Source organism: Streptomyces sp. SCA2-17 (assembly GCF_044336695.1).
This window is the reverse complement of sequence record NZ_CP117521.1, coordinates 2508664-2624006: the sequence shown is the minus strand read 5'-3', so window position 1 is coordinate 2624006 and position 115343 is coordinate 2508664. Positions and strand designations below refer to the sequence as shown.

The 115343-nt window shown below is 72.5% G+C and carries 91 protein-coding genes and 1 pseudogene; 50 read left to right on the top strand and 42 right to left on the bottom strand.

What is annotated here, in order from left to right; genetic code table 11:
* Positions 1-41 precede the first annotated feature (41 nt).
* Positions 42-260, bottom strand: coding sequence for a hypothetical protein (locus PS271_RS11585; RefSeq protein WP_398381874.1), 219 nt, complete (start codon positions 258-260; stop codon positions 42-44).
* Positions 261-646: 386 nt separating this feature from the next.
* Between PS271_RS11585 and PS271_RS11580 the strand changes: the two genes are divergently transcribed.
* Together PS271_RS11580 and PS271_RS11575 are read left to right on the top strand one after the other, a co-directional pair.
* The gene (locus tag PS271_RS11580) at positions 647-1552 is read left to right on the top strand and encodes a hypothetical protein (protein WP_398381873.1); all 906 of its coding nucleotides are present in this window, start codon (positions 647-649) and stop codon (positions 1550-1552) included.
* Between the two features lie 56 nt (positions 1553-1608).
* A complete protein-coding gene (locus PS271_RS11575) occupies positions 1609-2196 on the top strand; it encodes a Uma2 family endonuclease (protein WP_398381872.1) in 588 nt (195 codons plus the stop codon).
* An 18-nt stretch (positions 2197-2214) separates the two neighbouring features.
* Here PS271_RS11575 and PS271_RS11570 read toward each other — a convergent pair whose 3' ends face one another.
* The 3 genes from PS271_RS11570 to PS271_RS11560 form a co-directional block, all read right to left on the bottom strand.
* Complete coding sequence (locus PS271_RS11570) at positions 2215-2622, bottom strand: hypothetical protein (protein ID WP_398381871.1); 408 nt, start codon at positions 2620-2622, stop codon at positions 2215-2217.
* Positions 2623-2754: 132 nt separating this feature from the next.
* Positions 2755-3069: a hypothetical protein gene (locus PS271_RS11565; protein WP_398381870.1), complete on the bottom strand. Its 315-nt coding sequence runs from the start codon at positions 3067-3069 to the stop codon at positions 2755-2757.
* Positions 3070-3121: 52 nt separating this feature from the next.
* Positions 3122-4360: a THUMP-like domain-containing protein gene (locus PS271_RS11560; protein ID WP_398381869.1), complete on the bottom strand. Its 1239-nt coding sequence runs from the start codon at positions 4358-4360 to the stop codon at positions 3122-3124.
* Between the two features lie 96 nt (positions 4361-4456).
* On the opposite strand from PS271_RS11560, the gene PS271_RS11555 reads away from it, so the two are divergent.
* The 3 genes from PS271_RS11555 (at position 4457) to groL (ending at position 7694) form a co-directional block, all read left to right on the top strand.
* Positions 4457-5353 carry a polysaccharide deacetylase family protein gene (locus PS271_RS11555; protein ID WP_398381868.1) on the top strand — a complete coding sequence of 299 codons (897 nt, stop codon included), beginning with the start codon at positions 4457-4459 and terminating at the stop codon, positions 5351-5353.
* A 314-nt stretch (positions 5354-5667) separates the two neighbouring features.
* Positions 5668-5976, top strand: coding sequence for a co-chaperone GroES (gene groES, locus PS271_RS11550; protein WP_058046787.1), 309 nt, complete (start codon positions 5668-5670; stop codon positions 5974-5976).
* Between the two features lie 95 nt (positions 5977-6071).
* Positions 6072-7694, top strand: coding sequence for a chaperonin GroEL (groL, locus tag PS271_RS11545; RefSeq protein WP_356286006.1), 1623 nt, complete (start codon positions 6072-6074; stop codon positions 7692-7694).
* Positions 7695-7847: 153 nt separating this feature from the next.
* On the opposite strand, the gene PS271_RS11540 is transcribed toward groL, so the two are convergent.
* The 3 genes from PS271_RS11540 to PS271_RS11530 form a co-directional block, all read right to left on the bottom strand.
* On the bottom strand, positions 7848-8546 hold the full coding sequence (locus tag PS271_RS11540) for an ester cyclase (RefSeq protein WP_398381867.1): 699 nt from the start codon (positions 8544-8546) through the stop codon (positions 7848-7850).
* Positions 8547-8614: 68 nt separating this feature from the next.
* On the bottom strand, positions 8615-9388 hold the full coding sequence (locus PS271_RS11535; protein WP_398381866.1) for an SDR family NAD(P)-dependent oxidoreductase: 774 nt from the start codon (positions 9386-9388) through the stop codon (positions 8615-8617).
* Between the two features lie 169 nt (positions 9389-9557).
* Entirely contained in the window at positions 9558-10232 is a 675-nt protein-coding gene (locus PS271_RS11530; protein ID WP_398381865.1) for an MOSC domain-containing protein, read from the bottom strand.
* Positions 10233-10312: 80 nt separating this feature from the next.
* On the opposite strand from PS271_RS11530, the gene PS271_RS11525 reads away from it, so the two are divergent.
* Positions 10313-11224 carry a LysR family transcriptional regulator gene (locus tag PS271_RS11525; RefSeq protein WP_120756602.1) on the top strand — a complete coding sequence of 304 codons (912 nt, stop codon included), beginning with the start codon at positions 10313-10315 and terminating at the stop codon, positions 11222-11224.
* A gap of 57 nt (positions 11225-11281) precedes the next feature.
* Here the strand turns inward: PS271_RS11525 and PS271_RS11520 are convergent, their stop codons facing one another.
* Positions 11282-11587 carry a WhiB family transcriptional regulator gene (locus tag PS271_RS11520; RefSeq protein ID WP_030368345.1) on the bottom strand — a complete coding sequence of 102 codons (306 nt, stop codon included), beginning with the start codon at positions 11585-11587 and terminating at the stop codon, positions 11282-11284.
* A gap of 400 nt (positions 11588-11987) precedes the next feature.
* On the opposite strand from PS271_RS11520, the gene PS271_RS11515 reads away from it, so the two are divergent.
* From PS271_RS11515 to PS271_RS11500, 4 genes are all read left to right on the top strand, one after another.
* Positions 11988-12599, top strand: coding sequence for a response regulator transcription factor (locus PS271_RS11515; protein ID WP_003948568.1), 612 nt, complete (start codon positions 11988-11990; stop codon positions 12597-12599).
* A 368-nt stretch (positions 12600-12967) separates the two neighbouring features.
* Positions 12968-13570, top strand: a complete 603-nt coding sequence (locus PS271_RS11510; protein ID WP_398381864.1) for a sigma-70 family RNA polymerase sigma factor — start codon at positions 12968-12970, stop codon at positions 13568-13570.
* A 139-nt stretch (positions 13571-13709) separates the two neighbouring features.
* Complete coding sequence (guaB, locus tag PS271_RS11505) at positions 13710-15212, top strand: IMP dehydrogenase (protein WP_398381863.1); 1503 nt, start codon at positions 13710-13712, stop codon at positions 15210-15212.
* A 107-nt stretch (positions 15213-15319) separates the two neighbouring features.
* Positions 15320-16447: a GuaB3 family IMP dehydrogenase-related protein gene (locus PS271_RS11500; protein ID WP_391835795.1), complete on the top strand. Its 1128-nt coding sequence runs from the start codon at positions 15320-15322 to the stop codon at positions 16445-16447.
* A 136-nt stretch (positions 16448-16583) separates the two neighbouring features.
* Here the strand turns inward: PS271_RS11500 and PS271_RS11495 are convergent, their stop codons facing one another.
* On the bottom strand, positions 16584-17189 hold the full coding sequence (locus PS271_RS11495; RefSeq protein WP_398381862.1) for a hypothetical protein: 606 nt from the start codon (positions 17187-17189) through the stop codon (positions 16584-16586).
* A gap of 153 nt (positions 17190-17342) precedes the next feature.
* On the opposite strand from PS271_RS11495, the gene PS271_RS11490 reads away from it, so the two are divergent.
* Positions 17343-18494 carry a rod shape-determining protein gene (locus tag PS271_RS11490; protein WP_120756604.1) on the top strand — a complete coding sequence of 384 codons (1152 nt, stop codon included), beginning with the start codon at positions 17343-17345 and terminating at the stop codon, positions 18492-18494.
* A gap of 121 nt (positions 18495-18615) precedes the next feature.
* On the opposite strand, the gene PS271_RS11485 is transcribed toward PS271_RS11490, so the two are convergent.
* Positions 18616-19887 (bottom strand): nucleotide sugar dehydrogenase, encoded by a 1272-nt coding sequence (locus tag PS271_RS11485; protein ID WP_398381861.1) that lies wholly within the window; start codon positions 19885-19887, stop codon positions 18616-18618.
* A 218-nt stretch (positions 19888-20105) separates the two neighbouring features.
* Here PS271_RS11485 and PS271_RS11480 point away from each other — a divergent pair, with 218 nt between their 5' ends.
* From PS271_RS11480 to PS271_RS11470, 3 genes are all read left to right on the top strand, one after another.
* On the top strand, positions 20106-21812 hold the full coding sequence (locus PS271_RS11480) for a glycerol-3-phosphate dehydrogenase/oxidase (RefSeq protein ID WP_398381860.1): 1707 nt from the start codon (positions 20106-20108) through the stop codon (positions 21810-21812).
* A gap of 372 nt (positions 21813-22184) precedes the next feature.
* Complete coding sequence (locus PS271_RS11475) at positions 22185-24101, top strand: serine/threonine-protein kinase (protein ID WP_398381859.1); 1917 nt, start codon at positions 22185-22187, stop codon at positions 24099-24101.
* A gap of 294 nt (positions 24102-24395) precedes the next feature.
* Positions 24396-27572, top strand: coding sequence for a serine/threonine kinase C-terminal domain-containing protein (locus tag PS271_RS11470; protein ID WP_398381858.1), 3177 nt, complete (start codon positions 24396-24398; stop codon positions 27570-27572).
* Here PS271_RS11470 and PS271_RS11465 read toward each other — a convergent pair.
* Positions 27554-29167: a class I adenylate-forming enzyme family protein gene (locus PS271_RS11465; RefSeq protein WP_398381857.1), complete on the bottom strand. Its 1614-nt coding sequence runs from the start codon at positions 29165-29167 to the stop codon at positions 27554-27556. The two genes, PS271_RS11470 and PS271_RS11465, sit on opposite strands and share 19 nt — an antisense overlap.
* Before the next feature lie 142 nt (positions 29168-29309).
* Here PS271_RS11465 and PS271_RS11460 point away from each other — a divergent pair, with 142 nt between their 5' ends.
* The 4 genes from PS271_RS11460 (at position 29310) to PS271_RS11445 (ending at position 33651) form a co-directional block, all read left to right on the top strand.
* The gene (locus tag PS271_RS11460; protein ID WP_398381856.1) at positions 29310-30509 is read left to right on the top strand and encodes an amidohydrolase family protein; all 1200 of its coding nucleotides are present in this window, start codon (positions 29310-29312) and stop codon (positions 30507-30509) included.
* Between the two features lie 6 nt (positions 30510-30515).
* Positions 30516-31685 carry an acyl-CoA dehydrogenase family protein gene (locus PS271_RS11455; protein WP_398381855.1) on the top strand — a complete coding sequence of 390 codons (1170 nt, stop codon included), beginning with the start codon at positions 30516-30518 and terminating at the stop codon, positions 31683-31685.
* 2 nt (positions 31686-31687) lie between these two features.
* Positions 31688-32767 (top strand): acyl-CoA dehydrogenase family protein, encoded by a 1080-nt coding sequence (locus PS271_RS11450; protein ID WP_398386814.1) that lies wholly within the window; start codon positions 31688-31690, stop codon positions 32765-32767.
* Between the two features lie 413 nt (positions 32768-33180).
* Entirely contained in the window at positions 33181-33651 is a 471-nt protein-coding gene (locus tag PS271_RS11445) for an ATP-binding protein (RefSeq protein WP_398381854.1), read from the top strand.
* A gap of 241 nt (positions 33652-33892) precedes the next feature.
* Here PS271_RS11445 and PS271_RS11440 read toward each other — a convergent pair whose 3' ends face one another.
* A complete protein-coding gene (locus PS271_RS11440; protein ID WP_398381853.1) occupies positions 33893-34819 on the bottom strand; it encodes a cyclase family protein in 927 nt (308 codons plus the stop codon).
* A 102-nt stretch (positions 34820-34921) separates the two neighbouring features.
* Here PS271_RS11440 and PS271_RS11435 point away from each other — a divergent pair, with 102 nt between their 5' ends.
* The 4 genes from PS271_RS11435 to PS271_RS11420 all read left to right on the top strand — a co-directional run bounded on the left by PS271_RS11435 (position 34922) and on the right by PS271_RS11420 (position 39671).
* Positions 34922-35833, top strand: a complete 912-nt coding sequence (locus PS271_RS11435) for an SDR family oxidoreductase (protein ID WP_398381852.1) — start codon at positions 34922-34924, stop codon at positions 35831-35833.
* 13 nt (positions 35834-35846) lie between these two features.
* Positions 35847-37010: an acyl-CoA dehydrogenase family protein gene (locus PS271_RS11430; RefSeq protein WP_398381851.1), complete on the top strand. Its 1164-nt coding sequence runs from the start codon at positions 35847-35849 to the stop codon at positions 37008-37010.
* Complete coding sequence (locus PS271_RS11425; RefSeq protein ID WP_398381850.1) at positions 37007-38530, top strand: aldehyde dehydrogenase family protein; 1524 nt, start codon at positions 37007-37009, stop codon at positions 38528-38530. Before PS271_RS11430 ends, PS271_RS11425 begins: the two co-directional genes overlap by 4 nt.
* A gap of 70 nt (positions 38531-38600) precedes the next feature.
* The gene (locus PS271_RS11420) at positions 38601-39671 is read left to right on the top strand and encodes an alcohol dehydrogenase catalytic domain-containing protein (RefSeq protein ID WP_398381849.1); all 1071 of its coding nucleotides are present in this window, start codon (positions 38601-38603) and stop codon (positions 39669-39671) included.
* Positions 39672-39698: 27 nt separating this feature from the next.
* Here the strand turns inward: PS271_RS11420 and PS271_RS11415 are convergent, their stop codons facing one another.
* Positions 39699-40709, bottom strand: coding sequence for a GlxA family transcriptional regulator (locus PS271_RS11415; protein ID WP_398386812.1), 1011 nt, complete (start codon positions 40707-40709; stop codon positions 39699-39701).
* Between the two features lie 299 nt (positions 40710-41008).
* Between PS271_RS11415 and PS271_RS11410 the strand changes: the two genes are divergently transcribed.
* Complete coding sequence (locus tag PS271_RS11410) at positions 41009-42370, top strand: MFS transporter (protein WP_398381848.1); 1362 nt, start codon at positions 41009-41011, stop codon at positions 42368-42370.
* 147 nt (positions 42371-42517) lie between these two features.
* Entirely contained in the window at positions 42518-43591 is a 1074-nt protein-coding gene (locus PS271_RS11405; protein ID WP_398381847.1) for a hypothetical protein, read from the top strand.
* A 46-nt stretch (positions 43592-43637) separates the two neighbouring features.
* On the opposite strand, the gene PS271_RS11400 is transcribed toward PS271_RS11405, so the two are convergent.
* From PS271_RS11400 to PS271_RS11390, 3 genes are all read right to left on the bottom strand, one after another.
* A complete protein-coding gene (locus PS271_RS11400; RefSeq protein WP_398386810.1) occupies positions 43638-44327 on the bottom strand; it encodes a flavin reductase family protein in 690 nt (229 codons plus the stop codon).
* A 112-nt stretch (positions 44328-44439) separates the two neighbouring features.
* Positions 44440-45330, bottom strand: a complete 891-nt coding sequence (locus PS271_RS11395; RefSeq protein WP_398381846.1) for an enoyl-CoA hydratase/isomerase family protein — start codon at positions 45328-45330, stop codon at positions 44440-44442.
* 37 nt (positions 45331-45367) lie between these two features.
* Positions 45368-47593 carry an acetate--CoA ligase family protein gene (locus tag PS271_RS11390; RefSeq protein WP_398381845.1) on the bottom strand — a complete coding sequence of 742 codons (2226 nt, stop codon included), beginning with the start codon at positions 47591-47593 and terminating at the stop codon, positions 45368-45370.
* Between the two features lie 189 nt (positions 47594-47782).
* On the opposite strand from PS271_RS11390, the gene PS271_RS11385 reads away from it, so the two are divergent.
* The gene (locus PS271_RS11385; protein WP_398381844.1) at positions 47783-48277 is read left to right on the top strand and encodes a Zn-ribbon domain-containing OB-fold protein; all 495 of its coding nucleotides are present in this window, start codon (positions 47783-47785) and stop codon (positions 48275-48277) included.
* Here PS271_RS11385 and PS271_RS11380 read toward each other — a convergent pair.
* Both PS271_RS11380 and PS271_RS11375 read right to left on the bottom strand, forming a co-directional pair.
* Entirely contained in the window at positions 48220-48915 is a 696-nt protein-coding gene (locus PS271_RS11380) for a pyridoxine/pyridoxamine 5'-phosphate oxidase (RefSeq protein ID WP_398381843.1), read from the bottom strand. The genes PS271_RS11385 and PS271_RS11380 overlap by 58 nt on opposite strands.
* Positions 48916-48957: 42 nt before the next feature.
* Positions 48958-50136 carry a thiolase C-terminal domain-containing protein gene (locus PS271_RS11375; protein ID WP_398381842.1) on the bottom strand — a complete coding sequence of 393 codons (1179 nt, stop codon included), beginning with the start codon at positions 50134-50136 and terminating at the stop codon, positions 48958-48960.
* An 88-nt stretch (positions 50137-50224) separates the two neighbouring features.
* Between PS271_RS11375 and PS271_RS11370 the strand changes: the two genes are divergently transcribed.
* Entirely contained in the window at positions 50225-51499 is a 1275-nt protein-coding gene (locus PS271_RS11370; protein WP_398381841.1) for an acyl-CoA dehydrogenase family protein, read from the top strand.
* A gap of 29 nt (positions 51500-51528) precedes the next feature.
* Positions 51529-51996, top strand: a complete 468-nt coding sequence (locus PS271_RS11365; protein ID WP_398386808.1) for a nitroreductase family deazaflavin-dependent oxidoreductase — start codon at positions 51529-51531, stop codon at positions 51994-51996.
* Positions 51997-52184: 188 nt separating this feature from the next.
* On the opposite strand, the gene PS271_RS11360 is transcribed toward PS271_RS11365, so the two are convergent.
* Complete coding sequence (locus PS271_RS11360) at positions 52185-52832, bottom strand: TetR family transcriptional regulator (RefSeq protein ID WP_398381840.1); 648 nt, start codon at positions 52830-52832, stop codon at positions 52185-52187.
* 490 nt (positions 52833-53322) lie between these two features.
* On the opposite strand from PS271_RS11360, the gene afsK reads away from it, so the two are divergent.
* Positions 53323-55854, top strand: a complete 2532-nt coding sequence (gene afsK / locus PS271_RS11355) for a protein serine/threonine kinase AfsK (RefSeq protein WP_398381839.1) — start codon at positions 53323-53325, stop codon at positions 55852-55854.
* A 42-nt stretch (positions 55855-55896) separates the two neighbouring features.
* Here the strand turns inward: afsK and PS271_RS11350 are convergent, their stop codons facing one another.
* From PS271_RS11350 to PS271_RS11340, 3 genes are read right to left on the bottom strand one after another with little or no spacing between them, the layout of a single operon-like run.
* On the bottom strand, positions 55897-56703 hold the full coding sequence (locus PS271_RS11350) for an enoyl-CoA hydratase-related protein (RefSeq protein WP_398381838.1): 807 nt from the start codon (positions 56701-56703) through the stop codon (positions 55897-55899).
* Positions 56700-57167 (bottom strand): Zn-ribbon domain-containing OB-fold protein, encoded by a 468-nt coding sequence (locus PS271_RS11345; RefSeq protein WP_398381837.1) that lies wholly within the window; start codon positions 57165-57167, stop codon positions 56700-56702. The genes PS271_RS11350 and PS271_RS11345 overlap by 4 nt, the downstream gene beginning before the upstream one ends.
* Before the next feature lie 4 nt (positions 57168-57171).
* A complete protein-coding gene (locus PS271_RS11340; protein WP_398381836.1) occupies positions 57172-58368 on the bottom strand; it encodes a lipid-transfer protein in 1197 nt (398 codons plus the stop codon).
* Positions 58369-58530: 162 nt separating this feature from the next.
* On the opposite strand from PS271_RS11340, the gene PS271_RS11335 reads away from it, so the two are divergent.
* Both PS271_RS11335 and PS271_RS11330 read left to right on the top strand, forming a co-directional pair.
* On the top strand, positions 58531-60321 hold the full coding sequence (locus PS271_RS11335; protein WP_398381835.1) for a FadD3 family acyl-CoA ligase: 1791 nt from the start codon (positions 58531-58533) through the stop codon (positions 60319-60321).
* Between the two features lie 110 nt (positions 60322-60431).
* A complete protein-coding gene (locus PS271_RS11330; protein ID WP_398381834.1) occupies positions 60432-60863 on the top strand; it encodes a pyridoxamine 5'-phosphate oxidase family protein in 432 nt (143 codons plus the stop codon).
* Positions 60864-60889: 26 nt separating this feature from the next.
* Here the strand turns inward: PS271_RS11330 and PS271_RS11325 are convergent, their stop codons facing one another.
* The 3 genes from PS271_RS11325 to afsR all read right to left on the bottom strand — a co-directional run bounded on the left by PS271_RS11325 (position 60890) and on the right by afsR (position 65295).
* Positions 60890-61141, bottom strand: coding sequence for a hypothetical protein (locus PS271_RS11325; protein ID WP_398381833.1), 252 nt, complete (start codon positions 61139-61141; stop codon positions 60890-60892).
* A 567-nt stretch (positions 61142-61708) separates the two neighbouring features.
* Positions 61709-61948, bottom strand: a complete 240-nt coding sequence (locus PS271_RS11320; RefSeq protein ID WP_398381832.1) for a hypothetical protein — start codon at positions 61946-61948, stop codon at positions 61709-61711.
* A 416-nt stretch (positions 61949-62364) separates the two neighbouring features.
* A complete protein-coding gene (gene afsR / locus PS271_RS11315; RefSeq protein WP_398381831.1) occupies positions 62365-65295 on the bottom strand; it encodes an SARP-family global regulator AfsR in 2931 nt (976 codons plus the stop codon).
* Between the two features lie 164 nt (positions 65296-65459).
* Between afsR and PS271_RS11310 the strand changes: the two genes are divergently transcribed.
* The 8 genes from PS271_RS11310 (at position 65460) to PS271_RS11275 (ending at position 75825) form a co-directional block, all read left to right on the top strand.
* Complete coding sequence (locus tag PS271_RS11310; protein WP_398381830.1) at positions 65460-66686, top strand: amidohydrolase family protein; 1227 nt, start codon at positions 65460-65462, stop codon at positions 66684-66686.
* A 61-nt stretch (positions 66687-66747) separates the two neighbouring features.
* Positions 66748-67659, top strand: a complete 912-nt coding sequence (locus tag PS271_RS11305) for a TIGR03619 family F420-dependent LLM class oxidoreductase (RefSeq protein ID WP_398381829.1) — start codon at positions 66748-66750, stop codon at positions 67657-67659.
* 134 nt (positions 67660-67793) lie between these two features.
* On the top strand, positions 67794-68543 hold the full coding sequence (locus PS271_RS11300) for an SDR family NAD(P)-dependent oxidoreductase (RefSeq protein ID WP_398381828.1): 750 nt from the start codon (positions 67794-67796) through the stop codon (positions 68541-68543).
* 139 nt (positions 68544-68682) lie between these two features.
* Positions 68683-69804 carry an LLM class flavin-dependent oxidoreductase gene (locus tag PS271_RS11295; protein WP_398381827.1) on the top strand — a complete coding sequence of 374 codons (1122 nt, stop codon included), beginning with the start codon at positions 68683-68685 and terminating at the stop codon, positions 69802-69804.
* Positions 69805-70023: 219 nt separating this feature from the next.
* The gene (locus PS271_RS11290) at positions 70024-71808 is read left to right on the top strand and encodes an N-acyl-D-amino-acid deacylase family protein (protein ID WP_398381826.1); all 1785 of its coding nucleotides are present in this window, start codon (positions 70024-70026) and stop codon (positions 71806-71808) included.
* 195 nt (positions 71809-72003) lie between these two features.
* The gene (locus PS271_RS11285; protein ID WP_398381825.1) at positions 72004-73578 is read left to right on the top strand and encodes an APC family permease; all 1575 of its coding nucleotides are present in this window, start codon (positions 72004-72006) and stop codon (positions 73576-73578) included.
* A 154-nt stretch (positions 73579-73732) separates the two neighbouring features.
* Positions 73733-75187, top strand: coding sequence for a serine hydrolase domain-containing protein (locus PS271_RS11280; RefSeq protein WP_398381824.1), 1455 nt, complete (start codon positions 73733-73735; stop codon positions 75185-75187).
* Positions 75188-75363: 176 nt separating this feature from the next.
* Positions 75364-75825, top strand: coding sequence for a carboxymuconolactone decarboxylase family protein (locus PS271_RS11275; protein WP_398381823.1), 462 nt, complete (start codon positions 75364-75366; stop codon positions 75823-75825).
* Here the strand turns inward: PS271_RS11275 and PS271_RS11270 are convergent.
* Complete coding sequence (locus tag PS271_RS11270; protein WP_398381822.1) at positions 75822-76382, bottom strand: YceI family protein; 561 nt, start codon at positions 76380-76382, stop codon at positions 75822-75824. The two genes, PS271_RS11275 and PS271_RS11270, sit on opposite strands and share 4 nt — an antisense overlap.
* A 64-nt stretch (positions 76383-76446) precedes the next feature.
* Between PS271_RS11270 and PS271_RS11265 the strand changes: the two are divergent.
* Positions 76447-77226 (top strand): annotated as a pseudogene (locus PS271_RS11265) (serine hydrolase domain-containing protein); the annotation flags it as partial.
* A gap of 201 nt (positions 77227-77427) precedes the next feature.
* Here PS271_RS11265 and PS271_RS11260 read toward each other — a convergent pair.
* A complete protein-coding gene (locus PS271_RS11260) occupies positions 77428-78204 on the bottom strand; it encodes an SDR family oxidoreductase (protein WP_398386806.1) in 777 nt (258 codons plus the stop codon).
* An 85-nt stretch (positions 78205-78289) separates the two neighbouring features.
* Here PS271_RS11260 and sigJ point away from each other — a divergent pair, with 85 nt between their 5' ends.
* The gene (sigJ, locus tag PS271_RS11255; RefSeq protein WP_398381821.1) at positions 78290-79183 is read left to right on the top strand and encodes an RNA polymerase sigma factor SigJ; all 894 of its coding nucleotides are present in this window, start codon (positions 78290-78292) and stop codon (positions 79181-79183) included.
* 14 nt (positions 79184-79197) lie between these two features.
* Here the strand turns inward: sigJ and PS271_RS11250 are convergent, their stop codons facing one another.
* From PS271_RS11250 to PS271_RS11240, 3 genes are all read right to left on the bottom strand, one after another.
* Positions 79198-79713, bottom strand: a complete 516-nt coding sequence (locus PS271_RS11250; protein ID WP_398381820.1) for a DinB family protein — start codon at positions 79711-79713, stop codon at positions 79198-79200.
* Between the two features lie 615 nt (positions 79714-80328).
* Positions 80329-80526 (bottom strand): DUF397 domain-containing protein, encoded by a 198-nt coding sequence (locus PS271_RS11245; RefSeq protein ID WP_398381819.1) that lies wholly within the window; start codon positions 80524-80526, stop codon positions 80329-80331.
* Between the two features lie 22 nt (positions 80527-80548).
* Positions 80549-81418 carry a helix-turn-helix domain-containing protein gene (locus tag PS271_RS11240; RefSeq protein WP_398381818.1) on the bottom strand — a complete coding sequence of 290 codons (870 nt, stop codon included), beginning with the start codon at positions 81416-81418 and terminating at the stop codon, positions 80549-80551.
* A gap of 281 nt (positions 81419-81699) precedes the next feature.
* Here PS271_RS11240 and PS271_RS11235 point away from each other — a divergent pair, with 281 nt between their 5' ends.
* On the top strand, positions 81700-82050 hold the full coding sequence (locus PS271_RS11235) for a DUF6415 family natural product biosynthesis protein (RefSeq protein ID WP_398381817.1): 351 nt from the start codon (positions 81700-81702) through the stop codon (positions 82048-82050).
* A 235-nt stretch (positions 82051-82285) separates the two neighbouring features.
* Here PS271_RS11235 and PS271_RS11230 read toward each other — a convergent pair whose 3' ends face one another.
* Together PS271_RS11230 and PS271_RS11225 are read right to left on the bottom strand one after the other, a co-directional pair.
* Positions 82286-82789, bottom strand: coding sequence for a DUF7927 domain-containing protein (locus tag PS271_RS11230; protein WP_398381816.1), 504 nt, complete (start codon positions 82787-82789; stop codon positions 82286-82288).
* Positions 82790-82891: 102 nt separating this feature from the next.
* Positions 82892-84445: a CehA/McbA family metallohydrolase gene (locus PS271_RS11225; protein ID WP_398386804.1), complete on the bottom strand. Its 1554-nt coding sequence runs from the start codon at positions 84443-84445 to the stop codon at positions 82892-82894.
* 262 nt (positions 84446-84707) lie between these two features.
* Between PS271_RS11225 and PS271_RS11220 the strand changes: the two genes are divergently transcribed.
* From PS271_RS11220 to PS271_RS11205, 4 genes are all read left to right on the top strand, one after another.
* Complete coding sequence (locus PS271_RS11220) at positions 84708-85568, top strand: TIGR03619 family F420-dependent LLM class oxidoreductase (protein ID WP_398381815.1); 861 nt, start codon at positions 84708-84710, stop codon at positions 85566-85568.
* A 193-nt stretch (positions 85569-85761) separates the two neighbouring features.
* Entirely contained in the window at positions 85762-88356 is a 2595-nt protein-coding gene (locus tag PS271_RS11215; RefSeq protein WP_398381814.1) for a bifunctional FO biosynthesis protein CofGH, read from the top strand.
* A gap of 106 nt (positions 88357-88462) precedes the next feature.
* Positions 88463-89608: a DUF8017 domain-containing protein gene (locus PS271_RS11210; RefSeq protein WP_398381813.1), complete on the top strand. Its 1146-nt coding sequence runs from the start codon at positions 88463-88465 to the stop codon at positions 89606-89608.
* Positions 89609-89664: 56 nt separating this feature from the next.
* Positions 89665-90774: an ADP-ribosylglycohydrolase family protein gene (locus tag PS271_RS11205; protein WP_398381812.1), complete on the top strand. Its 1110-nt coding sequence runs from the start codon at positions 89665-89667 to the stop codon at positions 90772-90774.
* Between the two features lie 112 nt (positions 90775-90886).
* On the opposite strand, the gene PS271_RS11200 is transcribed toward PS271_RS11205, so the two are convergent.
* The 3 genes from PS271_RS11200 to PS271_RS11190 all read right to left on the bottom strand — a co-directional run bounded on the left by PS271_RS11200 (position 90887) and on the right by PS271_RS11190 (position 93449).
* Entirely contained in the window at positions 90887-91090 is a 204-nt protein-coding gene (locus PS271_RS11200) for a DUF397 domain-containing protein (RefSeq protein ID WP_120756656.1), read from the bottom strand.
* Between the two features lie 247 nt (positions 91091-91337).
* Positions 91338-92201, bottom strand: a complete 864-nt coding sequence (locus tag PS271_RS11195) for a helix-turn-helix domain-containing protein (RefSeq protein WP_356289373.1) — start codon at positions 92199-92201, stop codon at positions 91338-91340.
* 471 nt (positions 92202-92672) lie between these two features.
* A complete protein-coding gene (locus tag PS271_RS11190) occupies positions 92673-93449 on the bottom strand; it encodes a GOLPH3/VPS74 family protein (protein ID WP_398381811.1) in 777 nt (258 codons plus the stop codon).
* Between the two features lie 262 nt (positions 93450-93711).
* On the opposite strand from PS271_RS11190, the gene PS271_RS11185 reads away from it, so the two are divergent.
* Positions 93712-96510, top strand: a complete 2799-nt coding sequence (locus PS271_RS11185; RefSeq protein WP_398381810.1) for a D-alanyl-D-alanine carboxypeptidase — start codon at positions 93712-93714, stop codon at positions 96508-96510.
* A 170-nt stretch (positions 96511-96680) separates the two neighbouring features.
* Positions 96681-98540, top strand: a complete 1860-nt coding sequence (locus PS271_RS11180; protein WP_398381809.1) for a DUF8823 domain-containing protein — start codon at positions 96681-96683, stop codon at positions 98538-98540.
* A 22-nt stretch (positions 98541-98562) separates the two neighbouring features.
* On the opposite strand, the gene PS271_RS11175 is transcribed toward PS271_RS11180, so the two are convergent.
* Genes PS271_RS11175 through PS271_RS11160 form a run of 4 tightly spaced genes read right to left on the bottom strand, consistent with a single transcriptional unit; the run spans position 98563 to position 107007 of the window.
* On the bottom strand, positions 98563-100866 hold the full coding sequence (locus PS271_RS11175; protein WP_398381808.1) for an extracellular solute-binding protein: 2304 nt from the start codon (positions 100864-100866) through the stop codon (positions 98563-98565).
* Positions 100863-102527 carry a VWA domain-containing protein gene (locus PS271_RS11170; RefSeq protein ID WP_398381807.1) on the bottom strand — a complete coding sequence of 555 codons (1665 nt, stop codon included), beginning with the start codon at positions 102525-102527 and terminating at the stop codon, positions 100863-100865. Before PS271_RS11170 ends, PS271_RS11175 begins: the two co-directional genes overlap by 4 nt.
* Positions 102528-102542: 15 nt before the next feature.
* Entirely contained in the window at positions 102543-105032 is a 2490-nt protein-coding gene (locus tag PS271_RS11165) for a serine/threonine-protein kinase (protein ID WP_398381806.1), read from the bottom strand.
* A 7-nt stretch (positions 105033-105039) separates the two neighbouring features.
* The gene (locus tag PS271_RS11160) at positions 105040-107007 is read right to left on the bottom strand and encodes a trypsin-like peptidase domain-containing protein (protein ID WP_398381805.1); all 1968 of its coding nucleotides are present in this window, start codon (positions 107005-107007) and stop codon (positions 105040-105042) included.
* Positions 107008-107423: 416 nt separating this feature from the next.
* Here PS271_RS11160 and PS271_RS11155 point away from each other — a divergent pair, with 416 nt between their 5' ends.
* Positions 107424-108062 carry a GVDTG sorting domain-containing protein gene (locus tag PS271_RS11155; RefSeq protein WP_398381804.1) on the top strand — a complete coding sequence of 213 codons (639 nt, stop codon included), beginning with the start codon at positions 107424-107426 and terminating at the stop codon, positions 108060-108062.
* Positions 108063-108494: 432 nt separating this feature from the next.
* On the top strand, positions 108495-109106 hold the full coding sequence (locus PS271_RS11150; RefSeq protein ID WP_398386803.1) for a class F sortase: 612 nt from the start codon (positions 108495-108497) through the stop codon (positions 109104-109106).
* A gap of 1 nt (position 109107) precedes the next feature.
* On the opposite strand, the gene PS271_RS11145 is transcribed toward PS271_RS11150, so the two are convergent.
* Positions 109108-109635, bottom strand: coding sequence for a MarR family winged helix-turn-helix transcriptional regulator (locus tag PS271_RS11145; RefSeq protein WP_398381803.1), 528 nt, complete (start codon positions 109633-109635; stop codon positions 109108-109110).
* A 79-nt stretch (positions 109636-109714) separates the two neighbouring features.
* Here PS271_RS11145 and PS271_RS11140 point away from each other — a divergent pair, with 79 nt between their 5' ends.
* Positions 109715-110824: a hypothetical protein gene (locus PS271_RS11140; RefSeq protein ID WP_398381802.1), complete on the top strand. Its 1110-nt coding sequence runs from the start codon at positions 109715-109717 to the stop codon at positions 110822-110824.
* Positions 110825-111039: 215 nt separating this feature from the next.
* On the opposite strand, the gene recQ is transcribed toward PS271_RS11140, so the two are convergent.
* Both recQ and PS271_RS11130 read right to left on the bottom strand, forming a co-directional pair.
* On the bottom strand, positions 111040-112959 hold the full coding sequence (gene recQ / locus PS271_RS11135) for a DNA helicase RecQ (protein WP_398381801.1): 1920 nt from the start codon (positions 112957-112959) through the stop codon (positions 111040-111042).
* An 83-nt stretch (positions 112960-113042) separates the two neighbouring features.
* Complete coding sequence (locus tag PS271_RS11130; RefSeq protein WP_398381800.1) at positions 113043-115148, bottom strand: restriction endonuclease; 2106 nt, start codon at positions 115146-115148, stop codon at positions 113043-113045.
* Positions 115149-115343 lie beyond the last annotated feature (195 nt).

Here is a 115343-nt window from a genome sequence, read left to right as displayed (position 1 = left end):
GCCGCTGATCACCGGGGCTCCGCCTCCGGCGCGGCGGGCGGTCACACCAGCCTCCGCCGGCGGTTCGCCTCGAGGACGCGGGAGCGCAGGTAGACGCGGAGGGACGTCAGCTCGGTCGAAGCGGCCGGGCAGTCCCAGTCGTCGCCATCCCCGGGAGGGCGCAAGCGCACCAAATCGCCGGTGTGTGCCGTGACTTGACCGACCTGACCGGTCCGGGTGTCGATGACGTACGCCCCGAGAGGCGGCATTTCCTTGTTCACGCCACCCAGGGTCAAGGACTGCCGTGAGCGTCGCGAGCACCCATCGCGGTACGTGCGGTGAGGGTACCGCCTGCCTTCAAAAGGGCCCCTTAATGCGAAAGCCCAACTGCCCTTCCCCGCAATGAAGTATGTGTGCGCTCCGGGCTTCGGGGGCCGGGTTCCGAGCTCTGTTTCTGAGGAATGGGTGGGGAGATAACCCACCCACCCTCCCTTCCCCGGGCGTGCGCGGGGCCAACGGCCGCGTGTACCACATTGGTTCACTTCAAGCGACCGGGTTGCGACGAACGGTTACGGCCCTCTAGCGTTCGCAGCAACAAATCAGCCCCGGCAGGTGCGCCAACACCGGACCGGGGCCTGACCATCAAGATCGAAAGAGACTCGATCCCATGGCTGACGCCAACTCTAACGGCGCCGTGCACGCCGCACAGGCCCACCCCCAGGCCAAGCCCGGCTACGGCAAGCGAACCGCCCCCGACCAGGCGCGCCGCACCTCGAACGACTTCGCGCACCTCCCGCCCCGCGAGGCCTCCATCGCCGCGTTCATCGACCGCCTGCCCGAAGGCGCGGCGATGGATGCGAAAACCCTTGCGGCGAACCTCCCCGACTACGGCCAGGCAGCCTGCCGCACCGCTCTGAAGCGCCTGACGGAGGAAGGCCACCTCCGCAGGGTGACGGAGCGGAAGAAGGGTGACGGCGGCAGCAACCACTGGGTGACCAGGACGTACTTCACGCGGACGCCCCGGGACGACGACTGGTGGGCGGACTTCCAGGCGGGAAACGTCCCGAGGCCGCGCCCGGAGCCGCGGCCGCAGCCGGATCCGGGGCTGCAACCGGCAGTTAAACCGCCCCGCTCGCAGGCGTACGAGGCGCTGGCGCTGGCGGGCCGCATGGACCCGCGGATGACGCTGTCGGCGGCGGACTGCACGGCGCTGGAGCCGATGGCGGAGGAATGGCTGGCCAGGGGAGTGGCGCCGGAGGACATCGCGCGCGAACTCACCGCCGGCCTGCCGCTGGAAGTGCACCACGCGGCCTCGCTGGCCCGCCGTCGCCTGAAGGACAAGCTCCCCCCGGAACGCCCGGCCGAGCCGGCCCCGCGCCGGATCATCCGCATCCTGGAGTGCATGCTCTGCCGCGCCCCGGGCCGCCCGGAAGCCCTTCCCGGCGGCTTCTGCCGCACCTGCCGCGGCGAATCGGCCCCCGACCTCCCCCAGGCCATCCCCCCGAAGGAAATCCACCGCCGGGCCGCCGCCATCCGCGTAAACCTCCGCACCCTCGAAAGGAGCATCAGGTGAGTGTTCAGGAACTGCCTCGTGTCATAGAGGCACCATGGGAGGTAGGAGGCGACGCCATGACACCTGCTAACCCAGCCACTCCCGACCGGCAGCAGCTCTTTGTGGACGACTTCGAAGAGCTCGCCAGGTCGGCGCCGGAAGGCGTGAAGCTCGAATTCATCAAGGGGAAGCTAGAGGTCAAGCCAGTGCCGGATGGTGCCCATGGGGCGATCATCATGTGGTTGCTCAGGCAGTGCATGCAGCAGCGTCCTGAGCTGGACCTGACCCCGGAGCAGCAGCTGAAGGTCGAGAGCTACCGCAAAGGCCGGGCCATTCCGGACGGAGTGCTGGCGCCAGTTGACCACTTCGCGACAAGCGGTGCGTGGGCGGATCCGGCTGGTGCGCTGATGGCCGTCGAAGTTACGTCCCACGATCCGGACACCGACCGGCGAGACCGCCACGAGAAGCGCGACGGCTATGCCCAGGCGGACATCCCGGTCTACCTCCTCGTCGATCGCCAGGCGCACACGGTCGTTGTCCACAGTGAGCCAAAGGACGGCGCCTACCAGGTCTGCACACCGCACCCCTACGGCGACACAGTCAAGCTCCCCGACCCGGTCGGCATCACCCTGGACACCGAGAAGCTCAAGGACTACACCCATTGACCCGGCTGAGGCGCGAGTTCACTCGCCCCCCAGCGCCGTCGGCCCGCGGAAGGCGTTCCCCTGCGTGGACACCGGCCCCGCCGCCTGCGAAGGCGCCCCGTATTCCTTCACGAGCGTCCTCAACTCCTCCGCCGCCCCCTCCCGCTGGTCCGCCGGAAGGCCCTCCAGGAGCGTTTCGAAGCGGTCCTGCCAGACGGCCTCCTGGCGGTCGCGTATGCGCTCGGTCTGTCCGGACGCCGCCGCCGTCTCCAGCGCGCCGGCCGTGCGGTCGAGCCGCTCGAGTTCGGTGCGCTCGCGCGCCTCGTCGCCGCGCCCGAACCAGCGGGCGACCCGCTGCCGCAGCCCGGTCCACGCGTCCGTCCCGGCCGACCGTACGACCGCCGTGCCGCCTGCCGCGGCAACCGCCGCCAGTGCCTCGCTCAGCATTCCGCCGCTCCCCGTCCGCTCCCCGTCGCACAACGAAACGTCCCCGTGCCGGACGCGACGCACGCTAGCGCCGAACCGCCCGCCACCACGTCCGTTCAGCGGGAAATACGATGATTGTCGACACCTGTGGCCTCAGTCGGATTCGCGTGCGAGTTCGAGCGCGAGGGTCTGCAGGATCTCCTCCGTCGGCGCCTCGGGCGCGCTCTCGTCGTACGCGTCCGCGACCGCCTCGAAGGCCAGCATCAGGCCGCTGATCAGCGCGCTCATGGGCTCGGAGAGCTGGTTGAGCACCGCGAGCCCGACCTCTCTCGCCTGTGCGCCGACGGGCACCATGAACTCGTCGGGGATCACCTCGCCCAGCAGGGACGACACGTAGTCCGTCCCCACGCCGCCGCGCAGGGCCGTGAGCGCCGCGATGGCCTTGAGCTTGATCTCGTTCTCGGTCATGGAGCGAGCGTAGGAGCAACAGGCACTCCGGACGCCCATCCCGGGCCGCCGGCTACGCGCTGACCGCGTGTCCCAGCAGCATCACCGGTGCTCCCGCGGCGCGGGTCAGCACGATCACGCAGGAGTTCGGGCCCGCGAGCTTCAGCTTCTTGCGGAGCTCTTCCGGCTCCACCGCCGAGCCGCGCTTCTTCACGGTCACGACCCCCACCTCCCGCTCCCGTAGCAGCGCCTTCAGCCGCTTCAGGTTGAACGGGAGGACGTCCGTGATCTCGTACGCCGACGCGTAGTCCGTGGCCCGCAGCTCGTCGGCCGTCACGTACGCGATCGTCTCGTCGATCAGGCCGCTGCCGGAGAAACAGGACGCCACGTCCGCCACCAGGTGCGCGCGGATCACCGCCCCGTCCGGCTCGTACAAATACCGCCCCACCGCCCGTACCGACGGATCCGGCAGCCCCGCGCCCACCAGCGAGTGCCCGCCCGGCAGCAGCGTCGCCCGCCGCGCGCCCGGCGCCGTGCCGAACCACAGCACGGCCTCCTTCACGTCACCCCCGTCGGAGATCCACTCCGCCTCCGCGTCGTCCGGGATCGCCTCGTGCGGCACCCCGGGGGCGATCTTGAGGGCGGCGTGCGGCGCCCGGCGGGCCGCCTCGACGGCCCACGACAGGGGCGGGGAGTACGCCTCCGGGTCGAAGATGCGGCCGCGGCCGCCCCGCCGCGCCGGGTCGACGAACACCGCGTCGTAGCCCGCGGTGTCCACCTCGGCCACATCCGCGCAGCGCACCTCGATGAGCTCCGCGAGCCCCAGCGCCTCCGCGTTCGCCCGCGCGACCTCGCAGGTCAGCGGGTCGCGGTCGACCGCGAGGACGCGGATGCCCAGCCGGGCCAGCGCGATCGCGTCGCCGCCGATGCCGCAGCACAGGTCCGCCACCGAGCGGATGCCGAGCGCGGCGAAACGGGCAGCGCGGTAGTCCGCCACGGAGCGGCGCGTCGACTGCTCCACGCCGTTCGGCGTGAAGAACATCCGGTACGCGTCCTCCGCCCCGAACTTCGCCACCGCCCGCTGCCGCAGTCGCGCCATGCCGAGCGCCGCCGACACGAGCTCCGCGGGGTGGTCGCGGCGCAGCCGGGTCGCCGTGGCCAGCTCCCGGGCCGGGTCGTGATCGCGCAGCTCGGCGAGCAGGCTCCGGCCCTCCTCCGTGCGGAGCGCGGTGAAGGCGGCGACGGGATCGGTGGCGGGATCAGTGGCGGGACCGGCGGCGGCTACGGAGGCGGGTTCGTTCTGTGCTGGCACCCGGCCATTCTTGCCCAGCCCTCTGACAGGGCGCCCCTTCTGTCCCGCCCACTGCCCGGATCGAACCCATCGAACTCATGAACAACAATCGGAAGTGTGAGCTCCCGAATATCCGGTCCCCGCCCCGGCCTCCGATCCGCCCGCCGCGCCGCCGCCGTCACCCCGCTCCTGCTGGCCGTGCTCCTCAGCGGCTGCTCCGGTTCGTCCGGGGACGGCGGTGGCGAGAAGAAGGCGTCCGGCGCTCCCTCTCCCGGTACGCACTCCACGGTCACGGCCTCCCCGTCGGCTTCCCCCGACGCCGCCGCCTACCGCCGCTGGGGCATCGACAAGCCCCTCGCCGCACCCCCGGCCCCGCCCTCCGCCAAGCTGACCGACGGGCTGAGGTCCGGGGCCGCCCCCAAGGTGATCCGGCGCGTGCCCACCAACGACAAGGTCGTCTTCCTGACCTTCGACGACGGTGCGGAGAAGGACCCGGAGTTCGTGAAGATGGCCAAGGACCTCAAGCTGCCCTTCACGATGTTCCTCACCGACGACATCGCCCGCGCGGGCACCGGCTACGGCTACTTCGAGCAGCTGCGCGGCGAGGGCAACCGCAACAGCATCAACAACCACACCCTCTCCCACCCCAACCTGCGCACCCTCTCCGCCGACGCCCAGCGCCGCGAGATCTGCGGGCAGCAGGACGTCCTGGAGAAGAGGTACGGCGGGAAACCGCCCCTGTTCCGTCCGCCCTACGGCAACTACAACGACGCCACCCTCGCCGCGGCCGGCGGCTGCGGGGTCAAGGCGCTGCTGCTGTGGGAGGTGACGATGCAGATCAACGACATGCGCTACGCGCAGGGCGACAAGCTGCGCCCCGGCGACATCGTCCTCGCCCACTTCCGCGGACCCTCGGAGCTCAAGGGCACGACGATGACCAAGATGGTCGCCAACATGCTGCGCAGCATCGAGCGGCAGGGATTCACGGTGGCCCGCCTGGAGGACTACGTGTGAGGGCTGGCGTGCGCGGGCCCGGGGAATCCGGAGGATTACGACCCGCGGCTCGCGGGCAGATCCACTTCCGCGCTCCGTGCCCCGACCGGCCGGGTGCGCACTCCCAGGAGTGAACCGGCGAGCTCGCCGCACGGCGAATTGGCACTCCGCTTGACCGAGTGCTAACCGCGTCATAGTCTCGGCTCCGTTGGCACTCTCCACCCGGGAGTGCCAAACGCAGCGACGGGCAGAATCCGGCACCCGCGACGACGGATCCTCCTGGTCGCCACCTCAGACAGATAACCCCGTGAATCTCCGAAGGGGGAGGTCGGATCGTGACGACCGCCAGCTCCAAGGTTGCCATCAAGCCGCTTGAGGACCGCATCGTGGTCCAGCCGCTCGACGCCGAGCAGACCACGGCCTCCGGCCTGGTCATTCCGGACACCGCCAAGGAGAAGCCCCAGGAGGGCGTCGTCCTGGCCGTGGGCCCGGGCCGCTTCGAGGAGGGCAACCGTCTTCCGCTCGACGTGAACGTCGGCGACGTCGTGCTCTACAGCAAGTACGGCGGCACCGAGGTGAAGTACAACGGCGAGGAGTACCTCGTCCTCTCGGCTCGCGACGTGCTCGCGATCATCGAGAAGTAATTCACCCCGTTTGATGTGATCTGCGCCCTGGTTCCCGTGTGTGTAAGCCGCCGGGGTCCGGGGCGCGGTTCGTTTGAGAGGACTTGAAGCAACCCATGGCGAAGATCCTGAAGTTCGACGAGGACGCCCGTCGCGCCCTCGAGCGCGGTGTCAACAAGCTGGCCGACACGGTCAAGGTGACGATCGGCCCCAAGGGCCGCAACGTCGTCATCGACAAGAAGTTCGGCGCCCCGACCATCACCAACGACGGCGTCACCATCGCCCGCGAGGTCGAGATCGAGGACCCGTACGAGAACCTGGGCGCCCAGCTCGTCAAGGAGGTGGCGACCAAGACCAACGACATCGCGGGTGACGGCACCACCACCGCGACCGTCCTGGCCCAGGCGCTGGTCCGCGAGGGCCTGCGCAACGTCGCCGCCGGCGCCTCCCCGGCCGCCCTGAAGAAGGGCATCGACGCCGCGGTCAAGGCCGTCTCCGACGAGCTGCTCGCGACCGCCCGCCCGATCGACGACAAGGCCGACATCGCCGCCGTCGCCGCCCTGTCCGCCCAGGACAAGCAGGTCGGCGAGCTCATCGCCGAGGCGATGGACAAGGTCGGCAAGGACGGTGTCATCACCGTCGAGGAGTCCAACACCTTCGGCCTGGAGCTGGACTTCACCGAGGGCATGGCCTTCGACAAGGGTTACCTGTCGCCCTACATGGTCACCGACCAGGAGCGCATGGAGGCCGTCCTCGAGGACCCGTACATCCTCATCCACCAGGGCAAGATCTCCTCCATCCAGGACCTGCTGCCCCTGCTGGAGAAGATCATCCAGGGTGGCTCCTCCAAGCCGCTGCTGATCATCGCCGAGGACGTCGAGGGCGAGGCCCTGTCGACCCTGGTCGTCAACAAGATCCGTGGCACCTTCAACGCCGTGGCCGTCAAGGCCCCGGGCTTCGGTGACCGCCGCAAGGCGATGCTGGGCGACATGGCCACCCTGACCGGCGGCACCGTCGTCGCCGAGGAGGTCGGCCTCAAGCTCGACCAGGTCGGCCTGGACGTGCTGGGCTCCGCCCGCCGCGTGACCATCACCAAGGACGACACCACGATCGTCGACGGCGGCGGCGACTCCGCCGACGTCCAGGGCCGCGTCGCCCAGATCAAGGCCGAGATCGAGTCCACGGACTCCGACTGGGACCGCGAGAAGCTCCAGGAGCGCCTCGCCAAGCTCGCCGGTGGCGTCTGCGTCATCCGCGTGGGTGCGGCCACCGAGGTCGAGCTCAAGGAGAAGAAGCACCGTCTGGAGGACGCCATCTCCGCGACCCGCGCCGCGGTCGAGGAGGGCATCGTCTCCGGTGGTGGCTCCGCGCTCGTCCACGCCGTCAAGGTGCTCGAGGGCAACCTCGGCAAGGAGGGCGACGAGGCCACCGGTGTCGCCGTCGTCCGCCGCGCCGCCGTCGAGCCGCTGCGCTGGATCGCCGAGAACGCCGGCCTCGAGGGCTACGTCATCACCTCCAAGGTCGCCGAGCTCGACAAGGGCCAGGGCTTCAACGCCGCCACCGGCGAGTACGGCGACCTGGTGAAGGCCGGCGTCATCGACCCGGTCAAGGTCACCCGCTCCGCCCTGGAGAACGCCGCCTCCATCGCCTCCCTGCTGCTCACGACCGAGACCCTGGTCGTCGAGAAGCCGGCGGAGGAGGAGGCCGAGGCCGGTCACGGCCACGGTCACTCGCACTAATCCCGCACTGACCTCCCGCCGCGCACTGCGGTGAGCGGTGAACGGTAAGCGGTAAGCGGTGAGCAGTAGCCGGTCCGGAGCCCGGCACCCCTGATGGGTGCCGGGCTCCGGCCGTTCTCGTGCCGGGCTCCGGCCGTTCCGCGGCGTCCGGGGTTACGCCGGCCCCGACTCCAGCTGCCGCTTCAGCCCCAGCATGTCGTAGATCCACCAGCCCTCGGCGATCTTCCCGGCGCGGAAACGGAACGTGGTGGTGCCCTCCATGGTCACTTCCTGACCGGTGGGCTGGTGGCCCATGAAGTCGCCCTGGTGCACCCCGCGCCACGTCCAGCGCGTGGCCACCTCGTCGCCCTCGGCGAGCTGGGAGTGAAGGGTGAAGGCGAAGTCGAACGCGTCCCGCCAGCCCTCGACATCGGAGCGCATGGCATCCAGACCGATGACGACGGGCTCCTCCTTGCCGATGTCGTGGTCGCGGTAGTCGGCGGTGAAGAGCTCGTCCATCAGACCGAGATCGCCGTCCCGCGCGACCTCCTCGAAGAAGCGGCGGGCGGTGGCCTTGTTCAGCTGCTCGTCGCGGACCACGTCGAGGTCGGTGAAGGCCGGCACCCCGTCGCAGAGCGCGGCCATCTCGGCGAAGATCCGGTCGGTCTCGGGGAGCTTCGAGTTGCGCATCGCGGCCTCGTGGGACGGGAACTCCACGATCTCCACGTAGTGGCCGTCCTGCGCGCGGTCCTTGCCCACGATCGCGTGGGTGGCGGTCCGCTTCCCCTCGGTCGCGGCGACCCAGTCGTCCATCAGCCGGTTCATGTCCTCGTACCGGCTCGTCCTGCAATCGATGATCTGCACGAAAGTCATGGCGCCTCCCGGGTGATATGTCCAGGTTAGTCCTGAAGAGATCACCCGGGAGGGCGAGATTTCGCGTCCTACTTCGGCCCGTACTTGCGGCCCGTCGTCGACGACGCCCGCGACACCACCCTGCGCGGCGCCAGCTTCATCAGCCCGGTCATGGCCTTGTACCGCGGGTCGGGCACCGACAGCGTCTTCCCCTGCGACAGGTCCCGCAGCGCCGCCGTCACCACCTTGTCGGCGTCCAGCCACAGCCAGCCCGGCACGTTGTCCGTGCCCATCCCGGCCCGCTCGTGGAACTCCGTCCGCACGAAGCCCGGGCACAGCGCCATCAGCCGCACCCCGTTCCCGGCCAGGTCGCGCGCGGCGCCCTGGGTGAACTGCACGACCCAGGACTTGCTCGCGCCGTACGTGCCGCGCGGGACGAACGCGGCCACCGACGCCACGTTGACCACCGCGCCGCGCTTGCGCTCGCGCATCCCCTCGGCCGCCGCGGACGTCAGCCGCAGCACCGCCTCGCAGTGCACCTTGAGCATCTTGAGCTCGTCCTCCAGGGACACCTCCAGATAGCCGCCCTTGTTGCCGAACCCGGCGTTGTTGACCAGCAGGTGCACCGGGCGCTCGCGGTCACGCAGCCGCGCCTCGACCGCCTCGATGCCCTCGTCCTGGGAGAGGTCCGCGGGCAGGACCTCCACCTCCACGCCGTGCCGGTCGTGGAGCTCGGTCGCATGCCGGCCGAGCCGCTCCTCGTCGCGGGCCACGAGGACGAGGTCGTGCCCGTCGCCCGCCAGGCGGCGCGCGAACGCGGCACCGATCCCGGCCGTCGCCCCTGTGATCAAAACAGTCGTCATACCGGCACCGTAGAGCCCGGTGGACGCGCGCGCCGATGCCGTACCGCGATTTGACGACCGGTCGGGCGCTGATTGACGGTCAGCGGGCGGCGTACGGGGTGGCGCACGGGACGCCTACGGGCCGCGGACCGGACACTTCGGACAGCTGGCGGACCGTCATCGAAGGGCCTCAGAGGCTCGCCTGATACGCCAGCGCCTTCTCACGCATGGCGGCGGGGAGGGCGTCCCCGGCTGCCAAAACGCCGGGCAGAAGGGTCCGGTCAACGGTGCGGGCGCGGAAGACGAAGGACACCGTCACCTCATGGCCGGGGCGGTGGACGACGGATATCTCATCCCCCGCGCGGATCTCGCCCGGCTCTATCACCCGAAGGTAGGCGCCGGGGGCTGCCTCCTGAGTGAACCGCTTGATCCAGCCCGCCTCTCCCAGCCACTCGGCGAACGTACGGCAGGGGATCCGCGGCGCGCTCACCTCCAGCACCAGATCGGGCCCGATGCGCCAGCGCTCACCTATCCGTGCGCCGTTGACGTCGATTCCGCTGGTGGTGAGGTTCTCGCCGAACGAGCCGTCGGGCAGGGGGCGGCCCAGCTCCCGCTCCCAGCGGTCCAGGTCCTCGCGCGCGAACGCGTACACCGCCTGGTCGTCCCCGCCGTGGTGGCGCAGGCTGACGATCGTGTCCCCCGCGAGACCGCTGCCGCCCGTGCCCTTCGGGCCGGGGGCGGAGACGGCGACCGGGCCGTCGACCGGGCGCTTGTCGATCGCGGTGGCCAGGCCGGCCCCGAAGCCGGGCGCGCCCGGGATGTCCGCCGTACCGGCGCGGCCCACATTCACAGAGAGTAGGTGCATGTACAGAGAGTAATCGATGAATACCCAAAGGCGCCAGTGATTATTTCGCTGGGCCCCCAAGGTGGCCTTATGCTCGACCTATGATCGAGGCTCGTCATCTGAGGGTGCTGCGCGCGGTGGCCCTGACCGGTTCCTTCTCGGCAGCGGCCCGGGAGCTGGGCTGCACCCAGCCCGCCGTCAGCCAGCAGATGAAGGCGCTGGAGCAGTCCACGGGCACGCCTCTGCTGGTGCGCACGGGCCGCGAGATGCGCCTCACCCAGGCCGGCACGGCCCTCGTCCGGCACGCCTCCGGGATCCTGGCCGGGCTGACCGCGGCCGAGGAGGAGATCGCGGCCATCGCCGGGCTGCGGGCGGGCCGGGTGCGACTGGTGTCCTTCCCCAGCGGCAGCTCGACGCTCGTGCCCGGCGCGCTCGCGCAGATGCGGGCGGCGCACCCGGGCACCGAGATCTCCCTGGTCGAGGCCGAGCCGCCGCGCTCGGTGGAGATGCTGCGCGACGGCGAGTGCGAGATCGCGCTGGCCTTCCGCTACCCCGACGTCCGCGGCGCGGACCCGGCCGCGGGCGCCGAGTGGGAGGACCTCGTCGTCCGCCCGCTGCTGACCGACCGCCTCATCGGTGTCGTCCCGGAGGGCCACCGGCTGGCCGGGGCGGACCGGATCGGCATCACCGACCTGGCCGAGGAGCCCTGGATCGCGGGCTGCCCGCGCTGCCGGCGGCATCTGGTGGAGGTCTGCGAGAGCGCGGGCTTCACCCCGCGCATCGATTTCGCGACCGACGACTATCCGGCGGTGTTCGGCCTGGTCGGCGCGGGGCTGGGCGTCGCGGTGATGCCGGAGCTGGCGCTGGAGTCCGTACGCCCCAAGGGCGCGCGGACGGTTCCCGTGGAGCCCGCCGTGCACCGGGAGATCGTCGCCCTGACGCTGCCGGACCTGGCGCGGGTGCCGGCGGTGGACGCGATGCTGGACAGGCTGGCGGGCACGGCGGGGCGCTGAGCCGCGCCTATCGTCACGGCCGGGCGCTACCTCCGTGGAGTGCCTCCGCGGCCGGGCTTACGAGCCGGCCGCGGCGATGGCTCTGTGTCGCGCGCGGCCCATCAGCTCCTCGCGCTCGTCCTCGGTGAGGCCGCCCCACACGCCGTAGGGCTCCCGTACGGCCAGCGCGTGCGCCGCGCATTCCGCGCGTACCGGGCAGCGCATGCACACCTCTTTCGCCGAGGTCTCGCGTGCGCTGCGGGCGGCGCCGCGCTCGCCCTCCGGGTGGAAGAACAGCGAGCTGTCGACCCCGCGGCAGGCTGCCAGGAGCTGCCAGTCCCACAGGTCGGCGTTGGGACCGGGAAGCCGGGAGAAATCTGCCATTGCTATCCCCTCGAAGCGAACGGTCTGCCGGGTGGATGTAAATATGACTGATTGCGAATCTAGTCATAGACGCCAGCAAATGGGAAGAAAAACTGCTCCTCATGGGCAAATGGGGCATAGCGCAGTTGTGACACGGGTGCGGCGGGGGTGTGGCAGGGGTGGCGCGGCGGGCGCCCCCAATGCGCCCTGCTCCGTGTCCGCGCCCTCACGTAGAGTGCCGAACGTGCTCGACCGACCCCGTAACTCTTTCGGGTGACCGTCGTTGAGAGGGCGGAGGCGGTTGACGGATGAAGCAGTCGGGCAGGTGTCCGACCCGGCGCCAGAGCCGTCGATCGCACAGGTGACGATCAGTACCAGCCTGGAGGCTCAAGGTGACGCGCATCAGCTGCGGAGGACGGTCATGACATCCGTCCTCGTCTGCGACGATTCCCCGCTTGCCCGTGAGGCGCTCCGCCGTGCGGTGGCGACCGTGCCCGGTGTCGAGCGTGTGACGACGGCAGCCAACGGCGAGGAAGTCCTCCGCCGCTGGGGAGCCGATCGTTCGGACCTGATTCTGATGGACGTACGCATGCCCGGACTCGGCGGTGTCGAGACCGTCCGCCGGCTGCTGTCCGCGGACCCCGGGGCCCGCATCATCATGCTCACCGTCGCCGAGGACCTCGACGGTGTCGCGCTCGCGGTCGCCGCCGGAGCGCGCGGTTATCTGCACAAGGACGCCTCGCGCGCCGAGCTGCGGGCCACCGTGACGCAGGCCCTCGCCGACCCGACCTGGCGGCTCGCCCCGCGCCGGCTGCGCTCGGCCGAGATGGGTGCCGCACCCACGCTCACCGCGCGCGAGATCCAGGTCCTCGAAGGAATGAGCCACGGCCGCTCGAATGCGGAGATCGGGCGGGAGCTCTTCCTCTCGGAAGACACCGTCAAGACCCACGCCAGGCGCCTCTTCAAGAAGTTGGGTGCCTCGGACCGGGCGCACGCCGTGGCGCTCGGCTTCCGCTGGGGCCTGGTCCGCTAGGGCGCGGCGTGGCGCGCAGCGTCGTGAGGTCGCGGTGCGCGCCACCCCGGTGGGCGATCAGCACCGCGGCCCCACCGCTCGGCGTCCGACGCCGAAACTCCGAGGGATGCCGCATCCTTGGAGTGTGACTCCTCCCCGGCAGGAGCCGAGGCTTCGCCCTCGGCCCCAAGAGACCTCATGACGGAAAAGCCTTGCCCCGTGCCGTGCGGCGCGGGCACAAGCTATCGGTGGAGTCGTGAGTGCTGGGGCGGGCATACCCGAAAGGGGAGGCGCTAGACGTGAGTGCGAGGACACCGACGCGTAACGGTTCTACGGGCAACCACGAGGGTGGTGCCGAGGAAGCTGCCACGGCGAGGCACCATGGACCGATGCGCGAAGACGACACCAAGGGGACCCCGGCGGCGGCCGCCCCGGGAGAGATCGGCGCCCTCGTCGCCCGCGCTGTCGAGGGTGACCGGCGGGCCACCCACGATCTGCTCGCCCTGGTGCACCCGCTCGCGCTGCGCTACTGCCGCACCCGGCTGTCGCGCCTGCCGGGTGATGCCCGTCACTTCGTGGACGACCTCGCGCAGGAGGTCTGTCTCGCCGTCCTGTGCGCCCTGCCCCGCTACCGCGACACGGGGCGCCCCTTCGAGGCCTTCGTCGTGGCCATCGCCGCGCACAAGGTCGCCGATCTCCAGCGGGCCGCCATGCGCCACCCCGGCAGCACGGCCGTGCCCTCCGACGAGATGCCCGAGCAGCCGGACGATTCGCTCGGGCCGGAGGAGCGGGCCCTGCTCAGCAGCGATGCCGAGTGGGCCAAGAAGCTCCTCGCCAGCCTTCCGGAGAACCAGCGCGAGCTGGTCCTGCTGCGCGTCGCCATCGGCATGACCGCCGAGGAGACGGGCCAGATGCTGGGCATGTCGCCGGGTGCGGTGCGGGTCGCGCAGCACCGGGCGCTCAGCAGGCTGCGCGCGCTGGCCGAGCAGTAGAGCGCACAGGGCTCTCCGTTCGTCCTCCATTCGTACGAATCTCCAAGTGACGCGATCCTCAGCCGTCGTGGAATGGGACACGTGTGGCGGCCGTTAGCATGGGAGTCCGCGCTGGGGCAAGACCATTTGGGAAGGTGTCATGACTGACAACGTCGACGGAATGCCCGGGAAATTCGCGATGCTCGGTCTGACTTATGACGACGTCCTGCTGCTGCCGGGCGCTTCGGAGGTCCTGCCGAACGCCGTCGACACCTCCTCCCGGGTCTCGCGCAACGTCCGGGTGAACATCCCGCTGATGTCGGCGGCGATGGACAAGGTCACCGAGGCGCGCATGGCCATCGCCATGGCCCGCCAGGGCGGCGTGGGCGTCCTGCACCGCAATCTCTCCATCGAGGACCAGGCCAACCAGGTCGACCTGGTCAAGCGCTCCGAGTCCGGCATGGTCACCGACCCGATCACGGTCCGCCCGGACGCCACCCTCGCCGACGCGGACGCCCTGTGCGCGCGCTTCCGCATCAGCGGCGTGCCGGTCACCGACGCGGCCGGCAAGCTGCTCGGCATCGTCACCAACCGCGACATGGCCTTCGAGCTCGACCGCAGCCGCCAGGTGCGCGAGGTCATGACGCCCATGCCGCTGGTCACGGGCAAGGTCGGGATCTCCGGCGAGGACGCCATCGAGCTGCTCCGCCGCCACAAGATCGAGAAGCTGCCGCTGGTCGACGACTCCGGTGTGCTCAAGGGCCTCATCACGGTCAAGGACTTCGTCAAGGCCGAGCAGTACCCGAACGCCGCCAAGGACGCCGAGGGCCGCCTGATCGTCGGTGCCGCCGTGGGCGTCGGCGACGAGGCCTACGAGCGCGCCCAGGCGCTCGTCGAGGCCGGTGCCGACTTCCTGGTCATCGACAGCGCCCACGGCCACAGCCGCGGCATCCTCGACATGATCGCCAAGGTCAAGTCCAACATCAGCGTCGACGTCGTCGGCGGCAACGTCGCCACCCGCGACGGCGCCCAGGCGCTCATCGACGCCGGTGTCGACGGCGTCAAGGTCGGCGTCGGCCCGGGCTCGATCTGCACCACCCGCGTCGTCGCCGGCATCGGCGTCCCGCAGGTCACCGCGATCTACGAGGCCGCGCAGGCCTGCCACGCCGCGGGCGTGCCGATGATCGGCGACGGCGGCTTGCAGTACTCGGGCGACATCGCCAAGGCGATCGCCGCCGGTGCCGACGCGGTGATGCTCGGCTCGCTGCTCGCGGGCTGCGAGGAGTCGCCGGGCGAGATGGTCTTCATCAACGGCAAGCAGTTCAAGTCCTACCGGGGCATGGGCTCGCTGGGCGCCATGCAGTCGCGCGGCCAGGCCCGCTCCTTCTCCAAGGACCGCTACTTCCAGGACAACGTCCTCTCCGAGGACAAGCTCGTGCCCGAGGGCATCGAGGGCCAGGTGCCCTACCGCGGCCCGCTGGGCTCGGTGGCCCACCAGCTCATCGGCGGCCTGCGCGCCTCCATGGGCTACGTCGGCTCGGCCAACATCCAGGAGCTCAAGGACAAGGGCACCTTCGTCCGCATCACGTCGGCGGGCCTCAAGGAGAGCCACCCGCACGACATCCAGATGACGGTGGAGGCGCCGAACTACTCCCGCCGGTAGTAGTACGCGTTTCAAGCAGTTTATGGAGCCCGCGACCTCTCAGGCCGCGGGCTCCGCCGCGTCGGGGATACTGGATGCGGCAGGACGTAGAAGGAAAGGCCACACACGTGACTGAGATCGAGATCGGGCGCGGCAAGCGCGGCCGCCGGGCGTACGCATTCGACGACATCGCCGTCGTCCCGAGTCGCCGTACCCGCGACCCGAAGGAGGTCTCGATCGCCTGGCAGATCGACGCCTACCGCTTCGAGCTGCCGTTCCTGGCCGCCCCGATGGACTCGGTCGTCTCGCCCGAGACCGCCATCCGGATCGGCGAGCTGGGCGGCCTGGGCGTCCTCAACCTCGAGGGCCTGTGGACCCGCTACGAGGACCCGGAGCCGCTGCTCGCCGAGATCGCCGAGCTGGACGAGCGCACCGCGACCAAGCGGCTGCAGGAGATCTACGCCGCCCCGATCAAGGAAGAGCTGATCGGGCAGCGCATCAAGGAGGTCCGCGACTCCGGTGTCGTGACCGCCGCCGCGCTCTCGCCGCAGCGCACCGCGCAGTTCTCCAAGGCCGTCGTCGACGCCGGCGTGGACATCTTCGTGATCCGCGGCACCACCGTCTCCGCCGAGCACGTCTCCGGCGCCGCCGAGCCGCTGAACCTCAAGCAGTTCATCTACGAGCTCGACGTGCCGGTCATCGTCGGCGGCTGCGCCACGTACACCGCCGCCCTGCACCTGATGCGCACCGGCGCGGCCGGCGTCCTCGTCGGCTTCGGCGGCGGCGCCGCGCACACCACCCGCAACGTCCTGGGCATCCAGGTCCCGATGGCGACCGCCGTGGCCGACGTGGCCGCCGCCCGCCGGGACTACATGGACGAGTCCGGCGGCCGCTACGTGCACGTCATCGCCGACGGCGGCGTGGGCTGGTCCGGCGACCTGCCCAAGGCCATCGCCTGTGGTGCGGACGCCGTGATGATGGGCTCCCCGCTCGCCCGCGCCACCGACGCGCCGGGCCGCGGCCACCACTGGGGCATGGAGGCCGTCCACGAGGACGTGCCGCGCGGCAAGCGCATGAACCTGGGCGTGGTCGGCACCACCGAGGAGATCCTCCTCGGCCCCTCGCACACCCCGGACGGCTCGATGAACATGTTCGGCGCGCTGCGCCGTGCCATGGCCACCACGGGCTACAGCGACCTCAAGGAGTTCCAGCGGGTCGAGGTGACGGTCGCGCCGTCGCAGCACGACAAGCGCTGACTCCTGCGCGCTGACGCCTGACGCCTGACGCGCCGGCGTCTGGCGTACGGCAGCTTTGCCGGCAGCTTGGCCCGAAGGGCCCGGACCGCGATGGCGGTCCGGGCCCTTCGGCATGCCGGGGCAGGGGGGCGGGCCCTCAGCCGCCGAGCTTGCGGGCGGTCTGGAAGGCGCCCGCGCCGCCGAGTATGAAGAAGACCGCGTCGATCGGCTCCAGGTATTCCTTCCACGCCTTGTTCAGCGTGTCGAAGTGCTCGGTGAACACCTGGCTGACCGGGATGTTGGCGATGTCGCTCAGCTCCAGGGCGATGCCGAAGATCTGGCCCAGGTAGACGCCGAGCAGGCCGAGGAGCGCACCGGCGACCGGCAGCGCGGGGTTGCGCCCGCCGACCTTGCCGAGGACGGCGCCGATCAGGGCGCCCGTGCCGACGGCCAGGTAGCCGATCTGGCCGCCGTCGGAGGCCTTGAGGATCCCTCCGTAGACCCCGGCGCCCACGAGCATGGCCACGATGCCGAGCACCACGGCGAGCGCGGGGTTGCCCCGGCGGACGGGTGCGGGCGGCGGCGGGAAGCCGCCGGGGGCGCCGTACGGTGGCGGGGGCTGCTGCCCGTAGCCGTAGGGCTGCTGGTGGGGCGGCTGCTGCGGCTGGTGCTGCGGCGGGTACGGCTGGGGCGGCGGCTGGCCGTACGGGTTGTGCTGGGGCGGCTGCTGTGGCTGCTGCGGCTGCTGCCAGGGCTGGCTCATGTGCGATGTCCCCCGAATGTCCTGGGCGTTGAAGTAAGGGCTAAGTAAAGGCCAAAAGGTATCAGCGTGCTACGACAGCAATCCGCCACCCACGGTGATCATGTGGCTGTGAACTCCGTATAAAAGTTCGACCGTAAGGAATAATGGCAACTTATGGCGCAAAGCAAGTCGTTCAGCGGCAGGGACATGGGGATCGACCTCGGCACGGCGAACACCCTGGTGTACGTGCGCGGGAAGGGAGTGGTGCTCAACGAACCGTCAGTCGTCGCCGTGAATGCGGACGACGGCAGCGTGCTCTCGGTCGGCTCCGAGGCCAAGGAGACCATAGGCCGGACCCCCTCGAACATCGTCGCGGTCCGCCCGCTGCGCGACGGCGTCATAGCCGACTTCGAGGTGGCCGAGCGGATGATGCGGCACTTCATCAAGAAGGTCATGGGCAACCGCTTCTTCGCCCGCCCCCGCGTCGTGGTGTGCGTGCCCTCCGGCATCACCGGCGTCGAGCGGCGCGCCGTCATCGAGGCGGCCTCGCGGGCGGGCGCCCGTCAGGTGCACCTCGTCGAGGAGCCCATGGCCGCGGCGATCGGGGCGGGCCTGCCCGTCAGCGAGCCGACCGGCTGCATGGTCGTCGACATCGGCGGCGGCACCACCGAGGTCGCCGTGATTTCCCTGGGCGGCATCGTCACCGCCCGCTCCGTCCGTACGGCCGGCGACGCGATGGACGCGGCGATCATCTCGTACGTGAAGAAGGAGTACTCCCTCGCGATCGGTGAACGCACCGCGGAGGAGATCAAGATGAACATCGGCTCCGCCGCCCCGACCGGCTACTGGTCCGCGGCCGGGCTGGCCGCCCTCGCCAAGCAGCTGGAGAAGGACAGCGGCCTGGAGGAGGTCGGCGGGGACCCGGAGGAGACCCAGGGCCTCAAGCCGCCGGAGCGCTGCACCATTCGCGGCCGCGACCAGGTCAGCGGCCTGCCGAAGACGCGCGAGCTGACGGCCGACGAGATCCGCCACGCGCTGTCGGAGCCCGTCGACGCCATCGTCATGGCGGTCCGCCAGACCCTGGACGAGACCCCGCCGGAGCTGTCCGGCGACATCATGGACCGCGGCATCGTCCTCACGGGCGGCGGCGCGCTCCTGCGCGGCCTGGACGTGCGGCTGAGCAAGGAGCTCGACATCCCGGTCATCATCGCCGACGACCCGCTGGACTGCGTGGCGGTCGGCACGGGCCGCTGCGTCGAGGACTTCGCGGCCCTGAGGACGGTCCTGGACGCCCCGAACAGGGCACTGGGGCTGGGGAGGCTGTAGCGGTTCGGGGCAGCCGGGCTCCCTTTTCTCAGGCGCCGGCCGGGCAGCAAATCCAGCCTGTCCGGCGTTTGAGGACAAGCGCCGTCAGGCGCTTCACCTGACGTATGCCGGGCGCGCCGCCCTAGAGCCGATGCCCCGCGCCGGCGGGAATCGCTCCGCGCGTATCCAGCAGCAGCTGCGCCTTCACCGCAAGGCCTTGCAGGTCATACGTCCGGTGATGCTGCAACAGCACCGTAAGGTCGGCCGCAGCCGCAGCCTCGTACACGCTGTCGGCCCGCGGCACCGGCCGCCCCATCACCCGCCACTGCGCCACGTGCGGGTCGTGGTAGCTGAGCTGGGCGCCCAGCTCCATCAGCCGTGAGGCGATCTCCCGCGCGGGCGCCCCCTGCTGGTCGGAGACGTCGGCCTTGTAGCTGACGCCCAGCAGCAGCACCCGTGCGCCGCGTGCCGACTTGCCGTGCTCGTTGAGGAGCGTGGCGCACCGCTGGGTGACGTACCGCGGCATGCGCCCGCTGACCTCCTGTGCGACCTCCACCATCCGCAGCGGGTAGCCGAGGCTGCGCCCTTTGTACGAGAGGTAGTTGGGGTCGATGGGGACGCCGGGGCCGCCCACCCCGGGCCCCGGGCGGAACGCCTGGAAGCCGAACGGCTTGGTCTCGGCGCAGCGCACGACGTCCCACAGGTCGACGCCGATGTCGTGGCAGAAAACGGCCATCTCGTTGACGAGGGCGATGTTGACGTAGCGGTAGTTGGTCTCCAGGACGCGTACCGCCTCGGCCTCGCGCAGGCCGCGCGCGCGGACGACCTTTTCGCAGACCCGCCCGTAGAAGGCGGCGGCGGCCTCCGTGCAGGCGGGGGTGAGGCCGCCGATGACCTTGGGGATGCCGGCGTAGGCGTGGCGCTTGTAGCCGGGGTCGACGCGGCTGGGGGAGTAGGCCAGGTGGAAGTCGTGGCCTGCGCGCAGCCCGGAGCCGGATTCGAGCAGGGGGCGCAGGAATTCCTCTGTGGCGCCGGGGTAGACGGGGGATTCCAGGAGAACAGTGGTGTGCGGGCGGAGGCGTACCGCGAGGGCGCGGGCGGCGGCTCCGATGGGGCCGAGGTCGAGGGCCCGGTCCTCGCCCAGCCGGGTGGGCGCGCAGATGACCGCGGTCCGTACCTTGCCGAGCTCGGCGTCGGCGGTCGTGGGGCGGAAGCCCGCGGCGAGCATCCGGCGGACCTCGGCGGCGGTGAGGCAGCCGTCGGCGCACTCGGGGGGCAGCCGGCCGGCGCGCAGCTCGGCGACGGTGTGCGGATCGGGGTCGTAGCCGATGGTGTCGATGCCGGCGGCGGTCGCGGCCTGGGCGAGGGGGAGTCCGAGGTGGCCGAGTCCGATGACGGCGAGATCTGCGGGCATGGCGAGGCGGTCCTTCCCGGGGAGCCGGGGGTCTTCGGCACGCGTACGAGTTACATCAGGTTAAGCGGATATATGACTGTTATTCGGGATCAACGCGGCCCGGCTCGCTCCCCTGCGCCGCCGGCGCGGCCAAACCCGCGGATCTGGGGCAGCATCGAAGGAGGAGCAATCAAGCGCGGGGACCAGCGGAGCAACCGGCGGCCGAAACGGAGGCAGCGGTGAGGACAGCGACACTCGGGCCGGACGAGCGTGGTGCGGCGCTCGCCCGGATGGCGGAGCGGGAACTGGACATCCTGGTCGTGGGCAGCGGCGTCGTCGGTGCGGGCACCGCGCTCGACGCGGCCACCCGGGGGCTGACGACCGGCCTGGTCGAGGCGCGCGACTGGGCGGCGGGCACCTCCAGCCGCTCCAGCAAGCTCATCCACGGCGGCTTGCGGTATCTGGAGATGCTTGACTTCGCCCTCGTCAGAGAGGCCCTCAAGGAGCGCGGGCTGCTGCTGGAGCGGCTCGCCCCGCACCTGGTCAAGCCCGTGCCCTTCCTCTATCCGCTCCAGCACCGCGGCTGGGAGCGCCTCTACGCGGGCACGGGCGTGGCGCTCTACGACGCGATGTCGGTCTCCTCGGGCCACGGCCGGGGCCTGCCCACGCACCGCCACCTCACCCGCAAGCGGGCTCTGCGCGTCGCCCCCTGTCTGAAGAAGGACGCGCTGGTCGGCGCGCTGCAGTATTACGACGCCCAGATGGACGACGCCCGCTACGTCACCACCATCGTGCGCACCGCGGCCGCCTACGGCGCCGACGTCGCCAACCGGGCGCGAGTGACGGGTTTCCTGCGCGAGGGCGAGCGGGTGGTCGGCGCCCGGGTGCGCGACCTGGAGCAGGGCGGTGAGTTCGAGGTCCGGGCCCGGCAGGTCGTCAACGCCACGGGCGTGTGGACGGACGACACCCAGAAGCTCATCGCCGAGCGCGGGCAGTTCCACGTGCGGGCCTCGAAGGGCATCCATTTGGTGGTGCCCAAGGACCGCATCCACTCCACCACCGGGCTGATCCTGCGCACCGAGAAGAGCGTGCTCTTCGTGATCCCCTGGGGCAGGCACTGGATCGTCGGCACGACGGACACCGACTGGGACCTGGACAAGGCCCACCCCGCCGCCTCCAGTGCGGACATCGACTACCTGCTGGAGCACGTGAACGCCGTCCTGGCCGTGCCCCTGACCCGGGACGACGTGCAGGGCGTGTACGCGGGGCTGCGTCCCCTGCTGGCCGGCGAGTCGGACGCCACGAGCAAGCTCTCGCGCGAGCACACCGTGGCCCACCCCGTGCCGGGGCTGGTGGTCGTGGCGGGCGGGAAGTACACCACGTACCGCGTGATGGCCAAGGACGCCGTGGACGAGGCGGTGCACGCCCTCGACCGGCGCGTGGCCGAATGCGTCACGGAGGACGTGCCGCTGGTCGGCGCCGAAGGCTACAAGGCGCTGTGGAACGGGCGCGCCCGGATCGCCCAGCGCACCGGCCTGCACGTCGCCCGCGTCGAGCACCTGCTCAACCGCTACGGCTCGATGGTGGACGAGGTGCTGGAGCTCGTCGCCGCCGACCCGTCCCTGGGCGACCCGCTCACCGGCGCCGACGACTACCTGCGGGCCGAGGTCGTCTACGCCGCCTCGCACGAGGGCGCGCGCCACCTTGACGACGTCCTCACCCGCCGCACCCGGATCTCGATCGAGACGTTCGACCGGGGCACGCGCAGCGCCCGGGAGGCCGCCGAGCTGATGGCGCCGGTGCTGGGCTGGGACCGCTCCCAGGTCGAGAAGGAGGTCGAGCGCTACGAGAAGCGGGTGGAGGCGGAGCGCGAATCGCAGCTGCAGCCCGACGACCTGACGGCCGATGCGGCGCGGCTGGGGGCGCCGGACGTCCAGCCCATCTGACGCCCGGTCGGTGGTTTTCGGCCACTACGTAACCTCTGGGACGACAGCGTCAGATGAGCAGGATGTGACAGCTCCGACGCGCCGGGAACCGCCCTGTCCGAAACCGGGTCCTGTAAAGGCAACGGACCCGTGCGGCACCCGGGGCCGGTGCCGCGCCGGGCGCCGGCCGGCCGCCGCGGCGCAGGTCGGCCAGGTCAGCACGGCGGCTGCGCGGCAACTGCTGCCGTGTGCCTCGTGGAGGGCGCCGGGTGGCGGGTTGCCCGTATTGTCCGCAAGCCGGTGGACCCTGGCCTTCCGCCGGTCTGTGGATGAGAGACAATGGTGGCTCTGCCAGGGTCGGTTGGTCGCAGAGCTGATTGCCAGAGGGGACGCATGTCGGAGGCGGAGCAGACGCAGGGCACGGCAGGGCGCCTCCTGGCCGGGCGGTACCGCCTCGGGGACGTCCTCGGCCGCGGCGGCATGGGTACGGTCTGGCGGGCGAGCGACGAAACCCTCGGCCGCACGGTGGCCGTGAAGGAACTGCGGTTCCCGGCCAACATTGACGAGGACGAGAAGCGACGCCTCATCACGCGCACGCTGCGCGAGGCGAAGGCCATCGCTCGGATCCGCAGCGCGGGCGCCGTCACCGTCTACGACGTGGTGCACGAGGACGACCGTCCGTGGATCGTCATGGAGCTCATCGAGGGCCGCTCGCTCGCCGACGTCATCCGCGAGGATGGGCCCCTGAAGTGGCGCCGGGGCGCCGAGGTCGGCCTCGCTGTCCTCGACGTGCTCGGCGCGGCGCACCGCCAGGGCATCCTGCACCGCGACGTGAAGCCGTCCAACGTGCTCATCGCCGACGACGGCCGCGTCGTCCTCACCGACTTCGGCATCGCCCAGGTCGAGGGCGACCCGTCCGTCACCTCCACCGGCATGCTCGTCGGCGCCCCTTCGTACATCTCGCCCGAGCGCGCCCGCGGCCACAAGCCCGGACCGCCGGCCGACCTGTGGTCTCTGGGCGGCCTGCTCTACGCCGCCGTCGAGGGCGTCCCCCCGTACGACAAGGGGTCGGCCATCGCGACCCTCACCGCCGTCATGACCGAGCCGCTCGGCCCGCCGAAGAACGCCGGCCCGCTGGCCGAGGTCATGTACGGCCTGCTCGCCAAGGACCCCGAGAAGCGGCTCGACGAGGCCGGCGCCCGCGCGCTCCTCACCGACGCGGTCAACGCCCCCGACGAGCGCCTGCCTCCCAAGCGGCAGCCCTCGTCCCCGGACCTGGACGCGACGCAGGCCATCGCCGTCCCGCCGATACCGGAGGCGGCCGCGCCCGCCAGGCCCCCCAGGTCCGTGCCCAAGTCCCCGGCGGCCCCGGTGCCGTCGGCGAAGCGGCCGGGTGCGGCCGTGGGCCGGACCGCGGACGCCCAGCCGCCGCAGGCCTCGCCCGGCACGATGCCCGGGGTCCCCGGCGTGCCGCCGCGGGCCGTGGAGCCGGCGAAGTCCACCACCCGTCAGTTCTCCGGCGGCACTGCCGGCGGACCGGGCGCCACGGGCGGCAGCCTGCTCGGCGGCCGGCAGGGCGGTCGGCGGACGCCGATCCTCGAGGCAGTGCCGCGCCGGACGCTCGTCGTGGCCGCGGTCGTCGTGGTGCTGGCCGTGCTCGGCACGGTGCTCGCCTTCGCGCTGAGCGGGGACGACGGCAGCGACAAGGAAGGCAGGAAGCAGGGCAAGTCCGTCACGGGGCAGGGGCACGCGGCGTCGCCCGGAGCCGCAGGCAAGGCGGGCGGCGAGCCCAAGGTGATCAAGTCCCAGTCCGCCGCGTCCGTCTCCGGCGGCAAGGGCGCGGACGGTGCCGGATACCAGCACATCAAGAACGACGAATACCACTTCGGGATCTCCATCCCGGCGGGCTGGACGCAGACCGGCACGGCAGGCGAGCACTCGGGTGCCATCTACAGCGCCTCGGGCGGCTTCCCGCGCGTCCAGGTCGACTTCGGTCCCGAGCCCAAGGACGACGCGGTCAAGGCCTGGCGGGATGCCGAGGCCGACGCCAAGGGCAGCATGCCCGGCTACAAGGGCCACTCGATCCAGGACATCCGCGGCTGGGTGGGCCACGACTACCCGGCCATCGCGGACTGGTCGTTCGAGCGCGACCAGAACGGCAAGCGCGTCCAGGTCCTCAACCGCGGCTTCAAGGTGGACGACGAGCACGGCTACGCCATCATGATCACGTGTGAGAAGGGCAAGTGGGGCGACGCCGACTGCCGGTCGCTGCGCGACATGGCCTTCAGGACCTTCACGCCCGAGGACTGAGCTCCTCGGAGCTGAACCCGGTGCTCCTGAACCTCTCTTCGGCGCTACGCACATCCGAAACCCGAGTGACCCGGGGGAGCGGAATCCACTCGACGGACGGGTGTGGCGGCGCGAACGCCATCCGGTCGATCCACTGAGCGACGTACTGAGCCGTACGCGCCCGAAGGGGTGCGCTCGGCACGTATCGTGAGGCGTCATGGACGGTGCGCAGCCGCAATAGGCGGCCGGTTGGCCGCTGTTGGCGGTCGTCCGGGCATTCGGGCGAGGTGTGGATCGCGCGCTTGGGGAGGCGTCGTGGACGACTACGCGGGTCGGATCCTGGCCGGCCGGTATCGCCTTCCGTTACCGCCCTCCGATGTGTTCGAGCTCGTCGAGACCCGCGCCTTCGACACCTTGAGCGGGCAGGAAGTCCTCGTCCGGCAGATCCCGCTGCCGGAAGTCGTGGACGCGGAGGTGGTGGACGCCCCCGGCGGCTGCCCGGGCCTCGGCCAGGGCCCCGGCCCGGCCGCCGCCTACGGGGCGGGGCGTGCGAGGAGGGCGGCCGATGATGACCCTGCGGTGAGCCGCGCGCTGGCCGCGGCCACGGCCGCCGCTCAGGTGCCCGACCACCCGCGGCTCGACCAGGTTTTCCACGTCTTCGCCGAGGGCGGCAGCCTGTGGGTCGTCAGCGAGCTCGTCCCGGCCCGTCCGCTCGCCGCGCTCCTCGCCGAGCGGCCCCTCTCCCCCCACCGCGCGGCCGAGGTCGCCGCCGACGTCCTCACCGCTCTGCGCGCCCTGCACGCCCACGGCTGGACCCACCGCAACATCACCACCCGCACGGTCCTCATCTGCGACGACGGCCGCGCCGTCCTCACGGGCCTGGCCGCGGGCGCGGCGGAGGAGGCCCTGTGCGGCTACAACCCCGTTCCGGAGGGTGTTGACCTGCCTGCGGGTACGAACGCCGGGCCCGGCGCGAATGCCGGGGCCGGCACGAACATAGGCGGCGGTGCGAACGCCGGGGCGGGCATGGACAGCAGGACCGGCCTGAGCGCTGGGGCCGGCCCGAACGCCGGAGGCGGAGCGCCGTCCCCGCGGCGGTCGCCCCGCGGGGCGGCGCTGCCGGGACAACCCGGTCAGCCCGTCGGCTCGGCGCCGGGTGATGGCCGGGCGCGGGATGGTGCCTCTCAGGGGGCCGGCGGCGTACGGCCCGGCCCCGGTTCCGGGCTTGGCCCCGGTTCCGGCCCCGGCCCCGGCCCCGGTTCCGGGTTCGGCCAGGGCTTCGCGCCGCGCGGCGGCGCGCCAGGAGGAGGCGCCCCCGGTGGCGCCGCTCCGCCGCGCCCCGGCGGGCAAGTGGTCAGGCCGTCGCCGTCCCCGTACCGGGACCAAGGCGCCGCCGGAGGCTTCCTCCCGCCGGGCGGCCCCCGTGCGTCGGGGCAGCCCTGGCCGCCGGTCGGCTCCCGGCCGCCGGCGGGCGGGCAGGGCGCGGGGCGCCCCGGCAGAGGACAGCCGGGTGGACAGGGGGCCGGAAACGGAGCCGGGCAGCCGGGCGCCCCGGCCGGGCCCCGGCAGGGGCGCTCTTCGGCGATCGCCGCCTACCGCGCGGGCGCCGCCCGGGCCGCCGCTGCCCGCGCAGCCGGGGAGCACGCCCCGCCCGCACCCGCCACCCCCACCGGCACGTCCACCTGGGGCGGTGGCAGCGCCGCCAGTGGCGCGCCCCCCACGCCCGTCCCCTGGGCCGACCCCGGCTCCTCCTCCGGCCGGAACCGGCCGCCGGGCACGCCCGGAGCGCGCAGCGGTCCCGCCGGACCGGGGAACGCCGCCCGGCCGGACGTCCCCGAAGTGAAGCTCCCCGGATCCGCCGCCTCCTGGCCCGGCTTCCCCGGGCTGACCGTGCCCCCTCCCTTCGCGGCTCCCGGGCCACCACCGGCCGCACCGCCGGGCCCCCGCCCCGGAGCGGGCAACGGTGCCGGCCACGGAGCCCCGCCCCCGCGCGCGCCGCAGAGACCTGAACAGAGCCCCGAACAGAGCCCAGAACCCAGCCACGTAAAGAGCCCCGAAAGCAGCCCTTTTGCGACCGCCCCCGGCAGCGAATCCGCCGGCAAGCCGCCCACCGCCTGGGGAGCCGCCGGGCAGCAGCCCGCCGGAGCCCTCGCCGTCGAGCGCGCCCGGCAGGCCCGGATGGTCGTCGTCGGTGCCGTCACCGAGCGATGGGCCCCGGAGCAGGCCTGGCCCGTACAGGAGAGCTGGCAGCTCGCTCCTCCCGTCGGCCCCGCGGCCGACCTCTGGGCCCTCGGCGCCCTGCTCTTCCGCGTCGTACAGGGGCACGCCCCGTACCCGGAGGACAGCACGGCCGAACTGGTCCGGCTTGTGTGCGTGGAGCCCCCCGCCTTCGCGGAGGAGTGCGGCGCCTTGCGCCCCGTCGTCGAGTCGCTGATGCGCAAGGACCCGGCCGAGCGCCCCGAGTTCGAAGAACTCCGCGGCTGGCTGCGCTCCCTGATCCGCTCCGCGCCCGAACCGGAGCCCGGCGGCCGCACCCTCACCGTGCCCGACACCGCCCCGGACGCCCCCGCCGACGAGCACCGGCTTCCGGTCGTCCGCCGCAAGGGGGAGCTGGTGCGGCGCAGGCGCGGCCGCCCCATCACCGCCGTGGACACCGCGCCGTCCGCGCACGCCCGCCACAAGAAGACGGCCAAGGACACCGCCCCCGCCCCCCGCTCCGGCACGCCCCGCACCGGGCACCTCCAGGAACAGCGCGGCCGCCCGGCCCGCCAGGCGTTCGGCCTCGGCCGGCTGCTGCTCGGCCTGGTCATGCTGCTCCTCATCGGGGCCGCCCTGTACGCGATGCTGTTCATGCCGCGCGCCGAAGACAGCACAGGCCGGGCCCGCGCGGACCGTACGGGCTCGGCCGGTGCCCGCAGCGCCGCGCCCCGGTCCCCGGAGTCCGCCGGCACACAGGGCGGGACGAGGGCGGCGGGCGGGGCCGGCGCCTCGGGCGCGGCGACGTCGGCGGAGGAGCGGATCGCCGAGTCCGACGGCGCTGCCAAGGGCTTCACCCTGCGCAAGGACCCCAAGGGCTTCACCGTGGCCGTCGCCAAGAACTGGCAGCGCCGCGGGGAGAACGACCGCGGGCAGGTCGTCTACGCGGGCGGTGAGTACCAGCTCGTGGTGGTTCCCGGCCGTGACAAGGTCGCGGAGTTCGGCAGCGACCCGATGGCGTACCAGCAGGACAAGGAGCCCGAGCTGGAGGCCTATCGCTCCTCCTCGTGGTCCGGTGCCGGCGGGCTGCGCCGTATCGACGTCGGCGGGACGGCGTCTGCGGAAGGCACCTTCAACTGGAACGACAGCAGCGGCCGGCAGGTCTACGTGCGCAACTCCGCCACCATCGTGAACGGCCGCTATCACCTCCTCCAGGTCATCGGGCCGATGAACGAGCAGAAGGCGGTGGACCGCTTCTTCGAGCAGGCGACGGCCACCTACCGGGCGGGCGGCTGAGCAGGCCGGGCGAAGCGCTCGCGCAGCTCGTTCTTGAGCACCTTGTGCAGGGTGTCGTCGCGGGGGAGCCGCTCGACCAGCTCCAGCTGCTCGGGGACCTTGTGTACGGACAGCCCGGCGTCCGCCAGGTGGGAGGCCACCTCCCCGAGGGTGAGCCGTCGTGCCCCGAGGGCCTGCTGGACGACGGCGCAGACCCGCTCCCCGCGTACGGGGTCGGGCAGCCCGATCACGGCGGCGTCGTCGATGAGCGGATGGCTCCGCAAGAGCTGTTCGACCTCCTGCGCGGAGATGTTCTCGCCTTTGCGGATGATGACGTCCTTGGCGCGGCCGGTGATGACGAGGTGGCCGTCGGCGGTGATGCGCCCCAGGTCGCCGGTGAGGAGGTAGCCGTCGGCGTCGAAGGCCTCGGCGCTCTGGGCGGGGTCGAGGTAGCCCCGGCAGACGGCCTCGCCGCGCAGCCGGATCGCACCTTCGGTGCCGGGTGGCACGGGCGCCCCGCCGGTGTCGGTCACCCGGATCTCCATGCCCGCGGGCGGCCGGCCCTCCGTCCCCGCAAGGTGCTCGACCCTGTCCTCCGGATCGCCCATCGTGATCATCGGGGCTTCGGTCATGCCGTAGCCGTGCACGAGCGGGCAGCCCAGCTCGCGGGCGACCTCGTGGTGCAGTTCCGGTGGCCGGGGCGCGCCCCCGCCCGCCAGGAGCCGGAGGGTGGGGATGATCCTGCGCCCGGGCTGCCGGCGCTGCTCGGCGAGGAACATCGCGTAGAAGGCGGTTGATCCGCCTGCCACGGTGACGCCGTTGCGGCGGTAGGCGCCGAGCGAGCCGGGCAGGGAGAAGTGCTCCACGAGGAGGGCGGGGAAGCCCCGCAGGAGCAGCATGACGGTGTAGTCGGGGCCGGCGACGTGGGCGTAGGGGAAAGCCATCGACCCGACGTCGTCCGGAGTGAGGCGCAGGGCGGCGGCCAGGTGGCTGCCGGCGGCGATGAGCCCGCGGTCGGTGTGCAGGGCGCCCTTCGGTGCGGAGGTGGTGCCGGAGGTCCAGTAGATCCAGCGGACGGCGGTGCCGTCGGCGGGCGGGGGCGGGAGGTCCGCGGGGTCGCCTTCGGGCAGGGCGTCGTAGGCGGTGAGGACGAGAGGCGGCGTTGGGAGCGCGAGAGCGAGCCGGTACGCCATGAGGGTGTGGTCGAAGCCCCGCCACACGCCGGGGACGACGAAGAACCCGGCCTCAGCGGCTCGCAAGGCGTGGCCGGTCTCGCGGTCGCGGTAGTAGGGGATGAGCGGCGTCTGGACGGCGCCGAGGCGGGCCAGGGCGAAGGCCAGGACGACGGTCTCGATGCGGGTGGGCAGCTGCCAGGCCACCCGGCTGCCGGGGCGCACCCCGAGCCCGTACAGCCCGGCGGCGGTGCGCTCGGCGCGCGCCCGCAGCTCGCCGAAGGTCACCGTGCGGTCGCCTGACCCGGCCGGGCCGGGACCGGCCCCGGGTTCCGGCTCGTCGGCCTGGATGAGGGCGGGCGATGCGGGGGTCAGGTCCGCGCGGCGGTCGAGCAGCTCCCACAGAGTGCGGGAGGCGGACAGGTCGTCGGCGGTACCGGTCATGGCAGGACCTCCGCAATAACTGACGCAGCGTCAGGGAAGTGCGGCGAAGCGTAGGCCGACACGCCTTGCCGGTCCAGGGGGTGCGGGCTAGCCTCAAAACTGACACATCGTCAGATCGACTGCCGGACCCGGGAAGGCCCCGATGGAACTGCCCCGCATCGTCAGCGTCGACGACCACGTCATCGAACCCGCCCACCTCTTCAAACGCTGGCTGCCCGCCCGCTACCGCGACCGCGGGCCCCGCCCCCTGACCGCCGGCATCGGCCGGCTGGAGTACATCGGCGGCAAATACACCGTCGCCATGGACCCCGACGGCCCGCCCGCGGACTGGTGGATCTACGAGGACCTCGCCTCCCCCTACAAGCGCGTCATCGCCGCCGCCGGCTTCGACCGCGACGAGATGACCCTGGAAGGCATCACCCGCGCCGAGATGCGCCCCGGCTGCTGGGACCCCGCGGAGCGCCTGAAGGACATGGACCTCAACCACGTCGAGGCGTCGCTGTGCTTCCCGACCTTTCCCCGCTTCTGCGGCCAGACCTTCGCCGAGGCGCACGACAAGGAGGTCGCCCTCGCGTGCGTACGCGCCTACAACGACTGGATGGTCGAGGAGTGGTGCGGTGACAGCGGCGGGCGCCTCATCCCCCTGTGCCTCATCCCGCTGTGGGACGTGGACCTCGCCGTCGCGGAGATCCACCGCAACGCCGCTCGCGGCGTACGGGCCGTGACCTTCAGCGAGCTCCCCACCTGCCTGGGTCTCCCCAGCATCCACACCGGCTACTGGGACCCCTTCTTCGCGGCCTGCCAGGAGACCGGGACCGTCGTCAACATGCACATCGGCTCCTCCTCGCAGATGCCCGCCGCATCCCCGGACGCCCCGCCGGCCGTCCAGGCGACCCTGTCCTTCAACAACGCCATGGCGTCGCTGGCCGACTTCCTCTTCAGCGGCGTCCTCGTTCGCCACCCCCGGCTCACCCTCGCCTACAGCGAGGGCCAGATGGGCTGGATCCCCTACGCCCTGGAGCGCGCCGACGACGTCTGGCGCGAGCACCGCGCCTGGGGCGGTGTGCGTGACCTCGTCCCCGAACCGCCGTCCACCTACTACTACCGACAGGTCTTCTGCTGCTTCTTCCGCGACAAGCACGGCATCGAAGCACTCGACGCGGTCGGCCGCGACAACGCCACCTTCGAGACCGACTACCCCCACGTCGACTCGACCTTCCCCCACACCAGGCAGGTCGCCCTCGACCACGTGCGGGGCCTGGACGGCGAGACCATCCGCAAACTCATGCGCGGCAACGCCATCCGGATGCTCGGCCTGGACCTCGACCCCCTGGGCGGGTGAGCCGCAATGGACCTCACCCTCACCGAGGAAGAGGAGGAGTTCCGCGACCGGCTCCGCGCCTGGCTGCACGATGCCCTGCCCCGGCTGCCCCCCGAACCCCCCGCCGACGACTGGCCCGCACGCCGCGCCCACGACAGTGCCTGGCAGCGCGCCCTCCACGACGCCGGATACGCCGGCCTCCACTGGCCCGCCCATGCCGGCGGCCAAAACGCCACCCCCACACAGCACTTGATCTTCATCGAGGAGACCGAACGCGCCGGAGCCCCCTACGTCGGTGCCAACTTCGTCGGTCTTCTCCACGCCGGCCCCACCATCGCCGCCGAAGGCACCGCCGCCCAGCGCGCCCGCTGGCTGCCGCCGATCCTGCGCGGCGACGAGATCTGGTGCCAGGGCTTCTCCGAACCCGACGCCGGCTCCGACCTGGCCTCACTGCGCACCCGGGCCGTCCGTGACGGCGACTCCTACATCGTCACCGGCAGCAAGATCTGGACCTCCCACGCCGAGATCGCCGACTGGTGCGAACTCCTCGTCCGCACCGACCCCGCGGCCCCCCGGCACCGCGGCATCACCTGGCTCGCCCTGCCCATGGACGCCCCCGGCGTCACCGTCCGCCCGCTGCGCACCCTCGCCGGCACTACTGAGTTCGCCGAGGTGTTCCTTGACGAGGTGCGCGTACCCGTCACCCACCGCGTCGGCCCCGAGAACGACGGCTGGCGCGTCACCATGGTCACCCTCTCCTATGAGCGCGGCACCGCCTTCGCCGGAGAGGTCGTCGCCTGCCGCCGCATCCTCACCCGCCTCGCCCGCACCGCCCACGCCAACGGCCGCTGGGACGATGCCGTCCTGCGCCGCCGCCTCGGCCGCCTCCACGCCGAGTTCACGGCCCTGTGGCGGCTCGTCCAATGGAACACCTGCGAGGCCGCCCACGCCGCACGCACCGGGAGCAACGGAGCCCCGGGTGCCGGCGCCTCCGTCTTCAAACTCCGCTACTCACAGGCCCGTCAGGAGCTCTACGAAGCAGCCGCCGAGGTACTCGGACCGGAGTCCCTGGACACTCGCCACGAGTGGACGGCGCAGCGCCTGTCCTCGCTCTCCTACACGATCGCCGCAGGCACCTCGCAGATTCAGCGGAACATCATCGCCGAGCGCATCCTCGGCCTCCCCAGGGGGCGATGACCATGGACTTCCGCCTCACCGACGACCAGCGCGCCCTGCGGGCAGGCATGCGGGACCTCCTCGCCGCCCGGTACCCCCGTGAGCGGCTGCGCTCCCTGGCCGACGCCGACGCCGACGCCGATGCCTTGGGCGGCCCGCCGGCGCCGGACCGCGGCCTGTGGCAGGCCCTGGGGGCGGCCGGATTCTTCGCCCTGCGCCTCACGGAGCAGGACGGCGGCGCGGGGCTGGGGCTCCCTGAAGCAGTACTCCTCTTCGAGGAGGCCGGACGCGTCCTGCTGCCCGGACCACTGGTCGCCACCCACCTCGCCGCCGGACTCGTGCCGGGAGCGGCCGAGGGCACCTGTGCCGTCACCGCCCTGGACCGGCCCGGAGCGGCCGAGCACCTCGCCTCGGCGGAAGCCGTCCTGCTCCTCGACGGCCAGGCCGCCCGGGTCCTGCGCCCACGCTGCGGCGGTGCCCTGCGGGCCTTGCGGGCGCACCCCGCCCGGTCCGTGGACCCCACGACGCCCCTGCACCTCGTCCGCCAACTGCCCCGGCGGCCGCCGGAGGAAACCATCACGACGTTGCCGGCTGATGCCTCCCGCCTGCGCCGGGAAGCGGCGTTGCTGACCGCCGCCCAGCAGCTCGGGAGCGCCTTCCGCACCATCGAACTGGCGGTCTCCCATGCCCGGCGCCGCTCCCAGTTCGGACGCCCGGTCGGTGCCTTCCAGGCCGTGCAGCACCTGTGCGCGGAGATGCTCGTCCGGGCCGAGCTCGCACGCACTGCGGTCTATGCCGCGTCGCTGTCCGCTGAAGCGGATGAACCGGCTGATATCGCCACCGCCAAGCTGCTCGCTGACAGTGCAGCCGTACGCAACGCTCGTGACTGTCTGCAAGTGCATGGTGGCCTGGGGTTCACATGGGAAGCGGATGTACATCTGCACCTGAAACGTGCCTGGCTGAGGGCGGGTCAATGGCAGTCGGTAGCCGAATCCGAGGAATTGCTTGCGAATACCCTCCTGCGCGAAGCTTCACACCTTCCGGAGGGCCCTCACGCGAGTGATGCAACGGATGTTCTGGACGCAGAGAATGTCACGGCGTAATCGTCATGGGTGAAATACCCGGCATGTCACGCCGAACCGCTCACAGCGTGTCGATATCAGGCTGTGTCCCGGACGTTATTCGTTACAGGCTGGAGTCGGGTCCCGGCTCGGGTACTCTCCCTTGGATGCGAGAGGTTCAGAGGCGCGGCGAGGCGTATGTGGCCCATGTGGCGGCGTCGAGCGTGCACATGTCTGATGCTCGTCCCGGAACGGGCCTCAAGAGCCGCCGGTGTTCGAGTCTCCTCAGCGCGCGTCGCACAGTATGCAGCAGCCCTACTCCTTTGCGCCGGAATATGCCCGAAGCGCTTGTTGGGGTGACTGTGCGTCAACCATGCTGTCTCGGAAGGCGATCACGTTCCGTGGTCCCTCGGAGACGCGAGGCGTTGTGTCCGCCGGTACGGATGGTGTGAGCGGTGCAGGTGCTTCAGATGCAGATGGAGGTCCGGGCCGACCCCGCGGAAGTGGGACGGGCCCGCAGGTGGGCGAGGTCGCGACTGGCCGGCTCGGGGATAGGCGTCGATGAGCCGCTGGCCGAAACGCTGATCCTGCTGATCTCCGAGCTGGTCACCAACGCCGTCGTCCACACCGGCTGCCCGGCCGTGCTGCGCATGCTCTTCCCGGGCGCCGGCGGCGGGATGCCCGGCGTATGCGGGGGCACCGTCCGTGTCGAGGTCGCCGACATCAGCGCCCGTCCGCCCCGCCGCAGGTGTGCGGGCGGCGAGGACACCGGCGGCCGCGGCCTGGAGCTGGTCGACGGTCTCGCGGACCGCTGGGGCTGGCAGGCGGAGGGCAGCGGCAAGCGCATCTGGTGCGAGGTCGACCGTGGAGGCTCCGCGTGGGCCGGCGCTTTTGACGCGCCGCGCGCCGTTATAAATCGGGCTTAACCGACAAAGTCCAGACCAGGTGTTGACGTGAAGTGTCCACGTGATCACCCTTGGACGCAGCGATTCGTTGCGAGGGGACGCCGAGAGGTCCGCATTCACCGGGCTGCTCGACGAGTGCGGGTCGCGATCCGGCGCAAGATCAGGGCTCCAGCGCCGGAGCCGGCGGCGACGCGCGGTGCCGTGCTCGGGGTGCGCATCTGCACGTCGCCGCCCGCCCACGTCCGCCCATCCACGTCCGGGCTCACAACACCGCGACCGGCGCCACGGGCGCGCCCACGGCCCCCTCGAAGGGCTCCGGCGTCGCCGTCAGCAGGAAGGCGTAGCGCCCCTCCTCCGCGCAGGTCGCGGAGAGCACCTCCAGATTCCAGTTCTGGCCCTGCATCATCCCCATCTCGACCAGGTGGAGCGCGTGCACCGGCAGCCAGAGCCCGTCGATCTCCGGCGGGAAGACCTCGAAGCACAGCGTGTCATTGGCGACGGCCGCGACATCGCGCGCATGGAACCACTCGGGCGTTCGGATCGACAGCCCGGGCGACGCACTGCCGTACGCGCGCCGGTCGCCCGTGAGGTAGCGCTGCATGTGCCCGGTGCGGACCACGACGATGTCCCCTGGGCCTACGGAAACCGCCCCCAGGTCCTCCGCGGCCTCCAGATCCTCCGGGGTGACGGCATGCCCGGGGCCGAGGCGGTCCACGCCCCGCGCGCGGGCCACGTCGAGCAGCACCCCGCGCGAGACGACGTGCCGGGCCTTCTCGATGCCGCTGAAGGCGGCGCGTGTATGTGCGGTGATCGAATCCGCCGGCCGGCCGTTGTAGATCCTGCCGCCGTGCGAGACGTGGGGCAGCGCATCCCAGTGGGTTCCCGCCTGGAGGCCCATGGTGACGGTGTCGTCGCTCGTGGCCACTGATTCCGGGCCGAACTCCTGCCGGTTGACCGCGGTCATGGTGTGCAGGGGGTTGACCCTTCCGGGGATCAGGCCCGTCTGGATCCCGCGCTGCCGCAGGGGCACGGCCAGGGCCACCCTCCGGCCGGTGAGCACGGTCGCCGCGGCTTCCCGCACAACGGCGTCCGTGATCAGGTTCAGGGTCCCGACCTCATCTCTCGCGCCCCAACGGCCCCAGTTGTTGACCCGCTTGGCGATCTCGTAGAACTCCGCCGGCAGTGGCATGGGCGTCCTCCCCGGATCGGTCCCCGTGCGGGGCTTGTGCCTTCGCCTGCCCTGCCCAAAAATCTAACGGTCCGTCAGATAGAGCGGGAAGGGGCGTGCGTCGTGGGGAGCTACTTGGCGGGAAAGGTGATCGCCGTCACCGGGGCGGGGCGCGGCATCGGCCGCGCGGTCGCCCTCGCCTGCGCGGCCGAGGGCGCAAAGGTCGTGGTCAACGACTACGGCGTCGCCGTCGACGGCGCCGAGCCCACGAGCGAGGTGGCAGCCGGCGTCGTCAAGGAGATCGAGGCGGCGGGCGGCGAGGCCGCCGCCGTCGCGGACGACGTGTCGGCCATGGCGGGCGGGCAGCGGATCGTCGACACGGCCCTCGCCCGCTACGGCCGGCTCGACGGCGCCGTATGCGCGGCGGGGATCCTGCGCGAGCGGATGCTCTTCAACATGACGGAGGAGGAGTGGGACCCCGTCATCGCCACCCACCTCAAAGGCACCTTCACCGTCTTCCGTGCTGCTTCAGCTGTCATGCGCCGCCAGGGGTACGGCACCCTCGTCGGTTTCACCAGCGGCAACCATCAGGGCAGCGTCGCCCAGGCCAACTACTCCGCCGCCAAGGGCGGCATCATCTCCCTCGTCCGCAGCGCCGCCCTGGGGCTGCATAAATACGGGATCACCGCCAACTGCGTCGCCCCCGTGGCCCGTACCCGCATGTCGGCCAACGTGCCGATGGAGCTCAAAGAGATCGGCGACCCCGAGGACGTGGCGGCACTCGTCGTCTACCTGCTCGGCGAACAGGCCCGCGACGAAGGCATCACCGGACAGGTCTACACCGTGGCCGGACCCAAGATCGCCGTGTGGGCCCAGCCCCGCGAACTGCGTGCCGTCTGCACCGAAGGCGCCTGGACACCGGACAAGATTGCCGACCTGCTGCCCCGCACCGTCGGCACCGATCCCATGCCGATGCTCGCCCACCTGGAGGCGATGGCCGAGGCGGCCGCCGCCCAAGCCCGCCCCAACGCATGACGGGGAGCCACTCATGGATTTCTCCTTCGGGCCGGACGACGAAGCCCTCCGGCAGGAAGCGCGAGCCTGGCTCACCGGCCACCTCGCCGTGGAACCGGCGCCCACCGCAGGTCGTGCCTGGGAGCGCGAACTGGGCGCCGCCGGCTGGATCGGCCTCGGCTGGGACTGCGCGGCCGGCGCCTACGGCAACCGCACCGCGCCCCTGACCGGGCAGGTCGTCTGGGCCGAGGAATACTCCCGCGCTCGCGCTCCCGCCCGCCTCGGCCACATGGGCGAGCACCTCCTCGCCCCCACCCTCATCGCTCACGGAGAGCCTGCGCAGCGCTCCCGCTTCCTCCCCGCTATCGCCCGTGGCGAGGAGATCTGGTGCCAGGGCTACAGCGAACCCGGCGCGGGCTCCGACCTCGCCGCCGTACGCACGGCCGCCGTCAGGGATCCTGGCAGCCGCACTTACCGCATCACCGGCCAGAAGCTGTGGACCTCACTCGCTCACGAGGCCGACTGGTGTTTCCTGCTCGCCCGCACCACCGAGGGCTCCCGCCGGCACCACGGTCTCTCCCTCCTTCTCGTACCGATGGACCAGCCCGGCCGGATCGAGGTCCGCCCGATCCGGCAGCTCACCGGGTGCGCCGACTTCAACGAGGTCTTCTTCGACGGAGCCGAGGCGGATACCGCCCACGTGCTCGGCGGCGAGGGAAACGGCTGGCGGGTCGCCATGGACCTCCTCGGCCGGGAGCGGGGGCCCGCCACCCTCGCCCAGCAGATCGGCTTCGCCGAAGAGCTCGCCCGCGTCGTCCGCCTCGCCCGGGAGACCGGAGCCGCAGCGGAACCGGCGGTGCGCGACCGGCTCGTACGGCAATGGGCCGAGCTGCGGACCATGCGCTGGACTGCCCTGCGGACCCTGGGCGGCACAGACCTCCCCGGCGCGCCCAGCGTCGCCAAACTGCTCTGGAGCAGCTGGCACCAGCGCCTTGGCGAACTGGCCCTGCAAGTGCAGGGCCCGTCCGCCGCTCTCGGTCCCCACGACTGGAGCGACGAGCACCCCTACGAACTCGACGCCTCGCAGCGCCTGTTCCTCTTCTCCCGGGCCGACACGATTTACGGCGGGTCGGCCGAAGTGCAGCGCACCATCATCGCCGAGCGCGTACTCGGCCTGCCGAAGGAGCCTCGTCCATGACGGCGAACGGCACGACGGGGAACGGGGCGGCGGAAACCGGGACGACGGCGTACGGCGCGAAGGCGTACGGGAACTGGATCGGCGGGTCGTGGCGTACGCCGGAAAAGGGGCACTATCCAGTTGTCAATCCGGCGACCGAACAGGTCGTCGGGGCGGCGCCGGAGGCGACCCCCGCCGAGGTCGCCGCCGCCGTGACCGCCGCACAGGCCGCGCAGGACGGCTGGTCCCGTACCGACCCGCGCGAGCGCGCGGCCGTACTGAACCGGACAGCGGAACTGATCAGTGAACACGGAGCGGAGCTCCTGCCTCTGCTCCAGGCCGAGACGGGCGCGACGGTGCGCGTCACCTCGGCCTTGCAGCTGCCCATGACGGTGGAGCGCTTCCGCCGCTACGCCCGGGGGGCGGTCGAGCCGGCGGTCCTCCCGCTCGCGCCGCACCCCGTCCAGGGCAGCCCGCTGGCACCCGGCGGCCTGATGGGCGCCGCCGCGGTCCGACGCCCGGTGGGCGTCGTCGCCTGCATCACCTCCTACAACCTTCCGCTCGTCAACCTCGCGGGCAAGCTCGCACCCGCTCTGGCCATGGGGAACGCTGTCGTCGCCAAACCGGCGCCGCAGGATCCCCTGTGCTGTCTGTCGCTGGGCCCGATCCTCCGGGAGGCCGGCCTCCCGGACGGCGTCTTCAACATCGTCACGGGCTCGGGGCCGGGCACGGGGCAGGCGCTGGTGGCCCACCCCGGTGTCGACATGATCAGCTTCACCGGATCCACCACCGTCGGAAAACAGATCGCCGAGGCCGCGGGGAGGTCGATGAAGCGCACCCTTCTCGAGCTCGGCGGCAAGGGCGCGGCCATCGTCCTGGGGGATGCCGACCAGAACGTGCTCAAGTCGGTCATGAGGGCGGTCGGTTCGGTCTGGTCTTTCCACAGCGGACAGATCTGCACGGCGCCGACCCGCGTACTCGTGCAGCGCGGGCTGTACGAGAAGGTCGTCGCCGGTCTCCAACGTTACGCGCGGACGCTGATCGTCGGGGACCCTGTGGATAACTCAACGGTGGTCGGCCCGTTGATCTCCGCCGCCCAGCGCGACCGGGTGGAGGCGTACATCGCCCGGGCCAGGGCGGAAGGCGCGCGCATCGTCGCCGGCGGCACCCGCCCGGACATCAAGCCCGGCTTCTACGTCGCTCCTACCCTGATCGCCGACGTCGCCCCCCAAAGCGTCGTCGCTCGTGAGGAGTTGTTCGGGCCGGTCGTCGTCGCCCTCCCCTTCGAGGACGACGAGGACGCCGTGTGCATCGCCAATAGCACGTCCTACGGCCTCTACGACTACGTGTTCAGTGCGGACACCGCCCGCGCCTGGGCCGTCGCCGCGCGCCTCCGCAGCGGAAACGTCGGCATCAACACCGCGCAGCGGCACCCCGAGACACCCTTCGGCGGCTTCAAGGAGAGCGGAGTCGGCCGGGACGGCGGCTCGTTCGCACTGCACGCCTACAGCGAACTCCAGTCGGTCGTCTGGGCTTCCTGAGCCCCGCGAACCCGTCCGCAGCAGCCGCGACCCGCCGCCCCGTCCCTTCCCACTCCGAGAGGACCCAGCCGTGCGAGGCGTCATCTTCGACGGAAAACACCCCCTGGTCACCGACGATCTGGAGGTCCGGGAGCCCGGCCCGGGCGAGGTCCTGATCTCGGTCGCCGCCGCCGGGCTCTGCCACAGCGACCTCTCGGTCATCGACGGCGCGATCCCGTATCCCGTCCCCGTGGTTCTCGGGCACGAGGGCGCGGGCGTGGTCCAGGCGATCGGCCCCGGCGTCGCGCACCTCACGCCCGGCGATCACGTGACGCTGTCAACGCTCGCCGCCTGCGGTGTCTGCGGAGAGTGCGGCCGGGGCCGCCCGGCGATGTGCCGTGAGTCGTTCGGCAAACCCGCCCGGCCCTTCACCCGGAGGGGTGAGCGGCTTTTCCACTTCGCCTCCAGCTCCGTCTTCGCCGAACGCACCGTCGTCAAAGCCGTCCAAGCGGCGAAGATTCCCGGCAACATGCCGCTGACCTCGGCGGCACTGATCGGTTGCAGCGTCCTGACCGGCGTCGGCGCCGTACTCAACCGTGCCCGCGTCCGCCCCGGCGAATCGGTCGTCGTCATCGGCGCCGGCGGCGTCGGGCTCAACGTCCTCCAGGGCGCCCGGATCGCCGGGGCGTCCGTCGCCGTGGCCGTCGACGCCGACCCGCGCAAGGAAGCGGCAGCCCGGCAGTTCGGCGCCACCCACTTCGTCGACGCCTCCACGGCCCCCGGCAGCCCGGCGGCCGTCCGGGAGATCCTCCCGGAAGGTGCCGACCACGCCTTCGAATGCGTCGGCGACACCGGGCTGGTCCGGCAGGCGGTCGACCTCCTCGGCAGGCACGGGCAGGCGGTGCTGCTCGGCGTACCGCCCGCCGGGGCCGAGGCGTCGTTCCGCGTCGACTCCCTCTTCCTCGACAAAGCGATCCTGGGCTGCCGCTACGGCTCCTCCCGCCCCCAGCGCGACATCCCCCTCTACGCCGGGCTCTACCAGGAAGGACGCCTCCTCCTGGACGAACTCGTCACCAAGACCTACCCCGTCGAGGACTTCGCCCGCGCCGTCGACGACACCCGCCACGGACGGGTCTCCCGCGCTGTTCTCACCTTCCGCTGACCCGTCCGTGCCGTGGCCTCCGGCCGTTCAGCGGCGGGAGGTGTCGGTCACCGCACGGAACGTGCGCCGGTAGGCCGTCGGGGACACGCCGAGCGCCGCCTGCAAGTGCTGCCGCATCGAGGCGGCCGTGCCGAACCCGGCGCTCCGCGCCACCTGGTCCACGGACAGGTCGCTGTCCTCCAGCAAGTGCCGCGCGCGCTCGACACGCTGCTGCGTCAGCCACTGGCCCGGACTGATGCCGACCTCCTCACGGAAGCGGCGCGTGAACGTCCGTACGCTCATGGCCTCCTGCTCGGCCATGTCACGCAGCTGGATCGGCTGCTCCAGCCGCCCCAGGGCCCAGGCGCGGGCCCCCGTGGTCGTCGCGAGCTGGGGCTCGGGCACCGGCCGCTGGATGTACTGCGCCTGACCGCCGTCGCGGTGCGGCGGGACGACACTGCGCCGGGCCACCTCGTTCGCGACGGCGGTGCCGTGGTCACGCCGCACGATGTGCAGGCAGAGGTCGATACCGGAGGCCACCCCGGCCGAGGTCAGCACGTCGCCGTCGTCCACGAACAGCACGTCGGCGTCCACGCGCACGGAGGGGAACATGCGCTGGAAGCGCTCCGTGCTGGACCAGTGCGTGGTGGCGGGCCGCCCGTCGAGGAGGCCGGCGGCAGCCAGGATGTACGAGCCGGTGCAGATCGACACCATGCGCGTGCCGGGACGTATGCGGCCCAGGGCGGCGGCCAGTTCATCGCCGAGCCGACCCTCGTCGTACGGCGGCCCGAACTCGTACGAGGCGGGGACGATGACCGTGTCGGCTTCGGCCAGGGCCTCCGGGCCCAGATCGACGTTGATGGAGAAATCGGCGTCGGTGGGGACCGGCCCGGCGGCCAGCGCGCAGGTCACCACCTCGTACAGCGGCTCCCCGGACGAGGTCGTGGCCTTGCCGAAGATCCGGTACGGGATGGAGAGCTCGAAGGGGATCACTCCGCCCAGGGCGAGGACGGCGACTTTGTGCGGCGGGGCGTCCGGGTGCTGGTCGGAGCGTGTGATCTTGCTGATCGGTACGGCCTGCGTGGTCGGTGCGGCCTGTGTCGCCTGTGTGGTCTGCTGCGTCAACTCTCGTTCGCCCCCGAAGCGTTCCGTCCGCCACCCACGACGTTCTCCCCGTCTCTCCGGCGCGTGCACGAGACGGTTTCGTCACCGTACGGCCTGCCACTGACAAGCCCGCCGGGACCGTAGATCCGCCTGGATGGTCTTCCTGTCAGCAGGCCATCCTAGTGGCCCGATCCTTGCGGATGCTGTCCCTTCGGCCACTCGTCGTGCCGGAAGCCGCTCCCGATGCTGAGGGCGTGACCCAGACAACCGGACGTCCCACCCACCCGGAGAGCGCCGCAGGCCCCGCCCCCGCTGCCGCAGGCCCGGACTCCACCGCCACGCGCCCCGGGCGGCGCCGCATCCACCGCGCGTGGTCGGTGGCCGCCGTCACCTTCGTGACGATCATCGGCGCGGCGGGATTCGCCTCGCTGCCCGGCCTGCTGATCGAACCGCTCCACGGGGAGTTCGGCTGGTCGCGCGGCACGATCGGGTTCGCCGTCTCCGTCAACCTCGCCCTGTACGGGCTCACGGCGCCGTTCGCCGCCGCCCTGATGGACCGCTTCGGCATCCGCAAGGTCGTCGCCTGCGCCCTCGCCGTGATCGCGGCCGGTGCCGGGCTGACGGTCTTCATGACGGCCGCCTGGCAGCTCGTGCTGTGCTGGGGCGTGCTCGTCGGGCTCGGCAGCGGCTCGATGGCCCTGGCTTTCGCGGCGACGGTGACCAACCGGTGGTTCACCGCCCGGCGCGGCCTCGTCACCGGCATCCTCACGGCGGCCGGAGCCTCCGGGCAGCTGGTCTTCCTTCCCCTGCTCTCCTGGATCGTCGAACACCACGACTGGCGGCCGGCCGCCGTGACGGTGTCCGTCGCCGCCCTCGCCGTCGTGCCGTTCGTGTGGCTGCTGCTGCGTGACCACCCTGCGGACGTCGGCCTCGCCCCCTACGGCAGTGACCTCCCCGTACCGAAACCGGCGCCCGCGCCCGGCGCCGCGCGGCGTGCGGTCAGGGCGCTCCTCGGGGCTGTTCGCACCGGCCCGTTCTGGCTCCTCGCAGGAACCTTCGCGATCTGCGGCGCGACCACGAACGGACTGGTGAAGACCCACTTCGTGCCGGCCGCGCACGATCACGGCATGCCGATGACGGCGGCCGCGGGCCTGCTTGCCGTGATCGGTGTTTTCGACGTCGTCGGAACCATCGCCTCCGGATGGTTCACCGACCGGTTCGAGGCGCGCAGGCTGCTGGCCGTCTACTACGGGCTGCGCGGCATCTCCCTGATGTTCCTGCCGATGCTGCTGGCGCCCACCGTGCAGCCTCCGATGATCTTCTTCATCGTCTTCTACGGACTCGACTGGGTCGCCACCGTGCCGCCCACCATCGCCCTGTGCCGCGAGCACTACGGCGAGGACAGCGCGATCGTCTTCGGCTGGGTGCTCGCCTCCCACCAGGTCGGTGCCGCCGTGGTGGCCTTCCTCGGCGGTGCGGCCCGCGACGCCTTCGGCTCGTACGACGTCGTCTGGTACGCCTCCGGAGCGCTGTGCGCCGTGGCGGCACTCATGGCCCTGATCATCCGGAGGCGGCCGCGGACCGCGCCCGGGCTGCCGGTCACAGCCTCGGCGTGATCCCTGCTGCGATCGGCGCAGGGGCCTTGCGCCGTACCGCGTCCGGCTCATCCGCATCGGGGCAAGTCGGGGCCGATGCGGATCATTCAGTCAGCAAAAGCAACCTCGCAGCCGTGTGGGGAATCCTTCTTTAAGAGAGGGGGAGTGATGACACAGCAGGCTGAGCCGGACGCGATACCGGAAGCGGTGCCGTCCGAGGCGAAGGCGGAGCCCGGAGACGGGGCCGAAGGCGTGTCCCCGGCCGGGGCAGGGGCGGGAGCAGAGCCCGGCTCCAAGGAGACGCCCCGCACGCAGGGACGTGTGATGCACCCTGACGGCTTCGGCGCGGCGTTCTGCGCGTCGATGGCCGGGCTGTGCGCGGAGGCCGCAGTCGCGGGGACTCTCGGGGTCCTCGTGATGCTCTCGCGTGAGCACGAAGGTCTGCCCCACGGCGTCATGGTGATTGTCGCCGCCCTGTTCGCCGTAGCCCTGCTCGGTGTCCTCGTCAGCGGCTTCGTCACGGCTGTGACCGTCATGCCCGCCCTGGCGCTCGCCCGGCGCGTCACCGGGCGCCTCGGGCGCCGAGAGGGCCCCCTGTGGAACGCGGCAGCGGTGCCCGTCGTGTCGGCCGCCGCAGTGGCCGTGTTCGGCGGGGTGGCGGCGCTCGGCAGCCTCTCCTTGGCGTCCCCTGTGAAGTACCTCCTGTGGTGGGCTTTCCTCACCGTCGCCCTGCTGCCCGCCACCCTGATCGCCGGAGGCGCCGGCCGGCGGGTCCGCGAGGGGCGGCCCACGCGCATGGCCCGGAGGGTGTTGCGTGACGGAGCGCTCGCCTGGCTCGCCGTCGGTGCGGTGGGTGCGGGGGTCTACGGCACCGGCCTGGTCAGCGTCTACCAGCCGCCACGATTCGACACGGAGCAGCTGGCGGGGGCTTGGACCGACGGCCGCGGCGGGACCGTCAGGCTGTCCGAGGACGGCGCGGCGGTGGCCGACGGGCTCGACAACTACGCGTGGGACGGCACCGGCAAGGACAAGCCGAAGGACTGCGACGGCGCGGGCACGTGGAAGCCGGTGAAGGACGACGGGAAGGTCGAGGGCGTGTCCCTGCGCATCGGCTCGTGCGATCTCAAGCGCCGCTGGAGCGTCAGCGGCACCGTCAAGGAGCCACGGCTCTACCACGAGATCGGCAAGCCGGGCTCGGGCAAGCGGTACGTACTGACGAAGATCGCCAAGCACAAGAAGTGAGGAAGGGCGATCGGGCGAGGCGCACTAGGGAGGCAGGCGTAAGGCGTCACGGCTCGAACGCGGTGAACGTCCCGAACGCACTCCTGTGGAAGACCAGCGGCCCGCCCTGATCCGCGTCACCTCCCTCACCCCTCTCTGCGCCTCCACCCCCCTCCGTGTCCCTGTCCTCCTCCGCGCCCAGGGCCTCGACGCGCCCCACGACGATGAGATGGTCCCCGCCGGTGTGCACGGCGTGGATCTCACAGTCGACCCATGCGGGCACGCCCGCGAGCAAGGGTGAGCCCGTCACGGGCGCAGGGCTGTGCCGCACTCCCGCGAACTTGTCGGCGGACTGCGCGCCGCTCGCCGCGAAGGCCCGGCAGAGCGCGCCCTGTCCGGCGCCCAGGACGTTGACGCAGAAGACGCCGGCGCGGGCGATGCGCGGCCACGTCGTGGACGTACGGCCCACCATGAAGACCACGAGCGGCGGGTCGAGGGAGAGCGAGGCGAAGGACTGGCACGCGAAGCCGGCGGGAGGCTCGCCGCCGGCTCCGGGCGCGGTGATCACGGTGACGCCGCTGGCGAACCGGCCGAGGACGCGGCGCAGCTCCCCGGGCGCGGGCGGGGGCTGCTCGTCCGCACGGACGGCCCGCAGCGCCGGGCGGGGCATCGGGTCGGGCTGCCGCGCCCCGGGGGCCGGTGGGCCGGCGGGCCGCAGATAGCGGACGGCGAGGGCGGCCATGCCTGCGTGTCCCATCATGGATCCATTGAAGGTGATGGAGCGTCAGCTTTGAAGGGTTTGTGACGGCACTGCGGCGGTCATTCCTGCATTCCTGGGGCGGTCTTTCCCGCGATGGCCCTCGGCGGGGTCAGCGTCCGCGATAGACGGGGCTGCGGTGTTCGAGGAAGCTCGTGACGCCCTCCTGTGCGTCCTCCGTCGTCATGTTGATCTCCTGGGCGGCGGCCTCCGCCGCGAACGCCGCCGTACGGTCGCTGTCCAGCGAGGTGTTGACCAGGTGCTTGGTGAGGGCGAGCGCCCGCGTGGGGCCGGTTGCCAGGCGCTCGGCCCACGACCTGGCCGTCGCCGCCAGCCCCGCTCCGGCCACGACGCGGTTGACCAGCCCCATCCGCTCCGCCTCGGCGGCGGTGAGGGCGTCCCCGAAGAACATCAGCTCCTTCGCCCGCTGCGGCCCCACCAGCCGCGGCAGGAGATACGCGCCGCCGCCGTCAGGTACCAGGCCGCGGCGGGCGAACACCTCGACGAACGTGGCGGATTCGGCCGCCAGGACGAGGTCGCAGGCCAGCGCGAGGTGGGCGCCCAGGCCGGCGGCGGTGCCGTTCACGGCGGCGATCACGGGTTTCTCGCAGTCCAGTACGGCGGCGATCAGCCGTTGCGCGCCCCGGCGGATCGTACGAGCCACGTCGCCGGGCAGCCGGCCCGAGGCGACGGAGGCGGCCGATACGCCCGGGACGGCCGGGTCCATTGCGCTCGAAGGGGTGGCGCGCAGGTCGGCCCCGGCGCAGAACGCGGCGCCCGTGGCGGTGATGACGACGGCTCTGACGCCCGGGTCGGCGGAGGCTCGGAGCAACTCGGAAATCAGGCATTCCCGCTGCTCAGGGGCGATGGCATTCATGACTTCGGGCCGGTTGAGGGTCATCCACGAGACCCCGTTGTCAGTGGTGTGGAGTATCACTGAGTCATCGGGACCGCTGTGCTCGAGCGGGTTGTCCCGCGGTTTGTCACGGGGGGAGAGGGACATGGGGGTTCTCCTGCTTCTACGCGCTGCCGCGCGCTGTTCAGTGGCAGAAGGCGAGCGCGTCCAGGGCCACGGCGCCCTGCCCGCGCTCCAGCACCACCAGAGGGTTGATGTCGAGCTCGGCAAGTGCCCCGCCCAGCTCCAGGGACATGCGCTGGACGCGCAGGACGGTCTCCACGAGCGCGTCCACGTCGGCCGGGGGCGCCCCCCGGACGCCGTCGAGCAGGGCGCGCCCGCGCAGTTCTCCGAGCATCGCGCGGGCGTGGTGCTCCCCGAAAGGCGGCACGGCGACGGCCGTGTCGTGCAGGACCTCCACCAGCGCCCCGCCCAGGCCTACGGTCACGGTCGGGCCGAACAGGCTGTCGGGCGAGATGCCGACGACCATCTCCACCCCGCGCCCCACGAGCTGGCAGACGAGGATGCCGTCCAGCGGCAGCCCCTCGTAGCGGGCGATGTCGGTGAGCTCGCGGTAGGCGTCGCGGACCTGGCTGGCCGAGGTCAGGCCGACCTTGATCAGGCCCAGTTCGGTCTTGTGGGCGAGCTGCGGGCCCGACGCCTTCATCACCACGGGATAGCCCACCAGACCGGCGGCCCGGACGGCGGCGGCCGCGCTGGTCACCAGTTGCTCGCGCGGCACGCGTATGCCGTACGCGCGCAGCAGTTGCTTGGCCGCGTGCTCGCTGAGCTGCTCGCCCGGGCGCATGAGCTCCTGTGCTTTGCGGGCCGAGGGGGACGGGGTGCGCGGCGCGGTGTCGAAGGGGGAGCGGTAGGCGTCGGTGAAGCGGTGGTGGGCGAGGTAGGCGCGTACGGCGGTGATGCAGTTGGAGAAGGTGCGGAAGGTGGCCACGCGCGAGGAGCCGAGCAAGGTGGTGCGATAGGCGTCCTCGGTGCCGACCGGGGAGCCCCAGACGACGCAGACCAGCTTGTCCGTCCGCTCCGCCGCCGCGACGAGGTCCCCGACGAGCCGGTCGCTCATGGGCGGGAAGGGTCCGGGTACGGGGCAGATGAGGACGCCTACGGAGGGGTCGTCCAGCAGTGCGTCGATGATCTTGCGCCCGCGCTCGTCGCCGACGGGGTGGCCGCCGCAGTCGACGGGGTTGGCCACGCTCAGGTACTCCGGTATCCACTGGTGGAGCTCGTCCTGCTTGGCTACGGAAAGGGCTGGGAGCGCGAGGCCGGCGGCCGTGGCCAGGTCGGCGAAGTGGGCGCCGGTGCCGCCCGATATCGAGTAAACGGCGACGCCGGGAGCCTTGGGCGGCCGGGCGCGGGCGAGCAGGGCCGCGGTGTCCTGCAGCTCGTCCAGGCTGTCGACGCGGATCACGCCGAACTGCCGCATGGCGGCGTCCACCACGTCGTCCGCGCCGGTCAGCTTGCCGGTGTGGGAGGCGGCGGTGCGGGCGCCGGCCTCGGTGCGGCCGACCTTGACGGCCACGACGGGCACCTTGTGGCGGGCGGCTCTGTCCGCGGCGAGCAGGAACGAGCGGCCGTCCTTGAGCCCTTCCACATAAGCGGCGATCGCTCCGACCTCGGGCCGGGTGGCGAAGTAGGAGATGAAGTCCGCGCACTCCAGGTCCGCTTCGTTGCCGGTCGGCGCCCAGTGGGAGAGGCGGATGCCGAGCTCCTGGAGGGCGAAGACCGGGCGGCCCTGGTGGCCTGACTGGGTGATCAGCGCGATGGCGGGGCCGTCGAGGTCCTCGCGGAAGTGCTCGAAGGCGTTGAGGTTGGTGTTCGGGCCGAGGAGGCGGACGCCCGAACGGCGGGCGGCGTCGGCGAGGACGGCCTGGGCGGCGGCGCCCGCCGGTCCGGTCTCGGCGAATCCGCCGGCGAAGGCCACGGCGAAGGCGGCCTTGGCGCCGTCGAGCTCCTCCAGTACGGGGAGCGGGTCGCCCACGAGGAGGACGGCGAGATCGACACGCTCGGGCAGGTCGCGAACGGAGGGATGGCAGGGGATGCCGAAGACGGAGGTACGGGTGGGGTGCACGGGGTGCAGGCGCGCGCCGACGCGTTCGGACCAGGCGAGGAGCTGCCGGGTGATGCCGGTGTTGGGGCGGCCTTCGGCGTCCGAGGCGCCGACGACCGCGACGGTCTCGGGGCGGAAGAGCCGGTCCAGGTCGGGGATGTCCGAGCGCAGCGGCCTGCCGCTGACGTCGACGTCCTCGGTGCCGTCGGCCCGGCCGTGGACGGCGGGGCCCGGACGCTCGCCGCAGGCCACCACGCGGGCCGGACGGGAGGTGGTGGTGAGGGTGCCGTGAGTCGATCCAAGCATCGTGTCTCGTCCACTCCTGCTCAATGGCCGACAAGCTGACGTATAGTCAGGCTACAGATCTGACGTTCTGTCAGGAATGGCGCTGCGGGCAAACAAACGGAGGGCCGGGGCAAGGCTGATTCCCGTAAAGAGGCCCGGAAATGCAAGGGGGTTGAGGCAGTGCATGCGAATCGGCCGCCTGCGCCGACCGTGCCGCGGTCCGACGTTCCGGAAGCCGACGCCTTCACCCGCCCCTACTGGGAAGCGGCGGGCCGGGGCAGGCTGCTCATACGCCGGTGCCGCGCGGCCGGCTGCGGGCGGGCGCACCACTATCCCCGGGAGTTCTGCCCGCGCTGCTGGAGCGAGGACGTCGTCTGGGAGACGGCGAGCGGCCGGGCCGTGCTCTACACCTGGTCAGTGGTCCATGTGAACGACCTGCCGCCCTTCGGCGGGCGGCTGCCCTACACGGCGGCCGTGGTGGACCTCGCCGAAGGCCCGCGGATGATGACCGAAATCGTCGGCTGCGAGGAGGGCGAGCTGCGCATCGGTATGCCGCTCACCGTGAGCTTCCGGAAGCTGGACGGGGAACTGCCGGCCGGGCTGTCACCCCTTTCCGTGCCGGTCTTCACGCCTTGCCCCGCATCCGCTCAGGGCCAGAGCAGCTCGGTCGTCCAGCCGCTCTCCGCGGACGGGCTGCGGCGGTAGTTCAGGCGTACGTGCCGGCGCCGGGCGTCGCCTTGGAAGAACTCGACCTCCTGCGCCTCCAGGACGTACAGCGTCCAGCTGCCGACCGGGGCGTCCGGCTCGCGGCGGGCCCGCTCCCAGGCCGCGTCCGAGGCCCGCTCCAGTTCCTCGTACGAGGGGAGCACCTTGCTCTGCCTGCCCACGAGCGCTGCCGCCAGCGCGCCCGTGGACCGCGCGGCCAGGTCCGCCCGGCTCTCCTCGGCGCCCGCGGCCGTCACCGTGCCCTGGACACGGACCTGGCGGCCGACTGCCGGCCAGTAGAAGCCCAGCGCCGCCTCCGGTCGCACCGCCAGCTCACGGCCCTTGCGGCTCGTGCGGTGGGTGGCGAAGTGCCAGCCGTGTTCATCGGCGTCGTGGAGGATCAGGGTCCGTACGGAGGGGCGGCCGGTCGCGTCCGCGGTGGCGAGCGTCATCGTGTGCGGCTCCGGGGAGCCCGCGGCGGCCGCCTCGGACAGCCACTGATGGAAAAGGTGCAGAGGGTCGGCCGGGGCGGTGGAGGGGTCGAAGTGCGGCAGCTCCGTGTCCCACACGGGGAGGGAGCGCAGGAGGGCGCGGAAGTCCTGCTGACGGGTGTCGCCCGAGGCGTCTGCGTTGCTCATGGGGCCATCCAACCCGGTGCGGGGGCTGCGCGCCGGGCGCGCTCAGTCGCGTGCCAGGACCAGCGTCCCCGCGGAACAGAACCAGCCGCCCGTGCCCGAGGCGACGGCGATCTTCGGGAGGTCCCCGTCCCGCCTGCGGACCTGGCGGCCCTCCTCGGCCTCGCCGCGCAGCTGCCGTACGGCCTCGACGAGGAGGAACAGGCCCCGCATCCCGGGGTGGCAGGCGGAGAGGCCGCCGCCGTCGGTGTTGACCGGCAGCTCGCCGCCGACGGTCAGCCGGCCGTCTTCCACGAAGGCGCCGCCCTCGCCCTTCGCGCAGAAGCCGAGGTCCTCCAGGGTCACCAGCGTCATATAGGTGAACGCGTCGTACAGCTCGGCCACGTCCACCTCTGCCGGGGTGATCCCCGCGCGCTCGAAGGCCGCACGGCCGGAGCGGGCGGCGGGGGAGACGGTGAAGTCCTCCCACTCCGACATCGCCGTGTGGGACACGGCCGTGCCGGCCCCCAGCACCCACACCGGCGGGCGGGCGGCGTCCGCGGCGTAGTCCTCGCCCGCGAGCAGGACGGCGCACCCGCCGTCGGACCGGATGCAGCACTGGAGCTTGGTGAACGGGTCGGCGATCAGGGGGCCGTCCAGGACGTCGTCGATGGTGATCGGGTCGCGGTACATGGCGTGCGGATTGTGCGATGCGTTGGCGCGGGTTTGAACGGCGATGTCGGCTAACTGCTGAAGGCTGGTGCCGTACTCGTGCATGTGGCGGCGTGCGGCCATGGCGTACTTGGCGATGAGCGTGTGCCCGTACGGCGCCTCGAACTGCAGCGGGCCGCGCGTGCCGGAGGCGAGGCCCGCGGTGCGGCGGCCGGCCTTGATGTCGGCCCGGGCGGTGGAGCCGTAGACCAGGAGAACGACGTTGGCGTGGCCTGCGGCGATGGCGTCGGCGGCGTGGGCCGCCATGACCTCCCAGGTCGCGCCGCCGACCGAGGTCGAGTCGGCCCATGCGGGTCGCAGCCCCAGGTGGTCGGCGATCTCCATGGGGGCCAGGGTGCCCAGCCCGGCGGAGGCCAGGCCGTCGATGGAGGCCTTGGCGAGCCCGGCGTCGGCCAGGGCGCGCCGGGCCGCCTGCGCGTGTAGGTCGTAGGGCGTGGCGGAGTCGACCCGCCCGCAGTCCGAGAGCGCGACACCGACGACGGCGACCCTGCGTGTGCGGCGGACAGCAGTCATGAACTGACGCTACATCAGATAAGGGCTGGGAAAGTCGGGTTGACGCACTTACCATGACGGCCCGTCAGATCCCGGGAGGGTGTTGCCCATGGACGCCGCATTCACCGAGGAGCAGGGCGAGATCCGGCGTACCCTGCGCGAGCTGCTGCTCAAGCGCTGCGGGCCCGAGGAGCTCCGGGCCGCCGTCCGCACCCGCACCGGCCACGACGAGGCGCTGTGGCGGCAGCTGGCCGAGCAGCTGGGGCTGCCCGGGCTGGCCGTCGAGCGGCACTACGGAGGCGTGGGCTGCGGTCCCACGGAGCTCGCCCTGGCCTGCGAAGAGACGGGCCGGGTGCTGCTGCCGTCCCCGCTGCTCGCCACGGCGGGTCTCGTCGCCCCCCTGGTCGCCGCACTGGGCACGCGCGCGCAGCGGACGGAGCTGCTGCCCCGTATCGCCTCCGGAGAGCTGACAGGGGCCCTCGCGCTGCCCTGCGCCTCGCTCACCGCCGCGCTCGGCCTCACCGGGCCCCCGGGCGGCGCGTGGGCCGGGGGCGGCAGGGCGGGCGGCATCCAGGCACGGCAGGCGGGGGAGGGGCGCGGCTGGCGGCTGTACGGGGAGGCGGCGCAGGTCCTCGACGGGCACAGTGCGGGGCTGCTGCTGGTCGCCGCGCGGGCGGGCGGGTACGTCAGCGGCCGCACGTTGCTGTTCGTGCTGCGGCCCGGTGTGGTCCGCGGGCTGCGCCGTACGCGCCTGACCGCCCTGGACGAGACGCGGCCGCAGGCCCGCGTCGAGCTGCGGGACACGGAAGCCGACCTCCTCGGCAGCGCGGACGGCGCGGTTTCGGAGGCGCTGGCCCGGCTGGGCGTGAGCGTCGCGGCGATGCTGGCCGCGGAGGCCGTCGGTGCGGCGGGCCGGGCGCTGGAGCGGACGGTCGAACACGTGCGGACACGTGAGCAGTTCGGGCGGCCGATCGGTTCCTTCCAGGCCGTCAAGCACCGCCTGGCCGACCTGTACGTGTCCGTGCAGGCAGCGCGTTCCGCCGCCTACTACGCGGCCTGGGCGGCAGGGGAGGCATCCGCCCCGGGGCAGGGCGGCTCAAGCGCGTCAGAAGGCCCCTCCGGGGCCGAGGTGGTCGAAGGAGCCGCGGCAGACGCAGGAGTCGCTCTCGCACAGGCCCTGGAGACGCTGCAATCCGTCGCCGCGGAGGCCGTGCAACTGCACGGAGGGATCGGGGTGACGTGGGAGCACGACATCCAGCTGTACTTCAAACGGGCTGCTTCCGACGGCCTGCTCTTCGGACCACCGGAGCGGCTGCGCGCCCGGGCCGCGGAGCTCGCCGGGCTGTTTGCCGGGCGGACCGACCGGGAAGCGGTGGCCTCGTGAAGGGCGCCGCGGCGGAGCGCGTGGAGCGCATGGTGCAGCGGGTCTCGTCGACCCGTACGTTCGCGAGGATCGCGCCGCACTGCGTTCCGGCCCTGGACCGTGCGGTGCACCGGCTGACGGGCGGCAGGAAGCTGCTCAGCGCCCGCCTGCTGCCCAGCCTGGTGCTCACATCGACGGGTGCCCGCACCGGGCTGCCGCGGCGCACGCCGCTCGCCTGCATGCCGGAGGGCCCGAGGTCGGCGCCTCCGGCGGCATGGGTGCTCATCGGGAGCAATTTCGGGCGTCCGGGCCACCCTGCGTGGACGGCGAACCTGAAGGCGCACCCCGAGGCGGAGATCAGCTGGAAGGGGCGTGACGTGCCGGTGCGGGCGCGGCTGCTGAGCGGCGCCGAGCGGGAGGCCGTGTGGGCGGACGTGGTGAAGTTCTGGCCGCCGTACGCGCGCTACCAGGCGCGCGTGGAACGGGAGATCCGGCTGTTCCGGCTGGAGGAGCGGTGACGGGGCGGAGGCAGCGGGCCGGAAGCGGGTGAAATCACGGCGGCGGGCCCCCTCCGGGCTCTGCCGGCGGGGGCCCGCCGCTGCGATGACAGGACCTGCAGGGATACGGGCGCGCAGACGTATGAGGTGGCGGAGTGCTCTGGAGCGTGCCGAAGCACTGCCTCGCCGGCTTCCGCGCTTGCCGGCTGCTACTTCGCCGGCTTCTTGCCCGTGATGCCCAGGTGGACCAGGAGGGCGAGGTTCGGCTTGAGCTCGGCCTGCTTGACGCCCCAGCTCTGGAAGCCCTTCTGGTGCGAGGCCACCGCGGCGAGCATGGCGACGAGCGAACCGGCGATCGCCGCGGGGTTCACGTCCTTGTCCAGCTTGCCCTTGGTCTGGAGCTCCTTGACGGAGTCCGTGAGGGAGCTGGTGACGGCGTTGAGGATCTTCATGCGGATCTTGTAGAACCGCTTGTCGCCCTCGGCCGCCCCGAGGTCGACCACCCGGAGGATGGCGTCGTGCTTGCGCCAGAACCCGAGGAAGCCGTCCACGAGCTCTTCGGCGGCCTGCCAGCCGGACTTGCCGACCCAGGACCGCCCGGCGACGAGCTCGGTCAGGCTCGCGCCCTCCTTCGCCATCTCCTCGGCGATCTCGAGGACCGCGCCCTCGACGTCCGGGAAGTACTGGTAGAAGGTCGCGGGCGAGGTGCCGGCCTTGCGGGCGACGTCGATGACCTTGACGTCGCGGTAGGGAGAGGAGCTGAGCATTTCGCTGAGGCAGTCGAGCAGCTTCTGCCGCGTCGCCTGGCCGCGCCGACCGGCCACGCGGCCGTCGACGGTGCGTACTTGTCCTGTCATGCCGTCAGCTTACCGAGGGGTGATCGGAGCGCGATTCGGCCGCATGCAAATGGGGGCAGGGGTCCGGAGTGGGGTGTAAGGCCAGCTCAGGCGGTATACGGGGGGCCGTGGAAAGATCGCCGGGGATTGGCCCGTACCGGTGAATCGTCTTATCAACAGGCTGTGGACAAGGCCTGCCGGAGACCCTTCGCACGGTTGTCCACAGGTCCGCCGGAACACCCCCTTCGCCCGCTACGGTGGCATGCGTGAACACACCCCGCGGGGCATGGCGGAAGCTCCCGGGGGCGGCGGCGGGTCGCGTACGGGAAGCGGGGTCAGGAGGCGCGGGACGAGTCGTTCCGCATGTGGTGGAGAGAAGGTGAAGCGCGACCCGGTTTCGCCACCGCGTCGTTCGCCAGGAAGAATCAGCATGCGTACCCCGGGATAATTCGCGGTGAGACGCTGCACGGGGCTGAAACCCTTCAAGCCCCGACGGGGAGGTGGCAGGTCAGTGGTGGAGCAGCTTACGCAGCACGACCCGAGACGGATCGGCCCGTTCGAGGTGCTCGGCCGACTCGGTGCCGGTGGCATGGGGCTGGTCTATCTGGCCCGCTCGGCGTCCGGCCGGCGGGTGGCGATCAAGACGGTGCGCACGGAGCTCGCCGAGGACCAGCTCTTCCGGGTCCGCTTCACCCGCGAGGTGGAGGCGGCCCGCGCGGTCAGCGGCTTCTACACCGCGGCCGTCGTCGACGCCGACCCGCGCGCCGCCGTGCCGTGGCTCGCCACCGCGTACGTGCCCGCGCCCTCCCTCGAAGAGATCGTCAACGAGTGCGGGCCCCTGCCCGCCCAGGCCGTGCGCTGGCTCGCGGCCGGCATCGCCGAGGCGCTGCAGTCCATCCACGGCGCCGGCCTCGTCCACCGCGACCTCAAGCCGTCCAACGTGCTGGTCGTCGAGGACGGCCCGCGCGTCATCGACTTCGGCATCGCCTCCGGCGTCTCCAACACCCGCCTGACGATGACCAACGTCGCCGTCGGCACGCCCGCCTACATGTCGCCCGAGCAGGCGCGGGACTCCCGCAGCGTCACCGGCTCCAGCGACATCTTCTCCCTCGGCTCCACCCTCGTCTTCGCGGCCACCGGCCACGCCCCCTTCCACGGCGCCAACCCCGTGGAGACGGTCTTCATGCTGCTCCGCGAGGGCCCCGACCTCAGCGGCCTGCCCGACGAGCTGCGGCCCCTGATCGACTCGTGCATGCAGATGGCCGCCGAGCACCGGCCCAGCCCCGCCGACCTCCAGGCCGAGCTGGCCCCGCACCTCTTCGCTTCCGGCGGGGGCGACGACAGCGGCACGGCCTCCGCCTGGCTGCCGGACAACGCCGTCTCGCTCATCGAGCAGCGCCGCGCCGGCCAGCGGCCCGCGGCGGCCGCCACCACCGGCAGGGCGGGCGGCCGCGGCCGGGCCGCCGCCCCTCCGCGCCCCGCGCAGCCGCCCACCCCCGCGCCTCCCTACGACCCGTCGGGCCCCGGTGCCCACAGCGGCCCCGCCTGGGGTGACGGGCGCGGCACCGGCCGCTCCCCGATGCCCGCCGGCCACGACCCGCGCGGCGGCCTGAGCGCCCCGCTCGAATCCCGCGCCGGAGCTGGTACGGCACCGCACGCCCCTCCGGCCCGCTATGCGGCGCCGCCCGCGCACGACGGGTCCGTCCGGCTCGCGGGCTCGCAGGTCCCCATCGGCCCGGGCCCCCGCGTCGCCGACGGCCGCGACTCCCACTCCCAGGCGGGCACCGGTCCGGCGACGGGCTGGGTGCGCCCGCCGGCCGGTGTGCCCGCCACTGCGCCCGCCCCCTCCGTGCCCGCCCAGGCGACGGGCCCCGCGGCTGACGCGGCCACCAATGCGCCCGGCGACCAGGGCCGTTGGCGGCCCTGGCGGTTCCGCATGTCCAACGACGTCTGGGGCACGCCCACCGTCGCGGGCGAGCTGCTGTACGTCACCTCGTTCGAGGTGCACGCCCTCGACGTGGCCACCGGGCGGCGCCAGTTCAAGACCCGTGACGTGGCCTGGGCCATGGCCGTCACCGACGGGCGCATCCACGCCTCCGACGGTCCCACGCTCTACGCCCTGGACGCGGCCGACGGCGCCGAGCGCTGGCGCCTCGCCACCGACGGCTGGGTCTACTCCCTGCGGGCCGAGCGCGGCACGGTCGTCACGGGCACCCGCGGCGGCGGCGTCCAGGCCTGGGAAGCCGCCAACGGCGAGCTGCTGTGGGAGATGGGCGGCGCCCAGACCGACTTCGAGACGCCGGACTGCGGGCCGCTCGTCCACGACGGCGTGGTCTACGTCTGGGCCGACGCCCGGCTGCGGGCCCTGGAGGCCCGTACCGGCGCCGAGCGCTGGTCGTATCCGGTGGGCGACACCGCCTCCTGCGGCGGCGTGCCCGTACGGCTGCTGGCCGGCCCCGACGGCGTCGTCTACGTCGCCGCGGGCACGCGTGTGCTGGCCATCGACGTGGCGCGCGGTGACGTGCGCTGGCGCTTCGAGGCGCCCGCCGTGTTCCTCAGCCCGCCGGCCTTCGCCCCCGGCCCCGCCGTCACCGGAGGCGGCGTCTACATCGCCGACTACCTGGGCACCGTCTACGCCCTGGACGCCGCCACCGGCCGCGACCGCTGGCGCATCGCCACCGAGGCCCGGCAGTCCACGGAGCCCGTGCTGGTGGCGGCCGGCTCCGTCCACCTGGGCAGCGGCGGGGCGCTCTACACGCTCGACGCGGTCACCGGCACGCCGAAGTGGCGCTTCGCGGCCGGCGGCGACGTGGTGGGCTCCCCGGTCATCGCCGACGGCCGCATCCACTTCGGCTCCGCCGACCACTGTCTCTACACGGTGGACGCGGCGGGCGGCCAGCTGCGGTGGAAGCTCGCCACGGGCGGGGAGATCACCGGCTCGCCGGTGGCGGCGGGCGGCGTGGTGTACGCGTGCAGCAAGGACCGCTGCGTGTACGCACTGGACGCGGCCAAGGGCACCGGGATGGCGTCCTCCCGCCGCTGATGGTGCGCGCTGCGGCGCGGCGCCCGCTGCTGCCGGCGCCGCTCAGCGCAGCCGGTGCCCTCGCTGCCGCGAGGCGAACAGCCGTGCCTGCTCCTCCGGGGGCAGGTTGCCCAGGGTGATCAGGTGCGGCGCGAGGGAGAGGGCACGCTCCCGCGTCGCCTCCTTCGCCGCCCACAGCGCTCGCACCGTGCCCTGGACCGCCTCCGTCGGGTAGGCCGCGATGACCGTGGCGGCGCGCAGGGCCGCGGCGACGGCCTCGCCGGGCGCGGTCAGCTCGGAGACGAGGCCGATCTCGTACGCGCGCCGCGCGGAGAGCCGCTCGGCGGTGCCCATCAGGGCCAGGCGGGCGGCCTCGCCGAAGGGCATGCGCTGCGCCATGTGGATCGTCTCGTAAGCGCTGACCATGCCGTACGTCGTGTGCGGGTCGAAGAAGGCGGCGTTCTCGGCGGCCACGACGAACTCCGCCTCGCCGAGCAGGTAGAACGCCCCGCCGCACGCCATTCCGCCGACCGCCGCGACGACCGGCTTCCACAGGTCGGCCGACTTGGGGCCGATGGCGCGCAAGGGATCGTCCAGCGAGTAGGGGGAGCCCGGCTGGGGGACGGTGGAGGAGCGGTCGATGCCGGTGCAGAAGGCCTGGTCGCCGGCGCCGGTCAGCACCACGGCCCGGACGGTGTCGTCGAAGCGGAACCGGCGCCATATCGCGCTGAGTTCGGCGGCGGCCGCCAGGTCGAGGGCGTTGTGCCGCTCGGGCCGGTCGAGAGTGACGAGGGCGACGCCGTCGGCGTGCACTTCCGCCCGTACGCCGGGACCGTTGCCGCTGTTGCTACCGCTGCTGTTGCCGCTCACGGCGTCATCTCCAGCAGCCAGCGCGGCACGGTGAAGCCGCCGGGGAGCCGGGCGAACGTGACGCGCACGGGGGCGCCGATGTAGAGCTGCTCGGGGTCCACGGAGTTGATGTCCGCTTCCGGCGCCGCCACGAGGTTCCCGACGAGGCGGATGCGCGGGGCCTCGGCCAGCTCCACGACCACGACGTTGTACGGGGCCCGCGCGGCGTAGGCGGGCAGGAGCGGCGGGTGGGGCAGGACGTACGACCAGATGCGGCCGTGGCCGCTCATCCGCCGCCAGTCGCTGTCGAAGGACTGGCAGCGCGGGCAGCACGGGCGTGGCGGGAACCGCAGCTCACGGCAGAGGCCGCAGGCCTGGACGCGGAGTTCGCCGCGCGCGGCGAACTCCCAGAAGGGCGCGCCGTCGTCGTCGGGCTCGGGCAGCAGCGGCCCGTTGTCAGTGGTGCCCCTCATCATGGAGGACATGAGCTCAACTCCTCAGCAGCAGAGCCGATGTGGGGACGCCCTCGCCCGCCGTGACCAGGCAGGTCGCGGCGCCGGGCACCTGCGCTGTGGAGGTGCCGCGCAGTTGCCGGACGCCTTCGGTGATGAGGTTGAAGCCGTGCACGTAGGCCTCGCTGAGCCCGCCGCCGCCGGTGTTCAGGGGGAGCCGGCCGCCGAGTTCGAGGGCGCCGTCCTCGGTGAAGGCCGGGCCCTCGCCGCGCCCGCAGAAGCCGTAGCCCTCCAGGGAGAGCGGGATGAGGGGGGTGAAGGCGTCGTAGATCTGGGCGACGTCGATGTCGGCGGGGCCGAAGTCGGCCGCCTTCCAGAGCTGCCGGGCGGCGGTCCAGGAGGGGCCGGTGAGCGGGTCGTCGTTCCAGTAGTTGACCATGCCGTGGTGCTGGGCGGGCAGCCCCTGCGCGGCGGAGTGCACGTAGACGGGGGAGCGGCGGCAGTCGCGGGCGCGGTCGGCGGAGACGACGACGCAGGCCAGGGCGCCGTCCGTCTCCAGGCAGTTGTCGTAGAGGCAGAGGGGTTCGCTGATCCAGCGCGAGGTCATGTAGGTCTCGCGGGTGAGCGGGCGCCCGTGCATGACGGCGGCCGGGTTCCGGGCGGCGTGGTTGCGGCAGGCGCGGGCGACGTTGAAGAAGTGGTCGCGGGTGGCGCCGTACTCGTGCATGTAGCGGCGGGCGAGCATGGCGATCTCGTCGGCCGGGCGGATCAGCCCGTACGGGCGGGTCCACTGCGCGGGGGTGGGCAGCTGGGTCCGGGTGTTGCGCCAGGGGCGGGGGCCGGAGCCGCGCTTGCGGGAGCGCCAGGCGACGCCGACGGACGCCTGGCCGGTGGCGATCGCCGCGGCGAGGTGGGCGACGGTCGCGCAGGAGGCGCCGCCGCCGAATCCGGTCCGGGCGAAGAAGGTGATGTCGCCCGCACCGATGGCCTTGGCGACCTCGACCTCGTCGGTCTCCTCCATGGTGTAGGAGGCGAAGGCGTCGACCTGGGAAGGGGGGATGCCCGCGTCGTCGAGCGCGGCGAGGATCGCGCGGCAAGCCAGGGTCTTCTCCGAGGCTTCGAGCCGGCGGGCGAAGGGGGTCTGACCTATGCCGACGATCGCGGTGGCGTCCTTGAGCGCCGGTGAGCCCCTGCGGGCCGGGGGAGGTGCAGGTGTCGTGCTTCTCGTGGCCATCGTCGCCTCCGCACTGGTTCCAGCGCTGCTGACGGCACGGTTTCCCTCACCGCTGCTGCTGCCGTTGCTACCGCTGCTTCCCCTGCTGACAGCGCGGAAGGGTATCGCTAATCTGACGAATAGTCAGCATTGGGCCGGCCGGGGTGGCGGGGAGGGCACGCGATGCGCGGAGACCTGGAGTTCATGTCCATACCCCGGCTGGTCCGCACGGCCGCCGCGCGCTACGGCGACCGCGAGGCCGTGGTCGAGGGCCGGACCAGGATCGGCTACGAGCAGCTCGCCGCCCGGATCGAGCGGGCCGCCGCCGGGTGCCTCGCGGCGGGCGTCCAGGCCGGCGACCGCGTGGCCGTCTGGGCGCCGAATACGCTCGACTGGATCGTCTCCGCCCTGGGAGCAGTGACGGCCGGAGCGGTCCTCGTCCCGGTCAACACCAGGCTCAAGGGAACCGAGGCCGCCCAGGTGCTCGGGCGCACCCGGGCGAAGCTGCTCTTCGTCACCGGCACCTTCCTGGGCACGTCCTACGTCGCCGCGCTGCGGCGGGCGGCCGGCGGTGTCCGCACGGCTGACGACCGCGGCCGCCACCGCCGGCGGAGCCGTGCGGAGACGGAGGAGGAGAGGGCGACGCCCCTGCCCGGGCTGCCGCACCTGGAGCAGGTCGTCGTGCTGGCCGAGGACGCACCGGCGGGTCCGGGCTTCCGGACGTGGAAGGAGTTCGTCGCCGCGGGGGACGCGGTGCCGGCCTGGGCCGTACGGGCCCGGGCGAACGCCGTCAGCCCCGACGCACCCTCGGACATCATCTTCACCTCCGGCACCACGGGCGAGCCCAAGGGTGTGCTCGTCACCCACGCCCAGACCCTGCGCACCTTCGGTGCCTGGTGTGACCTTGCGGGACTGCGGAGAGGAGACCGCTATCTGATCGTCAACCCGTTCTCGCACACCTTCGGCTACAAGGCCGGGGTGCTCGCCTGCCTCATGCGCGGCGCGGTGATGGTGCCGCAGGCGGTCTTCGCGGTGGACACGGTGCTGGCCGGCATCGCGGCGGAGCGCATCACCGTGCTGCCCGGCCCGCCCACCCTTCACCAGGCGCTGCTCGATCACCCGGCCCGGTCGGTGTGCGCGCTCTCGTCACTGCGGCTGGTGGTGACGGGGGCGGCGGCCGTCGATCCGGGGCTGGTCGAGCGGCTGCGGGCGGAGGCCGGCATTCCCACGGTCCTGACGGCGTACGGGATGAGCGAGGCCACCGGTGTCGTCACCATGTGCCGGCGCCACGACCCCGCCGAGGTCGTCGCGGGCACCGCGGGCCGGGCTCTGCCGGACACCGAGGTCAAGGTGGTCGGGGTCGGCGGGAAGGCGCTGCCACCGGGCAAGGCGGGGGAGATCCTGGTGCGCGGCTATCAGGTCATGTCCGGCTACTTCGAGGATCCGCGGGCCACGGCGGAGGCGATCGATGCGGACGGCTGGCTGCACACCGGCGACATCGGCGTGCTGGACGGTGAAGGCAATCTGCGGATCACCGGCCGGGTCAAGGACATGTTCGTGTCCGGGGGCTTCAACGTGTACCCCGCGGAGGTGGAGCGGCTGCTCGCCCGGCACCCGGGCGTAGCCGAGGCCGCCGTCGTCGGCGTGCCGGACCGGCGGCTGGGCGAGGTCGGCAGGGCGTACGTGGTCCGCAGGGCCGGCGGTCCCGTTCCGTCCGCGGACGAGCTGATCGCCTGGGCGCGGCGCGAGATGGCCGCGTACAAGGTGCCGCGCGAGGTGGAGTTCGTTCCCGGGCTCCCGCGGAACGCCTCCGGCAAGGTGGTCAAGGGCGGACTGCGGCCGCCCGGCGAAACAAAGGGCCTCATGGCCGATGACGACAAAGCCCGTGGAGACGAAGCCCGTGACGAGGAGGCCCGTGACGACGAAGCTCGTGAAGGCGAAGCCCGTGAAGGTGAAGCCGATGAAGACGAATGAGGGACGTATGACGGGGCAATGAGAGGGAACAGCGGCGCGGCCGACGGCGCTGCGCGGGGCACGGAGTGAAGATGGCCCTCGGAGCCCCGAGTGCGAACGAGGTGGATGCAATGCCGCTGTCCGTCGAAGACCGTGAGAAATTCCTGGCCGGCCGGCGCGTGGCGGCGATCGCCGTCGAGGCGGGCGGGGGACGCGGACCGGTGAACGTGCCCGTCTGGTATCTCTACCGTCCGGGCGGTGAGGTCGTGCTTGTCACCGGCCGCGCCTCCCGCAAAGCGCAGCTCATTGCCGATGCCGGGCGATTCACGCTCTTGGTGGACCAGACGTCTCCGACGTACCGGTACGTCTCCGTCGAGGGCGAGCTCGTGTCGCTCGAAACGGCGACGGAGGAGCTGGCGAGGGAGATCGCTGCCCGTTATCTGCCGACGGAAGCGGCAGTGGACGCGCACGTGGAGAGAATCATGGCCGACCCGGAAGCGGTCGTGGCGATCAGGATGCGGCCGCGGCACTGGCACTCGGCCGACCTGGGTGGCGCGAGCTGACCGGCCGGGCCGGTGCCGCTGCCCGTCTAGTACGCCGCTGCGCCGGGGCCGGCCCAGATGGTGCCGTGGTCGTCACGGCCGCCCGTGCCGTGGTCGTCGCGGCCACCGGTGCCGTGGTCGTCGCCACCGATCGGCTGCGTGAGCTGCACCGACGTCGCTTTGGTCCCGTGGTCGTCGGCGGCTGCCGGGCCGGCCGTGGCCAGTGCCCCGGCACCGGCCATGGCGGCCATCGCGGCTATGACAAGGGCCTTCTTCGCGCGCCTGCTCGTACCGTTCATTTCCCACTCCTCTGATTCGGGGGGTGTTGCGGTGATGGTGCACGTGCCGGTGAACGTAGCGGGTGAGGACGGCTGCGTCCGCCGTTCGGACCGAAGTGTGTGACGGAACTCCGCTCCATTTGCTTGCAGTTCTGCGCGCCTGGGCGCAAGACCGCAGGGGTCGGCGTCGACGGCTTCCCCTCCGTGCTGCCGACGCCGGCCCCTGACAGTCCCCCGTTGGACCTTCCCTTTTTCAGTTGTTGTGCGATCCCCCGTGGTTCCCCCGTACGTGTCCCCCGTACGTTCCCCCGTGCTGTGGCGCCTTTCTCCCCGTCCGACGCCCCCCGTTCCGCTCATTTCTGCGTCGGACGACCCCCGTTGGAAATCCCCCGTTGGATCTCCCCCGTCGTGCGTTCCCCCGTTGTTCCCCCGTACGGTTCCCCCGTCGTACGTCGTGCTCGGGTGCGTTCCCTGCGGATCTTCCTCCCCCGGAACGTTCCCGTGTCGTGCTCTCCCCCTAAGCCCCCGGCCGGGGAATTCCTGCCCGCCGATGTTTCCGGCCAGAAATCCCCCGCCCCGGGAGCCCGATCAGATCAGCCCGGATGTGGGCTTGTCCCCCGTGGGGTGGTCGTCCATGACGACCAGTTCATCGCCCGGAAGAGGTTTCTTCTTCAGGACCTTGCTCTCTTTGAGGATGACGGGCTCACCGATGGTGGCGTGGTCGTCCGGCGGCGGGGCGAACTGCTGCCCCGCGGTGAACGTTCCCCCGGTGGGATGGTCGTCCTGCGGTGTGGCCACGCCTGGCGTGAGCTTGCGCTCGTCGCTCATAGCGATCAACTCCGATGGGTCGGTGCGAGTCGTTTGGCGTGAGGGGTTGGTGCTGGGATGCAGAACCCGCCCGGCGACTCCCCCGATGGCCGCCGGACGGGGACTGGGGCTGATCACCCCTGAGGTGAGGCCTCACCTACGACCCGTCTGCCCCCCGACGCGACGGATCGACAGCACTCAGACTGCCCTGTTGCGATAAACGATCGATGAACGGGCACGTGACAGCGTTTTCCCGGGCCTCTACGGCTCCGGCGGCGACTCCGGAACGACACCCCGATGGGTATCCGGAAGGGCATCCGAAAGGACGCGCCCTGTGTCGCACAGCACTGCGAAATGCGGGATTCCGCTTCGTGTCCTGCCGCCCGCTACCTGTCCGCTACCCCGGAGCGCGGAGTTCCACCCACGGGCCGCCGGGTCTACGCCGCCTGCACCACCGACAGCAGACTCCGCACCTCTTCCGCCTCAGGAGAGCCCAGCTGCTCGTAGACGGCCAGTGCCTCCGTCCAGCACGCGCGCGCCCGGCCCGGCTGCCCCAGCGCGTCCAGTGAGCGCCCGAGGACGGTCAGGACGTTGCTGCGCCGCCACTCCCCGCCGATGCCGCGGAGCTTCAGCGCCTGCTCGGCGTGGTGGGCGGCGGCCGTCGGCCGCCCGGCCAGGAGGTGGACCTCGGCCATCCGGTAGTGGGTCATGCCCTCCCACAGCCGCTGCCGGTTGTCGGTGAAGATCGGCATGGCCTCGTTCAGCTGCCGCAGCGCGTCCTCGTACCGCCGTGCCCGGGTGAGCGCCAGCCCGTACGTGTAGAGGCCGTTCGCGATCCGCCAGCTGACGTTGATCTCCCGGAAGATGCCGATGGCCTGCTCGGCGAGCTCGACGGCCGAGGCGGAGCGCCCGGTGTCGAGGTGGACCCGCGCCAGGTTGCTGAGCGCGGTCGCCTCGCACGGGCGGTTGCCGTCCTCACGGAAGCACTCCAGAGCCTGGCCGATGTACGCCTCGGCGTCCTCGTAGCGGTGCTGGTAGATGGCGACGATGCCGCGGTTGTTGGAGGCGTACCCGCACGGGATGGGGTCCTCCGTGGCGCGGCCGAGGAGGACGGCGTGCAGGGCGTGCTCGTCGGCCTGGGCGAAGCGGCCCGCGAGGCTGTTCACGTGCGTGAGGACGGTCCGGGCGCGGCCCTCGGCCCGGGCGTCCCCGGCCTCCTGCGCGGCGGCCAGGAGGGCCGTGGCGGCCTGCTCGTAGAGCCTGAAGTCGGCGCCGGACTCCGCGAGGTCCTTGGCGGCCAGCAGGAGGTCGACGGCGCGGCGCAGGGTGCCGCCGGTGGCGGACGCGTGCCGGCGGACGCAGGCCAGCAGGCAGCCGGCCTCGGCGAAGAGCCAGTCGCCGGCCGCGGCCCGGTCGGTGAACACGAGCCCGGGGTGGGTGGTCGGCGTCAGGTGGGCGAGGAGCTGGTCGCCGGGCCGTTCCAGGACGTACACGCCGGCGGCCGTCGCCAGGTAGAAGTCCAGGAGCCGCGAGAGGGCGGCCTCGCGCTCCGCGGGCGGCTCTTCGTCCCGCTCCGCGCATGCACGCGCGTAGAGGCGTACGAGGTCGTGGTAGCGGTACCGGCCGGGTGCGGCGGACTCCAGCAGGGACGTGTCGACGAGGGACTCCAGCAGCTCCTCGGTGGCGTCCGCGTCCAGGTCCAGGACGGCCGCGGCGGCTGCCAGCGAGATGTCCGGGCCGTCCGCCAGGCCCAGCAGCCGGAAGGCGCGGGCCTGGCCCGGCTCCAGCTGTCCGTAGCCCAGCTCGAAGGTGGCCGTGACGGCGAGGTCGCCGGCGCGCAGTTCGTCGAGGCGGCGCCGCTCGTCGCCGAGCTTGCGGGCCAGCACCGACACCGTCCACGTGCGGCGGGCGGCGAGGCGGGAGGCGGCGATGCGGATGGCGAGCGGCAGGAAGCCGCACGCCGCGACGACGTCCATCGCCGCGTCCCGCTCGGCCTCCACGCGCTCGGTGCCGACGATGCGGGTGAACAGCACCAGCGCCTCGTCCGGGCTCATCACGTCCAGGTCGACGAGGTGGGCCCCGGCGAGGCCCACCATGCGGGCCCGGCTCGTGACGAGGGCCGCGCAGCCCTCCGTGCCGGGCAGCAGCGGGCGGACCTGGGCGGCGTCCCGGGCGTTGTCCAGCAGGGCGAGGACGCGGCGGCCGTCGAGGGTGGAGCGGAAGAGCGCGGACCGCTCCTGCACCCCCTCCGGAATAGCGGAATCCGGAATTCCGAGCGCCCGCAGGAACGATCCGAGCACTGCTTCCGGCTCGGCGGGCAGCGGGCCGGTGCCTTGCAGGTCCACGTACAGCTGACCGTCCGGGAAGTGGTGCCGCGCGGCGTGCGCGACGTGCACCGCCAGCGTCGTCTTGCCGACACCGCCGATGCCGGCGACCGCCGACACGGCCATCACGCGGCCGTCGCACGTCGCGAGCTGGTCGCCCAGCTCGTCCACGAAGGCGGCGCGCCCGGTGAAGTCGGAGACCGTCGCGGGCAGCTGAGCAGGGCGGATGAAGGCGGGCCCGGCGTACGGCCGGTCGTCCGGGACGAAGGGCAGGGCGAGGTCGGCGTCGGCGTTGAGGATGCGCTGCTGGAGCTCGGAGAGCTCGGGGCACGGGTCGACGCCCAGCTCGTCGGCGAGCAGGCGGCGCGTGTCGGCGTAGACGGCGAGGGCCTCGGCCTGCCGGCCGCTGCGGTAGAGGGCGAGCATCAGCAGCTCGCGCAGCCGCTCGCGCAGCGGGTGGGCGGCGGTCAGGGCCGTCAGCTCCGAGACCGCCTCGGCGTGGCTGCCCACCTCCAGGTCCAGGTCCAGCCGGGTCTCGATGAGCGACAGCCGCCACTCCTCCAGCCGCGTGCGCTGCGTCTCCGCGTACGGGCCGGGCAGACCGGCCAGCGGCTCGCCGTCCCACAGCCCGAGGACCTCGTTGATGAGGTCGCGGGCGCGGTGGCGGTCGCCGGAGGCACGCGTCTTCTCCGCCTCGGCCACGAGGTGCTCGGCCCGGTCGATGTCCAGGCAGCCGAAGCCGACCCGGACGGCATAGCCACCGGACTCGCTGACCAGGACGTCGGCGTCCCGGCCGAAGGCCTTGCGCAGCCGTGAGGCGTACGTGCGCAGCGCGGCGAGGGCGGCGTGCGGCGGTTCGTCGCCCCAGAGTGCGTCCACCAGCTCGGGCGCGGTGGCGGTCCGGCCGCCGCGCAGCAGCAGGGCGGCGAGGAGCGCCCTCTGCTGCGGCGATCCGGTGTTCAGCAGTTCCCTGCCGCGGCGGGCCCGGACGGGCCCGAGCACGGTGAATCGGAGCTGCTGCCCGTGCCCTGTATCGCCGGCCATGGTGACCCCCTGCTTGTCCCGCTCGGTCGCACGGCCAGTCTGCCTTGTCCGGGGGCTCTGCGTCAGCAGGGGTCCGGCCTCTCCACAAGGCCCGCCAGAGACCGCCTCACCCCTGTCCCCACCGGGTACTGACGAGCCGTCAGATCGTCGCTAACGTGTCAGCCATGGAGAGCATCCCCCGCATCATCTCGGTGGACGATCACACGGTCGAGCCTCCTCACGTCTGGTCGGACCGGCTACCGGCGAAGTTCCGCGACGTCGGGCCGCGGATCGTGCGCGCGCCGGTGAAGGAACTGACCTTCGTCGGCGGAAGGTTCACTCCCGTCATGGGCGGCCCGGGCGACGGCGGCCCGGAGGCCGACTGGTGGATCTATGAGGATTTGCACCGTCCGCTCACGCGGCTGGATACCGCCGTCGGATACTCCAGGGACGACGTCAGACTGGAGGGCATCACGTACGAACAGATGCGGCCCGGCTCCTTCAGCGTCCCGGAACGGCTGGCCGATATGGACCGTAATCACGTCCAGTCCGCCCTGTGCTTCCCCACTTTCCCGCGCTTCTGCGGGCAGACCTTCACCGAGGCGAAGGACCGCGAACTCGCCCTCCTCGGCGTGCGCGCGTACAACGACTGGATGGTGGAGGAGTGGTGCGGCCCGCAGGCGCACGGCCGCCTCATCCCCCTCTGCATCGTCCCTCTGTGGGACGCCGTGCTGGCCGCTGCCGAGGTGCGCCGCAACGCCGCACGCGGCGTGCGCGCCGTCTGCTTCTCCGAGATCCCCCCGCACCTCGGCCTGCCCTCCGTCCACACCGACGCCTGGGACCCCTTCCTGCGGGCCTGCGCCGAGACCCGCACCGTCATCGCCATGCACATCGGCTCCTCCTCGCGCATGCCGTCCACCTCGGCCGACGCGCCGCCCGCCGTCGGCTCCGTCATCACCTTCGCCAACTGCTGCTTCTCACTCGTCGACTGGCTGATGTCCGGCGCCTTCGAGCGCTTCCCGGAGCTGCACATCATGTACGCCGAGGGGCAGATCGGCTGGATCCCCTACGTCCTGGAACGCGCGGACGTCGCCTGGGAGCAGAACCGCGCCTGGGGCGGCGTCGCGGACAAGGTCCTGCGGCCGCCGTCCGAGCTGTTCGCCGAGCACGTCCACGGCTGCTTCTTCGACGACGCCTTCGGGCTGCGCAGCCTCGACGCGATCGGCGCCGGCAACGTCCTCTACGAGACCGACTACCCGCACTCCGACTCCACCTGGCCGCGCTCCAAGGAGGTCGCCGAGCAGCAGATGGGGCACCTGCCGCCGGACGTGGTCGAGCGCATCGTCCGCGGTAACGCGATCGAGCTGCTCGGGCTCACGGACGACGGGCTGTGGGCGCATGCCGCCGGATGAACCATGGGCGGTTCCGAGGGAGGGCCTGCGCGTCCTCCCCGCCGGCCGCCTCTCCTACGGCATGCAGCTCCCCATCACCTCCCTCAGCACCCTCTACGCCGAGCCCTGGGAGGTCGAGGCGGGCCCCGCCGGGCTGCGGCGGGTCGCCCGCGCGGCCGACCGGCTCGGCTTCGCCTACGTCGCCACGTGCGACCACGTCGCCGTCCCTGCCCGGCTGGCCGCCGCCATGGGCACCGTCTGGTACGACCCGGTGGCCACCCTCGCCCACCTCGCCGCAGTCACCGAGCGCGTCCTGCTGCTCAGCCACGTCGCCGTGGCGGCGCTGCGGCACCCGCTCGCGCTCGCCAAGCAGTACGCGACCGTCGACCGGCTCGCGGAGGGGCGGCTCGTCCTCGGGGTCGGGGCCGGGCACGTCCGGGAGGAGTTCGAGGCGCTGGGCGTCGACTTCGGGCGGCGCGGCGCGATCCTGGACGAGACGATCGACGCGCTCAAGGAGGCGCTCGGGCCCTCCGAGTACCCGCAGTACAGCGGACGCCGCTTCTCCTTCCGCGGGCTCGGCCAGGCGCCCCGGCCGGTCCGTACGCCGCGCCCGCCCCTGTGGGTCGGCGGCTCCTCGCCGCCGGCGCTGCGCCGGGCGGCGCTCCGGGGCGACGGCTGGCTGTCCCAGGGCGACCGCCGCGACGAGCTGCCGCAGCGCGTCGCCGAGCTGCGGCGGCTGCGCGAGGAGGCCGGCAGGGACGGGCCCTTCGCGGTCGGGGCGATCTCCGAGCCGCTGTACGTCGGGAGCCCGGCCTGGGACACCGGGGGCCGGACCCTGACCGGTGCACCGGAGGCGCTCGCCGAGTCCCTGCGGGCCTACCGGGCGATGGGCGCGGATCAGATCCAGGTGCGGTTCCGCTCGCGTGACGCGTCCGAACTCCTCGATCAGATGGAAGCGTTCGCGGAGTTCGTGGCTCCGCTTCTCGCCGGATAGGGCGGCGGGCCGAGGCCCCTTCGGCGTACGGAGTGGAGTGAGCGGCCTAGGGCGTGCGGTGAGCCGTACGGAGTGGAGTGAGCGATTTACGGCGTGCGGTGAACGGCGGGCAGCAGACGACAGAAGGGAACCTCATGGGCAAGCTCGACGGCCGGGTCGTGCTCGTCACGGGCGCGGCGCGCGGACAGGGCGAGCAGGAGGCGCGGCTGTTCGCCGCGGAGGGCGCGAAGGTCGTCCTGGCGGACGTCCTGGACGAGCAGGGCGGCGCCGTGGCGAAGGAGCTGGGGCCCGAGGCCGCGGTGTACGTCCATCTCGACGTCGGTGAGGAGGCCGACTGGGCGGCGGCCGTGGCGGTCGCCAAGGAGGCCTTCGGCTCGCTCGACGGCCTCGTCAACAACGCCGGCATCCTGCGCCGGACGCGGCTGGTGGACACGTCCCCGCAGGAGTTCGCGGAGGTGTGCCGGGTCAACCAGCTGGGCACGTTCCTCGGCATGCGCGCTGCCGCCCCGGAGCTGGCCGCGGCGGGCGGCGGCACCATCGTCAACATCTCCTCGTACGCCGCTCTCGCGGGCATGGACTCCCTCACCTCCTACGCGGCGTCGAAGGGGGCCGTCCTCGCCATGACGCGGGTGGCCGCCCTGGAGCTGGCGGGGCAGGGCGTACGGGTCAACGCCGTCTGCCCGGGCGCGGTCGACACCCCGATGATCGACCAGGAGCGGGCCGCCCTGCTCTGCCGCACGCTGGTGCCCCTGCGCCGGACCGGGAGCGCGGAGGAGGTGGCGCGGATGGCGCTGTACCTGACGGCGGAGGACTCCTCGTACGTGACGGGGCAGCATTTCGTGGTGGACGGGGGGTGGCTGGCGGGGGTCCCGGTGCTCGGCTGAGGTCCGGAGTCCGGCTGCGCGGGCCTCATGGTCCGCCGTCGTCTTGACGTTGCCGGAGGCCGGTGCCAGAGTCTCAGCAGCCAGCGATCTGACGGTGCGTCAGAATTCGGAAACCTGAACGGACGGACGGTGAACCGCCGTGGAATTCGGGATCTTCGTGCAGGGATACGTTCCGGCGAGCCGGCGGCGGGACGATCCCCGGGCCGAGCACCACGCGCTGATGGAGGAGACCGAGTACGTCATCCAGGCCGACAAGTCGGGCTTCAAGTACGCCTGGGCCTCCGAGCACCACTTCCTGGACGAGTACTCGCACCTCTCCGCCAACGACGTCTTCCTCGGCTACCTCGCGCACGCGACCGACCGCATCCACCTCGGCTCCGGCATCTTCAACCCGCTGCCGCAGGTCAACCACCCGGTCAAGGTCGCCGAGAAGGCCGCCATGCTCGACCACCTCTCCCGCGGCCGCTTCGAGTTCGGCACCGGGCGGGGCGCGGGCAGCCACGAGATCCTCGGGTTCCTGCCGGGCATCACCGACATGGACCGCACCAAGGAGATCTGGGAGGAGACGATCGCCGAGTTCCCCCGGATGTGGCTCCAGGAGGAGTACCCCGGCTTCGAGGGGAAACACTGGTCCCTGCCGCCGCGCAAGGTGCTCCCCAAGCCGTACGGGCCCGCGCACCCGCCCATGTGGTACGCGGCCGGGTCGCCCTCCTCGTACGCGATGGCCGCGCGCAAGGGGCTCGGCGTCCTGGGCTTCAGCGTGCAGAAGGTCGCCGACATGGAGTGGGTCGTCGACTCGTACAAGACGGCGATCGCGGGCGCCGAGCCCGTGGGCGCGTACGTCAACGACAACGTCATGGTCACCTCCACCGCCATCTGCGCGGAGACGCACGAGAAGGCGGTGGAGATCGCGGCCGCGGGCGGGCTGCACTACCTCCAGTCGCTGCTCTTCCGCTACCACGACACCTTCCCCCGCCCCGAGGGCATACCGCGCTGGCCGGAACTCCTGCCCGAGTACACCGAGGAGGTCATCGAGCTCCTCATCGCCGAAGAGCTGATGATCTGCGGCGACCCGGACGAGGTGTTCCGGCAGTGCAAGCGGTGGGAGCAGGCGGGCGCGGACCAGTTGTCGTTCGGGCTGCCGGTCGGCGTGCCGTACGAGGACACGATGCGGACGATCCGGCTGATCGGGGAGCACGTCATCCCGAAGATCGACACGGATCCGGTGCACCGTACGACGCGCATGCGGCGGGCGGGCTGAGGGCGGACCGAGGGCGGACCGAGGGCCGGAGGGTGCCTGTCCGGGCCCTCCCTCGTGCACCGGGGCGGCGTCTTCCCGGATCCGCCGCCCCGGCCTCCGGCGGTTCGCCGAGTGTGCGTCGCTCCGGTGGTCCGTGATGCCGCCGGGCTCTCGCCGTGGTGCTGATCCGCCGTTGCGGCGGCGGCACGGGGATCTCTTCTGGAGAAGGTGACACCGACCATGCTCGACCACCTCATCAGACGCGCCACCGTCATCGACGGCACCGGGGCCCCCTCGTACGCCGCTGACATCGGCATCCGGGACGGGCGCATAGCCCTGATCCGCCGCCGCTCGCCGTCCCCGGTGCAGGCCGGCGGCCGGGTGGGGGAGCGGGCCCGCACCGAGGAGGACGCCTCCGGCCTCGTCCTCGCGCCCGGCTTCGTCGACCCGCACACCCACTACGACGCCCAGCTCTTCTGGGACCCGTACGCGACCCCGTCCCTGAGCCACGGCGTCACCACGGTCGTCGGCGGCAACTGCGGCTTCAGCCTCGCGCCCCTGCACCCCGGCCGGCCCGCCGACGCCGACTACACGCGGCGCATGCTGAGCAAGGTCGAGGGCATGTCGCTCGCCGCCCTGGAGGAGGGCGCGCCCTGGAACTGGTCGTCCTTCGGGGAGTACCTGGGCGCGCTGGACGGGCGGATCGCCGTCAACGCCGGGTTCATGGCCGGGCACTGCGCCCTGCGCCGCTGCGCGATGGGCCCGGACGCCGTCGGCGGGCAGCCCGACGCGGGGCAGCTGCGGCGCATGACGGACCTCCTGCACGAGGCCATGGAGGCGGGCGCCTGGGGCCTGTCCACCACGCAGTCGTCCACCCACTCCGACGGGGACGGCCGCCCCGTGGCCTCCCGGCACGCGCGGCCCGCCGAACTGCTCGCGCTCGCGGCGGCCGTCGGCGAGCACGAGGGCACCCAGATCGAGGCGATCGTCGCGGGCTGCCTCGACCGCTTCGACGACGACGAGATCGACCTGCTGACGGACATGAGCGCGGCCGCCGGCCGCCCCCTCAACTGGAACGTCCTCACCATCGACGCCGCAGAGCCCGGCCGCGTGCCCCGCCAGCTCGCCGCGAGCGAGCGGGCCCGCGCCGCGGGCGGCCGGATCGTCGCCCTGACGATGCCCATCCTCACGCCCATGAACATGTCCCTGGGCACCTTCTGCGCACTGAACCTCATCCCCGGCTGGGGCGAAATCCTCTCCCTGCCCGTGCCCCACCGCATCACCGCCCTGCGCGACACGGCCGTCCAGGCCGACATGCTGCGCCGCGCCCGCAGCCCCGAGGCGGGCGTCTTCCGCCGCCTGGCCGACTTCGCGCACTACGTGATCGGTGACACGTACGCGAAGGAGAACGACGGCCTGACCGGCCGGGTGGTGGCCGACATCGCCGCCGAGCGCGGCCTGGACCCCTTCGCGTGCCTGGTGGAGATCTGCGCGGCCGACGAACTGCGCACCGTCCTGTGGCCGATGCCCAGGGACAACGACCCCGCCAGCTGGGAGCTGCGCCGGAGCACGTGGGAGCACCCCGACGTGCTGCTGGGCGGCTCCGACGCGGGGGCGCACCTGGACCGGATGTGCGGCGCTCCGTACACGACGCGCTTCCTCGGCGACTGCCTGCGGGGCCGCAAGCTGGTGCCGGTCGAGCGCGCTGTGCAGATGCTGACGGACGACCCGGCGCGGCTGTTCGGCCTGCGCGGCCGCGGCCGCATCGCCGAGGGGTACGCGGCCGACCTCGTCCTCTTCGACCCCGGCCGCATCGACGCCGGCCCGGCCACGCTCGTCCACGACCTGCCGGGCGACGGGCCGCGGCTGGACTCGCGGGCGGTGGGCGTGGTGAGCGTACGGGTCAACGGCGTGGAGACGGTGCGGCACGACGTGATGACGGGGGCGCTGCCGGGGACGGTGCTGCGGTCGGGGAGGGACACGGAGACGGTCGGGACGGGAAATTTCCGGACCGGAAAATTCTGAATGCGGACAAATGGGATGGGGCTTCGGTTCTCGCAGTGCAGGGGAAGCCCCGGACGGCCTTGCTGTTACCGGTCGTAACGCGTGAAAGTCCTTCGTTTGCCAGGTCAACTCACCCGTAGTGGCAGGAAGTTCAAGGTCCAGATTCTGGACTCGAAGACTCCGGATGCGGAAACAGCACCCCCTACCGTCCTGCCCATGGTTCAGGCAGACCCGCGGCCTCAGGCCGGAGACACGGTAGTGAGCGTCGCCGAGGGGCGGCGTTCCGGCAGGCCCGGCAAGGGCAAGGGCCTCAGCGGCAACTCCGTGGGCCTCCTGGGCAGCGCTGTCATCGGCATCTCCACCGTCGCTCCCGTCTACTGCCTGACCTCCACCCTCGGTCCCACCGCGGGCCAGGTCGGCGTCCAGATGCCCGCCGTCTTCCTCGCGGGCTTCCTGCCGATGCTGCTGGTCGCCTTCGCGTACCGGGAGCTGAACAAGGCCGTCCCCGACTGCGGCACGTCCTTCACGTGGACGGTGCAGGCGTTCGGGCCGCGCGTCGGCTGGATGTGCGGCTGGGGTCTCGTGATCGCCACGATCATCGTCCTGTCGAACCTCGCGGGCGTGGCGACGTCCTTCTTCTACCTCCTCCTCGGGCAGCTCACGGGCAGCGACGCCGTGGCCGCCCTGGACGGCAACCGCCCCGTGCACGTGGCGACGTGCCTCGCCTTCATCGCCGTGGCGACGGCCATCAGCTACCGGGGCATGACCGCGACGAAGGGCGTGCAGTACGCGCTGGTCGCCCTGCAACTCGCCGTCCTGGCCGTCTTCGTGGCGATGGCCCTGACCAAGGCCCGCTCGGGCGACCTGCCCGGCTCCATCGGCTTCTCGTGGACCTGGCTGAACCCCTTCGCCGTCCAGTCCTTCGCGGCTTTCACGGCGGGGCTCTCGCTGTCCATCTTCATGTTCTGGGGCTGGGACGCGTGCCTGACCGTCAACGAGGAGACGCAGGGCAGCGCGAAGACCCCCGGCCGGGCCGCGCTCCTCGCCATGGTCGTCCTCGTCGGTTCGTACCTGCTGACCGGCATCGCCGCCCAGATGTTCGCCGGCACCGGCGAGGAGGGCACCGGCCTCGGTAACCCCGACACGGCGGGCAACGTCTTCGCCGCGCTCGCCGACCCGGTCATGGGCACGGCCCTGGGCGTGCTGCTGTTCGTGGCCGTCCTGGCCTCGGCCGCCGCCAGCCTCCAGACGACGTTCCTGCCCGTCGCCCGCACGGTGCTGGCCATGAGCGCCTACGAAGCCCTCCCGCCGTCCTTCGCCCGCATCCACCCGCGCTTCAGGTCCCCGGGCCGGGCCACGGTCGCCGCCGGCATCGCCACCGGCGTCTTCTACGCGGTCATGAGCTTCCTCAGCGAGAACGTCCTCATCGACACGATCTACGCCCTGGGCCTGATGATCTGCTTCTACTACTCGATCACGGCGTTCGCGTGCGCGTGGTACTTCCGCGGCGAACTGCGGCGCTCGGTGCGGGACGCCCTCTTCAAGGGCGTGTTCCCGGTGCTGGGCGGGGTCCTGCTGGCGGCCGTGTTCGGCAAGACGCTGTACGACATGTGGGACCCGTCCTACGGGAGCGGCAGCGCAGTGCTGGGCGTCGGCTCGGTCTTCGTGATCGGCGTGGGGCTGCTGGTGGTGGGCGTCGTGCTGATGCTGGCGATGCAACGGCGCAGCCCGGCGTTCTTCCGGGGCGAGGTGCTGACGCGGTCGACGCCGGCGTTGGTGGTGGAGGGGTAGGGCCTGCGCGAGCGGTTACCCACGGCGCCCGCACATCGTGCGGGCGCCGTGGGTAACTGTGCCCGCACATCGTGCGCACCTTGCGTACACCGTTCGGTTCTGCGTACAGTGTTCGCAACGAGAGAGCATCGTACGCAACGGGGTGGGAGCTGGCATGGCGAAGAACGTGAGCTGGGACGCACAGGGCAACTGGGAAGCCAAGGGCGAGTGGGGGACCAGGGACTCGGCGGGCAGGGCGCTGGACCTCGCCCACTGGCAGAACCGCCTCGACGTCCTGCGGGCCGAGCACCACGTCCCGGCCGCGTCCCTCGCGATCCTCGTGGACGGAACCGTCCACGAGTTGGCCAGTGGCGTCCTCCACCGCGGTACGGGAGTGACGGCGACGACCGACTCGGTCTTCCAGATGGGGTCGATCGCCAAGATCTACACCGCCACCCTGATCATGCGGCTCGCCGAATCGGGCCGGCTGGACCTGGACGCGCCGGTCGTTGACGTGCTGCCGGAGTTCTCGGTCGCCGACGCCGAGGCCACCAGGGCGATCACGACGCGCCAGTTGCTCAGCCACACCAGTGGCCTCACCTGCGACTTCACTTACGACAGCGGGCGCGGCGACGACTGCCTCGCCAAATACGTCGAGGCGGCGAAGGACGTGGCGCTCGACTGCCCGCCCGGCACCGCGATTTCGTACAGCAGCGTCGGGTACAACGTGCTCGGCCGGATCGTCGAGGTGGTGACGGGCCAGGTCTGGGACGAGGCCCTGAAGGACCTGCTCCTCACGCCGCTCGGCCTCACGCACACGATGACGCTTCCCGAGGAGGCGCTGCGGTTCCGTGCGGCGATGGGGCACCTGGGCGAGCCGGGCCAGGACCCCGACCCGGCACCGTCCTGGGACCTGATGCCGCGCTCGGCGGGCCCCTACGGCCGGGTCATCGCCACGGCGGGGGACGTCGCGCGGCTCGCGCAGATGCACCTCAGCGGCGGTGTGGCGCAGGACGGCACACGCGTGCTCTCCGAGGAGACGGTCGCCCTGATGCAGCAGCGCGTGGTCGACTCCCCCGACAAGTGGACCGTCAGCGCGGACGGCTGGGGCCTGGGCTGGACCCTGTACGACTGGAACGGCGTCCAGGGATACGGGCACGACGGCGCCTCGATCGGGCAGTACGGCTATCTGCGCGTGGTGCCGTCGGCGGGCGTCGCGGTCGTGCTGCTCACCAACGGCGGCGGTGCGCGCGAACTGTACGCGGCGCTCTACCGGGAAATCCTCGCCGAGCTGGCCGGGGTGACGATGCCGGAGCCCTTCGCGCCGCCGGCCCAGCCGCCCGTGGTCGACTTCGCGCCGCTCGTCGGCACGTACCGGCGCGAGGGCGTGGTCATCACCGTGACCGAGCGGGATGGTGCGGGCCACGCGGTGTACGAGTTCGTCGACGGGATGAAGGACTTCTCCGAGCCCCTGGACATCGACCTGGTGCCGGTGACGGAGACGGTCTTCGCCGGTACCGGGGTGGGCGCGGCGTTCAGCGAGGACTACATGCCCGTGGTCTTCTCCACGCTGGAGGACGGCACGGCTTGCGTCTACATCGGCATGCGCTGCGGGCCCAAGGTCGCCTAGGAGGGCGGTCGGCCGGGGGCGGCAGGGGTGGGGGTGCGAGTGCGGGTGGGGGAGCGGGCGCGGGTTTCTCGCTGGAGTTGTCACATTCCACCGGTCCGATCCGTCATGGAAGTGAGGGAAGCAAGGACGGCGGCGGAGGGTAAGCACGCCGCCGACGGGACACGGAGGATTTGATCATGACTGCTCGGATGAAGAACCCCGCGATGGTCCTGCCCGATGCCATGAAGGGCATCCAGCACCTCCTCGGGGCCGTGCGGCAGGGCGGGGTCTCCCAGGAGCTCCTGGAGCTGGTCCACCTGCGGGCCAGCCAGATCAACGGCTGCAGCGCCTGTGTGTACGGGGGCGTGGCGAGCGCGAAGAAGGCGGGGATGAGCGATGACCGGCTGCACATGGTCGCCGCGTGGCAGGAGGCCCCGTTCTTCAGCGACGCGGAGCGTGCCGCGCTGGCCCTGACCGAGGCGGCCACGCGGCTCGCCGACCATTCGGGCAAGGCCGTGCCGGACGAGATATGGGATGCGGCCGCCGACTACTTCGACGAGAAGGAGCTGGCCGCGATCATCCTCATGGTCGCCACGACGAACCTCTTCAACCGCCTGAACACGACGGTGGAGGAGCCGGCGGGGACGACCTGGGGCTAGGCCTTGTCCAGGACGGCCTCGACATCAACCGTGACGTCGATCATGTCGCCGACGACGACACCGCCCCGGTCGACCACGTCGTTCCAGCTCACGCCGAAGTCCTGGCGGTTGATCCGGGTCGTGGCGGTGAATCCGGCCCTCCGCCGGGGGCCGGCGTCGCGGCCGTCCTCCCACCAGGGGGTGTCCCACTGCCCGAGGTAGGTGACGTCGAACGTCACGGGGCGGGTCGTGCCGCGGATGGTGAGGTCGCCGGTGACCTCGAACTCGGTCGGGCTCGCCTGGTGGACGGCCGTCCCGGTGAAGGTCCATTCCGGGTGGGTGTCGCAGTCGAAGAAATCCGCGCTGCGGAGGTGGGCGTCGCGTTGTTCCTGGCCGGTGTACACGTGGGTCGCGTCGACGGTGGCCTCCACGCGGGCCTTCTCCGGATCGTCGGGGTCGACCTCCAGCGAGCCGCGCACGTTCTTCAGCTGCCCGCGCACATAGGTGACCATCATGTGCCTGGCACGGAATTCGGCGCCGGTGTGGCCGGGTTCGAAGAACCATCTGGTGACGCCCATGGCACCTCCCGGGCAGGGGCTCCGCGCCCCTTCGGACCTACCCCTTCCGTCAGGATAGGTCGCCATGGAGTTCTCTGCGCCTTCGTGCGTCCTGGGCAGCGACGGCCTCTGCGCGCCCCACACCGGCCGTGGCCACGACCCGGACGCCTTCGTCGAAATCGGGTCCCTGACCAAGGTGCTGACCGGGACGCTGCTGATGCGGCTGGCGGCACAGGGCGTCGTCTCCGTGGACGATCCCGTGGAGCGGTGGCTGGCGACGCCGGCGGGAACGGGCATCACGTTGCAGCAATTGCAGGAGCACACCTCGGGCCTGCCCCGCCTGCCACCGCCGCTGCCGGGGGCGAAGCGCTCGGACCCGTACCGCCCGTTCACCGACCAGGCGCTGCGGGAATTGCTGGCCGCCGGGCTGCGCACCCTCGCGGTCGCTGCTCCGGGAGAGACGGAGGAGTATTCCAACCTCGGATATGCGGTGCTGGGCGCGGCGCTGTCATCCGCGGCGGGTGCGCCGTACATGGAGCTGCTGGCGGAGCACGTACTGCGCCCGCTGGGCATACGGGAGGAGGTCACTCATCAGCCCCCGCCGGACCGGAGCCTGGTCCCGTCCGGGATCTTCGGCCGCCGGCTCCGGCCGTGGACGATGACCGGCGCGATCCTTCCCGCGGGCGGCCTGTGGGCGACCCCGCGGGCGGCGGCCCGCGTCCTCACCGGCCTGGTGGTGGAGCGTGCCCTGGGGGACCCGGCCCCGGCGTGGCAGCGGGCGGGCGAACTGATCTGGCACAACGGCGCCACCCGCAACGCCTCGGTCTTCGCGGGCGCCCTCCCGGACGGCCGCTGGATCCTCGTCCACCGCTTGGGCGGGGCGGCGGACGCGACGGACCGGATGGCCATCGATCACTTGAGGGGGGGAGCGGTGCGGTGGGGGTGGTGGCGCGGGCGCCGGTGGCGGTGCCGGCCGCGGGTGAGGGCCGAAGCCCGGGCGCTAGTCCGGAGGGCGGGGATGGTTCGCGGGCTGGACTGCGAGGCGGCCCGGGGGCCGGTGCGGGTGTCAGGCTGCCGTCACCCGCTCCGTGAGGAAGTCCTCCCAGGTCCGCCGGCCGATCGAGGCGCCTTCCAGGGTCAGGTTCTCGCCCGCGCGGTAGGAGCGGCCGACCTTTCCCGGCATCCGGACGGGCAGCAGCATCCGGTGCTTGCCGCGCGCCTGGAGATAGCCGCGGCTCAGCTCGCCCAGGCCGTACACCTTCGGTCCGATGAGGTCGGGCACGAGGCCCGCCGGCCGGCCGAGGGCCAGTTCCACGAGGCGGGCGGCGACGTCGCGGGCGTCGACCGGCTGCCAGCGGAGGCCGCCCGGCGAGGGCACCACGGGCAGCTTCGCCATCTTCTCCACGACCGTCAGGGCCAGGTCGTGGAACTGGGCGGCCCGCAGCGTCGTCCACGGAATGCCGGACTCCGAAACGGCCTGCTCCGCGCCCAGCTTGGCCTTGAAATAGCCCAGCGGCAGCTTGTCCGCCCCGATGACGGAGATGTACACCACGTGCTGCACACCGGCACGCTGCGCGGCCCGCATCAGGTGGCGCGTGGCCTCGTCGTCGCCCTTGGGGCCGCCCGCGAGGTGCAGGACGGTCTCGACGCCCTCCAGCGCGGCGTCGAGGCCCTCGCCCCGGAGCAGGTCGGCGGTCACGTGCTCGATGCCGTCCGCCGGCTCGCCGCCGCGCCGGCTGAGCACCCGCACCGTGCGGCCGGCCTCCCGCAGGAGCGGTACGACGAGGCGGCCCAGCGTGCCCGTACCACCGGTGACCAGGACGGGTGCGGTCTTCGCGGTCATCTTCAGCGCCTCCCATGCGCTCGGCCGGGAGATGATCTCCTCGGTCTCTGCTCCTATGACCCGCACCGAAAAAGGAATGTGACAGGTGGACGAGAAAACTTCTGTGACAGCGCGCTTCGAGGAACACCGGCCCCGGCTCAGGGCGGTCGCCTACCGGATGCTCGGCTCGCTCGCCGAGGCCGACGACGCCGTCCAGGAGACCTGGCTGCGGCTGGACCGCACGGACGCCGCCGAGATCGAGAACCTCGGCGGCTGGCTGACCACGGTGGTGGGCCGCATCTGCCTGAACCTGCTGCGGTCCAGGGAACAGCGCCGCGAGGACCCCCTGGAGATACGGATCCCCGATCCGGTCGTCAGCCGCGCGGAGGGCTCCGCCGACCCGGAGCAGGAGGCGCTGCTCGTCGACTCGGTCGGCCTGGCCATGCTCGTGGTCCTTCAGTCACTGGGCCCCGCGGAGCGGCTCGCGTTCGTCCTCCACGACATGTTCCACGTGCCCTTCGACGACATCGCCCCGCTGATCGAGAAGACCTCGGCCGCCACCCGTCAGCTGGCCAGCCGCGCCCGCCGCCGCGTCCAGGGCCAGGCCCCGGCACCCGACCCCGACCTCGCCCGCCAGCGCGCCGCGGTCGAAGCGTTCTTCGCGGCCGCCCGCGACGGCGACTTCGAGGCCCTCGTCTCCGTCCTCGACCCCGACGTCCTCCTGCGCTCCGACGGCGGCGCCGGCCGCGCCGCCCTCACGGTCGCCATCCGCGGCGCGAAGACGGTGGCCGCCCAGGCGACCACCTGGGGCAAGCTGTCTCCGTTCGTCCGCCCGGCACTCATCAACGGCACCGCGGGTGTGGTGGTCGTTCCCCAGAACTGGGAGCAGCCGGTGTCCGTCATGGCCTTCACCGTCGTGGCCGGAAAGATCGTCACCATCGAGGTCCTGGCCGACCCGGAACGGCTGGGACGGGTGGACTTGTCGACCCTGGAGGCCTGACCTCGGCCGTCGCCCTAGTAGTACCCCTTCGCCCCGTCGAGGAGTTCCCTCACGATGTCCGCGTGCCCCGCGTGGCGTCCGGTCTCCTCGACGAGGTGGATGAGCATCCAACGGAGGTTGGCGCCGCCGGAGTAGTAGCCGGGGTGGCGGCCGGTGTCGTCCAGGGAGGCCGCGGCCACGATCTCGTTGCTCCGGGCGCACTGGGCCTCGTACTCCGCGAGCAGCTGCTTCAGCGGGACACCGTCGGTGCGCCAGTCGGCGCCTTCGTTCGTCTCGTCAAAAGACGGGTTCTGCGTCTTGTCGCCGCCGAGGAACAGCACCTCCAGCCAGGTGTGCTCAGTCCACCGCATATGGCTGATGATCCCGGCCATCGTCATCGCCGGCGAGGTCGGGATGACGGATCGGTGCGCGTCCGCCTCGCTCAGGCCCTCGCACTTCCATCGCAGGATCTGCCGCTGGAGATCCAGCCAGCCGATGAGCGCGGTACGTTCGTCGGCGTGCAGGGGAGGACGTTCAAGTGAAGGCGCCATGCCTGCGGACGCTAGGGCACCCGGCCTCCGGGCGTCGCCTGGTTTTCGGCCGCCGGAAAGGCCTAGGCGCGCCACCGGCTGGAAGATGAAGTGGGGCTGGGGATAGTGCAGCGCGGCCGGTCGGGTGGGGCCGGTGCAGCGGGTGGCCGACGCCCTCAGCCCACTTGTACGCCGCGCACGGCCGCGGAGCGGTTGGCTTCTCGGCCCGGGAGGCCAACCGCGGGCCAACGCCGCGTCGAGCAGGGACCGGACCGCGCCGGGTTCGTGCAGGTTCGGGGAGCCGCCCCGGACGTATCCCACATCTCCGGAGCCCATGGGGAATCCGCCCGGGACGTACCGGCCCGGGCCCTCGGCGAAGACGATGCGCAGCGGGCCTCCGATGCCGGCCGGCTGCGGGTACAGCGTGAGGATCTCGCGGCAGTCCGCGGACCGGTCCCTGCCCGGCACCCGGTGATTGTGGCGGAGCGTCCACAGGAACTCGCGCCCGTCGGCGACCAGTCGGCGGGGCGTCTTCGGATGGCGAGGCACACAGCCGAGGGTACGCGCGGCGACCCGGACCATACGGTCACTTGTACGCCGTGTACGGCTCGGGGCCGGGTGATGTTCGGGCCGGGATTACGCCGCCCACCGGCCGGTCTTGACCTCGCGTATGAAGGACGACCACGCCGCGGAGGGGGTGATGAGCGCAGGCCCGTTTTGCTGTTTGGAGTCGCGTATGCCGACGTGGTCGGCGAGTATCGCTACCGATACGCATGTGCCCCCGTCGTTCTGGTTGCTGTGCGAGGACTTGGACCAGGCTGATTCGTCGGCCACATCGAGGGACCTGAGGTAGGTGTTAATGGTCTTCGACCTCTCTCGCTAGGCGGTGCAGAAACTCAGCCGTTTGGGCCGGTGCCAGTGCCCCGTCGCGCATCGCGTCGAACCTTCGGTCGTACTTCCAGACTTCGCGCTTCCTATCGGTCACCGTTGTGCCCGCAGAACCTTCATCCATGACGACGGGGTCGAGGCCGTGGCCGAACTCCAGGAGCACGAAGTTGCAGGTCGCCCGAAAGGTACTGCGAGCCAGCGGGAGGATCTGGACTGTCACGTGATCGAGTGCGGCCATGCGCTCGATCTCCAGATACTGCTCGCGCATGATGTCCGGACTGCCGACCACCCGGCGCAGGGCGGCCTCATCCAGAATGACGCGCAGGTCCACAGGGTCGTCACAGGTGAGGATGCTCTTGCGCGCCATGCGAAGCGCGATGGACTGGTCAACGAACTCGCTTGTCCTCTCCTCTACGTGCTTCGCGCTCATAAACAGAGCGCGAGCGTAGTCCTCGGTTTGGAGGAGGCCGAAGACTACCTGTGAGTGCCAAGCACGCATCGCGTGAGCGTCGGCCTCCAAGCCTACGTACAACGTCGTGCCCGAGGGCATGACGTTCTGGTAGGGCCTGTACCAGTCCTTGCTGAGCGAGTCGCGATGGAGTGCCAGCAACTGATCGCGGTCGTCCGGGTCGTTGACGCCGTAGAAATCGAGCAGGTCTTCCAGGTCGCGGACGCGGGGGAGCTGGTTGTGGCCGGACTCGACCCTGTTGAGCTTGGTGTCTGAGCTCTCGATGGCCGCGGCTGCTTCTTTTGTGCTGTACCCCTTCCGCTCCCGCAGGCGGCGGAGCTCCTTGCCCAGCTCCCTCCGACGGAACGTCGGTCCGCGTCGTGCTGCCACTCTGAGCCCTCCCGGTGGTGTACCCGGTGCCGCGCCTCTGTACCCCGACGGCGCGTCCCTGTTGGTGCGTGACAGGCCCCTGTTGCCCTCTATGGCCTGGATGTTGGGAGTCTTCCACCCCCTGCCCCCGGGTGTGCAAGCCATGGCCGGAGTTAGGCATATGCCAATTCTCCCGAAAGTATTCGACCAGCTTGTGACGGAACGTTCCGCCGCGGGACTGTAGTTGAGCCGGACCGTAAAGGTCGGCGTATCCCCCACCGTGCCTGCGAAGGAGCCCACCCATGCCCCCCTTCCCCCGCACCGCCCGCACCGGCGGAGGGCTCGCCCCCGTGCTCCCGCCAGCCCAGCGCACCGGAATTGAGGCGGTGATCCGCGACGCCATCGCCATGGACCGCTGGCTTCCCGCGCCCAGTCGGGTCGACGAGATCACCCACCAACTCCGCGCCTACATCACGGACGCTGCCACCGCGCTGGAAGCAGACACCCGCGAGGAAGCCCTCGCCACCGTCCGCGAGGCACGTCACCGGCTCGGGCTGGGGCCCGGGGACGGGTACACGTCGGCGGTCACGTACGCGCGAGCGCTCGGGCTGGTGGCCAAGGAGCTGCGTGATCTTCGGCGGGGGCTGAAATGAGGGCGCCTTGGCGCTCGCTGCGCACCTGGTGGTGTTTGTCCGGGCAGTTCTCCCGGCCGGTGCGCGCGATCCGGCCGAGCCGGCGCCGGACTCATGCCGCCATCCGTACGCGTTATGCGGACCCGGCGTTCCTGGACGCGGCCCTGCGGCGGCTCGTTCTGCGCGTTCAAGTGATCCCGCTGCCGCACAGCAGCGGGCCACCTTCGTGCGCACGCCCGCCAGGCTGTACGTGCCGTTAGCGCGCTACAGGCATCGTCGTTGCGCAGGCCGGGTCTGCGTTTGTCTGCGGGCAGTTGTTGCCGGCCGTGCTGGACGTGACCCTGTTGGTCAGGCGGGCGTTGCCCGTCGGCGGGTTGTTCACCCGTGCCGAGTAGCTGATCGTGGCCTTCGTGCCGGAGGGCAGGTCGCCCTGCCACTTCAGCTCCGGGGGCGAGAGTGAGGCCTTTCCGGTGTCGGCGGCTACGGAGGCGGGGTTGATCCTTGCGTCGTCCGTCACGCCGGACAGGTCGTCGGTGATGGCCGCCCCTGTGATCGCGGTGGTGCCCGTGTTGGTCACCGTCACGGTGTAGTGGACCGTGTCCCCGGGGCGGGCCGACGTCCGGTCGGTGGTCTCGGCGATTCTGATCGAGGTCGCCATGGTGTCGAAGGGTGCCGCCGGCACCATGGCCGCACCGGTGATCACCCCCACGCCCACCAGGAAGGCCACGAGGGTCAGAACTCTGGGCAGACGATCAGGCAAGACGGGTCCCCTCTCCCTGCACGCATTCAGTGGGGAGATGGCTTGCACCGGACCATGACCGTTACCCGTAAACCGCCCCAAGGGGTGAAGAAGCCCTCCCCCTCACCTCTCGCCCAGGAACACCGGGTTCGTCATGGCCACCATCGGGCCCGGCACCCCCGACGCCCCGCCGTCCGCCGCCGGATGCCGCACCTCCGCGCGTACGTATGCCGCGTACGAGGGCGTCGTCCGCCACTCGATCGCTCCAGATCCAGATCCAGATCCGGCTCCGGAGCCCACCGCTGTCCTGAACAGAGGGCCCTGGTCCGTCACGAACGTCGCCGTGCAGTTCTCCGGGACTCCGGACACCTTCAGCCGGGCCGTCACCTCCGCATCGGCCGGCACCCGTAGCCGTTCGCCGATGCCCGCGTGGGCGCCCCGGCCGCCGCCGACCACCTCGAAGGACAGCCGTACCGCCGACGACTCCGCGATCCAGCTCCGGCCCGCCCGGAGACCCGCCTGCAAGGCCTGCCGCGAGAGGTCGTCGGCCAGGACCACCGTCTGGGGCAGCCCGACCACCTGCGGCTCGCGGTGGGCGTCGCTGTTGCCCAGGGCCGGGAGCCAGCGGGCGCCGGGCCCGCCCCGTACGGACGCGACCAGCATGGCGTCCCACGCCACGATGGCCATCTCGTCGTCCGGCGTGTACGGGCCGTTCCACACCTCGACCGCGTCCGCCTCCTCGAAGCCGAACTTCCAGTTGCAGCCGACGCAGGTGGCGTACGGGTGGGCCGGGACGACGAGGCCGCCCGCCTGCCGGATCCGGCGCGCGAAGCGGCCGAATGCGCCGTCCCGGGCGCGGTAGCGCCAGTCGACGAAGACGCCGGGGTCCGTGCCGAGGGCGACGACGTGGCCGTTGCGCGTGGTGACCTCCTCTCCCGTGAGGACGAGGAGGTCGTCGCCCCACAGGCCCTCCCAGGCCGCGTGCGCGGACGTCGTGTTGTGTTCGGTGGTCGTGATCCAGTCCAGCCCGGCCGCCCGGGCCGCGGCGGCGATCTCGGCGGGGGTGCGCTTGCCGTCGGAGTGGACGCTGTGGAGGTGGTTGTCGCCCCGGTACCAGGCGCGGCCCCGGCCCTTCGCGCGCTGCGGCGGGTAGACCGGCCGCGGGGTCGCGCCGGACGGCGCCGTCCCGTACCGCAGCGTCACCGTCACCTCGTACGCCAGGCCTTGCGGTGCGACCGTGTACGGGCCGAGGACCACGTGCCAGGTGCCGGGGCGCACCGGCCCCGGCAGATAGCCGGGCGTGGCCCGCTCGGCGCTGATCGCGAACTCGGTCCGCGCGCCCCCCGACCAGCCGCGGAAGCCCGCGCCGCCCAGCGCCATGCCGCGCTCGTCGAAGATGCCGATGTCGCACGCGTTGCCCTGCGTGCCGGCGGGCACGGCCGGCCGGTCGTACGTGTAGGCGACGGCGATCTCGCGCACGCCGGGAGGCACTTCCACGGGCAGGTACACGTAGTCGGGGGCGCCGGCCGGCAGCCGCCCGGAGACCGTGCGGGTCACCGCCGGAGTGCCGGCCGTGCCGGCGTCCCTCGCGAACGTCACGGTATCGAGCGTAGGCACGCCCGCCGCCCCGGCAACCGCCGTCGCCGTCGTCACTCTGAGCAGGTCGCGCCGCCGCATGCGTCTCATCAGCGTCCGTCCTCCCTGTGCATCCGCTGCATCCACTGCATCCGCGGAAGGGTCCCCCGGGGGCACTGTTGTACGCCTCGATGGCGCGCAGGGGTACGGGGCCGGTCCGTGATTGCGACATTTGCGTGGCGGTCAGCCCCGCCGTTCGCTGCGGGAGGCCCGTTTGGGCTTACCGTGAGCCCCAGCCCCAGGCCTGTCCCCATCTCCCCACCCCCACCCCCATCCCAGGTAGACGCCAAGGAGGTGCCGCCGCGTGCGGATCGCAACCACGGTCTTCCTCACCGACGAGACGATCAGCCCGGTCCGGCTCGCGAGCGAGCTGGAGCAGCGGGGCTTCGACGGGCTGTACCTGCCGCAGCACACGCACATCCCGGTCAGCCGGGAGACGCCCGCCCCGGCGGGCGATCCGCTGCCGCGCGAGTACGGCCGGGCCCTCGACCCGCTCGTGGCGCTGGGCCAGGCCGCGGCGGTCACCGAGCGGATCGGGCTCGGGACGGGCGTCCTGCTGGTCGCCCAGCACGACCCGATCGTGCTGGCCAAGCAGATCGCGACGCTCGACTTCGTCAGCGGCGGGCGCCTCACGCTGGGCATCGGGTACGGCTGGAACGTGGAGGAGGCCGCCGACCACGGCGTCGACTGGAAGACGCGGCGCGACCTCGTACGCGACCGGATGGCGCTGATGCGGGCGCTGTGGACGGAGGAACCGACGGGATACCGCGGCGAGTTCGGCGCGGTCAGTGCGAGCTTCGCGCACCCCAAGCCGCAGCGGACGCCGCGCTCGCGCGGGGCGGACGTGCCGCACCTCCTCGGGCCGCGCACGCTGATCGGGGGAGCGGCCGGGCCGAAGCTGTTCGCGCATGTCGCGGAGTACGCGGACGGCTGGATGCCGGTCGGCGGCAGCGGCCTCAAGGAGGCGATGCCGCAGCTGCTCCGGGCCTGGCAGGAGGCCGGGCGGCCGGGCGAGCCGCAGGTCGTGCCGTACGCGGTGCACCCGTCGGCGGGGAAGCTCGCGTACTTCGCGGAGCTGGGGCTGGCGGAGATCGTGGTGGGGCTGCCGTCGGCGGGAGAGGCGGAGATCCTGCGGGCGCTGGACGCCCACGCCGAGTTCCTGTGACGGACGGGCCGTACGGGCGCTGTGGGCCCCACGCAATCCAGGCCCCCGTGGCGGACTCCTTTCGGACCCGCGCAATCCCGGCCCCCGCCGCGGAATCCTTTCGGAGGCCGCCTCCGGCTGGCGTGACCAGTCGCACACGAGTCACTACCCCGCCTCCTCCGGACGGCCCGTCACCCGCTCGTATGCTCGGACAATGACTTCCACCCCGCAGCCCCCGCAGGGACCCGCACCGACCGCCAACGCCATGCGTCGCGCGCTCAAACGCGCCCGGGACGGCGTGGCGCTGGACGTCGCCGAGTCCGCCGTGCTCCTCCAGGCCCGCGGCGCGGACCTTACGGATCTCTGCGCGTCCGCCGCGCGGGTGCGCGACGCGGGACTGGAAGCCGCCGGACGCCCCGGCGTCATCACGTACTCGAAGAGCGTCTTCATCCCCCTCACGCGCCTCTGCCGCGACAAGTGCCACTACTGCACCTTCGCCACCGTCCCCGGCAAGCTGCGCCGCGCGGGCGAAGGCATGTTCATGTCCCCGGACGAGGTCCTGGCCATTGCCCGCCGCGGCGCCGAACTCGGCTGCAAGGAAGCCCTGATCACCCTCGGTGACAAGCCCGAGGACCGCTGGCCCGAGGCCCGCGAATGGCTGGACGCGCACGGCTACGACGACACCATCGCCTACGTGCGCGCCATCTCCATCCGCATCCTGGAGGAGACCGGCCTGCTCCCGCACCTCAACCCGGGCGCCATGAGCTGGACGGACTTCCAGCGGCTCAAGCCCGTCTCCGCGTCGATGGGCATGATGCTGGAGACCACGGCCGAGCGGCTGTGGAGCGAGCCCGGCGGCCCGCACCACGGCTCCCCCGACAAGGAACCGGCCGTCCGGCTGCGCGTCCTGGAAGACGCCGGGCGCAGCTCCGTGCCGTTCACCAGCGGCCTGCTGATCGGCATCGGGGAGACGTACGAGGAGCGCGCCGAGTCGCTGTTCGCGCTGCGCCGCGTCTCGCGGGCGTACCACGGCATCCAGGAACTGATCATGCAGAACTTCCGCGCCAAGCCGGACACGGCGATGCGCGGCATGCCGGACGCCGAGCTGGACGACCTCGTCGCCACCGTCGCCGTCGCCCGGCACATCATGGGCCCCGCCGCGTGCCTCCAGGCGCCGCCGAACCTGGTGGCCGGCGAGTACGCCCGCCTCATCGGCGCGGGCATCGACGACTGGGGCGGCGTCTCGCCCGTCACGCCCGACCACGTCAACCCCGAGCGCCCCTGGCCGCAGATCGACGAGCTCGCCGCGCAGTCCGCCGCGGCCGGCTTCCGGTTGCAGGAACGGCTCGCCGTCTACCCCGACTTCGTCCAGCGCGGCGAGCCCTGGCTGGACCCGCGCGTGCTGCCGCACGTGCGTGCGCTGGCCGACCCGGAGACCGGGCTGGCGAACGAGCACGCCGAGGTCAAGGGCCTGCCCTGGCAGGAGCCGGAGGACGTCTTCGTCCCCTCCGGCCGCACCGAGCTGCACCGGGCCATCGACACCGAGGGCCGCACCGCCGACCGCCGCGACGACTTCGACGAGGTCTACGGCGACTGGGAGGCGCTGCGCGAGGCTGCCGCGCCGGGCATGGTGCCCGAGCGGATCGACGCGGACGTGCGCGAAGCGCTGCGGCAGGCCGCCGACGATCCCACCCGGCTCACCGACCCCCAGGCCCTCGCCCTCCTCCACGCCGACGGGCCCGCGCTCGACGCGCTCTGCCGCGTCGCCGACGACCTGCGGCGGGACGTGACCGGCGACGACGTCACGTACATCGTCACGCGCAACATCAACTTCACCAACGTCTGCTACACCGGCTGCCGCTTCTGCGCCTTCGCGCAGCGGCGCACCGACGCCGACGCGTACACCCTGTCCCTGGAGCAGGTCGCCGACCGGGCCGCCCAGGCGTGGGACGTCGGCGCGGTCGAGGTCTGCATGCAGGGCGGCATCCACCCCGACCTGCCCGGCACGGCCTACTTCGACATCGCGAGGGCCGTGAAGGAGCGGGTGCCGGGCATGCACGTGCACGCCTTCTCGCCGATGGAGATCGTCAACGGCGCGACCCGTACGGGCCTGTCCGTACGGGAGTGGCTGGCCGCGGCGAAGGAGGCCGGGCTGGACACCATCCCCGGCACGGCCGCGGAGATCCTCGACGACGAGGTCCGCTGGGTCCTCACCAAGGGCAAGCTGCCCGCCGCGACGTGGATCGAGGTCGTCAAGACCGCGCACGAGCTGGGGATCCGGTCCTCGTCCACGATGATGTACGGGCACGTGGACCAGCCGCGGCACTGGCTCGGGCACTTCCGGCGGCTCGTCGAGATCCAGCGGGAGACGGGCGGCTTCACGGAGTTCGTCACGCTGCCGTTCATCCACACCAACGCGCCCGTGTACCTCGCGGGCATCTCGCGCCCCGGGCCGACCATGCGCGACAACCGGGCGGTCACGGCCATGGCCCGGCTGCTGCTGCACCCGCACATCACCAACATCCAGACGAGCTGGGTCAAACTGGGCGCGGAGGGGGCGGCGGAGATGCTCCGCTCCGGCGCGAACGATCTGGGCGGGACGCTGATGGAGGAGACCATCTCCCGGATGGCGGGCTCCTCGTACGGGTCGTACCGGTCGATCCGGGACCTGGTCGCGATCGCGGAGGCGGCGGGGCGGCCGGCGCGGGCGCGCACGACGTTGTACGGGGAGGTGCCGGCGGATCGGCAGGCCGTTGCGGCGGCCTCGGACGGGCATCTGCCGGAGTTGCTGCCGGTGTTGGAGGACTAGCGGCCGTTGCGGACGGGGCGGACCGTTCCGGAGGTTGCCGTCATGTTGCCGTCTTGTCGAGATGCCTCGACAAGACGGCGACGTCGCGGCGTTTAGGGTGGCCCGCATGTCTTGGCCTCAGAACCCCCAGCAGCCCCACCTGCCGCAGCAGCCACCGGAGGCCACGGCCGTCGACCAGCCGGCCGTGGCGCCGCCGCCCGGCGCGGTGCACGCCCAGCCCACGGTCTTCGCTCAGCCCGCCGTGCAGCCGCCGCCCGCTCAGGCGCCGAACGGCGGCGGCACCCACGCCCAGGCGACCGTTTTCGCCCAGCCCGCCGTGCAGCCGCCGCACCCCGGTGGCCCCGGGGCCGTGCCGCCCCCGCCCCCGCCGCCGGGCGGCTGGACGAACCCCGCCCCGGCTCCCGCGCCCGCCCCGGTACCGCCGGGCGGCGGTGGCGGTGGCGGCGGCAAGAACAAGACGCTGCTCGCTGTCGTCGGCGGCGTCGTGGCCCTCGCCGTCATCGGCGGCGGCGCGTTCTTCCTCCTCAAGGGCGGGGACGACAAGAAGGACGACAAGCAGAACGTTTCGGCCGGGGGGCAGCCCAAGCCGTCGGGTGACCCGGCGCAGGGGCAGTCTCAGCAGCCCGCCGCCCCGGACGCCTCCGGCGCCCCCGCCGCCCCGCCCGCCGGCTGGCAGACGCAGAGCAGCAAGGAGCACCAGCTCCAGTACGACGTGCCCGCCGCGGGAGAGAAGTGGAAGGTCTTCCCGCGGGACACGATGCTCGCGTACACCGACGCGTCCGGTAAGCCGCAGATCTCCATGCGCGACACCGCGAACTACAGCGAAGGCGGTTGCGCTTCGTCCGCCAACCCCAACGCCATCGGCGAGGCGGGCAAGGGCCAGCTCGCGACCGTCGGCACGGCCGGCGGCGACGCGTCCCTGAGCATCCAGGACAACGCCCGCAACTGGGCCGGCAACTGGGGCGTCTTCGCGTACGGCGGCCTCGGCAACAAGCCCAAGATCGAGGTCAGCCAGGCCAAGCCCTGGAAGCAGAACGGCATCGACGGCTGGACCGCGACCGCCAAGGTCCAGGTCCTCAACCGCCCGAGCCCGTGCGTGCCGCCCACCGCCATCGTCAAGAGCATCGTGTGGAAGCTCCCCAGCGGCGAGTTCAGCAGCTGGATCATGTACGCCGACCAGGGCGTCTCCGGCGCGCTGCCGGAGTCCCGGATCGACGAGATCATGAAGACGGTCCGTCCGCTCAAGGGCTGAGCTGGCACAAGAGGAAGCCGACACCGGGGAATCCGAGGAGAGAGGCCGGTCCGACCATGACCACCACCGCACTGTGGAGCAGGGCGCAGCAGCAGGACTTCCGCGCCCGCGTCCGCGGCTGCCTGCTCGGCGGGGCGATCGGTGACGCGCTCGGCGCGGGCATCGAGTTCCACTCGCTCCACGCGATCCGCGAGGCGCACGGGCCCGCCGGCGTCCGCGACTACGTGCGGGCCTACGGGCGGCGCGGCGCGGTCACCGACGACACCCAGATGACGCTGTTCACCGTCGACGGCCTGATCCGTGCGGAGATCCGGCGGGACGCGGGTGCTTGGCAGGCGCCCGCGGACGTGCACCGCGCGTACCTGCGCTGGCGGGCCACCCAGCGCTACCAGGGCCCGGATCTGCGCGACCCCTCCCTCGGCCGGCTCGGCCGCCAGGAGTGGCTCTACTCGCAGCGGGCGCCCGGCAACGCCTGCCTGTCCGGGCTGGATGACGACCGCATGGGCTCCCTCGCCGCACCCAAGAACCCGGAGTCCAAGGGCTGCGGCACGGTGATGCGGTCGGCGCCGTTCGGCCTGCTGGTCGACCGGGAGCCGGCGCAGGTCTTCCACCTCGCCGCCGAGTGCGCCGCCCAGACCCACGGCCACCCCTCGGGCGTCCTGGCGGCGGCCGCCTTCGCGGCCGTCGTGCACGGCGTCGTCCGCGGCGGGACGCTGGAGGGCTCCGTGCACCAGGCGCTCGGCCTGCTGGCGGGGTGGTCCGGGAACGAGGAGACCACGGCGGCGCTGCACCAGGCGCTCGACGCCGTACGCCAGGGCGCGCCGTCGGCCGAGCGGCTCGAAGCGCTCGGGCAGGGCTGGGTGGCCGAGGAAGCCCTTGCCATGGGCGTGTACTGCGCGCTGGTCGCCGAGGACATCCGGCACGGGCTGCTGCTCGCCGTCAACCACAGCGGCGACTCCGACTCCACCGGTTCGCTCTGCGGCAACCTGCTGGGCGCGCTGCACGGCGAGACCGCGCTGCCGGCGGACCTGCTGGCCGAGCTGGAGGGGCGGGCCGAGATCGCCGAACTCGCCGACGACTTCGCCATGGAGCTCACCCAGGGCACGCAACTGCACGGGCCGGGCGTGGCCGCCACGGTGTGGAGGGAGCGCTACCCCACGGCGTAACGGTAGTTGCGGGCGCACACGCAAGAACCCCCTCGGCCGGGACGACGGTCCGGCCGAGGGGGTTCTTGGGGTACTACTGAGGGGGATGAAGACGTCGTATCGCCTGGTCTCGTCAGAAGTCGTATGCGCGACGGGAAACGGTCGTCACAAACGCGGACCAGGTGGCCGGCGCGAAACCGAGAATCGGCCCCTGAGGGTCCTTGGAGTCACGGACCGCGATGGACTGGGGGAGGGGGGAGGCGACCTCCACGCAGTCGCCGTTGGCCAGCGAGTACGAGGACTTGCGCCACGTGGTGTTTCCCTGCTGGATGGCCATGATTGCTCCCATGCCTTGGTGAGTATGTGCCTTGATCAGAAACACCGGTCGGAACGCCGGTTTCCCGAGGTGCGACCGACGTTACGCGCCAACATCACCTGACGAACGGCCCATTCACTCGACCGGATGGCATATTCGGGAACGCCCTTCCCGGGTGACCTACCGAGGGTGTACCGTGCGGCGCCGCCGACTGGGGCGCCCCTTAGGTGCCCCCTCAGACGCCCCTCGGGCCCTCTTCGAGCACCGCTCAGGCCTCCGCCGCCCACTCCTCCGCGACCCGGTCGATGAACTGCCGGGAGTGCTCCGCGTTGAGGGCCTGCATTCGCAAATGCTCATACATCACGCTGTAGGTCTGCACATCGTTCGGCTTCTCCAGGTAGAGATCGCTGGTGATCCCCTCCAGATAGACCGTGCTCGCGTCCTGCGGGTCGTTGAACTCCAGGATGGAGAACTTCCCGTACATACCCGGGTGCGCGCCGACGTCATAAGGCAGCACCTGCACCGTGATGTGCGGTTCCAGGCTGAACTGCACGAGCTGCCGCATCTGTTCCGCCATGATCTCGCGGTTGCCCACGATCCGGCGCAGCGCCGACTCGTCGATGACCGCCCAAAGCCGCAGCGGATTCTCCGGATCGGTGATCCGCTCCTGCCTGCGCATCCGCACCTGTACGCGGCGCTCGATGTCGGCTGTCGTCGCCTCGGGCCAGGAACCCTCGGTCACGGCGCTCGCGTAATTGGGCGTCTGGAGCAGACCCGGTACGAGAGATGCCTCGTACACGCGCAGTGAGGCCGCGTCCGTTTCCAGGCCGATGTAGACGCTGTAGGGAATGTCGCCGAAGGCGTGCCACCAGCCTTGCTGGCGCGACTCCTTGGCCATCTGCATCAGTGAATCGACAATCCGGTGGTCCTCGACCCCGTACACCCCGCAGAGATCGCGCACGTCGCGCTGGCTGATGCTGCGGCGCCCGTTCTCCAGGCGGCTGATCTTCGACTGCGAGACGAGCAACCGCTCGGCGACCTCCTCGGCGGTCATGCCCTTGAGCTCGCGGAGCTTGCGCAGCTCCTGCCCCAAGCGGCGCCGCCTAACGGTGGGATTGACACTGGACGCCACGGGACGCACCTCCGGCTCCGTCATGCTGCTGTCTCCTGCTCCTGACCTCGCAGCCTGCCACCACATGCCGGGGCGGCGCTGGAAAATGCCACACAGAGTCCGCCTGCGGTGAACGGTTTGCCGGGGCCGGCCGCAACGGACCGTGCATCGTCCCGTGCAAGTGCGCGGGGTGGTGGACCGGGCCGCCGTCCCGGGCGGCCGGACCACCACCCCGCGCGATATCGCGGCTCCCGAACCGGGCCGGGGGAAATGCTCTGCGGTCGGTCGAGCTCTGAGGGTGATGCGGATGGTGCGCTGTGCGCAGCGGTGCGGTGCGCGGTGGTGCTGCGCACAGTCGTGCGGCGCGCTGTCGTGCCGTGCGCAGCCGTGCGCTGCGCTGTCGTGCGGTCTTGCCGGAGCGTCACGCAAACGTGCCGTCGTGCGTCGCGCTGTTCCACAAGGGCATCTGCCACAAGGGCATCTGCGGGGCCCTTACGAAGCGCCGGCGCGGGCCATCACGGGCGCCCCTTGGGACGCCTGCTGACCGGCCGTCGCTCCGCCGCGGACGGACGTCCGCCGCCCGGACCCGCCGCCGTGGCCGCCCGTGCCGGAACCGGCCGCCGCCGGGGCCCGCCGCGGCTGCGCCGCGACGCCGTTCTGCACGTCCATCACGGCGTGCGCCACGAGGCCGCCCATCGGGTCGTGCCTGATCAGATCCCGCAGCCGGGAACGGGAGGACCGCCCCTCGTTGCCCGGGTAGAGGTGCTTGCCGAGACCCACCGCGTGGGCCAGGGCGGCGAGCGCCGCGGTCCGCGGGTCCGGCGGGACGCCGGTGCGGATCGCGCTGTCCAGCCGGGCCCTGATCTCCCGGCTGATCGCGGTGTCCGTCGCCTGATAGCGCGTCGTCGGCAGCACCCCGCACATCTGGCCCGCCACGGCATGCACCATGCCGCACCGCTCCAGGTGCGTGAGATACGTCTGGCGCAGCCCCAGCCGGGGCCCGCCGATCCAGTGGACGGCGCGGACCGGACTGCCGCGGCGGCGCAGCAGTTCGAGCGCGGTGTCCAGTGTCGGATCTCCTGTCGGCCGCGGCATCACCACGGCGATACGATCCCCGTCTGGGGCTATCCGTCCAGCCAGAGCCAGCTCCACTAGCTGCGCCCCGGCGAGACCCAGGTCGAGCGACTGCGGCTGCGCCGTGGTTCCCGTGGCCGGGTCCAAAGCGAGCAGCAGAAGCTCCTCCGGAATTGTTCTGCGGCTCCTGCCCATCCATGCCTCCCCGCGTGGATGACTGACAGGGTGACCCCTCTCACATTGGTCTGTCGAGAGTGCGTGGTGGCTTCGGGTGGGAACCGGTAGGTATGTCGTCTCGTCTAGCACGACGGTGAGGCCGGTCGATCCCTTCTGGCGGTGCGGTTGCGCGGTGCGGGGGCTACGACACAGGACACTGGTAAGCGTTTGAGAAGGTTCGGGCTGCGGGGTGCGGTGCACCCCGCGGTGGCGTATCGCGTGGGAATTCGAGGAGGCATCGGTGGCGGGCGAGTCCCCCGGCAAGTCGGAGCAGCGGAAGTCGTCGGGGGAGACGACGCGCGGCGAGCACGACCCGCGACTCGGGGTTTTCCGGGAATCCTCCGGAAAGCCGTCCGGGAAAGCGGATGCCGCCGATGCCGCGGATGCCGCCGAAGGCGGCCGTAAGGAAGTGTCCGCGGCGCCCGCTGAGGCCGATGCGATCGCAAAGGCCGACTCGGGTCCCGCGGGCCGTACGGCCGGCGGCGACGCACGGCTGAAGGCCGCGGTGGCGGCGTGGGTGGCCGGCGCGGACGAGGGCGAGGACGAGGACGGATCGGGCGAGCCTGCTTCGTCTGCTGCCTCTGCTTCCTCCGCTTCGCCTGCGAAGACGCCCGGCGCGGCCGCGCGCCCGAAGGGCAAGGACGCGGAGGCGGGCGACGAGCCCGTGAACGGCGCGCCGTCCGGCGACGGCAAGGCCCCGGCCGCCGAGGACCGTGCCACGGCCGTCTTCGGCACGCTCCGGCCGAAGGGTGCCGACGACGCCGAGGCTGCGAAGGCTGCGAAGGCTGCGAAGGAGGAGCCCTCCTCCGATGGGGAGGGCTCCAAGGACGACGGCAAGGACTCCGCTTCCGGCGAGGACAAGCCCGCGGCGTCCGGTGACCGGGCCACGGCCGTGTTCCGTACGGTCCGGCCGAAGGCCGATGACGCCGCCGGTGACGGCAAGGCCGCCAAGCCCGCCGCGGACGACAAGCCTGCTGCTGGCGACGGGGCCGCGAAGGGCTCCCCGTCCGGCAACGGCAACGGCAATGGCAAGGCTCCGGCCTCCGCCGGCAGCAAGGGCAAGGACTCCGCTTCCGGCGACAGCAAGCCCGCCGCGGCAGCCGACCAGGCCACCGCCGTGTTCCGTACGGTCCGGCCGAAGGGCGGCGACGCCGCCGGTGCCGGTGCGGCTTCCGGCGAGGGCAAGGCTCCGGCTTCCGGCGAGGGCGAGGGCGAGGCTCCGGCCTCCGGTGCCGGCAAGGCGCCCGCCTCCGGCAAGGACAAGCCCGCCGCTCCCGTCGACGAGGCCACCGCCGTCTTCGGCGCGGTCCGGCCCAAGGGTGACGCGGCGGACAAGCCTTCCGCCGACGATCAGCCGACTGCACTGATCAAGGCACCCGAGCCTTCCGCCGACGATCAGCCGACCGCGCTGATCAAGGCCCCCGAGGTGCCCGAGCTCAAGGCCAAGCCCGAGGCCAAGCCTGGGGTCGAGCCCAAGGCCAAGGCCGAGCCCAAGGCCGGTGCTGCCAAGGCCGCCCCGCGCGAGGACTCCGACTCCGAGCGGACCAGCCAGTTCGTACCGCTGAAGTCCGACGAGGCCAAGGCCGCCCCCGCCAAGAAGTCCGCTCCGGCCAAGCCCGGCACCCCGGCCAAGCCTGCCCCCAAGGCGACCCCGCCCGCCCCCAAGGCGGCCGGCACCCCCGCCAAGCCCGCCATCCCCGTCACCGTCACCCCGCCGAAGGACCCGGCGGACCCGGCGTCCTCCGAGCCGGCAGGCGGCCCGGCCGCGCCGCTCGACCTGCTCGCGCAGCTGACGAACACGCCTCCGCCGCCGGAGACGCCCGTCCGCACGGTCCTGCGCCGGGTCAAGATCTGGACCCCGCTCGTGGTCCTGCTGGCGATCATCTTCTGCGTGGTGCAGGCGTTCCGCCCGCTGCCGGAGCCGAAGCTGGTGCTCACGGCGAGCAAGGCGTTCAAGTTCGACGGCGACAAGGCGCAGATGACGTGGCCGTCGTCCGGCCAGGCGTACGTCGAGGTGGACGGCCTCGGCAGCCTGGGCGAGTTCGGCGAGGAGAAGCCCGTCCCGATCGCGAGCGTCACCAAGGTGATGACCGCGTACATCACCCTTCGCGACCACCCGATGAAGAAGGGTGACAAGAAGGGCGCGCTGATGACCGTCGACGCCAAGGCGGTGAGCGACTACCAGAAGGGCAAGCCCGAGGGCGAGTCCCTGGTCCGGGTGACCGAGAACCAGCAGCTCTCGGAGTACGAGGCCCTGGAAGCGCTGATGCTGCCGTCGGCGAACAACATCGCCAAGCTGCTGGCCCGCTGGGACGCCGGTTCCGAGGACGCGTTCGTCAAGAAGATGAACGACACCGCCAAGGAGCTCGGCATGGTGAACACGCACTTCACCGACCCGAGCGGCTTCGACGCGACGACGAAGAGCACCGCGAAGGACCTGGTCAAGCTGGGCAAGAAGGCCATGGCGGACCCGGTCTTCAAGGAGATCTCGGGGCTGACGGAGTACATCGACAGCAACGGCGAGAAGCAGAAGAACTTCAACCCGATCGTTCCGCTGTACGGCACCGGCATCAAGACGGGCACGACCACCGCGGCCGGCGGCAACCTGCTCTTCGCCGCGGAGAAGAAGATCGGCGGCACGACGCAGCTGATCATCGGCGCGGTGCTGGCGCAGCACAAGACGCCGATCATCGACTCGGTGGTCGCGGCGACGAAGGACGCGATCGAGTCCGCGAAGAAGTCGCTGGAGGCGAAGACGGTCGTCAAGAAGGGCGACGTCGTGGGCGCCGTGGACGACGGCCTCGGCGGCCGTACCCCGGTCGTGGCGACCAAGGACGTCACCGCGGTCGGCTGGGCGGGCCTGAGCGTCGACCTGGCCCTCAACGACGCCGGCCACAAGCTGCCGCACACGGCGAAGCCCGGCGCCGAGGTCGGGATGCTGACCGTGGGCAGCGGCCCGGGCCAGGTCCGGGTGCCGGTGGCGCTGAAGAAGGAGCTGGCCGAGCCGGGCTTCGGCGCGAAGCTCACCCGCCTCGGCTGACCGGCGCAGGCTGACGAGGGCAGGGGCGGCGCCCGCCGCCCCTGCCCGGTCCTCGCGGCGTGCTAGCGTCGCGAGGGTTTGCGCACGGTTTCACACCGTGCCGATTCCCGTAGGGCCCGGACCGCGTGACGATGGGGGAAGACCTCGGGGGAAAGACGGGGAGAGACACAGTGACCACCGTGGGCCCGGCACGGGCCGACAATCCGGACGAGCCGGGGGGCCGGCAGGACGGGCACGCCCCCGCCGGAACACCGCAGCCCCCCGCCCCCGCCCCTGCCTTCCGTGAGCGCCTGACCCGCGCCGCCCGCGCCCTGGCCCGCCGCCCCGTGCTGACGACGCTGGCCGTCGCCGCCGTGGCGCACGTGCTCTGGGTGTGCGTGTTCGCGAACAGCGGCGGCGACCTGGCCGCCCAGGACGCCTGGGCGGAGTTCGTGGGCCAGCACCCCGCCTCGGCGTACAACCTCGCCTGGTACGGCGGCATGCACCCCGTCTCGTACAGCGTGATCTCGCCGTACCTGATGGCCAGCATCGGCGTCCGCACCACGATGATGATCGCGGGCACGCTCTCCGCGGGGCTGATCGCCCTGCTGCTGGTGCGCAGCAGGGTCGTGCGCCGGCCGCTCGTGCCCGCCCTCTACGGCACCTTCGCGCTGACCTGCAACGCGATCTCCGGCCGGGTCACGTTCGGGCTCGGCATGATGTTCGGCCTGGCGGCCGTCGCCGTGATCTTCGCGTGGCCCATGCGCTGGCGCTCGGAGGGCAAGTACCGCTGGGGCCGCGCCGGCCTCGCCGCGCTGGCGGCCGCGCTGGCGACGGCGTCGAGCCCGGTCGCCGGCCTGTTCGTGGGCTTCGTCGCGGCCGCCCTGTGGCTGGGCAGGCGCCGCCCCGCGGCGTACGCGCTGGGCGTCACGCCGGTCGTCGTGGTGGGCCTCTCGGCGTGGCTGTTCCCGTTCTCGGGCCAGCAGCCGATGGCCTTCGCGTCGACGATCCTGCCGCTGCTCAGCGGCCTCTTCGGGGTGCTGTTCGTCCCCAAGGAGTGGCGCACCGTCCGGATGGCGTCGGGGCTCTACGTCCTGGCCGTCCTGCTGGTCTGGCTGATCCCCTCCCAGATCGGCACCAACGTCTCCCGGCTCGGCATGATCTTCGGTGGGACGGTGCTGGTCGCCGCCCTGCCGGAGCTGAAGATGCCGCGCCCGGCGGAGCTGCTGAAGAGCGGCCTGCGCTGGACGGCGCTGGCCGCCGCCCTCGCCACCTGCACGATCTGGCAGCTCGCCGTCTCCATCGGCGACATCATGCACACCACCCCCGCCGCGGCCTGGGCGCGCGAGCTCGCCCCCCTGGTGCACCGGCTCCAGCAGGCCGAGGCGGCGCGCGGCCGCGTCGAGGTCGTGCCGGCCCGCAGCCACCGCGAGTCCTCGGCCCTCACCCCGTACGTCAACCTCGCCCGCGGCTGGAACCGGCAGGCCGACCGCGAGCGCAACCCGCTCTTCTACCAGCCGGGCCTGCTCACCTCCTCCAGCTACCGCGCCTGGCTCGACCGCTGGGCCGTCCACTACGTGGTGCTGCCCACCGGCGAGCCGGACCCCGCGGCCGTCGAGGAGGCCAAGCTCGTCGTCAAGGGCCAGCCGTACCTGCGCGAGGTGTGGTCCGACGAGAACTGGCGGCTGTACGAGGTGGAGTCGCCGACCCCCCTCGCCGACCCGCCCGCGGTCGTGGAGCGCACGGACGCCGAGGGCATGACGGTCACCGTGAACAAGGCCGGGCCGGTCCTCATCCGCATCCCGTACTCGCCGTGGCTCGGCCTGGTCGACGAGGACGGCAAGGACGTCCAGCCGCCGAAGAAGGGGGCGCACGGCGAGCCGCCGGTCAACGTCAACGGCTGCCTGTCCAAGGAGGTCCAGGAGGCCCGCGAGGACCGGCCGGAGGACGACTGGACGCTGCTGCGCGCACCGAAGCCGGGCACGTACCACATCGTGGCGCGCTACAAACTTCCGCGCGGGACGGGCTGCCCGGACGACCTGGCGAGGTGACCCGCCCGGCCGGAGCCGGGGGTCACTCGCACACGCGCGGTGAGGCGGCCCCCGGGGGGCCGCCCTTCTTCAGCTCCGTCCGCACGTCTTCCAGATAGGCCAGCACCTGCCGCTGCTTCTCCGGGCCGGGGTCGCTGAGGTAGTCCAGCACGCCGTGCTGGAAGGCGAACCGCATCCGCAGCGGCATCACGTCCGAGGCGTCCAGGCACTTGGGCTGCGAGCCGCCGAGCGCCTTGCTGACGGCGGCGTTGACCCGCTCGGTCCCGGGGTCGGGGCGGGGCGCGCCGGGGGTGACGAAGAAGGGCCGGCCGGGGTTGGTGGTGATCTTCCGCTTCTTCTCCTCCTCGGGCACCTCGGCCCACACCTTCTGCCCCTCCTCGGAGGTGAGGAACCGCATCAGGTCCTCGGCCGCCCCGGCCCGCTCGCCCTTCCTCGCGAACAGCGTCGCGAAGTCCGCCGACACCTCGGTCGCGGCGGGACCGCGGGCGATGCCGGGGAGCACCTCGCGCGTGGGCGCGAAGGCGGCGCGCCGGGTGTAGTCGGCGGTGCGGGCGAACGACGCCTGGTGCTGCAAGGAGCACTGCTGCGACTGCGACGGTGACGGTGACGGCGCGAAGAGCTTCTGCCCCCAGTCGTTCTCCAGGGCGGCCGCCGCCGGTTCCCTGGTGAAGACGTCCCCGAACGCCTCCCAGGCCCGGGGCACGGCGCCCTCCGTCCACGCCAGCTCGCCCCGCGCCCACTTCTCGTACGCCTCCGTGCCGCTCTGCTGGAGCAGGATGTCCTCGATCCAGTCGGTGCCCGGCCAGCCGGACGTGGCGTCGCCCCCCATGCCCGCGCACCACTGGCCGCCGCCCCGGGCCGCCTCCGTGCCGGGGCTCTGCCGGCGGGCGGGGTCGTACCAGACGATGCTCTTGAGGTCGGCCTTGACCGCCACGGCGTAGACCTTGCCGCCGAACCGCGGTGCCCACAGCGGCCCGTACGCGTTCAGTGCGTCCTTAAGGACGGGAGTGAGCTCCCGCGGCGGGGTGGCCGAGCCGACGTACGTGCCGACCTCGCCGAGGCTGGGCAGGATCGCGATGTCCGGCGGATTGCCCGCGTTCAGCCGGGAGAGCAGCACCTCGCGCAGAGCCGTCGTGCCCTGGTAGTCAACATTGACGTGATACTTCACTGCGTACGCGTCCAGCACCTTGCGGAAGCGTGCTTCCTCGGCATCCGTCCACGACGCGAGGACGCTGATCCGGCCGTTGTGCTCGGTGCGCACGTCGCCGGTGCCGAGGATCGACAGCAGCGCCATCCACAGCACGAGGACGACGGTCACGGCCTCGAAGGAGCGGATCCGGCGGCCGGTGCGGTGCGGGATCCGCGCGAAGCGGTACTCCTCGATGCGGGGCTGGAGCCCTAAAACGACCAGCGCGGCGATGACGACCGCGGCCAGGGGGATCCAGGCGGGGACGGTGGTCAGCCAGTGGGTGGCCGCCATGCTGTCGCTCACCGGCTTCAGGTCGCTGATGCCCCTGCGCGCCGCGTCGTGGGCCCGGTCGAGGTCCTGCTGGAGCCGCAGGGTGGCGGGCAGGAGCAGCGGCACGAGCGCCGCCAGCAGCAGCGTGGCGCCCGCGAGCGGGCCGTTGAAGCGGCGGCGGAAGCGGCGGCGCAGGAAGAGCTGGGTGGCGACGAGCAGCCAGGCCAGCGCGGCCCACAGCATGACGGCCACGCCCCAGCCGAGCCGCAGCAGCCCGCTGGGCGAGGTCTGCTTGTCGAGCACGCGGGCCTGCTCGCGCTGGACGGTGTCGAGCCGGGAGAGGACGCCGCTCCCGGCGCGGGTCAGCGTGCTCTCCGCGTACCGCAGGTAGGCGTCGCGAAGCTTGGTGTCGGCGTGGCTGCGGGCGGCTTGCCCGACGAGGTAGTCGTACGAGGAGATCTGGCCGGCGGCGGTGTCCAGGTCGCTGCGGCCCCCGCTGCCCGCGACGGTGGTGGCGACCGCCCGCTCCAGGCTCCTGGACGCGGCGTTGACCTTCGCGCGGTAGTCCTCGCCGGCGCCCTCGTCCGCGGCGGAGGGGCTGCGCAGGGCGGCCCTCGCGGCGTTCAGCGACGCGCTCAGGTCCTTCTTCGCCGCGTCCACGTAGCCCATGGCCGGGACCGTCCGGCCGGGCACCTCGTCCGCGGCCCGGCTCACCGCGTAGGAGACCGCCAGCAGCGCCCCGCAGGTCAGCGCCGTGGCCGTCAGCAGCACGGCCAGGCGGCGTATGAGCCGGGCGCGGGTGCCCGGCGAGGGCCCGGCGTCCGCGGGCCCGGCCGGCCCCGCCGGGGCGGTCGTGGGGGCGGTCATGCGGTCGGCTCCGGGGGCTCCTGTCCCGGCCGGTCATGACGCTCCGGCGCGGGGCCGTCCGCGGTGGGGAGGGCCGTCCCGCAGCGGGTGCAGATCCGGGCCGTGCCGGGGGAGACGCGGTTGCAGACGGGGCACTCGACGTCGGCCCTCTTCCGCCGCTGCTGCTGCGCCGGTACGGCGGCGGGCGGCGGGCCGGGCTCGTGCGGCGGGCGGGCGCCCTTCGGCGCCGCCGCGGACCTGCGGGTCTGCGTGCTGTGGTTGGAGACGACCCACGCCGAGTTGAGGTCGCCCGCCGTGATCTCGTCGCGCAGCCGGACCCGCCCCTCGGCGGCGTCCAGCACCTCCACCAGCCGCCGCAGCCGGCGCAGCATCTTCTCGTCGCCGAGCTCGTGGGCGGACCGCACCGCCCGCCCCCACTCCTCCTCCGCCGTCCCGAGGCGCCCGGCCTCGAACGCCTCGCAGCCCGCGTTGACGGCCCGGCCCAGGTCGGCGTAGCCGCTGTAGCGGGCGACGCGCGGATCGATGCGCGTGGACAGCACGGGGTCGTCCGTCCAGTGGACGAGCAGGGGTACGGGCCTGGGCACGGAGACGACCGTCTCGGCGGGGTGGTCGCCGGCGCCCTCGGCCACCAGCGCCACCGATGCCAGCTGCATGTCCTCTCCCAGCGGGTCGCCGGTGGGGTCGGCGCTGACGCTCAGGTGGTAGTCGCGGGACTCGTCGCCCCACGCGCCGGTCGGGAACTCCCAGGTGCGCTCCCCGGTCCGCACGCCCTCCTGGGTCAGGTCCAGCTCGGTGGGGAACACCTGCTTGAAGAAGGCGAGCTCGCTGCCGACGCGCAGCCGGACGCGGATCCGGATGCCGGGCAGCGACTTGTCCATGGCCTTGCGCATCATCCGCCGGAACTCCGCCTCCAGGTCGGAGTCGTGCTCGACGGCGTCCGCGATGCCGTGCAGCCGGCCGGCGATCTGCCGCAGCTCGGTGGCGGCCCACTGGTCGCCGATGCCGCGCGCGTCGCAGGTGAACGTCCCGGCGCAGTCGGCGAGGACGCGCTCCAGCTCGTCGGGCCGGTCGTGCTCGTTCCTGCCGTCGGTCAGCAGGAGGGCGTGCCGGATGGGGTGGTCCTGGCCGTCGGCGGTGAGGAGGTCGCGGGCGCAGGCGAGCCAGGAGGCGATGGCGGTGCCGCCCGCGGCGACGAGCGTGTGCGCGGTGCGGGCGGCGTCGGCCCGGGTGTCCGGGCCCGCCACGGCCATCCGGCCCGCCGCCGGATAGACCACGCGGGCCTTGTCGGTGCCCTCGACGAGGGCGAAGCGGGTGCCGTCGCGCAGGACGCCGATGGCGGCGGCCGCGGCCTTCCGGGCCGCCGCGATCTTCGTGCTGGGCCAGCTCATGGAGCCGGAGCAGTCGATGACGACGACCTCGGCGGAGGAGGCGTGGGTGGTGAGCCCGGCCAGGCCGTGGGCCTCGACGGTGAGGACGGCGTGGGCCGGTACGGTGCCGGAACCCGCCGCCAAGTACTTGTTCTGGCCCAGCTCGGCGGTCAGGGAGGGCAGCGCCGCCGTCGGGGCGCGGTCCTCGGGGGCCGCCGTCCCGTCGTCCTGGTTCACGGCCCGGGGCCCGTCGTCCCGACGTCGTACGGCCTCGGGCCCATTGCTGCGGTCCATTCGTTTCCCCCGGGGTCAGAAGCGGGTCTTGGGGCGGACGCTGTTGGCCAGGTCGACCAGGGCGGCCAGGCCGCTCGGGGTGGGGGCCTGGCGGGCGAGCCGGCGCAGCTTCGCCTCCAGGCGGGTGCGCAGGGTGAACTCCTCGCCGTCCGGGGAGCCCTCCGGGGAACCGTTCGGAGCGCCGTCCGGGCCGGGGAGCGCGGTGCTGCTCCTGTTGCCGCGACGGCCGTTGCCGCCGCCCGCCGGAGCCGCCGCCCCGTTCCGTACCGCCACGCGCTCCAGGGCCACTTCGAGGGCCTCGGCCTCCAGCCGGTCGCGGGCCGGCCCGGCGTCGTGCCCCTCGTCCAGATAGAGCAGGGGGAGGCGGCCGAAGGCGGCGGCGAGGTCGTAGCGCTCCGGGAGGCGGGGCCCGTCGTCGGCCTCCAGCCGGCCGGCGAGGATGCGGACGCAGGCGATCTGGGCCGCGTCGTAGTGCCGGGACACCTCCGGCAGGCTGCCGAGGAGGCCGACCGCGCCGGTGCGGTCGCCAGCGGCCAGCCGCAGCCGGGCCAGCCCGAAGACGGCGCTGCCCTGCGTCCGGCTGCGCTGCCACACGGCGTCGTAGTAGCGCTCGGCGTCGGCCGGGGCGCCGGCCTTCTCGGCGCAGTAGCCGAGGGCCAGCTTCGGCGCGTACTCCCCGGGCAGGGCGGCGTAGACGCGCTCGAACCAGGCCCGCGCCGTGGGCGTGTCGCCCCGGGCGAGGGACAGCAGGCCCTCGTGCCAGCAGATCCGCCAGTCGTACCGGGCCGGGCCGCCGAGGCGCGCGCGGGCGGTCGTCAGCCGCTCGTGCGCGGCGTCGAGCTCGCCCAGTTCGAGGTGGGCGCGCAGCTGCCGGAAGCAGATCTCCACGGTCTCCCGGCCCGACGCGGACAGCTGCTGGATGAGCCGGCGGGGGCCGCTGGTGGTGGGCTGGGCCAGCAGTGCGGCGGCCGGGTCGGCCGGGTCGGGGTACGGCACGGGCAGGTGGTGCGGCACGCGGCCGGGCTCGGGCAGGCCGGGGTCGAGGAGCGGCCGCCGCTCGCCGGCCAGCCAGCGCTCCAGGGGCGGCACGCGCCCGAGCGAGGCGTCGAGGAGGGTGGCCGTGGCGGCGAAGAGCGTGGACGGCTCGGGGGTCTCGGTACGGGTGCGCAGGGAGCGGATCTCGCGCAGGACGCCGCGCAGCTGCTCGGCCATCTCGCGGGCGGAGCCGAACCGTTCCAGCGGATCGTCGGCTGTGGCACGGGCGAGGACCCGCCCGTAGGACTCCGCGCCCAGGCCGGGAGGCTGCTTGCGGCAGCCCTCGGAGAGGGTGCGCAGGGTGACGCCGAGGCTGAAGAGGTCCGAGCGGACGGACAGCCCCTCGACGCCCCTGCGGACGACCTCGGGGGCGGTGAAGCCGCGGGCGCCGAGGACGTATCCGGTGCGGTCGTCCAGGTCGCGGACGGCGCCGAGGTCGATGAGCTTGATGCGGTCCGCGTAGTGCATGACGTTGTTGGGCTTGAGGTCGCAGTAGACGAGGTTCTTGCGGTGCAGGCTCTCCAGGGCGTCGAGGATGCGGCAGCCGTAGGAGAGGACGTACTCGAAGACGCGGTCCTCGCCGAAGGGGCCCTCGCCGCGGGTGATGCGGTCGCGCACCTGGGAGAGGTGCATGCCGCGGACGAACTCCATGACGATGTAGCGGGTGTGGCTGCCGGCGCCGTTGCTGTGGCCGTTCCCGTTCCCGTCGTCCGCGCCGTTCCCGCCGCCCTGCTCCGTACCGCCGTGGCTCGTGGTGTCCTTGTGGGAGACGAAGTTGATGACGCGGACGATGTCCGGGTGGTCGGAGCCGATGAGGACGCGCAGCTCCTCGGCCTCGCGCTGCAGGGCGACGGGATCGCGGTCGTTGATCAGGCCCTTGAGGGCCACCGGGTTGCCGTCGAGCCGCATGTCGTGGGCGAGGTAGACCCAGCCGAGACCGCCGTTGGCCACGCAGCCCACCACGCGGTACTGCCCGCCGGCCAGGTCGCCGGGGGCCAGGCGCGGCGTGAAGTCGTACGGGTGGCCGCAGCGGTCGCAGAAGCCGATGGGCAGGGCGGGCTGCCCGGCGTACGACCTGCCGACGACTGCGGTGCACCCTTCGTGGCCGCAGGTCTTGCCGCCCACCGGGACCCGCGGGTCCGTGATGACCAGGGCCTCGGGGGAGGGCGTGGCGATGACGGGCAGGTCGAGCAGGCCGTCGCCCGCGGGGCCCACGGTGAACAACTGGGCGGTCTCGGCGCGTCTGCGGGCACCCGCGGTGGGCGGGCTCTCGGGCACGGGCGGGATGCCGCCGGGCCCGGCCCCGGGACCGCCGCCGTTCCCGCCGGGCTCCAGCGGCTGTACGCGGTGGCCGCGCGTGGAGCAGAAGCCGGTGGTCTCGACGCGGCCGTCACAGCCGGTCCGGGGGCAGGGCTCGCCGGGCCGGGGGCCGGGCGGGCGGTTGCCGGGAGGGCCGGCCGGGGGGCTCACAGGGCGTTCACGGGGCGTCGCCCCCTCGCGGTCGGTGGGTGTGGTGGCGTACGGCCTCGGCGAAGCGCTCGACCGCGCGCTCGGCCTCGGCGAGCTCGCAGGGCGCCCCGTGCAGGAGGTTGTGCGCGGCGCGGTAGAGCGGCGCGGCGGCCCGCTCCTCCTCCAGGCTGCGGGCGGCGAGCAGCGCGAAGAAGGCCTCCAGCCGGCCGCGCAGTTCGTTGCGCCGGGCGATCTGCGTCTCGGCCAGACCGATCACCTCCTCGACGCGCAGCAACTCGGCCTCCACGGTGCTCTCGAAGGCGCGGAGGTCGGCGAGGAAGCGCGCGCTGCCCGGCTCCGGGTGGCGGCGCAGCGCGGTGAGGTCCAGGCGCAGGGCGGCGGCGCGCTGCGGCACGGGCCGGACCGGGGCGATCAGGGCGGTGCGGTCGTGGGCGGTGCGCTCGCGGCGCGCGATGTGGTCGATGCGGTCGCGCACCCGGTCGAGCCGGGCGGCGGTCTCGTTCTTGCCGGGGTCAGCCATCCTCAGCGCCAGCTCCAGGCTCTGCGATTCGGGGTTGCGGAAGACGAGGAGCAGGCGGGCGCCCCGGGCGGCGAGGAGGTCGGTGAACTCGACCAGGGCGAGGGGGTCCGCCGCGTAGTCGACGCCTTCCGCGACGATCGTCAGCGGCACGGCTCCGGCGCCGCCGAGCAGGCCGACCGCCGAGCCGTCGTCCCCGGCGGGGCTCAGCCCGAGCCGGTCGGCGACGCGCCCGGCGACCCCGGCGACGGTCTCCCCGGAGACGTCGAGGGCGAGGTCGACGCTGCCGACGGGCGGCAGGAGGTCGTCGTCCGGCTCCTCGGGGCCGGGGGGCTCGTACGGGGACGGGGGGCGGCGTGCGGTGCCGTTGCGGGGCGTGGCGGCCGGGCCGGCGGGCGGTGGTGAGCCGGTGGGGGTGGGAGGGCGTATGCCCACGGGGAGGGGCGCTCTGCGCGGTGCGGGCAGCGGGGCGTCCGCGGGCAGCTCGCGGTCCGCGAGGGCGACCGCCCGGCTGAGCGTCGCCGCGCGCACCGCCTCGCCCTTCTTGATGACGATCGCCTCCACTCGCCGGGTCCCCTCCGCGGCGGCGAACCAGCGGGCCAGCCAGCGGGCGAACTCGCGGTCGCGGGCCGCGCCCCGCGGCACCGACGGCAGGCCGTTGCCGCGGCCGCCGCTCACGTAGCGGTCGATGACGGGCAGGTGCCGGACGACGGTCTCGATGGGAATCATGTACGACAGGTGGAGCCGGCCGCTCGCGGGGGCGGCCGAGGAGCGGTCGTCGTAGCGGCTGACGACCATGCCGAGGACGCGGTGCGTCTCCGCGTCGGTGACGGCGGCGCCGCTGAAGCCCGGCCGCACCGTCTCCTCCGGGGTCACGGGGAACATCTGCACCCACTCGCCGCGCGGCCCGGACGGCCCGGCGAGGGTGGCCCGGAACCAGACGCCGTCCTGGAGCTCGCGCGTGCTGGGGAAGCCGCACATCCAGACGGACCGGCCGCGGGTGGGCGCGACCCGGTGCAGCGGGGCGGCGTGGCGGGCGTCCTGCGGCCGGGCCAGGGTGAGGAGGGCGACGTCGCCCCGGGAGTCCGCCAGCTCGGGCACCCAGCAGCCGTCGGCCACCCGGGCCGGCACGGGGCGCGCGCCGGGCACGCCGACCAGCTCGACCAGCACCTCCGTGCCGGGCGCGGTGCGGCCGTTGAGCTCGCGGGGGCCGGTGGGATCGGCGGGGCCGGCGGAGTCGATGGGACCGATGCGGGAGCCGGTGGGGTCGATAGGACCGGGGCGGGGGCCGGTGGGGCTGAGGGGATCGGCGGGGATGACGTGGGCGCAGGTCAGCACGGCGTCGGCGGCCAGCAGGATGCCGGCCCCCAGGACATCGCCGCCGGTCGTGGAAATGCGGACCCGCCAAGTCTCGCCGCGCACCTCGGTGTTGACGGGGACCTCGGTCTCCTCCCCCATGGGCGCAGAGCATACGCGCGCCCCCGGCGGAAGTGACCCCTCCGAATGTGGGGTCACCGTTCCGTGTGATTCGCGCGGGGGTTGCGCGCCCCCGGCGCACGGTTCGGCGGGTGCCCTGCCCCGCCCCGGGTCCGCCGAACGGGTGACCCCGGGCCGGGCGGCGGCCGGCAGTCCGGAGTCACCCGTTCGCCGCGTTCGGGGGCGGCCGTCCCGGTGACGGCGGGGCCACCCCCGGTGACCTGCCGATACGCCGGCCCGCCCCGGTTCGCGGCCCGGCCCGGACCGGTGATTCTGATGCGCTGTCAGGGTGCGGGACGCCCCGGATCCCGGTTCCCTCGGCTCTGAGGAGCGCGGAACCCCCCACTCCCCTTCGTGGGCACACCACGTGCCCCGGCCGCGTTCACGGAGGAACAAGCATGCGTAACTCACGAGTGCTCACCGGGACCGCCCTTTCCATAGCCGCCCTCGGGCTGGCGAGCGCCCCCGCGCTCGCCGGGGACTTCGGCAAGCTGGAAGTCTCTCCGAACCCCGTCAAGCCCGGTGCCGAGGTCACGGTGAACACCACCGCCTGCGGGTCCAACGGTTCGGGCTCGGGCGACGCCAGCGCCGTCGGCGGCCCGGCCTCGTTCCAGCTCAAGCCGGGCACCCACAAGGAGAGCGTCGTCGGCACGTTCAAGGTCCCCAACAGCGCGAAGGCCGGCACGTACGGCATCGGCGTCAAGTGCCACAACGGCAAGGAGGCCACGGGCGACGTCGTCGTCTCCGCGGGCTCGGGCGGCTCCCCTTCGAGCGGGTCCGGCACGGGCGGCGCCGGTATGGGCGGGACCGGCATGGGCGGTGCGAGCCACAGCCCCTCGAAGGGCAAGGAGGGCACGGGCGGCGGTTCCTCCACCCCGGCCAAGCCGCCCAAGGGCGGCATGAAGACCGGTGTCGGCTCGACCAGTGACGACTCCGGGATGACCGAGCTCATGGCGGGCGCGGCCGTGCTGGCCACCGCGGCGGTCGGCGGCACCTGGTACCTGCGGCGCCGTGGCAGCAACGGCAACCGGATCTGACGCGCCCCCGGCCCGCTTCGCACCCCGGTCCCCGAACGCCCCCGCGTCCGGGGACCACGGGCGCGGCGGACGCGGTGGAGGAGATCCATGTCCCAGTCGCAGAACGCCGGCGACGGCCGGCGGGCGCGCGGCTCCCGCAAGGCGCGGAACTCGCGGCAGATGCGGCGGAACCCGCGCCGGCGGGCGGCTGCGGGCCCCCTGCCCGCCGGGCTCGGCCCGGTTGCCCGGGCTTGCCCGGACGGCTCGGGCGGCCCGGTTGCTCCGGCCCGCTCCGGCAGCCCGGGCGCCGGTGGCGCCGCCTTCTTCGGTGGGCCGGGGCCGGGTGGCACCGCCCGGCCCGGTCGCCCGCACCCTGCCGGCGCCGCCCGGCCCGTCCGTCGTCCGCCGTCCCCCCAGGCTCGTGACTCCCGGCGCAAGGCCGTCGCCGCCGTCCTGATCGCCGTGGCCCTGTGCGTGGGCAGCTGGCTGATCCAGCGCGGGGCCGACATCCAGGACCCGCCCCCGCAGCCCTCCGCGGCCGAGGCGTTCCCGGCCACCGGGCCCCGTACGGGACCGGCGAGCGGCGAGCGCGCGGTGCCGCCGCTGCCGGTCGCCGTGCCCACGCGGGTGCGGATACCGGCGATCGACGTCGACGCGCCGCTGGAGCCCCTGGGCCTGCTCCCGGACGGCACCCTCTCCAGCCCGCGGGACGACGAGAGCAACGTCGCCGGCTGGTACGCGGCCGGCGCCGCGCCCGGCGCCACCGGCACCGCCGTCGTCGCCGGCCACGTCGACACCGCCACCGGGCCCGCCGTCTTCTACAACCTCGGCGCCCTCAAGAAGGGGTACCGCGTGGAGGTCGCGCGCGCGGACGGCCGGACGGCGCTCTTCGCCATCGACGCGATCGAGGTGTACAGCCGGGACGACTTCCCCTCGCAGAAGGTGTACGGGCCCGCGAAGCGCGCCGAGTTGCGGCTGATCACGTGCGGGGGCGGGTTCTCCGAGGAGAGCCACGCGTACCTGGGGAACGTGGTGGTGTACGCCCACCTCACCGGCGTGAGGTGAGTCAGGAGCGGCCGCTTCCGTTCGCCGGCGCACCGCCCCCGGCCTGCTGCGTCTCACGGGCCCACGCGGTCAGGCCCGCGACGAACCCCGCCCGGTCGCGGGGCGAGAGGCTGTCGAGCGCGCGCAGCAGCGGCTGGGAGCGGGTGGCGATGAACGCCTCGACCGCCGGCCGGTGGCCGTCCACGACGGCCACGAGCGTGCGGCGCCGGTTCGCGGGGTCCTCGCGGCGCTCGACCAGGCCGGCCCGGTTCAGCGCGCCGACCAGCTCGCTCGTGGTCGACAGGGACAGCCGCATCCTGCGCGCCAGCTCGCTCACGGCCAGGGGTGCTTCGGCTATCAACTGCGGCAGGACCGCGCCGTGCCGCGCCGTGAGGCTGTGCGCCTCGAAGAGCGCGCGCAGCTCGTCCGGCATCTCGGTGCGGGCCTGGCGGATGTACGGGGAGAGCAGCGGGACGAGACCGATCGCTTCGGTCTCTTCCGGGGTGGGAAGCCGGGGGTGGTCCTTCCCGGGTGCGGGGTCGTGCGGCATACTGCGAAGTGTAGACGCTTCGGAAATCCAAACCATTGGGTAAGCCGAAGCGATCCGTTGCAGGGGGAGGAGCTCTGTCATGCCGGTGATCCGATACCACGACGCACTCAACGACGCGCTGGAGCGCATGCACGACCTGGGGTACGAGCGGGGGGTCGGTGCCGACCTCGCCAACCACGGGCCCATGGGCGCCGAGACGCTCGCCGCCCTCGGCCACGGCGGCGAAGTCGCCGCCTGGGTCGAGGGCTACCGCACCGCCATGCCCCACCACGACGTGCCCGCCCCCGGCTTCGCCCTCGACCCCGCCGACGAGACGTCCTGGCGCCCCGCGCTCGGCGACTTCTCCCGCGCCGGCGACTGGGAGGAGCTCTTCCGCCGCGAACTCGCCGCCGCTCCCTGGCGCGAGGTGCTCGCCCGCTGGTGGCCCCGGCTCCTGCCGGGCCTCCTCGCGGGCCTGACGCATGGACTGATCCGTACGGCCCACGCCGTCCGGTCCCTCGCCGCGGTCCCGGTCGACGCGCAGCCGACGCCCCAGCAGCTCACCGAGCTGGCCCGCGGGCTGGCCTACTGGGCCGCCCGGTTCGCCCACCTGCCCGGCGAGGTCCGCATGAGCGGCCACCACGACCTGGCGGGCGCCATCGCCGCACTGCCCCGCACCGCCTACGCGGGGCCGGGCAAGCGGGGGCGCGCCGTCGCCGCGGAACGGCTCGCCCGGCCCGGCGAGCTCGCCGGCTACCACGAGGCGCTGGGCTCCCTCGCCCCCGCCGGGACGCAGTGGCTGCTCAGCGAGATGACCACCGCCTTCGCCGGGGTCTACCTCGGGCACCCCGAGCTCTTCCCCGTCCCGCTGGTGCACGCGGTCACCGCGCCCGCCGCCGTACGACTCGTACTGCCGCACCTGCCCGACGAGCTCCACGAGCCGTCCGCGGCGGCCCTCTGGCACGTCCACACGACGCTGCTCGTGGCCTTCACCGACGACCGGGGCGGGGAGGACACGGCGGCCCGGGACGCGGCGGAAGCGGACGTACCGCCGTTCGACGAGCTCGTCGCCCGGGCGGTGGAGCACGGCGACGAGCACGTTCTGAAGTTCACGGAGGCGTGTCGGCGCGAGCATGCTTTGCGTCCGGACCCCCGCTACGGCGCGGCGGTTTTGGCGGCGCAGCAGCGGATCAAGCCGCGGCGGGGCTGAGGCTGGGCTGAGACGGGGCTGAGGCGCCGGTCCGTGGGCCGGGTGCCGGGGGCTCCGGGGCAGGGTCCCTGGACCGTATATTTACGGCGCCCTTCCCCTCTGCGTGTTCGTGCCCCGCACTTGGCGCCACAAATACACGTCAGCGTCCAGGGACCCTGCCCCTGCGCCCCCGGCCCCCTCCCGCCGTCGTTGCTTCCCGTGCCTTCTCGCCGTCGTCAGCCGCCCGCCGCCGTCGCCTCCCGCAGCTCGGCCAGGACGTCGAGGATCTTCTCGCCGTGCTTCGCCAGCTTGCTCTCGCCCACGCCGCTCACGCCCGCGAGTTCGTCGAGGGACGTGGGCGAGACCGTGGCGATCTCGCGCAGCGTCGCATCGTGGAAGATCACGTACGCCGGGACGCCTTGTTCCTTCGCCGTGGCCCCGCGCCACGCCCGCAGCGCCTCGAAGACCGGCATCGCCTCGGCAGGCAGGTCCACGGGCGCGGCCCGCTTGCCGGATCCGGAGCCGGATCCGGACTTCGCGGCCCGAGCCGGCTTTTCCGGCTCGCTCCGCAGCCGCACCTCGCGGCGGCCGCCCAGCACCTCGCCGCTGGCCTCCGTCAGGACGAGCGTGCCGTAGTCGCCCTCGACGGCCAGCAGGCCCTGTGCCAGCAGCTGCCGGACCACGCCCCGCCACTGCGCCATGCTGAGGTCGGTGCCGATGCCGAAGACGGTGAGGCCGTCGTGGTCGTGCTGGATGACCTTCGCGGTCTTCTTGCCGAGGAGGATGTCGATGATCTGTCCCGCGCCGAACTTCTGGCGCCGCTCGCGCGCGAGCCGGTAGACCGCGGAGAGGAACTTCTGGGCGGCGATCGTGCCGTCCCACGTCTCGGCGGGGGTGAGGCACGTGTCGCAGTTGCCGCAGGGGCCGCTCTCCTGCCCGAAGTAGGCGAGGAGCTGCACGCGGCGGCACTCGACGGTCTCGCACAGGGCCAGCATCGCGTCGAGGTGGGCGCCCAGGCGGCGGCGGTGCGCGTCGTCGCCCTCGGAGCCGTCGATCATCTTGCGCTGCTGGACGACGTCCTGGAGGCCGTACGCGAGCCAGGCCGTGGAGGGCAGGCCGTCGCGGCCGGCGCGGCCCGTCTCCTGGTAGTAGCCCTCGACGGACTTCGGCAGGTCGATGTGGGCGACGAACCGCACGTCCGGCTTGTCGATGCCCATGCCGAAGGCGATCGTCGCGACCATCACGATGCCGTCCTCGCGCAGGAAGCGCGCCTGGTTCGCGGCGCGCGTGGCCGCGTCCAGGCCCGCGTGGTACGGCAGCGCCTCGATGCCCTGCTGGGCGAGGAAGGCGGCGGTGTCCTCCACGCTCTTGCGGGAGAGGCAGTAGACGACGCCCGCGTCGCCCGCGTGCTCGGTGCGCAGCAGCTCCAGGAGCTGCTTCTTGGGGTCGTTCTTCGGCGCGATGCGGTACTGGATGTTGGGCCGGTCGAAGCTCGCGACGAAGTGCCGGGCGCCCTGGAGCTGGAGCCGGGCGGCGATCTCGGTGTGCGTGGCCTCCGTGGCCGTCGCGGTCAGGGCGATGCGCGGCACGTCCGGCCAGCGCTCGTGCAGTGCGGACAGGGCCAGGTAGTCCGGCCGGAAGTCGTGGCCCCACTGGGCCACGCAGTGCGCCTCGTCGATGGCGAAGAGGGAGATCTTGCCGCGGTCCAGCAGCCGCAGCGTGGCGTCGACGCGCAGCCGCTCGGGCGCCAGGTAGAGCAGGTCGAGCTCGCCGGCCAGGAACTCCGCCTCGACCAGCCGGCGCTCGTCCATGTCCTGCGTGGAATTGAGGAAGCCGGCCCGGACGCCGAGCGCCCGCAGGGCGTCCACCTGGTCCTGCATGAGGGCGATCAAGGGGGACACGACCACGCCGACGCCCGGCCGGACCAGGGCCGGGATCTGGTAGCACAGCGACTTTCCGCCGCCGGTCGGCATCAGGACGAGCGCGTCGCCGCCGGCGACGACATGCTCGATGATCGCCTCCTGGTCGCCGCGGAACGCGTCGTAACCGAAGACGCGCCGCAGGCAGCCCAGGGCCTCACTCCCCGCGTCGGCAGGCGTGGGGGAGGGGGAAGGGATGGTGGCGGCGGGGCGGGCGGTCTCGGTGAGGTCGGCCATGCGGAAAGTCTAGGGGGGTCCGCTGACACGCACGGGGGCTGTGGATAACTCCCGGAACCTGATCTACGCGACCGGAACCCGGTCTACGCGACCTCGATCCCGTAATCCCCCAGCAGCTCCTCCAGGCCGCCCCGGTAGCCCTGCCCGCCGATCACGAAGTCCCAGTCGCCGTTGGCCCGCTTCCGGAAGGACCCGAGCACGAGCGCCGTCTCGCCCGCCCGGCCGTCGGAGACCTCCAGCTGCCCCAGCTCGGCCCCGGCCGCGTCCGCCAGCCGGATCCGGGCGTCCGTGAAGCCCGCGAGGTCGGCGTCCGGGTTCACCTCGGGGTCGACGGCCGCGACGAGCACGAGCCGGTCGGCGTCGGCGGGCAGCGCCTCGAAGGCTACGCGGACGGCCGCCTTGTCCCCGCGGGGCGGCGGCACGGTGCGCACGGCCCCGTCGGGAGTGGCGTCGTTGTTGAAGAACACGAAGTGATCGTCGCTGAGCACACGGGTGCCGTGGCAGACGAGGGCGCACACGTCGAGGGCGACGGTGCCGGACCAGGACATGCCGAGGACGTTGTGCTCGCCGGGCACGTCGGGCGTGCCCTCGTCCGGCTCCGGCTCCGGCGCGGTCGCCGGTGATGCGGCCCGCCCCGCTCCGCCGCCCGCGCCGCCGCCGAGCCGGCCCCGCAGCCCGTGCCGCCCCAGCAGCCCCACCAGCTCCTCGCCCGAGACGAGAGTGAGCGGTTTTCCGTTGGCGAAGGCGTACGAGCCGGGCCCGAAGCCGGAGGTCGTCACCAGCACGCCCTTGTTGGCGCCCGCGCCCTGCACCGTGCCGTACAGGTCCCGGACCGCGGTCGGCGGGACCGTCTTGCGGTACCGCTTCACCTGCACGATGATCCGGCCGCCGCTGATCGGGTCGGGGTCCAGCGCCTCGACGTCCACACCGCCGTCGTTGGACCGGGTGGTCATCACGGCCTGCATGCCCCGCGCGCGGAACAGCTGGGCGACCAGCGCCTCGAATGCGACCGGGTCCATCTCGTACAGGTCGGGGTCGTCGCCGCCCCCGTGCGAGACGACGCTCCGCCCGACGTCGGCGGGCATCCGGCCCGGCCGCACGGCGGCGAGCTGGTCCGGCCGGGCGGACAGCAGCCCGCCGAGCCCGTCCGTGAGGCAGTCCACCGCGCTGACCTGCTCCAGGTGCAGCCCGGCGAAGACCGTACGGGAGACGGAGACCGAGGCCAGGACGATCTGGGCGCGGCGGCCCGTGGCCGGGTCGTGGTCGTCGACGAAGCCGTTGACCACGACCGACTCCAGCACCCCGGACCCGTCCGCGGCGAAGAGATCGCGCAGCACCAGCAGGACGCACTGCGCCAGCACGTCCCGGTACACGGCCCGGCGCTGCGCGGCGGGCCGCGCCGTCTCCTTCTCCTCGTCGGCGGTCGGCATGTACCGCACCGCCTTGGCCTCCGGCACGATGTCGTACCCCGGCAGCTCCCACAGCAGCACCAGCTGCCGGGCCGCCGGGTCGTACGCGGCCGACACCTGGTGCGGGAACTCGGCGGGCCAGGCGGAAGAGGCGTACAGGGCGGCCGAGAAGTAGTCGACCACGGCGTCGGGGTCCCCGGCGCGCAGCGCCGTGAGCATCTCCTCCACGCCCGCGTTGTGCTCCCGGACCTCGGCGAGCTGCCCGGCCGCCCACTGCTCGTACTGCCGCCGGTAGGCCTCCAGTTGCTGCAGCCGCGCGGCCTCGGCGGCCTGTGCGGCCCGCAGGTCGTGGTCGTACTGCTCCCGGCTGCGGCTCGCGCCGAAGCCCCAGCCGCCCTGCGCCTGGTACAAGACCGGGTTCGGCATCGGCACCGGCTGTCCCAGGTGCCCCGGATGGAACGGCTCCACCGTCTCGGGCCGGCGCAGCGCCGCCGTCGAGAACGCCGGCACCCGGCACCCCGCCACCAGCAGCCCCGTCAGCTCCGCGACCCGGGCCTCCAGCTCCTCCGTGCGCCGCCGCGCCTCGGTCTCGCGCCGCTGCCGGTAGGCGGCCCGCTGCTCCCGGTCGGCCCGCGCGGCCTCGCGCGCCGCCGCCCGTTCCCGCCGCTCCTGCTCCCGCTGGAGCTGCACCTGCTCCCGGTGCTCGGCCTCCTGCCGGCGCTGCTGCTGACGCTGCGCCTCGGCCCAGATCCCTATCAGTCCACTGGAGCTGCGACTCATGCGGACACTTTAGTCATTTAGTAAGTGTTATTTGCGCCCGGGTCCGGGTCGTGCGTACGAGATGTGACGACGCGTCGGCAGAGGTCAGGTACGCCGTACGGGTGATTTTCCCGGCGTGCCCCGTTGCTGGTGCGGCATTCCGGGGAGCTTGCCCGGAGGGGAACGAAAAGACAAAGAAGCAACAGGCACGCGACA

What these genes read in the sequence shown, in the direction of transcription:
- PS271_RS11145 (WP_398381803.1), bottom strand. Translation starts at nt 109,635, where the DNA reads ATGCCGCACGACCCCGCACCCGGGAAGGACCACCCCCGGCTTCCCACC.
- guaB (WP_398381863.1), top strand. Translation starts at nt 13,710, where the DNA reads ATGACTGACAACGTCGACGGAATGCCCGGGAAATTCGCGATGCTCGGT.
- PS271_RS11155 (WP_398381804.1), top strand. Translation starts at nt 107,424, where the DNA reads ATGCGTAACTCACGAGTGCTCACCGGGACCGCCCTTTCCATAGCCGCC.
- PS271_RS11160 (WP_398381805.1), bottom strand. Translation starts at nt 107,007, where the DNA reads ATGGGGGAGGAGACCGAGGTCCCCGTCAACACCGAGGTGCGCGGCGAG.
- PS271_RS11405 (WP_398381847.1), top strand. Translation starts at nt 42,518, where the DNA reads ATGACACAGCAGGCTGAGCCGGACGCGATACCGGAAGCGGTGCCGTCC.
- PS271_RS11325 (WP_398381833.1), bottom strand. Translation starts at nt 61,141, where the DNA reads ATGAACGGTACGAGCAGGCGCGCGAAGAAGGCCCTTGTCATAGCCGCG.
- PS271_RS11460 (WP_398381856.1), top strand. Translation starts at nt 29,310, where the DNA reads ATGGAACTGCCCCGCATCGTCAGCGTCGACGACCACGTCATCGAACCC.
- PS271_RS11510 (WP_398381864.1), top strand. Translation starts at nt 12,968, where the DNA reads ATGCGCGAAGACGACACCAAGGGGACCCCGGCGGCGGCCGCCCCGGGA.
- PS271_RS11250 (WP_398381820.1), bottom strand. Translation starts at nt 79,713, where the DNA reads ATGGCGCCTTCACTTGAACGTCCTCCCCTGCACGCCGACGAACGTACC.
- PS271_RS11395 (WP_398381846.1), bottom strand. Translation starts at nt 45,330, where the DNA reads ATGTCCCTCTCCCCCCGTGACAAACCGCGGGACAACCCGCTCGAGCAC.
- PS271_RS11440 (WP_398381853.1), bottom strand. Translation starts at nt 34,819, where the DNA reads ATGCCACTGCCGGCGGAGTTCTACGAGATCGCCAAGCGGGTCAACAAC.
- PS271_RS11140 (WP_398381802.1), top strand. Translation starts at nt 109,715, where the DNA reads ATGCCGGTGATCCGATACCACGACGCACTCAACGACGCGCTGGAGCGC.
- PS271_RS11540 (WP_398381867.1), bottom strand. Translation starts at nt 8,546, where the DNA reads ATGACTTTCGTGCAGATCATCGATTGCAGGACGAGCCGGTACGAGGAC.
- PS271_RS11270 (WP_398381822.1), bottom strand. Translation starts at nt 76,382, where the DNA reads ATGGGCGTCACCAGATGGTTCTTCGAACCCGGCCACACCGGCGCCGAA.
- PS271_RS11285 (WP_398381825.1), top strand. Translation starts at nt 72,004, where the DNA reads ATGGTTCAGGCAGACCCGCGGCCTCAGGCCGGAGACACGGTAGTGAGC.
- PS271_RS11455 (WP_398381855.1), top strand. Translation starts at nt 30,516, where the DNA reads ATGGACCTCACCCTCACCGAGGAAGAGGAGGAGTTCCGCGACCGGCTC.
- PS271_RS11205 (WP_398381812.1), top strand. Translation starts at nt 89,665, where the DNA reads ATGACCACCACCGCACTGTGGAGCAGGGCGCAGCAGCAGGACTTCCGC.
- PS271_RS11310 (WP_398381830.1), top strand. Translation starts at nt 65,460, where the DNA reads ATGGAGAGCATCCCCCGCATCATCTCGGTGGACGATCACACGGTCGAG.
- PS271_RS11495 (WP_398381862.1), bottom strand. Translation starts at nt 17,189, where the DNA reads ATGAGCCAGCCCTGGCAGCAGCCGCAGCAGCCACAGCAGCCGCCCCAG.
- recQ (WP_398381801.1), bottom strand. Translation starts at nt 112,959, where the DNA reads ATGGCCGACCTCACCGAGACCGCCCGCCCCGCCGCCACCATCCCTTCC.
- PS271_RS11465 (WP_398381857.1), bottom strand. Translation starts at nt 29,167, where the DNA reads ATGACCGGTACCGCCGACGACCTGTCCGCCTCCCGCACTCTGTGGGAG.
- PS271_RS11190 (WP_398381811.1), bottom strand. Translation starts at nt 93,449, where the DNA reads ATGGGCAGGAGCCGCAGAACAATTCCGGAGGAGCTTCTGCTGCTCGCT.
- PS271_RS11425 (WP_398381850.1), top strand. Translation starts at nt 37,007, where the DNA reads ATGACGGCGAACGGCACGACGGGGAACGGGGCGGCGGAAACCGGGACG.
- PS271_RS11300 (WP_398381828.1), top strand. Translation starts at nt 67,794, where the DNA reads ATGGGCAAGCTCGACGGCCGGGTCGTGCTCGTCACGGGCGCGGCGCGC.
- PS271_RS11235 (WP_398381817.1), top strand. Translation starts at nt 81,700, where the DNA reads ATGCCCCCCTTCCCCCGCACCGCCCGCACCGGCGGAGGGCTCGCCCCC.
- PS271_RS11490 (WP_120756604.1), top strand. Translation starts at nt 17,343, where the DNA reads ATGGCGCAAAGCAAGTCGTTCAGCGGCAGGGACATGGGGATCGACCTC.
- PS271_RS11320 (WP_398381832.1), bottom strand. Translation starts at nt 61,948, where the DNA reads ATGAGCGACGAGCGCAAGCTCACGCCAGGCGTGGCCACACCGCAGGAC.
- PS271_RS11370 (WP_398381841.1), top strand. Translation starts at nt 50,225, where the DNA reads ATGGACGCCGCATTCACCGAGGAGCAGGGCGAGATCCGGCGTACCCTG.
- PS271_RS11475 (WP_398381859.1), top strand. Translation starts at nt 22,185, where the DNA reads ATGTCGGAGGCGGAGCAGACGCAGGGCACGGCAGGGCGCCTCCTGGCC.
- PS271_RS11210 (WP_398381813.1), top strand. Translation starts at nt 88,463, where the DNA reads ATGTCTTGGCCTCAGAACCCCCAGCAGCCCCACCTGCCGCAGCAGCCA.
- PS271_RS11390 (WP_398381845.1), bottom strand. Translation starts at nt 47,593, where the DNA reads ATGCTTGGATCGACTCACGGCACCCTCACCACCACCTCCCGTCCGGCC.
- PS271_RS11170 (WP_398381807.1), bottom strand. Translation starts at nt 102,527, where the DNA reads ATGGACCGCAGCAATGGGCCCGAGGCCGTACGACGTCGGGACGACGGG.
- PS271_RS11530 (WP_398381865.1), bottom strand. Translation starts at nt 10,232, where the DNA reads ATGCACCTACTCTCTGTGAATGTGGGCCGCGCCGGTACGGCGGACATC.
- PS271_RS11345 (WP_398381837.1), bottom strand. Translation starts at nt 57,167, where the DNA reads ATGTCCTCCATGATGAGGGGCACCACTGACAACGGGCCGCTGCTGCCC.
- PS271_RS11280 (WP_398381824.1), top strand. Translation starts at nt 73,733, where the DNA reads ATGGCGAAGAACGTGAGCTGGGACGCACAGGGCAACTGGGAAGCCAAG.
- PS271_RS11520 (WP_030368345.1), bottom strand. Translation starts at nt 11,587, where the DNA reads ATGGCAGATTTCTCCCGGCTTCCCGGTCCCAACGCCGACCTGTGGGAC.
- PS271_RS11450 (WP_398386814.1), top strand. Translation starts at nt 31,688, where the DNA reads ATGGACTTCCGCCTCACCGACGACCAGCGCGCCCTGCGGGCAGGCATG.
- PS271_RS11215 (WP_398381814.1), top strand. Translation starts at nt 85,762, where the DNA reads ATGACTTCCACCCCGCAGCCCCCGCAGGGACCCGCACCGACCGCCAAC.
- PS271_RS11200 (WP_120756656.1), bottom strand. Translation starts at nt 91,090, where the DNA reads ATGGCCATCCAGCAGGGAAACACCACGTGGCGCAAGTCCTCGTACTCG.
- PS271_RS11260 (WP_398386806.1), bottom strand. Translation starts at nt 78,204, where the DNA reads ATGACCGCGAAGACCGCACCCGTCCTGGTCACCGGTGGTACGGGCACG.
- PS271_RS11515 (WP_003948568.1), top strand. Translation starts at nt 11,988, where the DNA reads ATGACATCCGTCCTCGTCTGCGACGATTCCCCGCTTGCCCGTGAGGCG.
- PS271_RS11535 (WP_398381866.1), bottom strand. Translation starts at nt 9,388, where the DNA reads ATGACGACTGTTTTGATCACAGGGGCGACGGCCGGGATCGGTGCCGCG.
- PS271_RS11275 (WP_398381823.1), top strand. Translation starts at nt 75,364, where the DNA reads ATGACTGCTCGGATGAAGAACCCCGCGATGGTCCTGCCCGATGCCATG.
- PS271_RS11305 (WP_398381829.1), top strand. Translation starts at nt 66,748, where the DNA reads ATGCAGCTCCCCATCACCTCCCTCAGCACCCTCTACGCCGAGCCCTGG.
- PS271_RS11225 (WP_398386804.1), bottom strand. Translation starts at nt 84,445, where the DNA reads ATGCGGCGGCGCGACCTGCTCAGAGTGACGACGGCGACGGCGGTTGCC.
- PS271_RS11430 (WP_398381851.1), top strand. Translation starts at nt 35,847, where the DNA reads ATGGATTTCTCCTTCGGGCCGGACGACGAAGCCCTCCGGCAGGAAGCG.
- PS271_RS11580 (WP_398381873.1), top strand. Translation starts at nt 647, where the DNA reads ATGGCTGACGCCAACTCTAACGGCGCCGTGCACGCCGCACAGGCCCAC.
- groL (WP_356286006.1), top strand. Translation starts at nt 6,072, where the DNA reads ATGGCGAAGATCCTGAAGTTCGACGAGGACGCCCGTCGCGCCCTCGAG.
- PS271_RS11375 (WP_398381842.1), bottom strand. Translation starts at nt 50,136, where the DNA reads ATGACTGCTGTCCGCCGCACACGCAGGGTCGCCGTCGTCGGTGTCGCG.
- PS271_RS11175 (WP_398381808.1), bottom strand. Translation starts at nt 100,866, where the DNA reads ATGACCGCCCCCACGACCGCCCCGGCGGGGCCGGCCGGGCCCGCGGAC.
- afsR (WP_398381831.1), bottom strand. Translation starts at nt 65,295, where the DNA reads ATGGCCGGCGATACAGGGCACGGGCAGCAGCTCCGATTCACCGTGCTC.
- PS271_RS11575 (WP_398381872.1), top strand. Translation starts at nt 1,609, where the DNA reads ATGACACCTGCTAACCCAGCCACTCCCGACCGGCAGCAGCTCTTTGTG.
- PS271_RS11565 (WP_398381870.1), bottom strand. Translation starts at nt 3,069, where the DNA reads ATGACCGAGAACGAGATCAAGCTCAAGGCCATCGCGGCGCTCACGGCC.
- PS271_RS11365 (WP_398386808.1), top strand. Translation starts at nt 51,529, where the DNA reads ATGGTGCAGCGGGTCTCGTCGACCCGTACGTTCGCGAGGATCGCGCCG.
- PS271_RS11525 (WP_120756602.1), top strand. Translation starts at nt 10,313, where the DNA reads ATGATCGAGGCTCGTCATCTGAGGGTGCTGCGCGCGGTGGCCCTGACC.
- PS271_RS11330 (WP_398381834.1), top strand. Translation starts at nt 60,432, where the DNA reads ATGCCGCTGTCCGTCGAAGACCGTGAGAAATTCCTGGCCGGCCGGCGC.
- PS271_RS11380 (WP_398381843.1), bottom strand. Translation starts at nt 48,915, where the DNA reads ATGAGCAACGCAGACGCCTCGGGCGACACCCGTCAGCAGGACTTCCGC.
- PS271_RS11570 (WP_398381871.1), bottom strand. Translation starts at nt 2,622, where the DNA reads ATGCTGAGCGAGGCACTGGCGGCGGTTGCCGCGGCAGGCGGCACGGCG.
- PS271_RS11290 (WP_398381826.1), top strand. Translation starts at nt 70,024, where the DNA reads ATGCTCGACCACCTCATCAGACGCGCCACCGTCATCGACGGCACCGGG.
- PS271_RS11130 (WP_398381800.1), bottom strand. Translation starts at nt 115,148, where the DNA reads ATGAGTCGCAGCTCCAGTGGACTGATAGGGATCTGGGCCGAGGCGCAG.
- PS271_RS11335 (WP_398381835.1), top strand. Translation starts at nt 58,531, where the DNA reads ATGCGCGGAGACCTGGAGTTCATGTCCATACCCCGGCTGGTCCGCACG.
- PS271_RS11340 (WP_398381836.1), bottom strand. Translation starts at nt 58,368, where the DNA reads ATGGCCACGAGAAGCACGACACCTGCACCTCCCCCGGCCCGCAGGGGC.
- PS271_RS11400 (WP_398386810.1), bottom strand. Translation starts at nt 44,327, where the DNA reads ATGGGACACGCAGGCATGGCCGCCCTCGCCGTCCGCTATCTGCGGCCC.
- PS271_RS11485 (WP_398381861.1), bottom strand. Translation starts at nt 19,887, where the DNA reads ATGCCCGCAGATCTCGCCGTCATCGGACTCGGCCACCTCGGACTCCCC.
- PS271_RS11360 (WP_398381840.1), bottom strand. Translation starts at nt 52,832, where the DNA reads ATGACAGGACAAGTACGCACCGTCGACGGCCGCGTGGCCGGTCGGCGC.